Raw genomic sequence first — 115,343 nt, 5'->3', positions numbered from 1 at the left:
GTATCCAAGTCATTCGATGGTAGGAAAATTATCGACAACTTTTCTTGCCTGCTTCAGTCAGGAGATCGTATTGCTGTTGTTGGGCCAAATGGAGCTGGTAAAACAACCTTGTTAAATTTATTTACTGAAGCAAGCACACCGGATTCAGGAGTTATTGAGAGAGGCTCCACTGTTAAGATTGCACATTTTCAGCAGCATCTTCCGACAATTGATGACAATAAACGACTCATCGAGTATATCCGTGAAACGTCAAATGATATTGAAGACGCAGATGGTGTAAGAATATCAGCATCGCAAATGCTTGAACGATTTTTATTTCCAACAAAAGCCCACGGTACGCTTATAGGGAAATTATCTGGTGGTGAAAGAAAACGTCTTTATTTATTGAAATTGCTTATGGAGCAACCGAACGTATTATTACTAGATGAGCCAACGAATGATTTAGACTTAGAAACGTTAGCAGTATTAGAATCGTTTATAGATACATTTTCAGGTGTTGTTATTACAATTTCGCACGATAGATTCTTTCTCGATAGAACATCTTCAAAGTTATGGGTTCTAGATGGTTCTGGTAAAGTGGATATATGGCTTGGTATTTACACAGATTTCCTGAAAATTAGTGTCCCTCAAGAAGTTAGTAAACCTGTACAAGCTGTTGAAGTGCCTAAAGCCAAGCAGGCTGTTGAAAAAAAGAAATTATCATATACTGAAAGAAAAGAATTAGAAACAATTGCAACTGATATTCAGAAATTAGAGCTAGAAATAGAAAATACAGAGGCAGAAATGGCGTCAGTTGTCTCGGATTACGATAAGCTTAAGGAACTAACGGATTTTCTAGATCAATTAAATGAAAAATATGAGCAATCATTTGAAAGATGGTCATATTTACAGGAAATCGTATAAAAAGAAATTAATATAACTTAGGGGGAAAATTAAATGAAAATAATATCAATTGAACCAACACCGAATCCGAATTCTATGAGAATCATCCTGGACACTGAGCTCCCATCTGGAACAGGTCATAACTATACAAAAAAGAGTATTGAAACTGCAGCTGAACCAATTTTATCTTTATTAAATGTAGAAGGCGTCGAGGGTATATATCACGTTATGAATTTCATGGCGGTAGAAAGAAATAGCAATGTGGAATGGGAAAGTATTCTTAAACAATTCGAATCAATTATTCCGAAAAAATAGGGGGTATAACGATTGAACATAGTAACGGTTGAACCAACTCCAAGTCCTAACTCGATGAAAATTGTACTAGACACAGAGTTACCAGCTGGTACGAGATATAATTATAAAAAAACAGATGCAGCGGAAGCACCTCATCCGCTATCTGCTTTATTAAATATCCATGGCATACGTGGTATTTACCATGTTATGAATTTCATGGCGGTTGAGCGAGTAGGGAATGTTGCATGGGAAGAAATCCTTGCCTCAGTCCAGGAGGTCTTCAATGACCGTTCGGATGATATAAGTACTGTAGTCGCTGAAGCAGTAGACGATAGCTACGGAGAGGTATACGTCCATGTTCAAACATACAAAGACATTCCACTTCAAGTTAAAGTTTTCGATAGCTCATCTGAGGAACGCTTCGGCTTGGGGAAAAGATTTGTTACAGCAATGGGAGAAGTACAAGGCGGAGAAGTTGAAAACTATATTTTACTACGTAAATGGGCGGATTATGGTATTCGTTATGGAGATAAAGCGGAAATTGGGGAAATTGTCATTTCAGAAATTGATGCAGCTTATCCTGAGGAAAGATTGCAGGAGATTATCCGGGTGTCTAAAGAAGGACATGCAGATTCAATAAGTCGTGGCAGGAAAGTTACACTGGCAGAGTTTTCTGCTGAAGAATGGGAAACTCGCTTTCATTTGCTGGATCAAATGACGGACCCTGAAATGTCCGACACGCCGTTATTAGAACGGGCTCTTGAAGATGAAAAAATGTCGATTAGAAGACTAGCGACTGTTTATATCGGTATGATTGAAGATGAAGCTATCATTCCTTTAGTCGTAAAGGCATTGAAAGATCGTAGTTGGGCTGTCAGAAGAACTGCGGGAGACTGTATGAGTGATTTAGGGTTTTCGGGCTTTGAACTGGCAGCTATAGAACTGTTAAAAGATCGTAATAAATTAGTTAGATGGAGAGCTGCAATGTTTCTTTATGAAACTGGAACTGAAAAAGCACTTCCGGCATTAAAAGAAGCTGAAAATGATTCTGAATTTGAAGTGAAACTACAAATTCGAATGGCGATTTCCAGAATTGCTGAAGGCGAAGATGCAAAAGGTTCTGTTTGGAAACAAATGAGTGAAACCAGAAGTTCAACCTTGAAAAATAATAGATAAGTATAGAAAACCGAGCCGGTATTTACCTGGTTCGGTTTTTTGTGTAATTATATTAAAGTTTCGTAAATTAATTATATTTAAAAAATTCAGAAAACAATACCAAATATTACTAATATATGATAAGGTTATATTCGAGGTGTAGATGTGTCCGTTTAGTGAACGTTTTACTCAGAAATGTAAATTAAAGTAAAACTAGTGATTAATTCTACCAAGATTATTATATTTTTAACATGAAAATAATCAATTCTTGTTTTGTCAAATTTAACTCATTAATTCACTGGATTCGCATGCAGGATTCTACACAATTTAGACATATATAAGTAATTAATAAAAAAACTTTTTTTGTATTTATGGATTTGAAAATATGTCATGAGTCCTATTCTCTTGCCTGTTAAGAGAACTTCAATTTTTTCTCTGTTCTTAATTTATCTGGAAATCGATTTGATGTTTAAAATTACCTATGTTACGTTTTGGGAGTCAAGTAATCTATTTTATTTGAACAGAACTAGGGGGGATATTTTGAAAAAACTATCGATGATGTTTATGTTGCTAGGATTATTATTTTTAATTGCAGCTTGTGGTGGTGAAGATAAAAGTTCACCAAAAGGCGACAAAGAAGCAGTTTCTGGCGATGCTACAACTGAAACAGGTCTATTGGAAAAGTTACAAGAAGAAGGAACAATTAAAGTAGGTTTCGCAAATGAGAAACCCTATGCATATGAAGAAGATGGTGAACTAAAAGGTGCTGCCGTTGAAATTGCAAAACAAGTTTTGAATAATCTTGGTATTGAAAATGTAGAAGGGCAACTTGCTGATTTCGGAAACTTAATTCCAGGTTTGGGTGCAGGTAAATTTGATGTTATTACAGCAGGAATGGCTATTACACCAGACCGTTGTGACAACGTAGCGTTTGGTGAGCCTGAGATTAAATATGGTGAAGGGTTAATTGTTGAGACTGGTAACCCTGAGAAACTTCTTAGCTACAAAGATGTTGCGGATAATCCGGACATAAAAATTGCGGTTATGAGTGGTGCTACTGAAATTGACTTCCTTCTTCGTGAAGGTGTAGCAGATAGTCAAATCATGCGTGTGCCTGATATTCCTGCTTCTTTTTCAGCGGTTGAATCTGGAAGAGCGCATGCTACAACTGGAACTGAAATGACAATCAAAATGGCATTAGAATCAGCAAATTCCAACAAACTTGAATTTGTTAATGACTTTGTACAGCCTGAGATCGAAGGAAACCCGAGTTACGGTGCAGCAGCTTTCCGTATTGAAGATGCAGCGTTTAGAGAAGCGTATAACGCTGAGTTAGCTAAACTAAAAGAAGAAGGAAAGATTGCTGGTTTAATAGAGATATCTGGATTCAGTGAAGAAATGAACGTGGTCGACGTTGATTTAACAACTGCTAGTATTTGTAGTGGCGAAAATTACTAATTAAAGATCGAGGGTCCCGCCTTCAATAGGTTTGACCCTTATCTTTTTTTAGAAAAACGGAGTTGTTGTTATGAATTCTACTATTGAAATTTCACAAGAACTATTTAGAGGAATTAAAGTAACACTCATTGTGCTTGTTTTCTCTATTCTTTTTTCAACATTAATCTCTTTAGTGGCAGGTCTTTCAAGGACGTCTAGTAATGGATTGCTTCGTAAGTTTACAGGGGTTTATGTAGAATTATTTCGCGGGACTTCATTAATAATCCAATTATTTTGGTTTTCATATGCATTACCTGGCCTATTTAATATTCATTTGGGAAGTGACATATGGGCGGGCGTATTGGCCATATCTCTAAATTACGGTGCGTATATGTCCGAAATCGTCCGCGGTTCAATTTTAGCGGTTTCAGAAGGGCAGACAGAGGCTTCTATAGCACTCAATATGTCCAAGTTCCAACGCATGCGTCTTGTTATTTTGCCGCAAGCAATTCGAATGATGCTTCCAGAGTACGGGAACTATCTAATCCAAATTTTAAAAGGAACTTCTCTCGTTTCGTTAATTGGGTTAACAGATATTCTTTATTACGGAAATATTTATCGGAGTACGCATATTTCTGAAGCACCATTTGTCTACTTGTTAGTACTGCTCTTTTACTTTGTATTAGCTTTACCGTTAATATTCTTTACACGTAAAATGGAGAAATCGTCTAAGAAAGGGGTTGCAGTCTAATGACATGGAGTTGGATAACTTTCTTTGAAGTAATTCCAATCATTTTTAAAGGTTTATGGATTACGCTCGGTCTGACAATTGCTTGCTACCTCTTTGCTGTTATATTCGGTTTCTTTTGGGTGTTCATGGCTAAGTTTCCCAATAAAGTAGTAAGATGGATTTTCCGTTGGATTGCTGAGTTTATTAGATCCACTCCTCCGCTTGTACAACTGTTTTTTATCTATTTTGCTTGGCCAGTTGTACCCGTAGTAGGTGTGTCACTAAATCCTTTTCAAGCGGCAATTTTTGGCCTTGGTATTCATTTCAGTACTTACTTATCAGAGGTGTACCGATCCGGTATAGAATCTGTTGATAAAGGGCAGTGGGAAGCTTCAATTGCTTTGAACTTAAGTACGAGTCAAAAATGGTTTAAAATTATTTTGCCACAAGCTATACCACCGACAATTCCAATGCTCGGTAATTACTTAATTATAATGTTTAAAGAGGTTCCGTTAGCTTCTACCATAGGAGTTGTTGCTATGCTTCATTTAGCTAAAGATTACGGTGCCCAATATTACAGATTTGTGGAGCCCTTAACAGTTGTCGCGATATTCTTTTTACTTTTAAGTTATCCTTCTGCTTTACTTGTTAATAAATTAGAAGCTAAGTTTAATAGACGCTTAGACAAAAAAACAGTAACTGGAACGTGAGGAGATTAAATTATGATTGAGCCTATTGCGAAATATCGTGATGTGCATAAAGCTTTCGGAGATGTAAAAGTTTTAAAAGGTATTGATTTGGATATATTACCCGCAGAAAAAGTTGCATTAATCGGACCAAGTGGTTCTGGGAAAACGACAATAATTCGCTTGTTAATGACGCTTGAACAACCCACATCAGGGAAGATTGAAGTAAATGGTCATAATTTATGGCATATGAAAAAAAATGATCAATTAGTTCCTGCAAATGAAAAGCATTTAAGCAAGGTACGAGGTGATATCGGGATGGTATTTCAACATTTTAATCTATTTCCACATATGACAGTATTAGAAAATTGTATGACCGCACCAATAAATGTTAAAAAAGAAAGTAAGGCAGATGCCAAAAAATACTCCCTTGAAATGTTAAAAAAAGTTGGCTTGAGTGATAAAGTAGATTTATACCCTAATCAATTATCAGGAGGTCAAAAGCAACGTGTAGCAATGGCCAGGGCATTAGTAATGAAGCCTAAGATTATGTTATTTGATGAAGTAACATCTGCACTTGATCCAGAACTAGTAGGAGAAGTGTTAGAAGTAATAAGGGATCTTGCAAATGAAGGCGAAATGGCGATGATTCTTGTCACGCATGAAATGGATTTCGCATTAGATATTGCAGATAGAGTTTTATTTCTAAATGAAGGTGTTATTGAAGCAGATGGAACACCATCTGAAATAATAGCGAATCCGGAGAGTCAGAGATTAAAAGACTTTTTAAGTCGTTTCAACTCGGGTAAATAAAAGTGTAAGCATAATGAAATCGTTAGTAGTGGAATTTATTCCACTACTAACGATTTTCATATTTTAGTGTTTCATAATCGTTTTCTTTCATTATACGTAGTATATTTATATAGAAGGAAGTGATAGAAAATGAAGTTTTTCAAATTTCTTTTTGCAACAATAATAATTATAGGACTTCTTATATACGGAGTTTACTATTTTGGTACGAATATGGCATCTGAACAAGTTATGGATGCGGTTAATGCTGAAATTGGTAATAGTGATCAGAAAGAGGAGTTAAAACGGGCAGTTAGCTTGGATCCTGATATCAAGAAGTTTATTGAGGAAGGGGCAAACATAGATGAACGAGATCTCCCTTTTACTACAAAAGAACAAGCAATTAGAGCGTTAGTACCGAAATTTGGATTAAACGAAATACAAAACATCCAAGCTAAAGCAAAAAAAGGAATGTCCGCTGAGGAACAACAAGCATTGTTATTAACAATAGAAGAGAAGCTTACGCCTGAAGAAATAGCTGCTTTAAAACTTATAATATACAAAGAACTGAATAAGTAAAAAAGAGCCTGTAATGGCTCTTTTTTGTTTAAAAAAAATAAAAGAGTGAATAATAACATGACAGACATCAAGAGAAAAGAGGGTTTGTTATGGGTGGGAAATCAGTTAGTGTTAAAAAGAAGCTAGCTAATAAAGATCATGCAAATAATATCACATACTATTTTACTGCGATTTTCACAATAATAGGCACCTTTGCAGTGCTATATATATTGAATCTGAAAGTCGAGAAAATGAATTTTTTTATTATATTACTTTCAATTACCGCAGGAGGCTTACCAATAGGATTTGTAGGTGCTTTTATTGATTATAAAAAATCAGAATTCAAACTAAAGCGTAGCAAGTCAATTCCGGTTATTGATAATAACAAAAATACTGAAAGATAAATGGTTTTTTGATGTAAAAAGATTTATCAATTTTGAGGAAGTTTGACTGTTTTTCGAGTGTCTATGAATGAAAATATTTGTTAAACAATGTAGAGTATATTATGAGAAGCTTTATTAATTAGATAGAAAAGAATAAAAGGGGGATATTAATATGAATGCTTATGAAGAACATATGTTAAACATGACAAGTCAAATGCGCCAAGATCTAGTAGGGTCTGGTTTCACAGAATTAACAACTGGGGAAGTAGTCCAAGAAACGATGGATGGCCTTACAGGTACAGCACTTTTTGTTATAAATTCAGTATGCGGTTGTGCAGCTGGGCAAGCGCGTCCTGCAGTTAAAGCTGCAGTCTTAGAAACAGAACATACGCCTGATCACTTATTCACTGTATTTGCTGGACAAGATAAGGAAGCGACTGCAATGTTGCGTGATTATTTCCCAGAAGTGCCTCCTAGTTCACCATCAATTGCTGTATGGAAAGATGGTTCACTTGCTTATTTCATTGCTAGAGAACAAATTGAAAACTCACAAATGGAGCAAATTAAGGATCATTTAGTAGGAGTACTTAACCAAGTCGCTACAAAGTGAAGACAATTATAACAACTAGCGGCAGACCTGATGAAGTAATAATAAAACGTACTGAGGAAGCAGCTAAAGCTCTTGGTTACAATGTTGTTGAACGGAAAAAAAGGTCTATTAAAATGCTGCAAGATTTATATGACGCTTCAATACTAGTCACTGGTGCAAGTCGGTATGAATTATACTATAAAGGGATGAATGAACCTTTTTTCTTTCATCCCAATTCAGCCGCATTTCGATTAAAACGAATTGTTAAAGGTGAGTTAGATCCTTTGATGGAAACTGCTCAGTTACAAATAGGACAATCTTTTCTAGATTGCACACTTGGTCTAGCTTCTGATAGTATTATCGCTTCGTTTGTCACTGGAAAAACAGGTGAAGTATGTGGCATTGAAGTCAATCCTAATATTGCCTTTATTGTAGCTAACGGGTTGAAAACATTCCCTTCGCAATCACAGGATTTAATTGAAGCAATGCAGCGTATAAAAGTTGTTCAGATGGATGCTATAGCATTTTTAAATAACGAACCGAATGACAGTTGGGATGTTGTCTACATGGATCCTATGTTCAATTCACCAATCACAGAGTCAACCAACTTCACGCCTCTTCGGCAAGTTGGCCATCATGATATATTGACTTCGGAGTGGGTTAACGAGGCTATACGAGTATGTAGACGTCGCGTTGTCGTAAAGGCGAGATTTGATTCGCCAATTTTTGATAAGTTTAATTTTGAAAGAGTAGTCAGACCAAACACTAAATTCCATTTTGGTTTTATTTCAAAATAAAGAAGCTGTTTGCTCTATAGTAGCAACTTAAACAGCTTCTTCGAAATTAGTGCATTCTAACTTGTCCTTTTTTCTTGAATTAATTAGTGTAACATAGTGAGGTCAAGTATATAAGAATTGCAAGCATTCCAATACCGGCTAGTAATTCGACATTCATTGGTAAAAAACCTCCTTTGAAAAATGTGCACATACCTATATTAATATTGTACAATGAATTAGAGAAAGAAGAAACCTTTTCAGAACTTTTTCGTATATGTATCAATAATTGTTGGAAAATTAAACAAAATTGAAGGTGAAAAATGATGAGGAAATGGTTCCAAAAATCGCTTATTGTTATGGTAGCACTTTTAACATTTGGCGTTATTACACCAGGTCATGAAATATGGAACGGATTACAAGACAAAAGTGATACAAAGCACCAAGAAGGGTTAACAGATAAAGAAAATTATCATGTTGGATTTGTTGAGCCTGAAATTGTTGAACAGCTGGAGACAGTTGAAGAGATTTTAATTACTTCTGCAAAAGAATTATCTTACGAAAAGTTCGGTTCTCGGATTGGGCCGGTTATTGTAGACGAATTTGACGATGTTATTTTCCCGAAAATTGAAGAAGCAATCCGGATTACATTAAATAATACGGGCGATCTACATAAGAGGCGACTTGCAATTAGTGAAAAGCCTGCTGGGGATTACTCAGAAAAAATATTTCACGTCTATGACAAAGATGCGAAAAGTGATTTAATTCGTTTCCATGTCAGAACTGATAAAAGACCACAGGAAGGATTCTTTTTTAACTTCCATTATCATGTTTCGGAGGATGACTTTACAACCCATCGTTCAATTGGTGATATTTATTGGTCTAAAAACACACCGCCTAAATGGTTGTCATAACCATTTAAGTGGTGTTTTTTAAGTGTATTTGTTATACATAGTTGTTATACTTAAATGTAAGATTAGGGAGGATTATCTAATGAAGCAATATTTAGATTTGTGTGAATATGTACTTAATAATGGAACGAAAAAAGAAGACCGAACGGGTACGGGTACGTTTAGTGTATTTGGTTATCAAATGAGGTTTGATCTAACAAAGGGTTTTCCGTTGATGACGACTAAAAATACTTCTTTTCGTCTTATAACATCTGAACTTTTATGGTTTTTAAAAGGTGATACAAATATTAGAACACTAATTCAAGCGCAAAATCCTATTTGGGATGAGTGGGCTTTTGAACAATGGGTGAATAGCGCGGAGTATTCTGGGCCAGATATGAAAGACTTCGGTCTTCGAGCGGTTAAAGATGAAAAGTTTGCCGTGTTATATAGAAAAGAAATGAGCGATTTTAAACAAAGAGTTCTTGATGATATTAATTTCGCAAATAAATATGCGGATTTAGGCCCAGTATATGGTAAGCAATGGCGTTCTTGGTCGAGTGGAGAAGATTCTGTCGATCAAATTTCGAATTTAATAGAAGGTATTAAAAGAAACCCGGATTCCCGTCGTCATATTGTAACTGCGTGGAATCCATCAGAAGTAGAGGATATGGCATTACCGCCGTGCCATACATTGTTTCAATTTTATGTTTCTGAAGGTAAGCTATCGTGCCAGTTATACCAACGTAGTGCAGATATCTTCCTTGGTGTACCTTTTAATATTGCTTCTTACGCATTGCTTGTTCATTTAATTGCGCACGAATGCGATTTAAAGGTTGGCGAATTTATTCATACACTCGGAGATGCGCATATTTATTCGAATCATATTAATCAGGTAAATACACAGCTGGCTCGGGAACCAAAAAGTCTTCCTACGTTAAAACTAAACATTGAGGGGAAATCTATATTCGAGTTGGAATCGTCTGATATTCAAATTGAAAATTATAATCCACACCCGAAAATAAAGGCGCCAATAGCTGTTTAAGAAAGGATGATGAATTTGATTTCATTAATAGTAGCGCATGATCCGAATCGCGTAATCGGTTTAAACAATGACTTACCATGGCATATACCAGAGGATCTTGGTTATTTTAAAAAGATGACAATGGGGAAAGCGATGGTAATGGGTCGTAAAACATATGACTCAATTGGGAGACCCTTACCGGGAAGACAATCAATCGTAATTACCCGAAATGATGAATATGCTAGAGAAGGCGTAATTGTCGTACACGGATTGGATGAAGCACTTGAAAAAGCAAAGACATTTGCTGATGAAGTTATGATTATTGGCGGTGCTGAAATCTTCAGTCATGCATTGGATATAGCAGACCGTTTATACGTAACTTACATTCATACAGAATTCGATGGAGATACATTTTTTCCGACTTATGATGAAGAATGGAAAGTTATATCTTCATCCGAAAAGCTTATTTCGAAAAACGGTACGCCGTTTACATATTTAATCTATGAGCGCAAGTAAAAGCGCTAAACATTATTTGGAATATCAATCTGATGTCAACTCATAAAGAATAAGAACAGAACTAATTTTTCTTATAAACTAGTTGTAACTAGTAGACCGCTTTTTTAATTAAAATATAAGGGGTGACTATTTTGAAGAAAATTCATATAGTGACGGATTCAACAGCTGACTTAAAAAAAGAAGATGTTGAAAAGTATGGCATTCACGTCGTACCGTTAACAATCCAAATAGATGACCAGTCATTTATAGACGGTGTAAACATTTTGCCTGAGGAATTTCTAACAATGATGGCAAATGCAAAGGAATTACCAAAAAGCTCACAACCGGCAGCGGGTGTATTTAAAGACTTATATGATGAACTTGGCAAAGATGGAAGTGAAATTATATCGATACATATGACAGGTGGAATGAGCGGTACTGTAAAGTCAGCGCAAACCGCTGCAGAAATGTCCGATTCCTCTGTAACTGTTGTTGATTCGATGTACATTTCACATGCTTTGACATTTCAGGTTTTGGAAGCTGTGGAAATGGCCTCAGAGGGTAAATCAGTTGAAGAGATTATAGATCGATTAAACATAGTGCGAGAACAAACGACACTTTTCGTAGTTGTGGATAAACTAGACAATCTTGTGAAAGGTGGTCGAATAGGAAAAGGTAGAGGTTTAATAGGATCACTATTAAAGATAAAGCCAATCGCTACTTTACAAGACGGTGTTTACACTCCTGTCGCACAAGTTCGTAGTCATCGACAAGTTGTTGCTCATCTATTTAAAGTATTTACAGAGGAAACCGCGGGGAAAATAATTCGTGGTGTAGGCGTATCGCATGCAAACGGCCTAGCAATGGCCGAGCCGCTTATAAAAATGATAAAGGATACTGGTATTAAAGATGTCAGTCTAACATTTACAACGCCTATTATTAGCACGCATACAGGTGAAGGCGCAATTGGCTTTATGTATTATTCTGAATGATAAAGAAATGATTCTAAATTAAAGAAAAGGGGAATCATAGTCATGAGAAGAATTATGATAATGGGTATCATCTTCTCATTTTTATTATCTGGTTGTACATCACAGTTTGTTAGTGCTTCAAAATCTATTTCAGATAGAAATTTTTTAGCTTTTGATGAATGGTCAATTCCTGGTACTTTTATTCCAAAAGATCTTTATGTTGTCGGTCTTGGGGATTCATTGACACAAGGAGTTGGTGATGAGCTCAAAAGGGATGGGTATTTTGGGAGACTGACTACTAACGAGATGACCAAATGGAAAGGTGTTAAGGATATCCATACAGAGAATTTGGCGAAAAGGGGGAGGAAAAGTGACCAACTTATTCGCCAGTTGGAAGACCCGGAGATTCAAAATACTTTGAAAAAAGCAGATATTATCTTATTCACAATCGGTGGAAATGACTTGATGAAAATAATTAAAAGAGATTTATTTAAATTGAAAAAATCCCACTTTGACGATGAACGAATTAAATTCGATTCACGTTTGGATGAACTATTTGGCATGATTAGAGCTTTGAACTCAGATGCAATTATTGTGGCCGCCGGACTATATAATCCTTTTACGATTGTTACTGATGAATCCACTGGGTTTGAAGATATTATAGAAGATTGGAATCATGCAATAGAAGCCCAGACTGAATGGGATAATCGATCATGCTTTATCCCGGTAACAGATCTGTTCGATTCCAATACTAATATGGTCTATCACACCGATTTTTTCCATCCAAATGCAAAAGGCTATGAGGAAATGACTACTCGAATGATTGAAGAGATTAACAAATGTGGTTTATTTAGATTGTCGAATGGACAATTAGACATGGAGGGGGCTGGTTGAGTGAATTTTTGGAAAGCAAGTTTTTTTCTGCTCGCAGGCCTCATTGTAGCTGCTATAGTTTATATAATTATCCTAATTGGGTCTTCCGCCGATTCTGAACCAATTCCGCTCACCGAGGGAAATGGACAAGCTGGTAATTATTTGACTGTCAAAGCTACAAAAAAAGATTTTGAAGGAATAGCTAATACGTATATTAGAAAAGCGATGAATAAAGAACCGCTACCTGTAACAATGGTCGTTGGTGATGATATTATATTATCGTCAGAACTAACTGTATTTTCTTATACACTGCCTGTCATTATGCATTTTGATCCGATTGTTAGGGAAGATGGAAACCTTATATTAAAGCAATCGTCAGTTGAAGTAGGGCAATTGAATATTCCGCCATCTACGGTTTTAAAACTCTTAAAAGACTCGGTTAAACTTCCACCTTGGATGGTTGTTCGACCTAAGGAAGAGGAGTTATTTATCGACCTAAGTGCTTTGCCAATTGGGAAGGATTTGCACGTGAAAGCAAAAGAGTTTAATTTAGATAAAGACGAAATTATTTTAGAAATAATGATTTTAAATAAATAAGGAGGTAAAATAATGCCGAATTCTATTGCGACATTTGCTGGAGGGTGCTTTTGGTGTATGGTAAAACCGTTTGACCGTTACGACGGCGTTCAATCAGTCATTTCTGGATATACTGGCGGTGATGTAGAAAATCCAACTTATGAACTCGTATGTACGAATACAACAGGACATAAAGAGGCTGTACAAATTACCTTTGATGAAACAGTAATTAGTTATGAAACATTACTTGCTATTTTTTGGCGCCAAATAAACCCGACTGATATAGGTGGCCAATTTTTTGATCGCGGTGAATCGTATGAAACGGCTATATATTATCATACTGAAGAACAGCGATTACTTGCAGAAAAGTCTAAAGAAGAACTTGATGCATCTGGTAAATTTGATCAGCCAATTGCGACTAAAATTATCCAAGCAAAAGCATTTTACGCGGCTGAAACTGGACATCAAGATTATTATAAGAAAAACCCGACCCATTATAATCGTTATGCAACTGGTTCTGGACGAGAGCAATTTAAAATTAATAATTGGGGGAATGAACAGTGAAGGAAGAATTAAAAAAGAAACTTACAGACATTCAATATCATGTGACGCAGGAAAATGGCACTGAGCCTCCTTTTAAAAATGAATATAATGATCATACGGAAGACGGAATATATGTTGACCTCATCTCGGGCAAACCCCTATTTAGTTCAAATGATAAATACGATGCAGGTTGTGGCTGGCCAAGCTTTACGAAGCCTATTGAAGATTTAGAAGTGATTGAGCATTTTGATGATACACATGGCATGAGAAGAACTGAAGTACGTTCTAAAACAGCAGATTCACATTTAGGACATGTTTTCCCTGATGGGCCAGGAGAGAATGGACTTAGATATTGTATTAATTCAGCTGCACTGCGTTTCATTTCTGTAGATGAGCTTGAAGCAGAAGGATACAGAGATTACCTCAAATTATTTTAATTACATTTATCTGGAGACGGGGAAAAAGAGATGAATAAATCCTTTTATCAATTCACACTTTCGTTTCGCGGAGGGACAAAGGACGATGATTTTGCAAATTTTGCGGAAAATATGTTTAAAGACATTGGTTTTCCTAAAAGTGAAGTGAATTTTGATTTACTTTCTAGATATATAGAGGAAAAAGCCGATGAAGGCATGCGATCGGTTGTCTTTGATGAGCTTTACAGACTGTATGAGGAACGTGTAAAGTAAACGGCTAAACGAATTAGTTTAGATTGTGAACGGTTTGAAGTTTTAAATTATTAACTGTATGATGAACTTATACAATTTGAAAGTAGGGGAATTAGAATGAGTGTACATATTAATGCAAAAAAAGGCGATATAGCGGAAACTATTTTGCTACCAGGTGATCCATTACGCGCTAAATATATAGCTGAGACGTTTTTAGAAGACGTAACACTTTATAACGACGTTCGTAATATGTTTGGTTATACAGGGACCTATAAAGGAAATCCTATTTCAGTTCAAGGAACTGGTATGGGTGTACCGTCTATTTCGATTTATATAACAGAACTTATGCAAGAATTCGATGTACAGAAATTAATTCGCGTTGGTACATGTGGCGCTATTCAAAAAGATGTAAAATTACGAGACGTAATACTTGCGCAAGGTGCGACAACGAATTCTAATATGAATCAAGTTATTTTTGATAATATTACTTATGCTCCTATTGCGAACTTTGATCTTCTTCTGAAAGCTTATCAAGCAGGAATGAATAAAGGATTAGATTTAAAAGTTGGAAATGTTTTTACAGAAGATTTATTTTACAATGAGTTTTCAGATCATGAAAAGTTAGCAACTTACGGTGTTTTGGCTGTAGAGATGGAAGCTTCTGCGCTATATACACTGGCGGCGAAATTTGGACGCCAAGCGCTAGCTATTCTAACCGTGAGTGATCATATTTTAACAGGTGAGGCGACTTCTTCAGAAGAACGTCAACTTACATTTAACGACATGATTGAAGTAGCTCTAGAAGCAGCTATTCAAAAGTGAGTTTAGAAGGCCGCGTTTATTAGCGGTCTTTTTACATGAATATTGGCAAGTAAATGTGAAAGTGGGGAATGGGATGAACGAAAATGAAAATAGTGGACAAAAACAGGAGCCTGAAACTAATTCTGCACCTGCCCAAAAGCCACCAGCAAATAGATTTATACAATTAAAACCGTTCTCCTTTGTGATGTTAGTGTTTGGACTAGTGCTCTTAACTGCGGGTATAACGTTCTTTATTCTTACGGCAGGCGACGATAAAGTAGTTCAAGTAGTTAAACCGCAACAAAATAGTTCGGACCGAAGTGAATTTAAAAAACTATATGAAGCATATGACGAAATGAATGCTAACTATTTTAAAGATCTTGACAAAGAATCAGTTATAAACGGTGCGATAAACGGCATGGTTGATTCACTAAAGGATCCCTATTCTGATTATCTAAATGAAGAAGAAGCTAAGCAATTAAATGAAAGTATTTCTTCAAGCTTTGAAGGAATCGGTGCTGAAATAAAAGAGCATGATGGATTTATTTCAGTTGTTTCTCCTATAAAAAATTCACCTGCCGAACGAGCTGGAATATTACCTAACGATAAAATTAGTGCGGTTGATGGTAAAAGTATTCAAGGAATGTCCTCATCCGAGGCAGTACTTCTTATTCGTGGTGAAAAAGGAACAGAAGTTGTTTTAACAATATTAAGAGGCGAAAGTTCTGAACCTATGGAAGTTAAAGTGGTAAGAGATGTTATCCCTCTTGAAACTGTTTATCATGAATTAGATAAAGATGGAATTGGACATCTACGTATCACAAGTTTTTCAACAGACACATATAAAGAACTGTTAGTTGCATTGGATGATATGGAGGCAAATGACCTTAAAGGTCTTGTCGTCGATGTTAGACAAAATCCTGGCGGCATTCTAAACACGGCGGCCGATATTTCTGATCTTTTCATTGAAAAAGGTAAGAATTTATTCCAGTATGAGTCAAAAGGGAAAAAACCAGATGAATACCCTGCAACTAATGGACGTAAAGTAAAAGTGCCTGTTACTGTTTTGATTGATGACGGAAGTGCTTCAGCTTCTGAAATACTTGCGGCTGCATTAAGTGAATCAGCTCAAATTCCGCTAGTTGGTATTACAACTTTTGGTAAAGGCACTGTTCAATCACCACAAGATTTACCTGATGGTTCAAACTTGAAGTTAACGACAGCTAAATGGCTCACACCAAATGGTAATTGGATTCATGAGAAAGGGATTAAACCAGATGTAGAGGTTCCTTATCCGTCTTATGCAATGCTACCTTTCTTAGATCCTGCACTAGAAATGAAAGAAGGTTTACTATCACCTCCTGTTAAATCCGCTGAAGAGATGCTAGAAGCTGTCGGATACGATCCAGGGGAAGTGGACGGACTATTTGACGATGCTACAGTTGATGCTGTTAAAGAGTTACAAAAAGACCTTGAACTTGAAGTTTCAGGGATTCTTGTAGGCGATACGACGCTTGGACTTATGACGAAACTACGAGAAAAAATAGAAAAAGATGATCCGCAATTGTTAAAAGCAAAAGAATTGTTAATTGAAAAGCTAGCTAAATAATAAATAAGCGTCCAGCCCTTATGGCTAGGGCGCTTTCATTTTTTGAATTGGAGTGAGTTATGTGATTGATGTTTACTTATTTAGTGGTTTCCTTGGAAGTGGAAAGACTTCACTTTTAGTCCATGTAATTGAAGAAATTAAAGCTGCGGGGAAAAAACCAGCTGTTTTTATGAATGAATTTGGTAAAATGCCTTTTGATTCGAATACAGTAAAAGATGGTGTTCCATTAAAAGAGCTTCTTGATGGTTGTATTTGCTGTTCAGGTGCTGAAAAGACGGAAGCTCAGTTACAAGGTTTGCTTGATGAGAATGATGATATAGATGTGATTTTAATTGAAACAACTGGTGCTGCGCATCCTGTTGAAGCGTTAGATGCGGTTTATTCACCTTTGTTTGCAGATCGTTTAAAGATTAAAGGTATTGTAACGGTTGTAGATAGTTTACTTTGGTTGGATCGTGAAAAACTTTCTCCACGGATGCGGGCATTATTTATGGAGCAAATTAAACATGCACATTTTTTATTGGCAAATAAAACAGATCTGTTAACTGAAGAAGAGATTGCTACGGTAACAATGCAGCTGGCTAATTTTAATGAAACTGCTCCTATTATACAAACTATTGGGGCGAAGGTAGGCTTCTCGTTTATTGAAAAAACACTTAACTCCACTAAAAAGAGTTCAGTTAAAAAAGTAGTTTCAGGTGCAGGATTGCCACTCTCCTCAAAACTAATTTCATTTACCGAAAGTGTAGATAAGGAAAGCTTTGAAGAATGGATAAAATCATTACCAGATACCGTTTATAGAATGAAAGGCTTTGTGCCGGTAATAGGTACAAAAAATCCTTATCTATTTCAATATGCTTACGGCATAGTAAATTGGATGCCAGAGTATGTAAAAATGGAGCCTAGAATAGTAATTATAGGTGAGGGAATTGAAGATATTACATATGAAAAATAGACCGATTTCAAAGATTGTCAACCCCGAAAAAATTGTAATATAAACTGTTTTGTCCAATTCTAACCATATCTTGAAGCTTTCAGTTACTTGTCTTAAAGTAATTACGTATTGTTTGGTTTTGTTGGGAAATAAATCCTCTTTTAAGAATCTCTCGCACGTTATGATAGATTGCGAAGGGAGGAGTTAGAGATGAAAAAATCGATTGCAGTCATCCTACTCGGTTCGGCGCTCTTACTGCCGAACAACAATAGTGTTGAAGCTTCAACTATAGATAATAATGTACAGGTGCAAAAAGTGAGGTACATTCAATATGTCGGAGGAGAAGAAAGTCACTTTGACTTCAACAAATTACAAGCCCAAAAACAACTTTACTTTGGGAAAGACATTAATTTTGAGGATTACATTAAAGAGTTAATGGAGAAATTACAGGTACAACCAGCGCCATCGAAGCCGGTGGAAAAACCAACTCCAGTGCCACCAGCACCATCGAAGCCGGTAGAAAAACCAGTTCCAGTGCCACCAGCACCATCGAAGCCGGTAGAAAAACCAGTTCCAGTGCCACCAGCACCATCGAAGCCAGTGGAAAAACCAGTTCCAGTGCCACCAGCACCATCGAAGCCGGTAGAAAATCCAGCTCCAGTACAACCAGCACCAACGCAAGATACATCTGTTTCTGCTGTTGAAAGAGCAGTGTTTGACTTAACAAATGTTGAGAGACAAAAAGCAGGTCTTCCTGCATTTCAAATGGACAGTAAATTAGCTGAATCAGCACGTGCAAAATCAATAGATATGGCTACGAAAAATTACTTTTCTCATACTAGCCCGACTTACGGTTCACCGTTTGATCAAATGAAATCATTTGGAATTACGTATAGATCAGCTGGGGAAAATATTGCAATGGGTCAACGTTCAGCGGAAGAAGTTGTTAAAGGCTGGATGGAATCACCAGGTCACAGAGCAAATATTTTGAATGCGAACTTTACACATATCGGTATTGGTTATGTGAAGAACGGTAATTACTGGACACAACAATTTATTGGAAAATAATTTAAAAAGCTATCCTATTATCCGAAAAAGTTTCGGTTGTAGGATAGCTTTTTTATATTCATTAAACCTTATAGAGCTTTAATTTTATGAATATGTCTTAACCGAAGTCCGAGTGCAACAGCACCAACTGATAATCCAACAATTAGGCCAATCCAGTAACCATATGGACCTAAATCGGTATATTTTGCCATTAGATAACCAACAGGTAAGCCGATTATCCAGAAAGAAATAATCGCGGTTATGAACGTTACGTTGACATCTTTATAACCCCTTAGTGCTCCTTGAACAGGCGCCTGTATCGCATCGGATAGTTGGAAAAGGGCTGCGTATATGAAGAATTGCATAGATAAATTAATAATATTACGATCATTTGTGTAAATTGAAGCGATTTCTTCTCTGAATAGCAAAAGAATTAAAGTGGCAATAAAACTGAACAAAACGGCTATAGCTATACTTAGATAACTATAATGTTTGGCATCTAAAGCTCTCCCTGAACCAATAGATTGTCCAACTAGAATTGTTGCGCCCATAGATATACTTAGTGGAATCATATACAGTAATGAAGTAAAATTTAATGCTATTTGATGCGCGGAAATAACTTCCGTAGAATAATTCGCCATTAATAGTGTAACAGCAGAAAAGATACTGATTTCTGCAAAAATAGATAAACCAATGGGTAAACCGATAAATAAAATTTCTTTCCATTTTGTGAAATTAACAGCACCCCAACGCGAAAACAGTTCAAATCCACTGAAGGGAACCCGTTTCCAAGCAACAGCTAATGCGATAAAGAATACTAGCCAATAGGTAATTGCTGAGGCATACCCAGCACCTACTCCGCCAAGTTCAGGAAAGCCAAAGCGACCGTAAATTAGTAAATAGTTTAACACTATATTTATTGGTGCGGAAAGAAGGATAATAAACATTGAAACTCGAGTCGCACCAAGCGCATCGAAAAATGAACGTAGTACAGTGTAAGCGAAAAGAGGCACAAGTCCAAAACTCATTCCTTTTAAATATTGAGAGGCTATATTTCGTACTTGATCATCAAGCGGCATTGCTTGTAGCATTGGTGTAACTGCAAAATATAAAATTATGAATACGATGGCTGCAAGTAAGATTGAAACATAAAAGCCTTGTTGGACGGAAGGTTTAATTTCTTCTTTCTTCCGCGCACCTATAAGTTGCGCTATAATTGGTGTCAGTGCCATTAATATTCCCGCCAGACCAGTATATATTGGTACCCAAAATGAGGAACCAATTGTCACACCTGCAAGATGGTATGTATCGTATCGTCCAGTCATAAGAATATCAAAGAACGTTATCATGTACATGGCGACCTGCGTTATAAGAATCGGCATAACTATTTTCGTCATTATTAATGACTTTTTCTTTAGAGGTATCGCATTATCCAAATAAATCACCCTTACTTTATGTATGTAGATAATATTGTAACATGATTTCTTGCTATACTAGATAAGGTCCAAACAATATTTTACAATTCTTTTAGACAGAAGAGGTGGGAATAAATGAAACAACCAATTATTTTATTGACAGGTGGCGGCACAGCTGGTCACGTATCAGTAAATGAAGCGCTCATACCTGTATTTCAGGACAGTGGTTATGCCGTCCATTATATTGGATCTCATAATGGAATTGAAAAAGAATTAATTGCTGATCGACATACAGCAGTGGTCTACCACGCAATTCAAAGTGGTAAACTGAGACGGTATTTTTCGATGAAGAATATTTCTGACCCATTTCGTGTAGGTTTAGGAATTATTCAGGCGCTAACTATTATTAAAAAGATAAAACCTGAAATTATTTTTTCAAAAGGTGGATTTGTCTCGGTACCCGTTGTCCTCGCAGGTAAAATGACAAAGACTCCAGTTGTTATACATGAATCAGATGTAACGCCTGGACTTGCGAACAAACTTGCATTGCCATTTTCTAATCATATTTTCACTGTTTTTGAACAAACGCTAGATTTTGTTCCAAAGGATAAATCATCTTGTTCTGGGGCAATTATACGACCAGAATTATTTAATGGTTTAAAGAATGAAGGGTTGCGAATTGCTGGATTTAAAGGTGAGAAGCCAGTTCTGATTGTTATGGGTGGAAGCCAAGGTTCAGTCGCGTTAAATAATGCACTTCGTGAAAACCTTTCAGAGATTTTATTGAAATTTGATGTCATACATCTATGTGGTAGAGGTAACTTAGATAATGCGTTAGACAAAACAATTGGTTATTCACAGTTTGAATATGTCACAGACGGATTACCACATTTACTTGCTGCATCAGATTTTGCGATTTCTAGGGCTGGCTCAAACGCGATTTTCGAATTACTAGCATTGAAGATACCGATGTTACTTATTCCGCTCTCCGCAGCACAAAGTAGGGGAGATCAAATTTTAAATGCTGCACATTTTAAAAAATTAGGATTCTCTGAAGTTTTAATTGAAGAAGATATAAATGCGCAATCGTTTTTGAAAGAACTAGATTTATTTCAAAAAAATCGAGAAAAATTAATGTTAAATATGGAAAGTTCAAAAATGACGAAAACACCTGAAGAAATGGTAAAGCTTATTATGACTTACAGAAAGTAGTGAAATCTATCATTTTTTAAACCCTTTGGCTAGATTTAAACAATCAAAATGAAGTTTTATATAAAAAACGCTATTAGTTCGTGCTAAACCCTTTAAGTTCTGTTCTTAGCATGGTAAAATTAATAAGGATAAAAATTTATTTACACAACATGCCGACAGGTAAATGTGGAGGTCATTCGTAATGTCGAAAAATGTCGATGCTTATAGTTCCCCCTATGCAGAATTCACGGGACCTAATCTCGGGTACGTAATGGAAATGTATGAACTGTTCAAATCTTCTCCTGAACTAGTAGACGCAGAACTTGCAGAAATGTTTAGTCGTTTCGGTTCACCAAGCATGGATAATGGTGAGCAAAGTAAAGCAACCGCAACAGTTGAACCAAGTAATTTTGGTAAAGTACTGGCTGCTTATAAGTTGCAGGACGCTATCCGTACATACGGACATCTTGCAGCAGATATATATCCGCTAAATGATCGTCCAAAAGATTTATCCCGTATAGAGTTGTCGTATTATGGTCTCGTCGAAAGTGACTTAATAGAAATGTCAGCTTCACTATTTTTTAAAGACGTACCTGCACAGGTTGAAAATGGACTTGATGCAGTCAATTACTTGAAGTCTTTATACACGGGGAAAATCGCTTATGAATTTGCACATGTAATTGACGAAGAAGAAAGAAATTGGATTCAATCTAAAATTGAAAATGGCGAGGTTTCTGTCAACTTCTCTATAGATGACCAAAAACAACTACTTGACAGATTAACGAAAATTGAAGGTTTTGAGAAATATATTCACCGCACTTTTGTTGGTGCAAAAAGATTCTCTATTGAAGGATTAGATACGTTAGTCGTATTCCTTGATGAACTAGTTCGACGTTCAGAAGAGGTGAAGACTGAAAAGCTTTTAATCGGAATGGCGCATCGCGGTCGCCTAAATGTTCTTACACATATATTAAATAAACCTTATGAGATGTTCTTCGCTCAATTTTCAGGTGTTTCAGATGAGCCTTTTCTTCCAACTGATGGTTCAATCGAAACGACGCGAGGCTGGACTGGAGATGTAATTTACCATTTAGGAGCAACTTACAACAGTCCCTCTGGAATGAAGCGTTTTCTAGCTTATAATCCATCTCATTTGGAAGTTGTAAACCCTATAGTTACAGGTCAAACTAGGGCGGCACAAGAACAGAAGAATGCGCCTGGATATCCAACTCAAGATACAAATTCTGCTTATGCAGTAATTGTACATGGAGATGCTGCTTTCCCAGGGCAAGGTATTGTACCGGAAACATTTAACTATAGTAGAGTTCGCGGCTTCCAAACGGGTGGATCTATCCACGTAATCGCGAATAATATGATTGGATTTACAACTGAGCATTATGACTCTAGATCAACTCATTATTCTTCAGATCCTGCAAAAGGCTTTGAAGTCCCAGTCTTTCACGTAAATGCGGATTGTCCTGAATCAGTAATTGCAACTGCAAAATTTGCATTTGAATACAGACAAAAATTTGGTAAAGATATTGTTATTGACCTACTCGGTTACCGCCGATACGGCCATAATGAAATGGATGAGCCACTTGTGACGAATCCAGTTATGTACCACTCTGTTCATAAACACTCAACAGTACGTGAACTTTACGGAAATACTCTCGTATCTAAGAATGTCGTAGATAATGAGTTTGTTGAAAAACTAGATGCTGATACATTTAAAATTATGCAGGGCGCACATGACGTTGTTAAAGCGCATACCGCATCAACTGGTTCTAAAGGGAAAACACCAATAGAGATACCTGATGAAGTACTTGCAGGATATCCAGCAGATCTTCAGACGGGTGTTGCGGAAAGTGCACTTCGTAAAATGAACGAAGAACTTCTAGCATTCCCTGAAGAGTTTGATGTTTTTGGTCGACTTGTTCGCATTCTGAAAAGACGAGAAGAGCCGTTTAAAGGCAAAGGCAAAATTGATTGGGCGCATGCTGAAACACTTGCATTTGGTTCTATTTTACAAGATGGCAATCCAATTAGAATGACTGGTCAAGATGTTCAACGTGGTACATTTGCTCATCGTCATTTAGTTCTTCATGATGAGAAGACAGGTAAGGAACTTCTGCCACTGCATCATATAAGTGACGCAAAAGCATCATTTGATGTTTATAATAGTCCACTTTCTGAAGCGGCTATTGTTGGCTATGAATTTGGCTATAATTTAGAAGAACAAAAAACATTGTCTATTTGGGAAGCGCAATATGGTGATTTTGCAAACATGGCACAAGTTATGTTTGATCAATTTGTATCGTCTAGCCGTTCTAAATGGGGCCAACAATCGGGACTTGTATTACTTCTACCTCATGCACATGAAGGGCAAGGTCCTGAACACACTAGTGCTAGATTAGAAAGATTCCTACAGCTATCGGGTGAAAACAACTGGACTGTAGCAAACCTTTCAAGTGCTGCAAACTATTTCCATATTCTTCGTAGACAAGCGAAAATGCTAGGCGATCTATCAATGCGACCACTAGTTATAGTTTCACCAAAATCATTACTTAGACATCCGCTTGTTGGTGCAGATTTAGGCGACTTAACTGAAGGGCAATTCCAAACTGTACTTGAACAACCAGGAACTGGTAAAAAGAAGACAAAAGTAGAGCGTATTCTTTTTGCAAGTGGTAAGATGGCAATTGATTTGGCAGAACGAGTAAAAGACGGTGAAGGATTTGATCACTTACACATTATTCGTGTAGAGCAACTATATCCGTTCCCAGCTGAAAAGATTGTTGAAATCATTGCACGTTATCCAAAAGTAAAAGAGCTTGTATGGGTTCAAGAGGAACCTAAAAATATGGGTTCATGGTCTTTTGCAAATCCTTATATACAGGAAATCGCTGGAGATAAAAATGTCTCCTATGTTGGTCGTAGTCGTCGTTCAAGTCCATCTGAGGGTGACGGCGCATCACATACAATTGAACAAAAACGTATTATTGAAGAAGCTTTAAGCCGTTAAATCGGAATGACTAGAGGAGGCAATTATAGTGGCAGATATTATCGTACCAGAATTAGCAGAATCAATTACAGAGGGAACAATTTCACAATGGTTAAAGCAACCAGGTGAAAGTGTTGAGCGTGGCGAATTTATCGTAGAACTTGAAACTGATAAAGTAAACGTAGAAATTATTTCAGAAGAAGCAGGTGTTATACAAGAACACTTAGCAGCTGAAGGAGATACTGTTTTAGTTGGTCAAGTGATTGCGATTGTTGGCGAAGGTGCTGGTTCTCCAGCAGCTACTGCACCAACTTCACCAAAAGAAGAAGCTACTCCAGTGGCAGCAGAGAAAGCTCCTATTGTTGAAGAATCAACAGAGACTGAAGGGCATACATTAGCTAGTCCTGCAGCTCGTAAACTAGCACGTGAAAAAGGAATTGATCTTGCAGCAATTTCACCAGTAGATCCAATGGGGCGTGTCCGTGCACAGGACGTTGCAGCTCATTCAACTGCACCTGCTCCAAAGGCAGCGCCAGTTACAGCAACACCGACTGCAGCAGTAAAAGATGATGGTCGCATTGTACGTGAAAAAATGACTCGTCGTCGTCAAACAATTGCTAAACGTTTATTAGAAGTAAGACAATCAACAGCAATGCTAACAACATTTAATGAGATTGATATGACAAATGTCATGGCACTACGCTCACGTAAAAAAGATGAGTTTTTTGAAAAAAATGGTGTGCGTCTTGGCTTTATGTCATTCTTTACAAAAGCAGTTGTAGCAGCTTTGAAAAAGTATCCATATGTAAACTCTGAAATTGACGGAGATGAAATTCTTCTTAAGAACTTCTTTGATATCGGTATCGCAGTTTCAACTGAAGGCGGACTTGTCGTTCCAAACATTGTTGATGCAGACCGCAAAAACTTCGCTGAAATCGAAGCAACTATTGGAGAACTTGCTGGTAAAGCACGTGACAATAAACTTACAATTGCAGATATGACTGGTGGATCATTTACAATTACAAATGGTGGGGTATTCGGTTCTTTATTATCAACACCAATTTTGAATGGTACTCAAGTTGGTATTTTAGGTATGCATACAATCCAAAAGCGTCCAATAGCTGTTGGTGATAATGTAGAAATACGTCCAATGATGTATGTAGCTCTTTCGTATGACCACCGTGTAATTGATGGTAAAGACTCTGTAGGATTCTTGAAAATGGTAAAAGAATTACTTGAAAATCCTGAGGACTTACTTCTAGGTTCATAATTAATTAAGGGATCATAGTAATTATGATCCCTTTCTTTCAAATTGAAAGGCGTGATTTACAATGGATTTTAAAAATTGGCAGACATCACCCGCAATCCGAACTGTCGTTTGTAAACATGCAGACGCAGAAAAATATTTAGTGAATAGTGTCCTGACACCGGGGAAAGAGTATGAAGTTAAAAACGAAACAGATGAATTCATCTTCGTACTTGATAATACCGGAAAAGTCGGAGGTTATTATAAAACGTACTTTGATTAAAAACCAAACCGGTGCCTCCTTTGTGGGCATCGGTTTTTTTAATAGGGGGAAATCCGAAAATGAATACATTGGTTGAAAACGAACAAACTAAACGTACAGCTAAGCATTACGAAAAGGATGCAGCATTACTTATTCAGAACGGTGGTTATATTTCACCAGACGAATTTTTATGGGATGATATATTAATTAGTGTTGTATTGAAAAAACCAATCTTACTAAAAGGACCTTCGGGCTCCGGTAAAACCAAACTGGCTCAATCAGTATCTCATTATTTTCAACAGCCTATGCAAAGTATAAATTGCTCCGTCGACCTAGATGCTGAATCACTATTAGGTTTTAAGACAATCTTACAAAAAGATGGTGAAACAGCTATTGAATTTATTGAAGGCCCAGTCGTACAGGCAATGAAAAAAGGCCATATTTTGTATATCGATGAAATTAACATGGCAAGACCAGAAACTTTACCGATTCTTCATAGTGTTTTAGATCACCGCCGTATGTTAACAAATCCATTTACTGGTGAAGTTATATATGCACATGAAGATTTTACAGTCATTTCAGCAATAAATGAAGGATATGTAGGTACGTCACCAATGAATGAGGCACTTAAAAATCGATTTGTTTCTTTTTCGATACCGTATTTATCAGGTAATGAGTTACGCAAAGTGATACAAACGGAATATCCGAACATTTCATCCGAGCTCATAGACACTATGTTAAATATCGGGAATGATTTAAAGAAACAAGTGATGAATGGGCTTTTATCAGAAGAGGCTGCTTCTATTAGGAGCTTATTAGATGCGATTGGATTGTCAGAACACATCCCGGTAATTAGAGCTATTAGGTATGCAATTGCTGAGAAATTAGAAGATCAAATTGAGCGCAGATTGGTCATGGAACTTGTAGAAACTTGGGTGAAATGAGGCGATTGTCATCGTAAAGATGAATCGATTTATTCAATTTAATGATGAAACAGTTGATACGAAAACGTTACTACTTTATGAGCGGATAGGACGCGCATTGTCTGATGCAAATTATATTGAATTAACGGAAAGAAAGCTTTTTGAATTTCAACCTAAAGAAGGTATTATTTCAATGAGTGTCTTTTGGCGCCATCGTTCTGAAGAAATAATGCATCAAGGTAGACTGTCAGATATCTATTTATTGACAGCGGGATTCTGGAAGAGTTTTAGTTTAAACACATGGCTAGACTTTTCGCACAAATACGAACACCACCCACTTCGTAAATTTGCAATGGAACTACTTTTAATGCTTGAAGAATTTCGACTTATGGATAGTGTCGAATCTAATCGACCTGGTACAGCGACCGCATTTCGGATAAGAAAAAAAGCATATGTAAGTTTTCACAAAAATGGAATACATACAAATATCCAGCAAGGTTTTCTAACTGATGCATTGATAAATCAAGTCTATATTACATTGCATGGGGGCATGCTAACTGATTCTGTCATTGACATGGGTCCGATTAATTTTGATTTAATTAAGCGAGTTCTTGAAAATATTTATGAAGCTAAAAATACAGAAGATAATTCTAATATTGCATCACGTATTGTCTTGATTATTGAAGAATTTATCGATAGAGATTTAATGCAACAATATTATGCAGTAGGTGATTCGGTCATGGATAAAATTGAAACTTATCACTATCATGATGGTATTTCAGATGCTGAAAAAGGCGAAGATGATGTAAAAGAAACCATTGAAGAAGTGTTTAGATCATGGCATATGGAAACTGAAGAAGAAAATGGCATTCATCTTAAATTTGAGCTTGAACATGGTCGTTCCGGAAAAAGTGACGGAGGGGATTCTTCTTCTGGTGATGAGGATGCGGATGTCGATGAAATAGGATTCGGGAGTTCCGTGGGTAATCAGGATGAAAAAAGCGCAGCTGATGAAAGTGAAAAAGTTGAAGGACGAACGAATGAAAGAAAAGCAGGTAATATGTTCGGGAAAGAGCATATCAATGTTATATATGAGGAAAAACAGGTGGAAGTTCTAAATGAAGTGGAAAACCGTGAAAAGTTAATTCTTTGGAGAGAAGAACAAAAACCGTATGTGCGCTCTTTTGTAGAAGAAATGAAGAAAAGAATAGATTTGAAACAAGATGTTAAAAGAGAGCGGTTAATGATTGGCAGATTATCTTCAAAATTAACAACTTTAGTATTGGATGAACGGCCAAAACCATTTTATAGGAAAAATGCACCTTCTATAAATCTCGATGCTGTTTTTGGTTTATTAGTAGATGGTTCTGCCTCTATGATTGATAAACTAGACGAGACGAAGAGAGCAGTTCTTCTGTTCCATGATGTACTTAGGGAACTCCGAGTAAGACATGAAATTTCATCTTATTATGAAGATGCTAATAAAGCTTCAGTTACAGTACAACCTAACGTTTTTGGTCTCATGCATACTTTTGAAGACAGAGATTATGATAATGGAATGCCTATCTTATCATTTGATGCGTACGAAGATAATCGAGATGGTTTTGCAATAAGGTGGATGGCTAAAAGGTTATTAACTAGACCAGAAAAACATAAATTTCTACTTGTGTTTTCAGACGGCGAACCATCAGCATTTGGCTATGATAGAAATGGAATTGTGGATACAGCCGAAGCCGTTATGGAAACTGAAAAAAAAGGCATCTCTGTAATTCATTTGTTTTTATCATCAGAACCGCCATCGACAGATCAGAAAGAACTCTTCTCAATGATGTTCGGAAATAAAACAGCTTCTTCAAATTCTGTAGAAGGTTTTACAGACCAAACGTTGCGTATTTTACGAAAACTACTTGCGATAGTAATTAGGAATACGTAAAATAAAACAAAAAACCGCGCTTATAAAGGGCGGTTTTCTGTTTTTTCATGAACAGCAAGAAGTCTTTGTTTCAATTCTTCTTCCATACGTCCAATTTCAATTTCAGCTGCTTTTCGTTTGGCTCTGCCGTCAGCTTGAATAAGTAAAGTTTCCTCAATCGTTTGGATAAGATTCTCTTGCGTTTTCTTCAATGTATCTATTTCGATGATACCTCTTTCATTTTCTTTCGCAGTCTCAATGGAGTTTATTTTAAGCATTTCAGAGTTTTTCAAAAGCAAATCATTCGTTGTTTTAGTGACAAGTTTTTGTGATTCAACTGCCTTTTTCTGTCTGTTTAATGTAAGTGCAATTGCAATTTGATTTTTCCATAATGGAATAGATGTCATAATTGAAGCTTGTATTTTTTCTGCAAGCGTTTGGTTAGTTTGTTGAATCATTCGAATTTGTGGCGCACTTTGAATCGTAATTTGTCTTGATAATTGCAAGTCATAAAGTCGTTTTTCAAGCCGATCAAGGAATTGAACCATATCGTTTACTTCTTGGATGGCCATTTGATCATTAGATAATTCAGCTTCTTTACGCATTTTAGGGATGATTTGACTTGATAATTCATCACGTTTAATTTCGGCAGCCGCAATATAGACATTTAGCGCCTGAAAATAGGTCTTGTTTTGTTCGTATAAATTATCAAGCATTTTAACATCTTCAACCAAACCGCGTTTAGAGTGCTCGAGTTGAATACCGATTCGGTCAATTTGAGTGCTCAACTTTTGGTATTTTGTCATTGTTTCTTGAATAGACTTTGATACTTTCCCAAATAAACGACCAAGAGCTGATTGTTTCTTATCTGTTAAATCATCTGGGTCAATATCGCCGAGCCTATCCATAAGTTCCTTTAATACGTCTCCAACTGGTCCGATATCATTGCTTTGCACATGGTCAAGCATTTGGTGAGAAAACCGTGAAAGCTCTCCTTGTGCATTTGCACCGTAAGTGAGTATTGCCTCGTAATTTCCTACTGGAATTTGTTCAGCAAGTTGAATTGCTTTCGTACGATCTTCTACTGTCAAACGATCTATAAGCCGCTGTGGCGTATTGGATTGTACACTTTCAGTTTGCATTTCTTTGGAAAGTAGCGGTTCTTTTACTTCAAATGGATTATCAAGTAGGTCATCTATTGATGTTACCTCATTTTTCATAGCATTACTATCTGTCATGGTCTATATCTCCTTTCATTTCTAACACTGGTTTCTTTCTTTTCATTGTCACTTCAACAAAATCTAGTTCCATATTAAGCTTTTCCATATCCGATGAGAGTGCATTGCGTAAATCATCTTCAAGTTGAGAATTCACATCATTTAATGTTTCCCGCGTATTTTGAAGCGCAATTTGAATCTCCTTATCCTTCAGTGGTTGATTAACAAGATTTGCGTAATTTGAAGTGAGTTCAACTGCTGAATCTAAATGCGCATAGAAGAAATTTTCTACATCATAAAACTTATTAGGGTTTTCTTGAACGATTTTCAATATTTTCCTAGAGAGCATATTTATCTCATGTAATTGCCTAAATGCTTGAATAGATCGGACTTTTCCATAGTAACTATTTAATCTTTTTAACTTTGCTTTTGCAATATTCATCTGATTTTTAATATATTTATACTCTGAACGCGTTGTACCAAGTCTTTTTAAACTTGAATTAATTTGTATTTGCTTTATTGTGAACGAACCACCTAAGTATATAGCAATTAGCAGACCCGTAGCTGCAAAGAAGTTTAAGCTTGTACCTAGTAAAAAATATAACCATGAACCAAAGCTTACGGGTACTATAATAAATTGTCTTGTGAAATAATCACGGATTAACTTCATCGTTCAAACCTCCTTTTTGCATATAGCTTAAATACGTTTGAAAACTTAAAAGGTTTCATTTCAAGTACTATTATACCTTAGAAACGTTGGTTTCTGCTAATGATTCAACCAAAATCTGATTGTATAAAAACCCTTACAGAATAAGGTGAAGCTTCCTGTAGATGTGTTCGGTTTTTAATAAGACTTTTATAATTGGATTTTATCGAAAAACGCAATATTATTTCGATAATAATCATATAGCTTAAAACATCGAGCTGAATACGACTAATCAAACTATTTATCCGTAAAGCATTTATATGGACAATTACGCTCAGTTTGCTAAAATTGTAAGACATTCGACGATAGATAGAAAGCGTTGGATTGGAGGTTATTTGAAATGTTTGAAATTATTTATATGAAAGCAGATTATGAACCATGGTGGATGTTTGACGGATGGGAAAAAAAAGTTGTAACTCGTCAACTATTTCTTTTGGAAGATGATGCGAAAGAGTATTTAACTAGTAAGCTTGAAGAACTTAGAACAGTGCATAACTATGAAAACATGAAAAATGGTTGTTTCTATGCTTTTTGGTCTGATGAAGAAAAGTACTTTTGTGAAGCTTGTGATGATGATGCACAAATATATCATGGTCTGATTTTGTTATTTGATGATAAGCCATTTATAACTTAATATTAGTGAAAAAGTAAATAGAATTATTAATTTTATTGTTGACTATTTATTTAATACTGTTAGAATAGATACTATAATTAAAGAGTTTATCCGATTAGCATATTCACATATTACAAAAAGTAATCGGCATTTACGGTACTTTTTGTAATATGTGGATTTTTCATTATTAAACTCTACATATTATAAGTATTTATTATTTGGAGGTTTTTTACTTGAAACAAGGTACAGTGAAATGGTTTAACGCAGAAAAAGGTTTCGGTTTCATCGAAGTTGAAAATGGGGACGACGTGTTCGTACACTTTTCAGCTATCGAAGGAGAAGGTTTCAAATCACTTGAAGAAGGTCAACAAGTTGAATTTGATATTGTTGAAGGTGACCGTGGCCCACAAGCTGCAAACGTAATTAAAGTAGTCTAATCCAACAAATGAAAGAGGCGCCCATTAAAGGGTTGCCTCTTTTTCCTTTTATTTATTGGCTATCACCATCTATTGATTCTAATTCTGAAGCTACGATCATTTCTTCATCTTCTGTTTTCATTATAGATTCTCTTTTCACTTCGCCAAATCCTTGTACAAAATACTTTCGATTTATAAAGTCTGTGTCTTTTTGTTCTATTACAATTGCATGTTCAAATGTTCTAAAAGGTGTTTCAACGGTTGCGTCTGTTTCAATAATTGTCCAACCATCAAATGCAGTGCCTATTGAAAATGGTTTTTGCAAATAGATGCCAACAGGTTTCATTGCTTGTACCTCTGCAAAGGAAGGGATGTTCCCTTCATAATCTTCGGTAGCTTCTTCAAGAATATCTATTCGATCTTCCTCTATTTTGTAAGTCTTGCGAACAATTGAACCTCCATTACTTTCATGGACCACAAAGTAATTTTCATATGGCTGTACGGTTTCAACTTTCAATTGAGCAAATTCGTTACCAATACCTTTATAATTAGCGCTTGATCCTTCAGGAAGAAAAAAGTCTCGCATTTGTATTGTCGGTATTGTGGTCTCGGTTTCATCGCTTGTAATATCATCATTTTTATCCGTATCACTAATTTCTTCGGATGGTGTTTTGTCCTCTTCACCAGTAGGAGCACTATTATCTTTGTTGATAGGACTATCGCTTATGTCAGGATTTTTTGAGCAACTTGCTAGTAAAAGTATTAAAAATAGTAAGAGTACTAAGTAATTATTCCTCCTCATCCAAAAAACCTCCTTTTAATTATATATATACCCCAAAAATATAAGTTCATACACTTTTTATTTCAAATAAAAACCATCCCCTAAAAGGAGATGGTTAATCGTTAATTATTACTTTTTAGGGCTTTTCTCATTGACCCAATCAAGGTATTCATTATACGTCATTTGTTTGTCGAAGATTGTACCATCTTCACGAATTTCTAAAATTCGGTTTGCAACTGTTTGAATGAAATGTTGGTCATGTGAGGTAAAGACCATTGCGCCTTTATAAGCTATAAGTCCGTTATTTAATGCTTGAATTGATTCTAAGTCTAAGTGATTCATTGGTTCATCAAGTAAGAGCACGTTAGCACTTGTAAGCATCATTTTGGAAAGCATACATCTAACTTTTTCCCCACCTGATAGAACTGACGGTTTTTTGTTTACTTCTTCACCAGAAAATAGCATACGACCAAGGAATCCGCGTAAAAACGTTTCAGTTTGATCTTCAGGTGAATATTGACGTAACCATTCGACAAGTGATTTTTCCGAACCTTGGAAAAACTCATTGTTATCGATAGGGAAGTAAGAACGAGTTGTCGTAACGCCCCATCTAATTGACCCTTCATCTGGTTGTGTTTCTTCAGCTAGAATATCAAGCAATGCTGATTTAGCTAAAGGATTTCCAAGAAGGATTATTTTATCATCTTTACTAATTGAGAAAGATGCGTTGTTTATTAGGTTATTACCATCTATCGTTTTAGAAACATTTTGAACTGTTAAAACGTCATTTCCGATTTCACGTCCAATTTGGAAGTTAACATAAGGATAACGTCTTGAAGATGGACGAATATCATCAAGTTCGATTTTATCTAATGTCTTTTTACGAGATGTAGCTTGTTTAGATTTAGATGCGTTTGCACTAAAACGGGCAATAAATGCTTCTAGTTCCTTAATTTTTTCTTCTTTTTTCTTATTTTGATCTTGAGACATTTGAAGAGCTAATTGGCTTGATTCATACCAGAATTCGTAGTTTCCTGGATAAATTTGAATTTTACCAAAATCAAGATCCGCAATTTGTGTACATACATTATTCAGGAAGTGACGGTCATGTGATACGACGATGACTGTGTTATTAAAGTTAATAAGGAACTCTTCCAACCAATGAATTGCTTTTAAATCAAGATGGTTTGTAGGCTCGTCCAAAAGAAGTACGTCAGGTTTTCCGAATAAAGCTTGAGCTAAAAGAACTTTCACTTTATCTGAACCTTCTAATTCGGACATTTTCAAATTATGCTTTTTATCTGAAAGGCCAAGTCCTTGTAAAAGAATCGCTGCTTCGGATTCAGCTTCCCAACCATTAAGGTCTGCAAACTCACCTTCTAATTCAGCAGCTCTCATACCATCTTCATCTGAAAAGTCTTCTTTCATGTATATTGCATTTTTTTCATTCATTACTTTATAAAGTTTTTTATGTCCCATAATGACCGTTTCGAGTACTTCACTGTCTTCGTATTCGAAATGATCTTGTTTGAGGACAGCAAGTCGCTCGTCAGGATTCATGATGACATTTCCTTCTTGAGCTTCAAGTTCACCAGATAAAATTTTAATAAACGTAGATTTACCTGCACCATTGGCACCGATTAACCCATAACAATGACCTGGGTTGAACTGTATATTAACATTTTCAAATAACTTACGGTCACCAAACTGCAAACTAACATTACTAACTGCTATCAAAAAAATTCCTCCTAAATTCACAATGCTCCCAGTATAACACGAAACTGCTTCAGAATGTAATAGTTGAAACGGACAGATTGACTTTTTTAGTTTATTATAGATTAGAAGGTAGAAAGGAGTTTGCGGATGTCTCTAGAAATGAATAAAAGAAGTACCATTCTGCTATTAGTGACTATATTTGCAGTCTCTATTAACTTGCGGCCTGCTATTACTTCTATTGGACCAATGTTGGAAATTATTCGTGATGATTTATCTTTAACTAACACACAAGTTACACTATTAACTGGAATTCCTATTATATGTATGGGTATATTTGCAACGCTGTCACCAATCTTGAATCGTAGGTTTGGTTTAGTACGAACTATGTATGCGATGCTTATTATTATCGGATTTACAACACTACTGAGAGGACTTATTTCTGGATTTTTAATCCTAATTATTACGGCGTTTGTTATTGGCGTAGCGATTGCAATTATTGGTCCTTTATTATCAGCGATGATAAAACAATACTTTCCGCTTCATACAGCATCTGTCATAGGGCTCTATTCTTTCGGTATGGGGGTAGGTTCAGCTACTAGTGCGGGAATTACTGGTGTATTCTATCAGTCCACTGGTTCCTATCTTTTCGCGTTAAGCATTTGGGCAAGTTTAGCTTTCTTTGGTCTCTTTATGTGGATGCTCGTTTCTAAAAAGAAAATAGAGTTACGACAGAAAGTTCAGTTAGATGTAGAGCAAAAGAAACCTATGTCGCCATGGAAATCTCGTAAAGCTTGGTTATTTCTACTGTTTTTCGGATTTCAATCTTCTCTATTTTTTTCAGCCGTGACTTGGCTGGTTCCCATAGCGCTAGCATCAGGTATGTCCTTAATCAAAGCGGGAAGTCTTCTTGGTGTAACAACAATTGTACAGACTTTATTGAATCTTGGACTGCCGTTATTAATGAATAGGTATCCAGCTGGCGTATTTTGGATTTCTGCAATGTTAGTTTCAGGTATGGTGGCAACAGGATTATTATGGACTGGAATTGAGCAGCTAATGTGGGTTGGGGCATTTTTTATGGGTGTACCTTTAGGTGGTCTTTTCCCGGCAGCGCTTCTTTTACCTCTTGATGAAACCGAGACGGCTGAGGAAACTAATTCATGGACGGCGATGATGCAGACGGGTGGTTTTATCATTGGTGGACTTTTACCCTTAATTATTGCACTCGTTTATGATCAAACATCAGACCATACATATACATTTATCATATTCATGTCCTTGTTTATAGTACTGTTCTTTTTAACATTTTCCATTGGCAATAAAAAAGCCGTGATTGTCTAATTTTAAAAAAGAGAAAAAGAGCGGATTGTTAAACTTATCTGCTCTTTTTTCGATTACGACCAATGATTATCGATAAACTTGTCTCTACCAGATTGTGCACGGTCTTTTTCATAATGTTCCCGTTCTTTTTCGTGATAATCTTGATGATACGCTTCTGCGTGGTAGAACGTTTCAGCAGGACGGATAGGTGTTACTATTGGGGCATTAAATATATGGCTTGCTTCTAGTTTAATCTTAGATTGTTCTGCTATAGTAAGCTGTTCATCATTGTAGTAGAAAATGGCTGTTGAATAAGAATGACCCCGGTCTTGGAATTGACCACCAGCATCTGTTGGGTCGATTTGCTGCCAAAAAACGTCTAACAACTTGTCGTATGGGAAAACGGCTGGATCATATGTAATTTCAACCACTTCTAAATGGCCAGAGTCGCCTTTTTTTACGTCTTCATAAGTTGGGTTTTCTAAAATGCCGCCCATATATCCTGATACGACATCATGAATACCATCCCATTCTTTAAACGGTTTTACCATACACCAGAAACAACCACCTGCAAATGTTGCTTTTTCTAGTCCTTTGTCTTTCATTAACATCATCACCTTTCGCGTTTCATGTGTTTCTATCATAACATTTAGAGCTAATTAAATGCTAGGTTGCTTAATTGTTAGAATAAGGTAAATGATAGTTAATATTTATTTTAGTTTTAATAAAGATAATAATGATATGTAAATTTATTTATAGGAGAATTTAATAAAAGCTAATCTAGGGTACCAAATGGTATTCCTAGACCTAGCTTATTATTAACTAATATTGATAATAATTGGTGCGCCTTTTATTATGAGAGGTTACATAAGGTGCATTTTAATAGACAACTACTCATGCGATTAATAAAGATAGCTTGCTCCAATTATAATGAGCAATATAAAAAGTACTACAAGTAATGCAAATGATGAATTACCACCACGCCCTTGTTCATATCCCATAATTAACACCACCTTTTTACTAAGTCGTCTATGTAGCATATGTACATTCAGCCAAGTGCATTGGGTTATTTGACTTTATGAGCAAAAAAATATTCATAGAATATGCGTTCTTATCTACTAAAGAAAATTGGTTAGGAGGAAATAAATGAAATATGAATGGAATCGCAATGCGCTAATTGAACTGTTTAAGATTCATGCTGATGAAGTGCAGTCACTTTCTATGAGCGCTTATATGAGAAAAAAATTTCCGTTCCTAGGAATTAGAAGTCCTTTACGTAAGCAGCTGTTAAGACAGTATTTTGCCATTTGCGATATGCCTAAAGAGGAAGACTTTCTACATGAAGTGGAAGCGCTGTATGATCTTCCTGAAAGAGAGTTTCAATATATCGCCATTGCATTACTTGATAAAGGCAAGAAGAAACTTAGCGTAGCTAACCTTGATTTTCTAAAGTCTCTTATTGTTGAGAAATCGTGGTGGGATAGCATTGATTCGATTGCCCCCTCAATTGTAGGAAGTATCGTATTAAAAGATAGGGATGCTGGTGATAAAGTAATGACGCAATGGAGCGAGTCACATAATATGTGGTTAAATCGTTCAGCTATTCTTTATCAATTAAAATATAAAACCGAAATGAACGAAGAACTTTTGTTTTCTACAATTCTCAAACATATTGAATCAGAAGAGTTTTTTATTCAGAAAGCGATTGGCTGGGTACTACGAGAATATGCAAAAACAAATCCCGAGATTGTAGTTTCCTTTGTTAATTCAACAAACTTAAAACCATTGAGCAGAAGAGAAGCTTTAAAACATATCGTGTAAAGCTAGTCTTGCAGTATAACTTCAAAAACTATGTAATCGGAGCTTGGAATTCGATTACATGGTTTTTCGGATACAGTATTTATTACTCAAAGTAAACTATCGCGTGATTTTTAGATTAGCTACATTTCTCTGCAAAATATGTATGGTATAATATTACATATTAAATAGTGTTTTCAAGTTTTTGATTAGGCGTTTATATTGGAAGGAGACAACTGACTTTGAAACTAGTTTCGTGGAATGTCAACGGATTGCGTGCTTGTGTAAAAAAAGGATTTCTATTGTATTTTAAAAATATAGATGCAGACATTTTTTGTGTGCAGGAGATCAAACTTCAAGAGGGACAGATTAACTTAGAATTGGATGGGTATCATCAATATTGGAATTATGCTTTAAAGAAAGGTTATTCAGGTACAGCAATATTTACAAAAGAAGTGCCGCTGTCTGTAACATATGGTTTAGGGGATTTGGATTCTGAGGCGGAAGGTAGAATATTAACTTTAGAGTACCCTGAATTTTACTTAGTAAATGTTTATTCGCCTAATTCGCAGCGTGATTTGGCAAGATTACCGTATCGTTTGGAGTGGGAGGCGGAACTGAATGCGCATTTGACTGCTTTAGATAAGGTCAAGCCTGTCATTTTATGTGGGGATTTGAATGTCGCGCATCAGGAGATTGATATTCGAAATGCGAAATCTAATATTGGGAATTCGGGGTTTACGATTGAGGAACGAGGGCAGTTGAGCGCTTTATTAGCAGATGGATTTTTAGATACATATCGGTACTTTTATCCGCATAAAGAAGATTCCTATACTTGGTGGTCATATATGAGAAATGTGCGAGAAAGAAATATTGGGTGGCGGATAGATTATTTTATTGCTTCTAAGCGATTAAAGCCTATTTTGAAAGATGCGGCAATACATGCTGATATACTTGGGAGCGATCACTGTCCAATTGTTTTGGAACTAAAGGGTTAATTTCATATTAGAGTTATTTTGGAGGGGTTTTATGAAGCTTTTCTATAGAGGGTTTTATTTCTTTATTGCAGTTGCAATTGTTTTAGTTGTTTTTGATTACAGTAAAAATAATACTGTCGATTGGTTTGCAAACTTAGGAAGTTCTTTTGTATTTGTATTTTTCTATATGCTATTCGTTTGGTTTTTTAACAGTTTTAAACAAAAAAAAGAATCATGAAATTTATATAATAAAAGCTTCTGGTATAAACGAAACCAGAAGCTTTTGTTGTATGCAAATTAATCTTGATTCGCTGGAAATACAAAATCATCTTTACCGGCTTTAAGCCCACTTAAAAGCAGTAATATGACGCCGATTATGAACATAATCATTGGAATTGTCCAACCATTAGTTAAATCATGTAAATACCCGAATAATACTGGTCCAACAGCGGCTAGTAGGTAACCGAATGATTGTGCCATACCGGATAGTTCAGCTGCCTCGTTAGGTGTTCGTGTTCTTAATGTGAAAAACATCATCGTAAGTCCGAATGATGCGCCACCTGAAATACCGATAACAATCATCCATAAAGGAGTAAGAGATACATTTCCTGACAAAATACCACCGTATCCAATTAAATACAATAAAATAATTCCAATAACGATTTTGCGTTGATCTTTTATTTTATCCGCAATTATCGGTGTGATAAACATCATTGGTAATTGTGCTAGTTGAAGAAGCGAAAACATCCAACCTGCACCACTTGCACTTAAACCATCTGATTTCAGTACTTCAGGTATCCAAGCAGCAGAAGTGTAAAATAACAAGGATTGTAAGCCCATAAAAAACGTGACACTCCATGCTATTGGTGAACGCCAAATTGCACCAGACTTCACGGGATTTGATGAAGGAGCCGCCGTATTTACTAGCTGTTTATTTTTTAGTTGAGGTAACCAGATAATAATTGCGATAATAGTTAACACAACCCAAACACCTAAAGCGCCTTGCCAACCTAATTTCGTTCCACTTGCGATAGGTACAGCAATTCCTGAAGCGAGTGTTGCAGATATATTCATGGACATTGAATAAATACCTGTCATTAAACCGATATGTAAAGGGAAGCTTAATTTCAATAAACCTGGGAGTAATACGTTACCAAATGCGATAGCCACACCTATTAGAAATGTGCCTATAAGTAAAAGAATTATAGTTCCAGACGATCGAATGATAATTCCAACAGTCAGTAAACAAAGCGATGAAAATAAAGTGATTTCCATACCAAATCTACGCGATAATTTCGGTGCGAAAGGTGAAATAAGTGCAAACGCAAGTAGAGGAATTGTTGTAATAAATCCAGCCAATACATTGGAGATACCTAGGTTATCCCGTATGGGGGCAATAATTGGTCCAACTGTTGTAAGTGGGGCTCTTAGTGTGAAAGCAATGAAAATAATTCCGATGATTAAAAGCCAACTGTTCCTTGAGAAATTCAGTTTCTTTGTATGAAGTGTTGATTGTGTTTGTTTCAATTTGTTGCCTCCGATAATAAATTCATTCGTACTTGTTAAGGATAACACAATAATAAATGTAGTTAAATATGTTTAGGTAGTTACAGAATGTTCTATAAGTTACGATACTTTAAATCATCCTGCATAGATGAAGTTTAATTAAAAATCATTGACGTACCGTAATCTTAATAAATGTATTCAACCTTGATTATTAAACTTGTGAAAATTGGCACATACTGGAGTGTATATCATTACGCCCATCTTTAACCATGTTATAATATATACAATTGAATGCAACTAACTAGCGCCATACTCGTCTTAATATTAAGAGCGGTTTTGGAGGAATTATAATGGAAGAACAATTCGAAGAACAGATTTTAAAAAGAAGACGTAAGAAAAAGTTACGGTTTGGTAGGGTATTCTTTACTTTGCTAACCATCTCATTTATCGGCATCGCGCTTTATTCGATTGTTCAATATAATGCAGGTAAATCTCTTGCAAAAGGCAATCCGATTGATCCTGGATCATTTAAAGGCGATGCTATACATCCGAATTTCACATCTATTGAAAACTTTTTACTACTAGGTGTGGATGATGACGGCAGTGGTAAATCACGGACTGATACTATGATGGTTTTGTCGTGGGACAAGAGCGTCGGGTCTATGCGTGTTATTTCGTTTATGCGCGATATATATGCGGAAATACCAGGTTATAAATCATACAAGTTAAATACTGCCTATTATCTTAATGGCGTTCAAACAGTAAAAGATACGATTACTGGCATGTTTGGTGTACCTATTAATCATTATGCGATAGTAGATTTTAATAACTTTGAATCAATTGTTGATATTGCATTTCCTAAAGGTGTAGAAATAAATGTCCAAAAGGAAATGTCTGAGAAAATCGGCGTTACACTTACGCCAGGAAAAAAAGATTTAAATGGTAAAGAGTTACTTGGTTATGCGCGCTTCAGAGCTGATAAAGAAGGCGATTTTGGACGGGTTGCAAGGCAGCAAGAAGTAATTTCCGCAATGAAAAACGAAGCTACTAAACCTGGCATACTTACAAAAATACCTAAGCTTGCTGGTGCGTTATCAGGATATATTGAAACCGACCTATCGGAAAAGGATGAGATTATTAGGGCGATTACTTTTGCGTTAAAAAAAGGTGCTAAAGTGGAGACGATGACAGTTCCGATTGAAGGATCTTACTCATTCAATTCATACAGACATGCAGGCTCAGTCATTGAGTTAGATGTTGAAAAAAACAAAGAGGCGATATCGAGTTTTCTCGAAATGCAAAAAGAGTAATAATCAAAACAGCAGTGGAAGGGGGCTATTTTTATGGATAAAGGAGTTCCAAGACAATCGGAAAAACAGTTGCAATCGGAAACGGATCTTCGGACTGCTAGTGTAATCCGTTTTCTAGGCGGCAAAGGAACACTTTTTGTTCTTTTGTCTATTTTATTAATTGGCTTAATTATACTGATATTCAGAGAAATATCATTTGTTTTCTTTCCATTAAAGGTATTCTTCTCAACTGTGGTTTTACCGATTATCCTCGCAACAATAGGTTATTATCTATTAAGACCTATTTTAAGATTGTTAGAAAGATTACATATCCCGCGCCTCTGGGGTATTTTACTAATTTTTCTAGGAGCAAGTGGATTAATAACTTTGCTTGTTTTCTTAGTATTGCCTTTTCTAAAACTACAATTAAATAATTTATCAGCAGATTTCCCTGTCTATTTTAGACAAGTTTTGTTAGATGTAGATGAATTTTTCCGTGCCTCTATTTTTTCATCTTATTATAAAAGTTTAGATGTAAATATACTTACGCTTCTCGAATCTGCCCCTGCAAATGTCGGTAAGATGGTAACGAATGCAATTGGTGGGATAGCGGTTGGGGTTACTTCATTTGTGTCGGCTTTAACTGGTTTTGTTTTAGCTATCGTAACCGTACCTATTATTCTGTTTTATTTATTAAAGGATGGCGAAAAGTTACCCCAAGTGGCAATTAATATGCTGCCGCCACGTTTGCGAAAAGATGCAAGGATTATCTTCCATGATGCCGATAACCAAATCAGTTCATATATACAAGGACAGATTCTTGTTGCGGTTTGTATTGGTATAATGGTTTCTATTGGATTTCTCATCATCGGAATGGATTACGCTTTATTACTAGGTGTTCTAGCGATGTTTACGAGTATAGTCCCTTATTTAGGTCCTTTAATTGCGATTACACCAGCGGTTATTATCGCAATTGTAACTTCACCTTTTATGATATTAAAACTAGCGATTGTATGGACAATTGTGCAATTAATAGATGGGAAGTTTATATCTCCTCAAATTATGGGGAAATCACTTAAAATTCATCCGATTACTATTATTTTCGTTTTACTAACTGCTGGTTCGCTCTTTGGTGTTGTAGGAATTCTTCTAGGAATTCCCGGTTATGCACTTATTAAAGTATTTGTTTCGCATTTCTTTAAATTGTATAAAGCACGTTACAATCGCTATGTACCAGATAGTGAAATGCGATATCAAGATACTGAAACTTAATTATTTATTAATAAACCGTGCCTGTATATATTGGGCGCGGTTTCTAATTGCAAATTTTTGTTGGGAGGGATTTTGATGGACAATATTGTGCCTCTTTTTCATTCACTATTAAAAAGTCTTCGTAAAATACATAAAAAAGGTTGCGATGATGTTACGATTGTTCAGCATTCGATTATGTATGAAATCAGTCGGATTGAGACGCCATCTATGCAAATTATTGCAGAAGTCCTGGGCATAGATATCACGACTTTTTCAAGGCAGATTGGTACATTAATTAAGAAAAAACTAGTTATTAGAACTGCTTCTAAAGATGATCGTCGCATATATATATTATCTTTAACGGACGAAGGGGAAGATATTGTTGCGGTCGTTAATGAGCGAATAGCGGCTGATATGGAAAATATACTTATATCAATGAACGATTTCGAACGTGATACAATTATAAGGTCAATGCAAGTATTAACAGAAAAACTAAATAGTGATAAGTCTTAATTTCTGAATACTTGCAACATACAACTATTTCAAACGCCCGTGCTACAGCCTTACTGATAACTTTATTCATTTACTTGCATTATGCAAGTAAATGTTATCTTGCAAAAATAATTAGGGAAGTCCATAATAAAACTCATATTAAATTATATAGGAGATTATTAGATGAATACAAAATTACAAATGTACGACCCTTGGGAAGCTTATTTGGATATAGAAGCACATAGTAAATTAACGTTATCAAGTATTGAATTTACGACAACTTATTTATGTAATATGCGTTGTGAGCATTGTGCAGTTGGGGATATGTTGGCACATAAGGATCCCGTATCGCTACCGATTGAACTACTTATTTCGCGATTAAATGAAATACCTCATCTGAGAAGTTTCAGCATTACTGGTGGAGAGCCGATGTTTTCTAAGAAATCTGTGGAAGAAACTGTTTTACCACTTCTGAAGTATACACATGCACGTGGTATTCGTTCGCAATTAAACTCTAATTTAACAATGCCACTTGAACGCTATATGATGATTGCGCCGTATTTAGATGTTCTTCACATTTCACATAACTGGGGAACAGTAGATGATTTTATCGATGGCGGATTTGCAAATATGGAAAGAAAACCACCTAGGGAACGTCGTGCTGAACAATTTGAACGCATGATTGAAAACAGCAGGGCATTGTCTGATGCTGGTGTGTTGGTTTCAGCGGAAACGATGTTGAACAAACGGACACTTCCACATCTAGAACATATTCATCGGCAAGTTATTGATGAAATGAAATGTGGGAGACACGAGATACATCCTATGTACCCTGTTAATTTTGCTTCCAATTTAGAAGTACTATCAATAGAAGAAACGAGAAAAGCCATACATCGTCTTCTTGACGTTCGTGATGAAGTTGTATGGATGCTGTTTGGTACATTACCGTTTTATCCTTGTAGTGATAATAAAGAAGATTTAGCGCTATTAGAACGCCTCTACAGCAGTCATAATGTATCAGTGCGCAATGATCCTGATGGTAGGTCTCGCCTCAACGTCAATATTTTTACGGGAGATGTTATCGTCACGGATTTCGGAGATACACCGCCTATGGGCAATATTCAAACGGATGCGCTTCCCGGGATGTTAGATCGTTGGCTTGAACGGCCGCTTGCTAAGTCAATTGGTTGTCATTGTCCAGCAGTAAAATGTTTGGGACCGAATTTGTTAGTGAAAGATGCCTATTACACTGACACAGATTTCACGACAAAGAAAGCGCGAATTACACGCTGAAAATAACGTAAAAGTATCGAAGCCACTTTAATTTTTTGATGGACATGAAGAATAAGTGGAGGATAAAGAAAAGCCCTACTGATTGTAGATTAACTTTATATCGAAAGGGTTGTAAATAATGCCTTTAATAATATACGAGATTTATGTAGAAGCACCAATTGATGTTTGTTTCGACCTGTCAAGAGATGTAGAGATTCATACGCTTACGACATCGAAAACGAAGGAAAGAGCAATCGGTGGTGTTACAAAAGGATTGTTGGAAAAAGGAGATAGTGTTACTTGGGAAGCTATCCATCTGGGCGTAAAGCAAAAATTAACTGCTAAGATTACAGAGATGGAAAAACCGTTTCGTTTTACAGATGTCATGGTAAAAGGAGCTTTTCACTCTTTTACACACACACATGAATTTGTTGAGCATGGTCCAGGAACGATTATGAAAGATAGGTTCTCTTATCAATCGCCTTTTGGTGTGATTGGGAAAATAGCTGATAAACTATTTTTAGAGAAATATATGCGAAACTTTATTGTTATGCGGGCATATGAATTAAAGAAGATTGCTGAACAGAAATCAAATTGATAAAAATTTATATAGCCAATCAATTTCATAATTGGGTTTTATTGCTACACCACCACAATATATACTTGAGTTGAAGCGTTCTCAAACTATATATTGCATCGTTGTAGCAGATTAAGGTCATTATGAAATTGATTCAGCTAAGAATATAATAACGACACGGGTATACGCGATTAAATGCGCATGCCCGTGTCGTTTTACTATTTACCATCGAAGCCAATTATTATTTTTTAAAGATCTATCTATCGGATTCAGCTTGCTTATCAATCTCTAGTAAAAGAAAAGTGAATCTTTTATAACGTTATATACGTATTAATAGAAGTATCCACACCTACTTTATAAAACCATTATTGAAAGGAGTAGAGATATGATTGATTACACAAAGCAAGTTGAGCAAGAATTACTTTTTTGGAAACACAAGATGTTAAAGCGATCAGGTATCATTAGTCGGACATCGAAAAAAGCACAAGTAAAAATGAATGCGTTAATTCCTGATAGAATTCATAAAGTAATGACCGATAGCATTAAAAATATGGTGAAAGTCACTTTAGCTGGTTCAAATATGACAACAAAAAAACATCAAGCAGTTGGACTTGATTTATTTGAACGGGATGCCCTATTTAAAGAAAAGCTTACTAATTATCGAAGAACAGCCGTCATTGAAGGTGCTGGAACGGGTGCAGGCGGCATAATGCTAGGCCTTGCAGATTTCCCATTGCTTCTATCTATCAAGATGAAATTTTTGTTTGAAGTTGCGGCTATATACGGCTTTGATACAAATGAATATGAAGAACGGTTATTCATTTTACATGTATTCCAACTTGCTTTTTCAAGTGAAGAAACACGGAGAGAAACGATGAAGATTATTGAAAATTGGGAACAACAAAAACTTTTAATAGCTGATATGGAATGGCAGGATTTCCAACAAGGATACCGGGATCATATTGATTTAGTGAAAATGTTTCAATTGATTCCCGGTTTTGGTGCAGTAGTAGGTGCATTTGCGAATTACAATTTACTAGATCAACTTGGTGATGTGGCTATGAATTCGTATCGACTTCGGTTACTTAAAGGTTGAAATACTAGGTGAATTTTAATAGCCTAATGCCAGTAGGCTAGATTGTAATAAAAAATATAGTGGCCGTATTCTATTGGATATAGCTACTATATTTGACATAGCTACCTATTTCGAGTTATGTTTAGCAGGCTAATTACTTTTTTCAGAAGGATTGATAGCTATGATAAAAGAAGACATTCGAATTTTATTTGGCAAGACTGCTGCTAAAATGAGGAAGGATTATTCCGATTCACTTAGGAGAATCGATTTGTATGTAGGGCAAGATCATTTGTTATGGCAATTATGGAATGAAGACGGTTCCTCACAGACAGAGTTATGTGATCAGATGGGCTGTGAACCCCCAACATTAACGAATATGGTGAAAAAACTGGAGTCATATGGACTATTAAGAAGAAAGAAAGATTTATTAGATGCACGCGTAACGAGGGTATTTTTAACTGAAGAAGGCAAAGCGATTAGAGGTCCTGTTGATGAAATTTGGCAAAACCACCAGGATAAAATGTTGAAGGGGATTAGTGAAGAAGAACAACAGGTCTTAAAGCAGATACTGCAAAAAATTGATGCCAATCTTAACGAATAGTTGTTTTACATCTTCTATTTTACCATTCTATATTATTAGTTAGCATACTAAAGGCATTTATATTAAGAAAAGGGAGTTTGAAACATTGAAAGTTCACGTAAAGCAGGAAATAAAAACAGGTCCTATTTTAACTATATTATTAATAGGGGCAATTGCAGCAATCTTAAATCAAACTGTACTAAATGTAGCACTGCCTACATTAACAGATGAATTTAGCGTTTCTACTACAACAGCACAATGGTTAATCACATTATATATGTTGGTTAATGGTATATTCATTCCGGTTACGGCATTTTTAATGGCACGATTTTCAACTAGACAATTATTTTTCACATCTATGATTGTTTTTTCACTAGGTACAATTTTATGTGGTTTCGCTCCAAGTTTTATTATTCTATTATCTGGTCGTGTTGTTCAAGCAATAGGTGCCGGAATTGTCATGCCCCTTTTAATCAGTGTCGTGTTTAAGTTATTTCCGATGGAGAAGCGTGGGGCGGCGATGGGTATTGTAGGGGTTGCAATTATGTTTGCACCAGCAGTAGGTCCATCACTTTCAGGCCTTTTAATTACCACTTTATCTTGGCGTTATATCTTTTTCGCTATTCTGCCATTCTCTCTTTCCGCGCTAGTCGCTTCGTTCTTTATCCTTAAAAACGTGTCAGAACCAAGACCGGCTAAGTTAGATGTTATAGGTGTAATTACGTCTACATTTGGGTTTGGTGGTATTTTATATGGGTTTGGTATAGCAGGTAAAGCAGGTTGGGGAAGTTTGACTGTTATCACCGCATTAACTGTTGGTGTTGTGTCACTCACATTATTTGTTATTAGACAATTAAATACTGACCACCCGCTCATTGAATTACGTATTTTCAAGTCATTAGAATTTACATATTCAGTCATAATCAGCTTTTTTATAAACGGTGTTTCTTATTCAGCGATGATATTATTGCCGATTTATTTGCAATCAAATCGTGGTTTAACAGCTTTGGAATCAGGATTATTTCTTCTGCCTGGTAGTATTGCGATGGCGATTATGTCGCCGATTGCCGGCAGAATATTTGATAGACACGGAATTAAATGGTTGGGAATGTTCGGAACACTTATCATTCTCGTTGCCACCACGATGTATACTAATTTAACGTATACTTCAGGAATTGTTTTCTTATCATTTATCTATCTTGTTCGTTCAATTGGACTCACTTTTTTAATGATGCCACTTACAACTGCAGGGTTGAACGCATTACCGAGTAAACTGTATGGTGATGGTACTGCCATGCAAAACACCATTCAAGCGATAGCAGGAGCAATAGGGACTGCTGTGATGACAACAATCATGACGACGCAAACAAATCTATTTGTAACGAAAGAAGTTATTAACACTGCTGATGGAAAACCAACGCAAGAACAGTTGAGTGTGATTGCTACAGATGGATTATTACACGGGATAAACAGTGCTTTTATAGGCGCCACTGTATTTGCTGTATTAGCGCTAACAGCAATGATTTTATTGGCAAAATCAATTGTTCAAAGAAAGAAAAAATCAGTTATGAGTGAATTTTGATTTGATTACGATAGACAAAGAAATACAATGAATGGTATTCTTAATTGTAACAAGTATTTCAATTAAGATGTAAGGGGAATTATAAATGACAGAGGAAAAGAAAGTTAAAATTAGTTTTAAAGACATGGTAAAGCAACAGCTTGAATTAAAGAAGGAAAAGCAAGATGTTGATCAAGTTACTGGAATTACAAATAAAAAAACCGGTAAAATGAAAAGTCAGCAATCAAAAAAAGTAAATAATTCACATCGTAAAATGGGAATTTAAAAGTACTCATGGATAATATTGGGTCGTTTGGTGTTCACGCACTGAACGGCTTTTTATATACATTAACAAGTAAGGGGGTAAGTGTAGTGTCGCAATTTAATATGTTATCCAATGGATTGGCAAAACCTGCGATCCGCGCACTATCTAAAGCAAGTATCCATACTTTAGAGGATTTTTCGAAAATCACTGAAGTAGAATTAGTTAGTTTACACGGGATGGGTCCAAAAGCATTAGAACGGATACAACTAGTACTTGCTGAAAATAAAATATCATTTAAATCTGATTGGTAATAACAAATAGTTAGATAGTGTGAATGAAGATATTAATAAACTAGCAAACAATATGTAATTTTAACTAGCATTTTATGTTAATCTATATGGAGTGAGTTAATACATCAAAGATTCAAATAATATTTTTTGGATGGTGGTAATAAATGTCTGAACAGATTAATAAAAGAAAATCGGATCATATTAATATTTCATTAAATGAGCAGGTGACAGGCAATCATATTACAACTGGGTTTGAAAAGTTAAGGTTTGTCCATAATGCACTTCCTGAAGTTAACTTTAAGGAAATTTCTATCAATACAAAGTTTTTTGGTCATTTGTGCAAAACGCCTTTTTTAATAAGTTCAATGACAGGCGGTTCAGCATTCGCTGGGGAAATTAATCGGAATTTAGCTATTGCCGCTGAGGAAAAAGGTTGGGCATTCGCTTTAGGATCTACACGTGCATTAATAGAGAGTAAAGCGCATAAGCAATCATTTCAAGTTAGAAAGTTTGCCCCGAGTATACCGATTATCGCAAATTTAGGTGCGGTTCAGTTAAACTATGGTTTTACGATAGAAGAATGCAAAAAAATTATTGATATTACAGAAGCAGACGCGTTAGTTCTTCATTTAAATAGTATTCAGGAAGTAATTCAACCTGAAGGCAATACAAATTTTAAGGATTTATTAGTTAAAATTGAACAACTTTGCAAAGAGCTTGAAGTCCCGGTTGGCGTGAAGGAAGTAGGCTGGGGGATTGGCGGCGAGACCGCAAAACGTTTATGTAATGCTGGTATTTCTTTTATTGATGTAGCAGGAGCGGGTGGAACGTCTTGGAGCCAAGTAGAAAAGTTCCGCTCTACGGATATCGTGAAAAAAAGAGCTGCTGAAACATTTAGTGAATGGGGAATACCAACAGTGGATTGTATTACTTCGGTTAGGTCACATATCGAAAAACAATTAGTCATTGCGAGCGGCGGCATACATAATGGCTTGGAGGCTGCTAAAGCGGTTGCATTAGGTGCTGATATGGTTGGTTATGGTCGATCTATACTGAAAGAAGCAACACAATCTGTTGAGGATGTTTTAGAAGTGATGGAAACAAAGGAATTAGAGCTACGGATGGCAATGTTCGGAATTGGGGCGGCGTCGTTGGATTTGTTAAAAGGGACAAAACGTTTGAAGTTTTTGAGTTAAATATGCTCATTTTACGGGGTGCGAACAATTGTTCCGTTTAATGATTTTGATTTAAGTATTCTATAATCACATAGTAAACTAACCGTTTCGATGTTGGCATATCAGCGGATGTTTTGGCGTGATAAAGCTACTATTTAATGAATAGTTTTTAGGAACGTACGTGTGCTATAATATAACTTAATAGAATAGGTAACTCAAGGGTGGTCGGCATACTCCGCTTTGAAAGGGGGGAACGCCAATGACAGTTTTCGAATCATTAATGTTTGCAATTGCTTTTTCAACATTAATGATATTAATTCTTTCATTTAAACAGAAACAAAAATAACCCATCCTTGAGTTCGCGCTCAGATGGGTTATTCAAACTTATCGATGCCGACTCCCTTGTAGGGAACCTACTATTAAACTGACCGTTTCGATGTTGACGCATCGGAATGGTCTTTTTTAGTTTATGCAGCCTGTACGAATATTATACAGCTTGGATTGGCTATTATCAAGACAAGACATTATATTGCTTGTTGAAAATGATGAGTGATTACACTTTTCTTAATTGAGGAGTGTAATTTTTAATTTGAAGTCAAACTTTTTTTGAATGAATTACGAATATACTTATAAGGTGGTAAGGAATAGTGGGGAAGCGTGTGATGAACGATGGTAAATGAAATGCGTTGGATTAAGAAAATTAAGCGAACGGGCAATGAAGCGGCAGCAAATGCGCTAGTTTCTAAGTATTACAAAGAAATCTATGCGTATCTTTACAAACAAACACTTGATAGTGAGTTATCAATGGACCTCGCACAGGAGATTTTCATAAGCGTGCTGAAATCGATCAAAAGTTTTGACAGCAAGAAGGCGTCATTTCGAACGTGGTTGTACAAGATTGCATCGAACCGACTTGTCGATTATTACAGGTCGAAAAGTTATCGCTACGCACAAAATGAAGAACCTCTTGTGGATGATAACATAGAAGATACATATGATTTAACGAAATCACTCGAATATCAAGAGGATTATGAGAAAGTAACATTAATCGTCAATGAACTAGAAGCGAGTTCGCAACAAATCATGCGCCTGAAATTATTCGGTGAATATACATTTCAGGAAATTTCGACGATTGAAGACATTCCGCTTTCTACAGTGAAAACCAAATACTATGCGGCACTCAAACGCATTAGATTGTCGATGAAGGGGGGAACTCATGAATAAAGAAAAGTTTCACATTCCAATGCCGGATGATCATGCGATTCAACAACAAGTGAGTCAAATTGTTGTGTTAGGCATTAGGCGGCAACCATCCTATTATACGCATATCAAAACAATGGTCCAACAAGTTGGGATAAGGCATCTGCTGTCAGGTCATTCAATGCTTGCGCTCATTTCAATGATTGTCATGGCGTTAGCAGGCCCATTTATAATTAGTGCAGATTCAACTGTTGCAAATGTGGATGAACTATATGGACAGTTGTTTTTATTATCACCTTTATTATTTATATCCTTTTCAATTTATACGTACACGACAAAGTTAAGTAATGTCACTTATGATGTAGAGATGTCATGCAAATACAACGTCTATCAAATTATCGCTTTTCGCATGCTTATTTTCAGTGTTGTTGCAATCCTTGTTAATACGGTATCTATTTCACTCATTGTAATGATGTATGAACATGTTCATTTTATGAGAGCGCTTATGATTTCGACGACTGGCTTATTCATGTTCTCTATTTTCTTCTTGTATACGATGATGAAACGACGTTCGCTGTTTGGTGTGGCGGCGACGGTTATTGGGTGGGTCACTGTCAATTTGGTTTTTAGATATATAAATGACTCATTTTATAGTGATTTTCTCGCCGGAATGCCACTGCTCGTTTATGCGCTTGTGTTAATAGTTAGTTTTTATTGTTATATACGTGCTTTGAAAAGATTAATTCACATTAAACAGATGGAAGGGGCTTATTAGGATGATCGTAGTGAAAGAGATTAGCAAGAAATACGGGGATTATACAGCGTTACAACAAATAAATTTAGAGTTATCAAATGGTTTATACGGCTTACTTGCACCAAATGGGGCTGGTAAGACGACGCTCATTAAGATGCTTTCGACACTCATTACACCGAGTGAGGGAGAAATTCTTTATGATGGGAAGAACATTGTTGATATGGGGGAAGATTACCGTACGTTGCTTGGTTATTTACCGCAGCATTTCGGTTATTACAAAAATTATTCACCAAAGCAATATTTGCTGTATTTGGCGGCGCTCAAAGGAATCGGGAAAAAAGAGGCGCTACTTAAAATTGAAGAATTGTTAGAGAAAGTTGCTTTAAGTGATGTGGCAAATAAAAAGATGAAGAAGTTTTCCGGGGGAATGATTCAACGTGTCGGAATTGCACAGTCTTTATTAAATGATCCTAAAATTCTCATTTTGGATGAACCAACTGCTGGACTAGATCCGAAAGAACGTGCACGATTTAGAAATTTGTTGACAGAACTTGCACGCGAACGACTCGTTATTATTTCAACGCACATCGTGTCTGACATTGAATCGATTGCGAATGAAATTATTATGATTAAAAACCAGCAAGTCTTGTATCAGGATTCTGTTGAAAACATATGTGCAACACTAGACGGCTCTGTGTTTGAAACGTCGATTAGCTACGATCAATTGGAGACTTTTAGGAAGCAGACAATGATTCTGTCTGAGAAGCAGGAAAGAGACTGTATGCGTGTGCGCTTTATTGATAAAGGGGAAGCGGAATCTGGGTGGACACCTGTAACTGCACATTTGGAAGATGTCTTCTTATATGAATACCGTGATGATGTCGTAAACGAGGTTTGATGGGGATGCGCATAATTTTTCATGAATGTAAAAAGGCATTAACATCCCCCGTTCTTATTGGCCTTTTCGTGTTATTTTCGGTGTATAATATTTTCTTAATTATGAGCCAGTCCTATATGGCAGATGAATTAACAGTGGCGAACGAGCTATCAGAAGTGTATGGACTGGAAATTACGGATGCATCATTACAACGGCTAGAGCGAGATATACAAGTGGATACAGATGAATTTACCCTGATAACAGGAAAGCAATTAGATCTTATTGAATGGGCAGATATTAACGAATTTAGTGAAAGTGAGCAAGACTTATTTCAGAAATTGCAGTTAAAGAAAATGTATGCGAATTTTGCCCAGACTATTGACAGTGAGTACGCGAAAATAGATTTAAAAATGGTTGCGGAAAATGAAATTTCGAAATATGGGTTAAGTGGACAGGCTGCAAAGGTTTTACGGCATGAATATGAAAAACTTGCACAACGTTTTGAAGAACTTAAGCAAAATGGTGAGCATAAAGAGTGGTTTTTTGCGGGGAAATCATATAGGATGCATAGTTTTCTATTTAGATCACTCGCTGTTCATCTTGTATTTGAAATATTAATTTTAGTCGTGTTGGCAACCGCATTCATTACAAATTTTGAAAATGAAAATCGAACACAACCCCATACATACGCAACTAAAAGAGGGCGTTCTTTGATGAAAGACAAGCTCGCTGCATCACTTGTCATTACAACGCTTGTGACGGTCCTTTTAATGATGGTGACGTTTGGTGTGTATTTTAGTGTTTTTGATTATACACATTTATGGGGAAGTTCGATAAGCAGTGCATTTAATTGGGAATACAATTTTCCGTATATTACCTGGTGGGAAATGCTGTTTTTGAAGTTTTTAGTGTTAGTCATTGTGTTACTTTACGTTTGTATGCTTTTATTTACAGCGCTTACTTTTGTGATTGCGGTTGTCGTGAAAAATAGTTATGCTACATTTTTCATACTCTCGATTTTATTTACACTTGGGTTTTTATTACCTGGTTTCATGCCGTCAAGTTCGATTTTGAAATTTTATAGTGGCTATAATTTAGCAGCGCTCGTCGTCAATCCACATATGTTCTTTACGGGGAGTAATTTAGTCATGTTCAAGCATTATGAGTTGATGACGGTCGTAATAGGAACGGTGATTGTAGTTGCATCAAGTATGTTTGTAATGCGTTATTTCAAAGAGCAAGATATTCAGTGAAGGGGTGCAACTATGCGGATTTTATGGCATGAATTAAAGAAGATATTAACGTTGAAAATGATGTTGTTGCTCGTTATTGTCAATAGTGTGTTATTTTTCTTACTTATTGAGTTTGAGATTACTAATTTTCCAAATGGCAGACCTGCGCTAGATTCGTATCATATCGGGATTGAAATGATTGAAAAGTATGGGACGCATATGGACGAGGCGGAGTTTGTGGATTTTAGGAACGTATACGAGGAAGAAGTAGAGAAAGCGAATCAGTATTTACAATCGAGACAAGCGTTTGTCGATGCGGATATGGATACGTATGACAAATTTGTTAACTATGATTGGGACGATCAAACAGTTGTGCAGCGCGACTTGCGCAATGAGCTATTCCATGAAAAACAAGTCGATCTTTTCTGGGAGCTTCAGGAAAGGCGGGGTCTTCTTGAATTTCATGATGGCAAGGAGAATAGTTTTGATTGGTTCATTGAAGACTCCACTCCTCAACAACAAGCACGTTTGGATGAAATGAAGGAACAGGGGCTTTATCAGGTCTATACAGAGGTCGCATATGCCAATTATCAAAGGTTCATTAAAAGTGTAGCGATTACGATATTATTTAGCGTAGTTATCGTCATTTCACCGATTTTTCTAAGAGACAGATCGCGACGTTTGCTTGATATTCAATATACGACGAAAAAAGGTAGGAATTTATATAAAACGAAGGTACTTGCAGGTTTGTTGTCAACTTTTATTGTTATGACAGCTTTACTTACGATTTATTTCCGAATTTATGCGCTTAATAATACAGAAATGTTTTTTGATGTGCCGATTCATATGTTCATCGCGAGTTACTCGTGGTATGATCCGACGTTTTTTCAGTATATAATGTTGACAGTACTTGCCATTTACGCACTCGGATTTGTATTTGCGGTAATGGCGATGGTGTTTTCTAGTATTGTGCCGAATATGATTTCTTTAATCGGGATTCAAGTTCCGTTCATTGTTGGCATGATTAGTTACGGATTACATTTATTAATAATAGGTATGATTGCTGTGTATACAGCAAAATGGGCCGTGCCGACATTTTATGGAGGAATGGTTGTAGTGAGTAGCGTAGCGATGATTTTGATGTGGAAGCGCGAGAAGAAACAGGATGTATTTGTGTGATAAGACTAGTATTTATTGACTAGTTTTAAGGAACATACGTGTGCTATAATAAAACTTAATAGAATAGGTTTTCAAGGGTGGGCAGCATCCAGTTTCACATTCCTGTAACAGAGGGAAGGGGGTGCTGCAAGTGACTATATTTGAGGTGTTTGTCGTCATGATTAGTTTTTCTTCACTAATTGTTGCAATAATCGCATTGTCATATATGATGTCGCAAAACAAATAATCCACCCTTGAGTTTGGCCGCTCAGGTGGATTATTTTCAACTTGGGATGCTGATTCCATTATAAGGGAACCTGCTATTAAATTGACCGTTTCGATGTTAGCGCATCGGAATGGTCTTTTTTAGTTTATGCTGCCTGTAAGGTAATTATACAACGTAGGGATTAGATTATCAATATAGGACCTTTTCTTAATTGTATTCAAAAAATACTTTTTTAAATGTCTAGGTCACTAAATTATCAAGGATTTCATTCCAGAGAAAGTGATGTCAATACACGTTTACCTATGAGCAATAAGCCGACAGTGAGGGCTTCTGCAATTGGGAATGCAAGCCATATGAAATCAGGTCCAAATAACGTTGGGAGTAACCAAAGTAGCGGTAAGAACAAAATAACACTACGCGTTAAGACAAGCATAACGGACAACCTGATTTTTTTTATAGACTGAAAATATTCAACATAAATCAAATTATATGCCAAAAAGATATAACCGATAAAGTAGTAGGAGATGCCTGTTAGTGTAAAGGAGACTATTTTTTCATCTGTGATCCCGAACAGCGCGACCATGTAATCGCCAAACAGCCAACCTACAATTAATACAATAATTCCTAAACCAATGCCCGTCTTGATTGCCAACGATAAGAAGTACTTCATGCGCCCATACAAAGCAGCACCAAAATGAAAGCTAACAATTGGTTGAATCGCAGCGCCTACGCCTAAAAATAGCATTAAAAATACGGTATGGAGATAATTTACAACGGCGAATGAAGTTACGCCATCTTGTCCAGCAAAGTGCATAAATGTAAGGTTATAAGCAACAATTACGACTGCGGCTGTGGCTTCAACAATAAAACTTGGTAAGCCGATTTTGAGGATTTCTGAGATGATAAGGCGTTCAAAATGCAGTTTCGTAAAGGCTAATATGCGGTCTTTTTTCAGAAAATGACAAAGTAAAACGCCGAATCCAAAAACAGTGGAAAGTATCGTTGCGTAAGCTGCACCTTTAATACCAAAATCATAGACGAAGATGAATATGTAGTTAAAGATGATATTCAATACAGATGTTGTAATGAGACCTAACATTGCAAGTTTGGGATTGCCATCGTTCCGTATAAATATACTCAAAATATTTTCAAGTACATAAATGATGCCGAAGACTAAAATAATGTGCATATAGTCGGTCACATAAACTAAAATGTCATCATTTGCACCGAATAAATAGGCCATTTCAGTTTCTTTCCACAAACTAATCGCAACGAGAACGCCGACAATGAGTAAGGTAAGCACAAATGATTGGGTAAAAACAGAACGTGCTTTTTTAATATCATTTTGACCTAATGATATCGAGTAAAGCGTCGCACCGCCCATACCAATCCACAAAGAAATAGAAAATAATATCGAATAGACCGGAACGGTAATATTAACAGCTGCTAACGCATCTGGTCCAACGCCATGACTAACGAAAATACCATCCGCCAATATATTAATAGCCATCAAGAACATTCCAAAAACAGAAGGGAGTAAGTAAGATAGGAATAATTTTTTGGGAGGCGTATTTCTAAGTTTTAATGTTGTCTCGTTCATTTATTCACCTTTAATTCGTTTTTCTTTTATACAGTTTTAACCATTATTTTTTCATTTTCAACTTCTGATTCACCATTGAATCGAAAGCCAAGTTTCTCATAAAGACGACATGCTGCAGTATTGCCATTAACAACACTTAGATATATTTTTTGACAAGAAAATTCTTTAGTAAGTTTAAGAATTAGTTTTTTAAGCATCGTTTTTCCAAGACCTAAACCTTGATATCGAGCGTCAATTAGGAAATGATCCAGGTATACACGATTTTGCTTTTTCTTATTTGTGATATTACCATACATTGCGAACCCTACAATTTTTTTATCCATATAAAGACCCACGGGTTTATAACTATCATTTTCTAATGCCTCTATTAGACAATCATTTGTAGATTCAACATAGTCTTCTTGTGAAGTCGAAACAGACAATCCCTTGATTTCTGCTATATTTTCTTTTGTAACATCATGAATGGAAGTATTCATGAATATCAATTCCTCTCTTATTAGTAACACTGTACATTCTTTTGCGGTATAATTATATCCTAGCCTATACGGTAACCATATAGTCAAGGAGAATGAGTATAATGAATGATATATATAGTAAATACTTCACAACAGGTGAATTTGCTAAACTATGTAATGTGAAAAAGCAAACACTGTTTCATTATGATGATATAGGATTATTAAAACCGGAAATTAAAAATGAAAAAGGTTATCGCTATTATTCTTATCATCAATTTAACGTGTTTTCGGTCATCGATTTATTAAAAGTCATGGATACGCCGTTGAAAGATATTAAATGGTACTTAAAGAATAAAAATCCGTTAGAATTAATTGATTTATTAAAGGAAAAGAACATTGAGATAGAGCAAAAAAGAGAAGACCTTGATAGAATTCAAAAAATGATCGAAACAAAAATTGAGTTAACTGAGCTTGCTTTGACAATTAAATACGATGAGATTACGTTAATTGAAAAAGAAAAAGAGCAATTATTGTTAAGTAGTTCTATTTTGGATTGCTCAGATAAGGAGTTTTTGAAGTCCGTATCAGATTTTATAGATCTTCTACATCAAAAAAAGTTAAATCTTGGCTTTCCGATAGGAGGAATTGTTAGTCCAGCTTGTCTTAAAGATAAGGATTATGATAATTATTCTTATCTGTATACGAAAACGACAAATGTCTTAGCAAATACGGCCTATTATACAAAGCCTAAAGGGCTGTATGTTGTTGCTTATCATAAAGGTAAGGATAATATTATTGATGAAACTTATGATAAAATACTTAGTTTTATTGATGAAAACGATTTGTCTATTAAAGGGTATTCTTATGAAGAATATGTATTGGATGAGATAACAGTAAGTGGTGATGATAATTATATTACACAAATAATGCTAGAAGTTGAATAATAAGGAGCACAAATAGGATTTGACTTGTACACTAGTTATATTTTATTAGAAAAGGGGATTTTTATATGTGGAAAATAGTTGATGGAAGATTAATTCAAACGACAGATGATTCTAGGGTTAAATTTAGAACAAATATTAGTAAAACAATTTTGGAATCATTAAGAGTAATGGCTACTGAAAATGCTACACATGTTAATTATTTATTGGAAAACGGATTAAGAAAAGTATTATTAGAAGGCGTAATTACATTTAATAAAGAATCCAGACCTAAAGATCGCATTCAATATAAAACGACATACGATAAAGAATTATTGGAGAGTGTTAAAAAGTTCGCTAAAGCACATGAATTATTTATTAATGATGTAATCGAATATGGTGTACAATATATAGATGTAGAAACGGTAAAAGATGAACATTATAGGTTTAGAGTAGAGTAAGGTGGAGTGAAGAGCTTAATATATCCATTCATTAGAACGCCCCCGTCATAATATAAATTATCGGAAGTTGTATTTCATTAAATAAGTATACTTGTGATATTGAGATATTACAGGGAATTGTAGTCAGATAAATATATGCGTTTTATTGTTAATAAAAATATAAATTCCACTTGTGTCAATCTATAAATTCAAGTGGAATTTATATTTATAAAGGATTCTACTACACTGGCTTATGCAGCATTTAAACAGAGATCAATTTTGACACTTACTTTGATCTACTAAAAGATACTTTATTTCTACGACGTTTTTAACTCGCACTATAAAATATTTCCACTGCTTGTTGTCAGAAAACTACCCCTACATTCTGCAATACGCGGATATTTATAAGTTGCCTTTTAACTTTTAGACTACTCAATAATTTCTTCAGGAGTAACTTTATCACTGTATTTACTTTTAAAAAATTACTCACTTAAATCCACTAATTCCCAAAATTGAGAAGCTGCTTTGGATACTCTCTCGTCTTTGGTTTTGATCATGACAGGCTCCACACGGTAATCAAAATTTTTTAGTTCGTAAACCATCAATTTTTCCATTGATACTTCATATGCCAATCTTGGAATTATGGATAAACCTAATCCCCTGCTTACCATAGCGATTACGGTTGTCAGATCCTTACTCTCTAACACAATCTCAGGTGTGACATTCTCTTCATTAAAGGCGCTTAGTATGTTTTCATAATACGAATGGCCTTCCATTGCGCCTAGCATAATAAATGGATGGTTTGCGATGTCTTTAAATGTCACTTTTTCGGATGAAAATACGTTTCCCCAGCTACTCGGACTAACTACTACATATTCTTGTTTTACCAATTCCTTCACAAAATAGTGTTCACTGTGAGCCAAACGCAATAATAAAGCAACTTCGATTTCTTTTTGGTCCAGCTTCTTTAAAAGTTCCGCCGAATTGTCTTTTACAATACTAATTTTAACGTTAGGAAATCGTTCCTGGTACATGCTTACATAGTCCACGAGCAGATTCAAACAAGCAGAAGATACACCTATTCGGAGCACTCCTGCACTTCCTGATTCAATTTCTGCAATTTGCTGTTTAATATCCTTCATCGTAGACAATAATTTTTCTGCATATTCGTACAGTACTTCCCCGGTTTCAGACAGTTCCCACTTTTGACGGTAACGATGAATTAATATGGTGCCAAGTTCAGTCTCCAACTTTTTCAGTTGCTGACTGAGAGGTGGTTGGGCGATATGAAGAACTTCAGCTGCCTTTGAAATGCTTCCTTGATTAACGATTTCATGAAAATAATGAAGCTGTTTAATATTCATAATTACCTCTCCATCATATGCTTTTTCGTATGTCATCCTTCTTTATTATATATTATTTATATCTTGATTTCCATGATATGATTAATCTAGTCAGTTAACGAAAGCAGAGGTTTTATCACACTTATGAAAATTATTACAAAGCGTCTTATCCTATATGTAATAGGATTATTTTTATTATCGTTAGGAGTTAGCTTTTCTATTCAAGCAAGTCTCGGTGTTTCCCCAGTCTCTTCATTGGCATATGCCATTTCATTAACAGCTGGATTATCTATTGGAATCACAACAATACTGGCAAATATTTTATTCATCGTAATACAAGCAATGATAAATAAAAGTATTGAATTACGAGAATTTGCTGTACAGCTGCTTGTCGTATTTTTATTCGGATTTTTTATGGACGCGACGTTATTTTTAGTACAACTACTTCCTTCTCCTGAAACCCTTCTAAGCAGAATTGCTTTTCTAGTGATCAGCCTTTATATCATTTCAGTTGGTTTATTGACCTATTTCACAGCCAAATTACCTTTAATGCCTTACGATGCATTAACTTATGTCATCAGTGACCGATTCAAAATGAAATTTAGTAAAGCTAAAATTACAAGTGACCTGCTCAATGTTGCGGTCGCCGGGGCAGTTTGCTTAATCTTTATTCAGTCATTCGGCTCAATTGGTATCGGAACAATACTTGCTGCATATTTTATCGGGAAAATTCTTGGCCAACTGATGCCACGTTTTCAGCCGTCACTTCAAAAATGGATTTATAAAGGGAAGATATTGGTCTAGTAGCTATTCCACCACGTTCAATACACGCTTCACCCAGCGTTATATCTCCACACACGTTAACAGCCTTACTTAATAGCGTGCTACTCGATGCCGAGGGAGCCTTTCAGAGCGTTATCTAATCATTCGACTCCTCTTTTTAGACAGTAAAAAGTAGCTTGAATATCAATCTACTCAAACTACTTTTTTCATTTAATTCTTCTGTAACCTGCATTTGTCTACTTAATATTTCCAACCCGTTTTGTTATTTACTTGAATCAAATTCATAATTACCTAAACTTGCTACAACGAACAACATATTGTTCGAGAACGTTCTAACTCGACTATATGTTGTTCGTTGTAGTAATAAAACACTATTATGAAATTGATTGACTTAGCTAAAAAAACTTTTTTATTAATTACCGTTTTATACCGTTTTCTTTTCTTTTTTAGCCTCAACAAGCAAACCGCCATTACCTTTCAAGTATCTATCCATTCCTTCAGCAGCACGGTAAGAGACTGCCCCAATAGTTCCGGTAGGGTTATAACATGAGAAATGCGGAAATGCTGAACCACCAACTACAAATAAATTTTCCATATCCCACATTTGCAAGTAATTATTCACCGCTGATGACTTTGGATCACTTCCCATTATAACACCACCTCCATAATGTCCCGATGTATAAGTATGGAGAAAATCGTCTGGAATTTTTCCAGGTTCTATAATATCTGCGCCCATTTGCTCCAAAAGTTCCTTACCTTTTTCAATTCCAAACTCAGCTAGCTTTCGATCCTGATCCGTATATTTGCGTGTAACGCGGAGCAAAGGGTCACCAAATGTATCGTTGTAGTTCGGATCTAAACTATAATAATTATGCTTACTTGGTAACGCTGCCTTTTGTAAACGAATAACCATATGCCGGTTTGTATAATGTAGAGACTTTTCTTTAAATTCTTTCCCCCAGGTAGGTGTATCACGAGGAACTGGGTTAACTGATATTGGTTTCAGACCTGCAGATGTCGTCTCTATATCAAGACCATGTATAAAATCTAAGCCCTTATGATCGAAGTTATCCGCACAATAATCGGCATAACAAGTTTGTAGTGAGCCTGCACCCGCATAGTTATTGAATTTTTCATCTTCAAAAAAGCCTGTTACTCCGACAATATCAATATTATTATCATGTCCCGTCATATTTTTACCTATTACACCTTTGCCAGATTCGGGATTATAGGGCTCACCAATTTTTGATAATAACAATAATCGATTGTTTGTAAATGCGAAACCGGCTAACACGACGAGATCCGCAGGCTGTTCGCATTCTTCTCCTGTTTTTATATCAATATATCGCAGACCTGTTGCCTTTTTGCCATCATGTATAACGCGCGTCACATAGGAGTCATTTCTCAGTTCATAATTCCCTGTTTTTTTGGCGGTTTCCAATACAGTGGCAATCGGGTCAGACTTTGCTCCAAAATCACAACCGTATTGCGCGCAAAAAGAGCAATACATACAGCCGTTTATCGTTTCACCGTCTGGATTTGTATACGTTTCTGAAAGGGTACCTGCCGGAGACATAAATGGATGATAACCAAGTTCTTCTGCCGCCTTTTGAAATAAACGAATCTGTGCGTTTTTTTTCATCGGCGGAGTGGGATAATTATCGGATCGTTCGGGACCAAATGGATTATCTTCACCTGATATGCCTGCCGTTTTTTCAAACTTATCGTAATAGGGCTCCAGCTCATCATACGTAATACCCCAATCTTGCAAGGTCATCTCCTTAGGAATTTTATCTTTTCCATATTTCTCAACCGTTTTACTGTAAATTTCAAAATCATAAGGCCACCAACGATAAGTAACACCGTTCCAATGGATTGAGCTGCCACCTGTATCAGTTCCCACCACGAGTCCACTATTATTCCTTATAGGTTTAGCTGTCTCATCTAACTCATTTCTTGACGTCATGGTTTCCTTTGTTAAATCTTGCATTAATTCAAATCGTCTGGAATAACGTAATTCATCCTTTGATCCGATAAAATCTTCACGGTTTTTATCTTTTCCTCGTTCCAAAACAACGACTTTATACCCTTTTTTAGCAAGTTCAGCAGCTGGAATACCACCTGACCAACCAGAACCAACAATAACTACATCCACTTTATCTAATTTTTTCACCATTTTTCCATCTCCTAACTTTATGATTTCCTTTGATAATTTGTTAAACTAATGGGCTCCATTTTAACGAATTCATCTGACTCAATTATATTTTCATAAGAAGCTACTGGTCCCGGAAATTCTTTCATTTTCCATCCCGCCATATTTAGATTTCCACCATATAGCGGATCTGAATATGCACCTTCTAAAACGGACATTCGCAATAATTCGAAAAAGCTTGCTGAACTAACTCCATTCATTTTCACTTTACCTTGTTCAAAATCCGATAAAACTTCAATTTGTTGGTCAGCATCAATTTGATCAAATGTCGTATCAAATCGATCTTGGCTCAATTCATTCATTTTACGCAATCCATCAAGAAAAATATCTCCTCTATTTAATCTAGAATTTACAGCAGCAGCATCAGAACCATCGAATGGGCTATGTCTATAGTCTTTCGCATTAATACCCCAAGGGCCGGCAAGTTGTTTATCAATAAAGTAAGGAACTCCTAATTCAATCGCGCCCGGTCCATTCTTATCTTCAGGGTAAATTCGTTCCGTGGCTTGCTCGAGTACAACAAAATCAGTGTATCTTGTAAAAAACATCCTTGCTTCTGTAACTGCCATATTTGATGTTGCATCATTCAAAATGGTAGATGGCTTTGATTGAAACTGATTTGTTAACACTCCCCCTAGTAGCGAGCCCCCTGCAAGTCCCCCAACGACCATTCCCGTGTTTTTCAAAAAACGACGTCTGCTGGGATCATGGACAATATTAACATCGTTTACTGGTTGATTATTTGATTTATTATCATCGTTGTTAACCACTTTTCTCGTCCTCCTTTAGTAGATTGAGCTAGTATTGAGGTATGTTTTTATAGCTATTACTATTAAGAATAAGTTCTTTAACTTAATTACCTCCATGTATCTTTCAGTATCTTATTCGAATAAATAGCTCGATTGAAGCACATTAATTCAGTTATGCCATCCTACTATTGAATAAATCTTATTAAAATTACTAACTTCGGCATAACTTTTAATAGCCTTATCTATCCCAAACTCGTTAGGAAGAATCAAAACTAGAGCAAAAAATAACACCCAACTACTACCTTCTCCAAATAAAGCAGTTAATATAACACTAAACGAAGGAATACCTAATATATTTTACAATGGTTGTACAAGACTCTTTGCCAACACTCTCACTAAAAGAATGTTAGTGTTAATAACTTTTCATATAATTTACAAAATACCCTTATTTTTTCACTTTTATAACAAGAATATGAACTATCTTTTTTTCGTATTTCGAAGTCAGTCATATCTAATTCTAGAATGGCGTTCTGTAATGAAAAGTAAATAAGTAAAAGTCAGCCTGTTGTGCATTAGGCTGACTTTTTTTGTGTTTAGAAATATTTCATAAAATTAGAAGATAAAAATTTCATCTCATTATCTCCATTTTTTTGTTGGATTTCGCATTCAATTACCATTCTTAATTGTTTCTTATCTTGTTTACCTACAGCTGTATAAGGTATTTTTTCAATAATGATAATTTTTTTGGGGGTCTGAAATCTAGCAGCTCTTGTTTTTAACCACTCGAAAAGCGCTTCTGTCGTTAATTCATTATTTATTGGTTCTACAAACGCACACAATCTTTGTCCAAACTTGTCATCATTAATACCAACTACTGCAACATCTATTACTAATTGATGGTTTATGAGAATTTGCTCAAGCTCAATCGGATACACATTTTCACCAGCTGAGACGATCATATCATCCGTTCTTCCACGCAAATAATAAAAACCTAAATGATCTTTATAACCTAAATCACCTGTTTTAATCCATGCGTATTCATGATTTTTCATCGACCACCTGTTCTTGATATAAAATTGACCGATTTTCCCAACTTCAGCTTCTATTTTATTCGTATCCAATATCTTTATATGCATGCCTTCGATTGCTTTTCCGATTGTATTGTTAGAGAAATTTAAATCTGTTGGCGTTGCTATACAATTTAAGCCAGTTTCCGATGTACCATATAAATTAAACAAAACGTCACCTAATTTAGCCGATACTTCTTCAACAAGTTTGGGATTAAGCACGGCTCCGCCTGAAGCTATACATTTAAGTGACTTTAGATCATCAGCATTGTGTTTTAACATCTTCTCAATCATTAATGGTACAACGGTCACCGCTTCAATTTGGTGGTCGCGTATGAGGTTACAAGCCTTCTCAGCATCAAATCCTTTACTAATTACAACTGTTTTCCCTAACGCAATAAATGACAGCAATATAGCAATTCCATATCCATGATAAATTGGCGTTGCAATATAAGTGTTATTACGCTGTAAAAGCTTTAATCTAGTTAGTAAAGTTAAAAATGGGTTCACATAATTCAGAAGTGAAGGTTTATGAGTCACTTTCTTCGACTTCCCTGTTGTACCTCCAGTTAAGAGAATAATTTTACTTGTGGACGTTCTCTGTATCTTATATTTATTAAGGAGATTTATTGTAGTCATTTGGTTAATCGCCGCCAAATAGTCATGATAACTCAACAATTTGTCATGACTATAATTGGAGTTCTCTATAAGATGACTTAATTCGTCATCATAAATGAACAAGTCAAATTGATGTTCATCTACTAATTCATTAAATTGGTTAGCATTCATTTCTGTATTTAATAAATAAATATCGCATCCCAAACGAGAAACAGAAAATAGAGCTTTCACTAATGAAGCGTGGTTTTTACAAAGAAAAGCTACCTTCTGGCCCTCGACTAAACTGTAATTATTTTTTAGGTTATTCGATAGAATTTCGCACTGAATCCGTAGTTGACTATAGCTAATTGATTCTTTTTCATCTTTTAAGGCAATCTTATCACCGTATATTTTCTCGGAAATCTTTAATAATATCATTATATTAATACCGTATTTATAAATAGCGGCCACTAATCTAGCAATACCATTGGGGGAAAGTAACTTCATTTTTTTAAACAAGGAAATAAAGTTAAGAACCATTATTTACTTCCCTCATTTCTTCTAATTACTCTATGTATAGTTCTTTCCCAGATGCTTCTAAATATAACGGATGCAAACTGTCCAAATATGAGCCACCATGGTTTATATATTTTTCTTCTTGTATAAAATGACTGGCAAATAATTTTTGCTACATGATTTGGGCACATCGCTGGCATTTTATCATAAGCAGCAGTTGGTCGAATCATATCTGTTTTAACTAATGGCAGATAGATTGAGGTCGTGGAAATACCCTTCTGTTGCAATTCAGGTGCTGTTGAACGTAACCATGTATCAAAAGCTGTTTTTGAAGCTTGGTAAGCAGCCCAATATGGGATTGGAATTAATAATGCATTTATTGTGGAAACGTTTATGATATGTCCCTTACTCTTCTCTAATAAAGGGATAAGCAATAATAGCATTTTAACAGGCGCAAAATAGTTAATGGCCATAGTTCTAGTAAAATCATGGTATCTATCTAGAGAATCATATATCGAACGATTGATGGATAGTCCTGCATTGCTCACCACTATATCTAACCCATTAGGTAAATCATGAATTAGATGTAATAGACCTTCTAGTTCATCCTCATTTCTTAAGTCGGCCTGGTATATTGTTACAGATGCTTTATTCTTCTTTATGTCGCTTTTTATCGACAAAAGATTTTCCTCTCGCCTAGCGACTAAAATTAAATGTACATTTTTATCAGCAAGTAAATAGGCTACTTGTTCACCAATACCTGAACTAGCTCCTGTAATTAGAATTGTTTTACCTTTTAGTTCTTCTTGAAGTCTATTTAAATTCAAATAAACTGGTTGAAATAGTAACCTCTCTAGAAAGCTATATGTATGAATATTGATCATATCCTTTTCAAAATCTGTCTTTTCGCATATTCTTTAGAATAATTTGATTATAACATATACACTTATGACTTCTAAGTTTAAAATCAAACAAAAAAATCACGGATAATATACCCGTAATTTTCATTTTTACTCTATTTCTGCTTTTGGATCTGTAAAGATATGTGTAACTAAACCATCTTCTTTTTCATTAGCAATAGCGCTTCCGTTTGAAAGACGATCTACTGGTCTAAGCGAACCTGATAGTACAGGAATCTTATGGTCTTTTTCCGTAGCAAGTACTATAATCTCATCATTTGTCACGATTTTAGCGCCAATGAGACGATGTGGATTCGTCTTTAATTCTTTCAATACGACTAATCCGCGTTGACCTCTTTTAGCTCTATCTAGCTCTTTCAAGCCCATACGCTTCGCTGATCCCCGCTGCGTAGCAATAACAATGGATGCCGCTTCTTCTGGAACGATTTCCATCGCAACGAGCTTGTCATCATCTTTTAAGCCAATGCCTTTAACACCAGCTGTACGAACACCAGTAAGCGATACTTCAGAAAGTGGAAAACGAAGTGCATATGCCTGATGTGTGAACAAAATAACGTCCTCATTACCTTTAATAAGCTTAGCATCTATCATTGAATCACCTTTTCGGATACCCATCGCTTTGTAAGTCCGATTATAGCGTTTCACAGTATAGTTTGAAAGACTTGATTGTTTTATCAAACCATTTTCGGATGCAGTCAAAACTGTAGATACTTCATCAAACTTATCAAAACCAACTATTGCGACGATTGTTTCGTTGTTTTCAAGTGGAATAATGCTCGATACATGCTGCCCAAGATCACGCCACCTAATATCAGGTAACTCATAAACTGGTTGATACATGTAATTTCCAAGTGATGTGAACAACAACAGATGATGCTGCGTATTCATTGGCGATTCAAATAGGAGATAATCGGATTCCTTCATATCGTGTCCAGTACCATTAGAAGCTGTGTAAGAACGCACACTTGTCCGTTTAATATAGCCATCTTTCGTAACAGATACGATGACTTCTTCACTTGGAATTAGAATGTCGATATCGACTTTTATTTCTTCGATTTTCTCTTCAATAACCGATCTACGCGGCTCTGCAAACTGTTTACGGATTACTAAGAGCTCTTTTTTAATAAGTGCAGAAAGTTTTTTCTCGCTTTTTAAAATTGCATCTAGTTCAGTAATTAATTTACGTAGTGCTTCGTCTTCTTTTTGTAGTTCTGTAATGTCTGTATTTGTCAGTCGATAAAGTTGTAATGACACAATAGCTTCAGCTTGGACTTCTGAGAACGCAAACTTCTCAATTAAGTTGTTTTTCGCATCACGCTTGTCCTTAGAACCTCTAATCGTTTTAATTACTTTATCTAAAATAGATAAAGCTTTCATAAGCCCTTCAACAATATGTAAGCGCTCCTGTGCTTTATCGATATCATATTGTGAACGACGTGTAACAACTTCTTTTTGATGTTCAATATATGCATCTAATAGCATTGGAAGTGACATTAATGTCGGTCTTCGTCCAGAAATAGCAATCATGTTGAAGTTATATGTCACTTGTAAATCTGTATTTTTCAATAAATATTGTAATATTGCGTTGCCATCCGTATCTTTTTTTAACTCAACAACAACACGTAGTCCAGTACGGTCAGATTCATCCCTGACATCAGCAATGCCATCTAATTTGCGGTCAATGCGCAGTTCGTCCATTCTTTTCACCATATTGGCTTTGTTAACGTCATATGGAATTTCTGTAATGACGATTTGCGATTTACCACCCTTTAGTTGTTCAATCGCTGTTTTCGCACGAATAACAAATCGACCTTTACCTGTTTTATATGCCGCTTTAATACCGTCAGTACCTTGAATAGTTGCACCTGTCGGGAAATCTGGCCCTTTAATGACAGTCATTAATTCTTCGACAGTTACTTTAGGATTATCGATACGCATGAGAACAGCATCTAGTACTTCGTGAAGTGCATGCGGCGGGATATCCGTTGCATACCCAGCAGAAATACCAGTTGAACCATTCACAAGTAGGTTTGGAAATCTCGCAGGTAATACGGTTGGTTCAGGTTCAGTATCATCAAAGTTAGGAATGAAATCAACCGTATTCTTCCCGATATCACGCATCATTTCTCCTGCGATTGCAGAAAGTCTAGCTTCTGTATAACGCATTGCAGCCGCAGAATCACCGTCAACTGACCCGTTATTTCCTTGCATCTCAACCATCATATGACGCAGTTTCCAGTCTTGACTCATCCGTACCATCGCTTCATAAACAGAAGAATCACCATGTGGGTGATAATTACCTATTACGTTACCTACAGTTTTAGCGGATTTTCGGAATGCTTTCTCATGTGTGTTTCCTTCATGATACATGGCATACATAATCCGACGTTGAACAGGCTTTAAGCCGTCCCGTGCATCAGGAAGTGCTCTGTCTTGAATAATATATTTACTGTACCTTCCGAATCGGTCGCCGATCACTTCTTCTAATGGAAGGTCTTGAAAGATTTCTGGAACTGTCATTCAAAGTCCTCCTCGACGTGGATAAATTCATTATCTAGTATATTGTGTTCTTCCTGTTGGCCAAAATCGACATTCTCTTCAATCCAGCGTCTTCTAGGCTCTACTTTATCACCCATTAACGTTGTGATTCGACGTTCCGCTTTTGCACCATCTTCAATCGTAACACGAATGAGCGTGCGGGTTTCTGGGTTCATCGTCGTGTCCCATAGTTGATCAGCATTCATTTCACCAAGACCTTTATAGCGCTGTAACATATAGTTTTTCCCGACTTTACCTATTGCCTCATCTAAATCAGCTTCTGTCCATGCATAAGCAAGTTTTTCATTTTTACCTGCACCTTTAAATACTTTATATAGTGGTGGCAGTGCGATGAAAATTTTTCCAGCTTCAATCAATGGTTTCATATAACGATAGAAAAAGGTTAAGAGCAGCACTTGAATATGTGCACCGTCTGTATCTGCATCCGTCATAATAACAACTTTATCATAAGCAATATCTTCAACTTGAAAGTCAGAACCAACCCCGCCGCCTATCGCGTGGATAATCATATTAATCTCTTCATTTTTCATAATGTCTTCAAGTTTTGCTTTTTCAGTATTCAGCACTTTACCTCGTAATGGTAAAATTGCTTGAAATACGCGGTCTCGACCTTGTTTCGCGGAGCCGCCAGCTGAGTCACCCTCGACGAGATAAAGTTCGTTCCTTGCAGCATTTCTTGATTGTGCAGGCGTTAATTTACCTGATAGAAGTGTATCTGAACGCTTCCGCTTCTTACCTGACCTTGCATCTTCACGCGCTTTACGTGCTGCTTCTCTTGCTTGCTGTGAACGGATTGCTTTACGAACAAGGGACGCACTTAATTCAGCATGCTCTTCTAAGAAATAAAGAAGTTTCTGTGCCACGACTGATTCTGTAATCGCCCTTGCTTCACTCGTTCCTAACTTACTCTTTGTTTGTCCTTCAAACTGCAAAATGCCTTCAGGTATACGAACAGAAATAATTGCAGATATTCCTTCTCTAACATCTGAGCCTTCTAAGTTCTTATCCTTTTCCTTCAATAAACCTGTTCGTCTCGCATAGTCATTAAAGACTCGTGTTAACGCTGTTTTCGCACCTGTTTCATGCGTACCGCCGTCTTTCGTTCTAACGTTGTTGACAAATGATAGAATTGTTTCAGAGTATCCATCACTATATTGAAATGCGAACTCTACCTCAATACCTTCTGCATTGCCATCTAAATAGGCAACATCATGTAAAACGTCTTTTTCTTCATTTAAATAAGAGACAAATGCTTCAATTCCTGTTTCATAAAAGTATGTCTCTTGTTTTTCTGAACTTTCTTCTTCAAGTTCAATTTTTAAACCTTTTAATAAAAATGCTGACTCACGCAGACGTTCACTAATCGTTTCATATTGATATTTAAGTGTAGAAAATATTTTCGGATCGGGTTTAAAGTGAATTAAAGTACCGTTCTCTTTTGTTTTTCCGATTGTTTCAAGGACAGTTACCGCTTTACCACCATTTTCAAAACGCTGGCGAAATACTTTCCCGTCTCGGTATATAGTTACTTCAAGCCACTCTGAAAGTGCATTAACTACTGCAGCACCTACGCCGTGAAGTCCTCCACTTGTTTTATAACCACCTTGACCAAACTTCCCACCTGCGTGGAGTACTGTCAAGATAACTTCTGTAGTTGGTTTTCCTGAACTATGCATTCCAGTAGGCATACCGCGTCCATAGTCACGAACACTGACGCTTCCGTCGGTATGGAGTGTAACATCTATTTCAGAACCAAAACCACCGAGTGCTTCATCGACCGAATTATCTACAATCTCAAAAACAAGGTGGTGAAGTCCTCGGGTATCAGTTGATCCGATATACATGCCAGGACGTTTTCGAACAGCATCTAGACCTTCTAGTATTTGAATTGATTCATCATCATAAGTGTATGTGTCTGTTTTTTTTGTCAAATTCACGCCTCCGTCAAACGAATGTTCTTATATATGTAATGATACTGCTTCATAAAAAGGTTGTCAAATCAACGTTTTCAGAAGCTTGCTCAACTAATTGTATATAATAAGTAAACATATTGCAATGAAGAGTAGGAAATACCCTCTTATTTGGAACGAAATAACCCATTGTCGCACTCATGCTGTTCTGTTAGACTAAAACTATATGTTGACCAAAGTAAAAAGGAGAATTTCATGGAAATATTCTTTATGTTATTAAGTGCTTATGTCCTTGGATCAATCCCTTCAGCACTGTGGATTGGTACATTTTTTTACAAAATAGATATTCGTGAACATGGAAGTGGCAATCTAGGAGCGACGAATACATTTCGAGTTCTTGGGAAAAAAGCCGGTATTATCGTTACGATTCTTGATATCCTTAAAGGTACTGCTGCTACTTTACTGATTTTCCTACCCATTTTCGCAGACAACTCAATTCACCCGCTTCTACTAGGCTTAGTAGCCGTTGTTGGACATATGTTCCCAGTTTTCGCTAATTTCAAAGGCGGGAAAGCAGTCGCAACTTCGGGAGGCGTACTCTTAGGATATAACTGGCCTATATTCGTCCTTGTGTTTTTAACTTTTTTAATTGTTTTAAAGTTAACTAAAATGGTTTCATTAACCTCTATGATTGTTGCAATTGTTGGTCTAATTTATGCTATTATTTATTATATTCGTACAGATGACATTTATTTATTAATCGTCATAGCACTATTCGTATCGTTTATTTTCTATAGACATCAAGAAAATATAGCTAGAATTAAAGCTGGTACTGAGCCGAAAATTAAGTTGTAGCTGTATAATCAAGTTAGCTCTAGAAAGGCTGGTGTCATCATTGGGTATAATCCTATCAGAACAAGCACTCACATGGTTTAAAAACGAAATGGAAGCGACATCAGGTGATGCAATTCGTTTCTATGCGCGATATGGCGGCTCAAGTCCCCTGCATGATGGGTTTTCACTTGGTATCACAAAAGTCGCTCCTGATGAAGCGGAAATTACAGCTGAACATGATGGTATCCTCTTTTATATGGAAAGTCGTGACAAATGGTTTTTAGCAGATCACGATTTGCATGTCAATTTGAATACTAAACTTAAAGAACTTGTTTACACATATGAAAAAGCGTGAGGGCGATATTGCCACACGCTTTTCTTCATTTTTTAGCGTACTATAAAATCTCGTACTGTGGATAAGTTGGTACATAGAGATTTGTCGTCTAGACTCCAGCGCCTAGCCCTTCGAGTCGCTTCAGTCTTGTTGGTAAAGGCAAAGAACACCTTTACCCTCAAGCCTTCCAGCCGGGAAAAACTGAACTTCATTTTTCCTTCTGTCGGGGCTGATCAGGCGCTTTCGCTTTTGTTCTTACATCATGATGCCGCCATCAACATGTAAGACGTGACCGTGTACATAATCTGATTCGTCACTTGCGAGAAATAAATAGGCATTTGCTATATCTTTTGGTGTGCCAAGTCTTTGTAAAGAAATAGCCGATTTCATCTGACCAATGACTTTCTCAGGCATTGTCTTTACCATTGCAGTAGCTGTGAAGCCTGGAGCAACAGCGTTCACATTAATACCTTTTCGTCCGAACTCCTTGGCCCATGTCTTTGTCATCCCTACGACTGCGGCCTTCGTAGCGGCATAATTCGTCTGTCCAAAATTACCATATATGCCACTTACTGAAGACGTGTTAATAATCTTTCCTGAACCATTTTTAAGCATATGCGGTACGACCAATTGTGTGCAGTTAAATACGCCTGTTAGATTAACATCAAGCACATATTGAAAGTCTGCAGGATCCATCTTGACGAGTGATGCATCTTTCGTGACACCTGCATTATTAATTAAAATATCAATTGCCCCTTGCTTCTCTATAATTATTTCTACCAACTGCTCCACACTTTTTCGATCAGTTATATCTACTTGTATAAATGTGACAAGGTGTCCTTTAGCTACAAGTAATGCTTCTTGTTCACTCCCCGCTACTGCGTCGAAGTCAGCCATAAACACGATAGCACCTTCTTCTGCAAATCGTTCACATGCAGCAAGGCCGATCCCGTTTGCACCACCCGTTATGATTGCTGTTTTCCCCGCTAATCTCAATTTGTCATCTCCTTATTTCAAATAAAGTTCTATGATTTCATTTAGTTTTGTTACATTATCAATTAAAGGCGAATGCCCCGTATTCTCTAATTCTGTAAAAGACGCATTATTGCCAAGGTCCCCAATGATTTCACGAGTCATTTCATCTGTTACGACGTAATCACGATCTCCCCTTAAAATCAGTACAGGAATTGTAATGTTTTTTGCTTGATTTGTACCTAAGCATAAGCCATTATAATGTCCACTTATGTTAAATGTGTTTAATGAATGATAAACATCGGCCAAATTCTTTTGTGTCATCATATCGTCAATGTATGCTTCATAAAGTTCATCATTCGGCTTTTTATGTGTGTAAATTATTGAGTCCCATACTGTCCTCAATCCAACTCTGTTTTTAGTGTCATACAGTTCTTGAATTACTATCGTTTTAGCGGTATCTTGTTCAATATCCTCAATTGTTATTAGTCGTTTCCCCGTATCTATACTACCATCGCTATTTGTCCCAAAGAATGGATAGCCCCTAGTCGATGCAGAGGCAAGTAGAATGAGTTTACTACAATAGCCTGGATAATTAGCTTCGAACTGCATACATACAGCTCCACCTGTTGACCAGCCAATAAAGTAAAAGTTGTTAAGTCCAAGCGCATCAACAAATCCTTTAACATCATCCGAAAAGTCCTTAATACTAGTTACTCGGTTATTATAAGAAGACTCTCCAAATCCACGTAAATCTAATGCATACACCTTATATTTTGGATGAAGTACATCCATTAGAACATCCCAATGCTTTGAAGAGGTCATATTCCCATGAACTAAAACTATAACCTGTTCCCCACCCTCTCTCTCTCTATATGCTATTTGCTCCCCATTTGCTAACGAAATCTTCTGTAGTGTCATTCGCTTGCCCCCCACTTCACTATTATTGCTCCCCATGCATAACCGATACCTGCACTAACAAGAACTGCGATATCTCCTTCTTTTAACTGTCCTGACTTCTCAGCAAGCTCTAAAGATAATATTTGATCAATTTGACCAATATGACCATACTCATGTAAGTATATCGCTTTGTTTTCAGGTAAATTAAGTTCTTGTAAAACGTAATCATGTGCGGATTTTTTCATATGCAAGATAGCTAAATAATCTATTTGTTCCTCTGAATACCCGCTCTTTGCCAATGAAGTACGTATTACTTTCAAAAAGTTTTTCATAGATTTTTTTCTAATCTTTCTTTCATTCCGGCTGGATCTGGAACGTCTAATTTATACAAATCGTTTTTCAAATCATCTACTGTTAATGGCTTTTTTGTTCCGCCAATTGGGACAAGCACATATTGAGAAAAAGAACCATCTGTGACAATATTTGATTCTAAAATGATGTTTTCTGTATGACCCTTTTTTAAAATCATTGCTGCGCCGCCTGCACCTAAATTAAACATAAACCGTGTACGCTCATTCTTATAATCGATTAAATCTACGTTTCTATAACCCCCCGCAAGCAATACCGTATTAATAGCAGGATCCGTTTCCATCATACTTTTGGCAATATTAATAGCAAGTATCGCCGTTCCACAACGTTGAGCTACATCAAATCAAAATGCGTTTATTGCCCCTAATTCATCTTGGATTTTAGTTGCGGCTGTCCATACAGGATACTCCTTATGTTCCTCTCCCATATAGATGATTAAATCTATACTTTCAGGGTCAACATTCCCCTTTTTTAGTGCCTCTTCAGCCGCCCATACACCCATTGCAACGGTATGATCTTCTGCTCCTGGAATGGCCTTTTCAGTAATACCCATCTTTTGTCTAACTACTTCAACTGGGATACCGGATTGCTGGGCTATCTCTACAGCTGTCATTTTTGTTTTAGGAATATATACGCCCGTACTAACAATACCAACTCCCATTATAAAACCTCCTTATCTTTATCAGTTTCAGTCGTTTTCGATGTTTTCGTGCGTTGCTTCCATAACTTTTCTTGAATCGTTCCGACAATCCCCTTAGGGAAAAAGATGACAACTAAAATGAATGTTATCCCAAAGAATATAATCCATCTTTCAAAAATCGGGTAATCTTTTGCGAGCCCGGATAAGTTGTGTTGCGTTAATTCAATGATTGCTGCGCCAACTATCGGCCCTATTAGCGTACCTACGCCACCAATAATAGTCATTAAAAGTGCATCTAATGTAATATCTAGTGATACGACGCTCGTATTCACAAAACGTAAAGATACAGCATAGAGTGATCCTGCTAAACTTGCCACAACACCTGCAACAATGGATGCGATTACTTTGTAATGTAAAGTGTTAAAGCCAAGTGAAAGTGTACTAATCAACAATATGAGACTCTTTACATCCTCCCACTAGAAGAATGTTTGTTATAGATTTATCTGCTATCAACATGTCTTTCGCAACTTTTAATGCGATTGGAAAGCAAGAGCTGACATTCATCATTTCGAATGCATATGCATTCTTTGCACCTATTTTGTATTGAATTTTTGCTGCACCTGACCAGACATTATAGTCTTTAAAAGGACTTCCAAAATAAATAATGACATCTATTTCAGTTGGATCTATTTTCTTCAGAATTTCTTTTGCTGTCTCAATTCCTGGAGGGAAATAAACACCATTTTCCGCAATACCTATGCTTTCATTGTTTATATTCATACGATTACTCCTTTAGCTGAAATCGTCATCATTGCTTATCCTATTCGTATAATTATTATGTTTTTATGCAATTCTCTAAAAAATTATTTCTAAGTTTTACTTTATTGGCTTTACCTAAAGAACTTCTTGGGAAATCACTTAAGATTTCAACCTTTTTTGGACATTTATATTTAGTAAGCGCTTTCAGGAAATGGTTAATGATTTCTTGAGACGATAGTAAAGATCCATCAGTCAAAATTATTGAAGCAACTGGTACTTCCCCCCATTTTTTATCATCGATTCCAAATACTGCAGCCTCTTCAATTTCGGGATGTTGTAAAAGTACCTGCTCTACTTCAATTGGATAAACATTTTCTCCGCCGGAAATGAGCATTTCTTTTTTTCTTCCTGCAACATACACGAAACCATCTTCATCAGCTCTAACTAAATCACCCGTACGAAGCCATCCATCGATAAAGGAGTCCTTCGTTTCTATCGGTAAGTTCCAATACTCTTTAATTACGTTTCTACCTTTTACTAATAGTTCACCAACTTCGTTTATAGTCGCATCTTCTCCGCTCGGAGTAACTATTCGGATATCACAAAACATTGCAGCTTTACCGATAGAACCAACTTTTCTGCTGTGATCCTCTCTAGCTATCATAAATACGGTCGGTCCCGCTTCTGTTAAACCGTATCCCTGTCCAAATTGGATTCCCTTATCAATGAAAAACTGTATTAATTCCTCCGGACAAGGGGCCCCCCCACTATATAACCAACGAATTGTATCGAATGCTATTGCATTAAACGAATCACAATTTTTTATGGACTGGTAAATAGTAGGGACACCCATCATTATTGTGATTTTTTCACGCTCAACTGCATGTATTATTTTTTCAGGCGCTAAATCTTTTTGGATTATAACTGTTCCCCCAGAAAATAAAATCGGGAAATTAAATAGGCCGATTCCACCGATATGGAAAAATGGTAACAAAGCTAATGTTCTATCAAATGAAGTTAAATCAAGTGCTAGTACATTATTAACTGCATTCCAGTATAGATTCTCTTGGGTTAGCAATGCGCCCTTTGGATTCCCGGTCGTCCCGGATGTATAGCAAATTATAAATGGTGTTGATGCGTCAACATTTAATGCATCAATTTCTTTATTTTGAAAGTCTACTGCACCTTTGAAAATAGACTCCAATAGTACAGATGGAACGCCATTTAAGCTTTGTAATTCATTCCCTTTTTCTAAAAACTCATCACTTGCAAATAATAGATTAGGCTGACAATCATTTATTTGATACGCTAATTCTCTATTTGTCAGTCTAGTATTAAGTGGTACGATTATGCATCCCATCTTTGCTAAAGCAAAAAATATAATCATATAAGACGTATTATTCGACGATAATACAGCTACACGCTCACCTTTATTTAAGTTCTTTATGTTTTTTAAATAATACACGGCTTGATTGATTGAATTGGACATTTCTTTATACGTAAAAGTTTGTTCGTCTTCTTTTAAAGCAATGCGATTTGGTGTAATATGGGCTCTTTTTTCAATCCAATATGCGATTCCTTGCAACTTTTTTCACCCTTCCTTGTTACTAATCCCTTCAAATATTAAAGTAAAAACATCTTCAATTGCTTCTTCAGGAACTTCCTCATCCCTCCAGTAAACCCACCGCATTCCAATAAAGTGGCTAATGCCCATAAGAGAATATGCGATTGCTTCACAATTTAATTGTTTGAATTCCTTCTCAGACATAGCAGTTTGAAGGCCTTTAATATATCCCTGCGATAATCGTTCATAGTATTCGCGGTGAAGGTCTTCATCTACCAAAACGGCTTGTTGAACAATACTATAAAGGTTACGGTGAGATTTTAACCAATGAAAGAATGTTCTAAAACCAATTATTTGTGCATCCTTTGCATTTTTCGCTTTTGAAATTTCCATTTGTATTTCGTATCGAAAATCACGACTTAACTGTTTAACAAGTTCTACATAAATTTCTTTTTTGGAAGAAAAATAATTGTAAAATGTACCTTGAGCAACATTTGCGGATTGGGTGATTTCAACTATAGAGGCATTAAAATAACCTTTAGTTCCAAAAACTTCTTCAGCAGACGCTAATAACTTGCGGCGGGTTTCATTTCCTTTTTTAGTTAATGGCAATGCTTTTTCTGCTTTATTACCTTCAATAACTGACATATGAATCACCTCTCAGTTTTTTACTATAATCAGTTAATTTAAAATAGTCAATAGCATACTTGAATCTTTTCAAAATATTAAATTAAGCAATCGTTCCATAAGCACAAAATAAAAGGCATGAAGTATAAAACACTTCATGCCTTTTATATCTTAATATTACCTAATCCTTACTCCGCTGAATTTCGAGATATTTTGCATCCCATTCAGGTGCTATTTTTCTTAACGAAACTGGACGGAAAGTATCCTTTTTCACGACAACATGCTCAGATTTAGCTGTTGCCACAATCGTGCCGTCTTCTTTGACAATTTCATAGCCGTATACCGTTCTAATCCTCTCATGAGACTCTACCCATGTCCGAACGATTGCTTTTTGTCCGTACTTCATAGCCGCTTTGTATTGGATTGAAAGATCAGTTACAGGTGATACATAGCCTTCTGCTTCCAGACCAGCATATGTATATCCTATATCTTCAATTAGCTTTGTTCTTCCAATCTCCATCCATACTAAATAATTTGCATGGTAAACAACGCCCATTTGATCTGTTTCTGCGTATCTAACTTCGATTTCCGTCTCACTTATATGCATTGTATTCACCTCTTGATTAGTATATATTAGATATGCAAAAAAGGCGCTCAATTAGATGAGCACCTTTTTTGTATTAATTAAATTAAGCTTTCATTTTATCGCGTAGAACCATTTGTAAAATACCACCGTGACGGTAATAATCCACGTCTACATCAGAATCAAAGCGTGCAAGCGCATCGAATTCTTTAACAGAACCGTCTTTCGCCGTTGCTGTTACTGTAAGAATATCGCGTGGTTTAACACCTTCTGCGATATTAACACTGATTTCCTCTTCACCAGTTAGGCCAAGTGATTTAGCACTATCGCCGTTTGTGAACTGAAGTGGAAGTACACCCATCATAACAAGGTTTGAACGGTGAATACGCTCATAGCTTTCTGCGATAACTGTTTTAATGCCTAGAAGTGAAGTTCCCTTCGCAGCCCAGTCACGTGAAGAACCCATACCATAGTCTTGACCAGCAATAACAACTAAACCTGTAGCATCTTCTTGGTATTTCATTGCTGCGTCATAAATAGGCATAATTTCTTTTGTCGGCCAGTAAGTCGTAAATCCGCCTTCTGTACCTTTTGCAATTTGGTTACGAATACGAATGTTAGCAAACGTTCCGCGCATCATAACTTCATGGTTACCACGACGTGAGCCATATGAGTTAAAGAAGCGTGGTTCTACACCATTTTCACGCAAGTATAGACCTGCTGGTGTATCTTTACCAATTGCACCAGCTGGTGAAATATGGTCAGTCGTGATCGAATCACCGAATTTACCAATGACACGAAGTCCAGAAAGAGCTTGGATATCAGATGGTTCTTTAGATAGACCTTCAAAGAATGGTGGGTTTTGAATATACGTTGAACTTTCATCAAAATCATACAATGAGTCATCTGTAGTTTCAATCGCATTCCAAGTTTCGTTCTCTGTAAATACACGTGCATATTCTTTACGGAATAGCTCTGGTGTAACTGTTGATTTAACAACCGCTTGGATTTCTTCCGTTGTTGGCCAGATATCTTTAAAGAATACGTCATAGCCGTCTTTATCTTGACCGATAGGATCTTTTTCAAAGTCGATATCAACTGTTCCTGCAAGCGCGTAAGCTACTACTAGCGGTGGAGAAGCAAGATAGTTTGCTTTTACAAGTGGGTGAATACGTCCTTCAAAGTTACGGTTACCAGAAAGTACTGATGACATTAACATGTCGTTACCCGTAATTGCTTTTTCAATTTCCGGAAGAAGTGGACCTGAGTTACCGATACAAGTCGTACAACCATATCCAACTGTGTTAAAACCGATTGCATCTAAAGATTTATTTAGACCTGATGCTTCTAAATAACCTGTTACTACTTTTGAACCTGGTGCAAGTGAAGTTTTAACATATGGTGGCGGCGTAAGACCTTTTTCGATTGCTTTTTTCGCAACAAGTCCAGCACCTAACATGACATATGGGTTAGATGTATTTGTACAAGAAGTGATTGCTGCAATTGCAAGATCACCTGTTTTAATTTCTACAGAACGTCCATCTTCAAACTCGATTTTCGCTGTTTTTGAAAGCTCTTTAGGAGATAATCCAAATCCTTCGTTTCCTTCAGGTGCAACAACTGCGTCATTAAATTTACGTTGCATATCTGATAGTGGAATTAAATCTTGAGGACGTTTTGGCCCAGCAAGGTTTGGCTCAACAATTGAAAGATCGATTTCAACAACTTCTGTGTAAGTTGGCTCATCGTTTTCTACTGTGAAGAACATATCGTTTTCAACAAGATACTGTTTAACAACGCTAATTTGTGCTTCTTCACGGCCTGTTAGACGCATATAATCTAGTGTTTCTTCATCGACTGGGAAGAATCCACAAGTTGCACCGTATTCAGGTGCCATATTGGCGATTGTAGCACGGTCTGCTAGTGGTAATTGTGCAACACCTGGTCCGAAGAATTCAACAAATTTACCAACAACGCCTTGTGCGCGAAGGATTTGAGTTACTTTTAGAGCAAGGTCAGTTGCTGTCGTTCCGTTTGGAAGTGAACCAACTAATTTAACCCCGATTACTTCTGGTAATGGGAAGAATGAAGGCTGTCCAAGCATACCTGCTTCAGCTTCAATTCCACCAACGCCCCATCCAAGAATACCCATACCGTTAATCATTGTCGTATGTGAGTCTGTTCCGACAAGTGTATCAGGATATGCTTCAAATGAACCGTCTTCGTTTTCAATTGCATGAACAACATTCGCAAGGTACTCCAAGTTAACTTGGTGAACAATTCCTGTTGCTGGTGGAACTGCGCGGTAGTTGTCATATGCTTTTTGTGCCCAGCTTAGGAACTGATAACGCTCTGCGTTACGTTCAAACTCTAGATCCATATTCTTTTGAAGTGCATTCATCGTTCCGTAGCTATCTACTTGCACCGAGTGATCGATAACTAGGTCAACTGGAATTTCAGGATTAATCTTATCTGGGTCTCCGCCCATTGCAGACATCGCTGAACGAAGTGCTGCTAAATCCACAACTACAGGAACGCCAGTGAAGTCTTGAAGAATTACGCGAGATGGTTTGAATGGAACTTCCCCGTTCATATCCGCGCCATTGCCCCATTTAGCAAGGTTATTAACATGGTCATCTTTAATTACGTAACCATCATGTTGTCTTAGTACAGATTCAAGTAACACTCTAATTGAGTAAGGTAGTTTTGAAACATTTGCAATACCAGCTTCTTCGATTGCTTTTAAACGATAATAATTATACGTTTTACCGTCTTGTTCGAATGATGTCCGGCTGTTGTGTAAGTTGCTTTTAGTCATTATTTTTTCCTCCTTAAATCTACTGAAAAGGTAATGAAGAACGTCTTTTCTCTTATCTATCATATAATAGTATAACACATAAGTAAAATACAATAACTTTATAGTTTATCATAAGTATTTGTAATGACCTGACAATTATTACATCGACTCTTCTGTTAGTTTATGAATCTCATGAGTCTTTATTAGCTATTTCACTAACCGATAAATAGTTTTTGGAAATAGGGGCCCATAAAAACTCTGTGAGGATCGTATTTTTCTCTAACTGCCATAAACTTCGTGATGTTTGGATAGATTTCTTGCATTGTTTCGTATGTCAGTTCATTCATTTTCCCGAAATGGGGTCTGCCACCATACGTCGACATTAAATTGTGCACCCATTTAAAATATGGTCCATCATCTATTCTCTTGTACATATGAAAAGCTATGTACGCTGTTCTTTCTCCTTGAGTTGGACTCAAAAAGGATTCTTCTCCAGCAGTCACTCGGCATTCAATTGGAAAATGGACGTAAAATGGATGCGCCTTCAAAAAATGATGAATTTCTTTAAGTACTATTTCGAATTGATTGAGTGGGATTGCATATTCTGTTTCAGTAAAACGTACTTTTCTTGTTGATGCAAGTACTTCGTAATACATACCCTCTTTCGTACCAATCGGAACATTTTCCGCCGAAAGTGCCGTCATTTTACGCGAAAGTCTTGGTTTAACGGCACATACTTCAGAAATTAATTTAAAAACTACTGTTTCCACTATATTATCTTTTATAAATTCAATAGCTTTCGACTGCTTACTTTGTTTTACAAATGGGATAATAGATGACTTTTTGACTTGGACAATATTCGTACCTGGGAAGTAAAACCATTCTATATGCCTGTTATTTAAGATGTCAGTTGACCACGCATCCAAAGCTTCATTAAATGATTGACGTGTGCTTTCTACTTTTAAGCTATAAAGTGGCACTGTTTTAATCGTCACATCAATAATAATCCCTAGAAGACCGAGAGATAAACTTAGCGCTTTTGATACATCATCATCCGCACGTCTATGATGGTTCACTGCACCTTTGCCATCTACCCAAGTCCAAGCGACAATTTGATTCGATAATGAACCATATTTAATACCTGTTCCGTGTGTACCTGTACTTATAGCCCCTGCAATCGATTGCTCTTGTATGTCACCCAAATTTTCAAAGGCCATACCGATATCGCCGAGAATTGACACAGCTTCATGTAAATAAGTACCTGCCCATATCCGTGCTTCCATCGATTCTTTATCATAAGAAATTAGTCCCCGGAGATTATGAAGAGAAAGTGTATCATTATCAGGTTGTGCAATCGGACTGAATGAGTGTGCTGCGCCCGTTACACGAAGGGAAACTTCGCGAATACGACAACTATCAACTATATCTTGAATGTCCCGAATGCTTGTTGGCTGATGATAATAATTTGGTGCGGCCTTCACATTCCCTGCCCAATTCGACCATTCTAATGTTCTACTCTTCATAAATAACACCCGCCTTCGCCTCTATATGTTTTAAATGAACCTTCATATACTTCACCGCGCCGCACATGTATTTCTGTAAATCGCTCACAAAGCTCTCCGGCTTTAGCATGTCTAAAATAAACAGTATCGCCAATTTGCAGTTGCTGGCTTTTATCACGAAGTGGCGTTTGCACTTCCCCAGCCCCTTCATTTATTAACAAGGATAGATTTCTCGGCCAAATTGGGACTGGGTTTTTATCAACGCCTACTGCACCTGATGCAATATAGCCTCCGCCATGACAGACAAAGGTATCTCGAGTTGGTCTTCTCGTCACACGAAGAGCGAAGGTGGCTGCATGCTCTAATGCTAGATTGTCGTAGCCGGAAAATAGTGCTGGATAATAAAAAGCAGAGCCGATAGTCAATTCTGTTACTTCCATTTCCCCCGAAGTAAAATTGATGCTTCCGGAACCTCCGCCGTTTACAAAACGTAGATTCCCTATGTCTTTCTGAATTAACTCAACTATACTTCTTCGTAATTTACGTACTTTTCGTTGTGATATCTTTTTAAGTTGCCTAATAAGGGGCCTCTGCCAAGTTGCTACTGGGGTATCGCTTACGCCAGCTATTTGCGCTTCATAACCCATGACGCCCGTCAATTTAGTATGTATAAAGAAATGTCCACTTTGTAAAAGCGCTGTTACGTCTCGCTCGTTTTGTAATGAGGAGCGTTTTGTACCGAAATAAAGAAGTTTAAAATCTGTAGAAACATTTATATCGATACATATTTCTAACACTATATTATTAACTTTCCCGATTTCATCAAGAAAACGCCATTGTTCTATACAATCCACCATAAAAACAACTGTTTTCCCTTCGATGATATGTTGAATAATACCTTCCATTGCAGCATTTTCAATTTGGGGATAACCTATTAAAAAATCATTAAATCCATCATTGAGTAGAGAGAGAGTTTCACAAAGATCAAACGTCATCCAACCAAAATGGCTATCTAGACGTTCCGCTATATATTTAAGAAGACCAGTTGAACGAACAGATTTTGTCGCAATTCGAACACCTTTTCCACCTGCATGCTCATTTACAAATTTAATGTTTTTATCTAATGCATCAAGATTAATAGATGCAAATGGGCGTTTAAGATGGAAGAACGCTTTTTCTGCATCAACCACATATACTCCACCTTTCTTTAATCGAAAGTCTTATTGATTAAGTATAGCTGTTAATCAGTTGGTTGCAATAAACTTTCAAACTAGATTAAATATTCCACCAAATGCTACATAATTAGTTGCAGATATTTAAATGAGCTCGTATAAACTGAAGTAAACAGTACTCGTAATTGATTACAAGGCGCGATCAGTTTTGATCCATGTGAAAATGAATGACTTTACATAAATTTGCAAACACATTAGGTGCTACAAAAAAATCGTCAGAATTATCTTTTTTCATAAATTATGTTTAAAATTTTCTCGTAAGGGTCATATAAACACTATAAGCTTTTAATATAATTGAGGAGATGGTAAATTATGATGAGTTTTATTTGGTTTATAATAATTGGTGGATTAATTGGTTGGTTGGCAGGTGCCATACTTGGCAGAGATGTTCCAGGAGGTATTATAGGTAATATCATTGCCGGAATTGTCGGTGCTTGGATAGGCGGTAAACTACTCGGTTCATGGGGTTGGCATGTATCTGACTTCTATGTATTCCCTGCATTGCTTGGTGCAATTATACTTGTCTTTATTGTAAGTTTTATATTAAGATCTATGCGTAAATAAAAAGATGGGCCGCGATGATGCGGTCCATCTTTTTATTTCGCTTTTTCCATTTCTGTTCTTGTAACTTCGAACTCATCGAAATAGGCTAAAACATCTCGAACATACTTATCACTACGATTATAATTAAAAACAGCTTTTTCATAATTCCCATCTGCCGCTCCACTGTCAGCAAGGTAATGGGCAGCACTGAACATCGCATCTTCAATATTATAAGGGTCGGCGATACCGTCACCATTGCCATCAACACCGTAACCACCGTACTTTTTAATGACTTCGAGATTTGTCTTGTCTTTTTCAGGGATACTCCCTTTTCCAAGTTCACCGCATCCTGGGTAACTCCAACCAACGAAAGTACAAGGCATGAACTGCATATGCCCTTCCGCACCGACTGGGGAAAGGAGTGGGTCCATTGTTGAAAATCTCGTTTCAATCCGATGATGGGCCGCTAATAAGGTCCAAGGTATACCGTACGCTTTTGCAGCTTTTTTATAAATAGGGATATATTCTTTTGGGATTTCCATATCTTGATGGCGATGTTGGTAATCTATCAATGCGTTTGCTGACCTTTTAATTAAATTAGGATTTTTATAACCTACCCATAGAATTGCCGACAATGTAAATACAGTAATTGTAACAGGAATGAGAAGGACAATAAGCAACGCTTTTGCTTTGACTGAAATTCTTTTATGTTTTCGCTTTGCCATAATACTCCTCCCCTTTCCTTTTAAGCGCCTTCTTTAATTAAAGCCTTCATATCTTGTGCAATATCTTTATAAGGAACGTCAGCATCGCCTTTATACAACTTAACTGTTATCCCTTCTTGATTAACAAGTGCAAAATTTATGCCGTGCGTCACTTGATTTGAATTGGGATCATTAACAACAATGGCTGCAAATGATTTTTTCGCCAAGTCAGCTATTTTTTCCTGTTTATAACCTGTTAACATTTCCCACTTAGATTCGTCTTTAGCACCAAAAACACTCAAATAGTCTTGTAAAATTTTTGGCGTATCTACTTCAGGATCAACAGAAAAAGAAACAATTTTATAATCTTCAACTTTTTGCTTTATAAGTTCATCTTGAAGTTCCGCCATATTGACCATCATAGGTCCACATACTGTTGTACAGTTAGTAAAAACAAATTGCGCTAGCCATACTTTTCCTTTTAAGTCGTCTAATGTTACTTCCTCATTATGTTGATTCGTAAATGCAAACGGCTCTACTTTTAATTTATAATCCGCTTTGAATCCACTTCCTGAACAAGCACTTAAAACAAGTATAAAAATCAATATGAATGGCAGCCTGACTAAATTACGCATAAACTCTCCCTTTCTTGCTAATGATAATTTAATCATAGCGGAATCCCAACATCATAACAAGTGAAGGGGTGACTAGCATTTGTCTAACTACTGACGATTATATGAAGTTTACTTCTCTTTTTGAATAACTAATACATCATGAATGGCGACAAGTTTTGATTCAATTCGGTGCAACAGATAAAATGATACAATTATTGGAAATCCAACATCTTGTATGAAGCTCAACCATTGTTCCATTATTGGGTCCCCCTTTCGATGTCATTCATTTAAAAAGCCGACCCTTATAAGTAAAGGGCCGGCTCCATTCTATTCCTCGATTATAGTAATTCTGTTACAATCCGCTCAACAATACGAGCGCTATCTGCTAACGCCAGTGGAAACTCATCAATTTCAAACGCGCCTGATTGAATGATTTCTTGCATGGCATCACTAATAATTTGTGGTGTAAGGTCAACACGTGGTTCATCGACTGTTAACATCATTTTTTTGCCGCCAGCCGTTGTAAAATTTAATTGTAATGTTTTCGCCATTTCTTATCCCTCCCTTTCAAATAATTAATTGTGAACGCTAGATGTTTCGACTTTTTCCGCTCCCATATACGGTAGTGAAGACAAGTTTGCTAAGGCCTCAAGTCCCGCATTCAATCCGTTAGCATCGACTCCTTCTGCAATATTACTGTACGTTTTTGATTTGCGAATGAGCTTCCCATCCTCCGTCATACCACCGTCAAATGAAACACGTCCCACTGCACTTTTAAAATTGATTACTGCCATGTTAATCACCTCCCTTTCACCCTCTATATAGAGTTGAAGTCAGAGAAAGGATACATTGTTCGTGTTTTTTCTTTTTAAATATCCTATAATAAGAATAAGTATGGAAGAGGTGAATGTAATGCTCGAGGGTTGGTTCCTTTGGTTTATGATGTTTTGGGTTGTCGTGCTTGTCGGGCTCTTCGCAATTGGTGGATTCTTCATGTTCCGTAAATTCCTTAAAGTATTTCCTAAAGCAGATGGAAAGTCCACAATAGATTGGGAAGAACACTATGTAAATGAATCTCTTCATCTTTGGAATGACGAGGCGAAAAGTTGGCTTGAAGAACTTACTAAACCAGTACCTGAATTGTTCCGTCCTGTTGCAAAGCAAAAAATCGGGGCAAAAATCGGGGAAATTGCTTTAGAAGAAAAAGCAAAAAGAATTGATTTAGATCTCATTATCAGAGGTTATATTATTGCGACACCGCCGCGAGATTATAAATTTTTAAGAAAGAAACTACTTTCTGAAAATGTAGATGTTACGCCTTATGAACACCTATTTAAGAAAGTTAAGCATACAAATGCTTAAAAAGAGGTATCCACGTTTAAACGTGGATACCTCTTTTAATTTCAATTTTTTTATATTTCGAAAGCATCGCAATCCGCCACGGAACAATCATACCGAAAGCAAGAATCCAAAACATGCCACCCAGTTCCGCAACATCAATCGTACTACTTAAAGCGAGTTTCCCTACAAGTCGTACAATTAAAAGTCCAAATAATATGTACACAAATGCCTTTGATCTCTTCATATAAATTGCTTCTTCACGAATTTCAAAGTTTGTCGTACGAATTAAGATAATAGAAAATAGCATCCCAACCGCAAGTGCCTCCAATATTTGCATCGGTGGTACGCGGAACTCTTTGAAGATAAACATCAAAGCTCCTGACGACATAAATATAGGCGGCAAGATAATTGCTTTTACTGATACTGGGCGTTTCGCTGCCTTTGAACGAACAAAAACAGCTAGCGTTCCCATTACAAGTGCAAGAACAGTTGAGCCAACAATTAAATACATAGGAGGGATTTTCGAAAAAATGTCTTCAATCAATTACTTTCCCCCGTTCGACTAGTTCTTGCATACGCCGGCTTAGATCTTGCATCGGAACAAACCGTGCAAACCGAGCATATTCCTTACCTTCATTAAACAAAAGGACAACTGGTGCCGCAAACAAATTCAGTTGTCCAGCAATTTCAGGTACTTCTGCCACATTTACAATAAAAAAAGGTAGTGGAAAATCCGATTCTAATGCAACCACCTGTGGTAGTAGTCCATCACAAACCGAACAATGATTCGTCTTCACGAAAAGCAAAAACGGTCTGTGTTGCTCTATAGTTAGCAGCCATTCTTCGTACGATCCGAGTCGTTTCATAACATTTTCTCCAGTCTTTTATGTTGTTCTAAAAAATTAAAAACCTGTAAATCCACCAAATATTGGAGAAAGTATATTAATGATATAAGTCATTCCGTCAAAAAATAGAAGTATACCAACTGCAATCATAATATATCCGCCTATTTTCATAATGATACCACTATATTTGCGTATCGCAGTTACTTTCGCTACAAAGAATGACAGGATGAAAAATGGAATTGCAAAACCAAGTACGTAAGATATCATGTACAGCATACCCGACCCTGGATTTGTACTCGCTAAAGAGATAATCGCGCCTATTATTGGCCCCATACACGGCGTCCAACCTGCCGAAAAAGCTAATCCAATAAGGAAGGTTCCAAAATAGCCTGCAGGTCTGTTTTTAAATTGTAGTTTACGTTCTTTCATAAGAAAGTCTGGTGTAAATAGACCAATAATCATCAAGCCGAATAAAACAATTAAAATTGCACCAATTTGCCTTAATATCTCAAGATTCTCGTAAAAAAACTTACCGAGATAAGATGACCCAAAACCGAGCGCAATAAAAATTAATGAAAATCCAATTAAAAAGAATAGTGTATGGAGCATTCCAGACTTATTCATTCGTTTAGAATCTGATTTCAAATCATCTAACGACATACCTGTAATGTATGAAAGAAATGCTGGATACAACGGTAATGTACAGGGTGATATAAAACTTAATAAGCCAGCGCCAAAAGCAAAAAGCACGTTTAAATCAGTAGACATAATTAACTCCCTTCACGTTTCTAACCCAATCGTATCAAAAATAGGGATTGAATACGTCATTTTTGTCTGTGAAAGGTTTGTGACCATTCGAATTTAGTTTGCATAATATTATTATTGTAAACCTATTATTAAAAGTTTTTAACTACGACGATTCGTAAAAACTTTTGATAGCAGTAAATTTAATAATACGTGTACCACCTGAATTTGTAATAAGTCTTAAGGCACCGATTTCATAGTCAAGATGCTGAACTAAGCCTACTTCACTAAACTGTTCCCTATTCTCCAGAAAAGTGATGCAGAGTGGTGTATTTAATTCCATCGCCGATGCTATCCTGTAATTCCACTCCTCTAGCTGCTGTTCATCAGGTTCTCTTATGACAGGTACATTTTCTTCCTGTTGCCACATTTTCAGTTGATCAACATGTTCCGGAAGCATAAGCGCCGTCCATTTAATACGTCCACGATCGCGATTCAAATGAATCACCCCTTTTAATATAATCAATAAGAAACATACGTTCCTATTATATCCTGATTACATGTTTTGAAACAATGGGTATTTTCCCCTTATGTTGTTGACACTTATGTGAACCTATCCTATAATAAATTTAATTTAACTGAATCTTTTCATTCTTACTACTCTTCTTGCTTCAACTTAACTAGTTCTATGCAAATGTTTAAAGGCTATGTTTTTACGAATCGAGGAGGTTATAAAAGTTATGTGAACTACCCAAAACTAATTCTAATTCATTTTTGAATTTTGATTGAAAAGGGGTAGTGAGAATGAAGAACAAATCTTTCCGCTTTCTTTGGCTAGGTCAATCTATGGCTAATTTAGGAGATATACTTTATATTATAGGGCTAATTTCCATTTTATATGCAAAAACAGAATCACCATTTATGTTAGCTTTAGTTCCTTTTATTAATATGCTTGGTCGTTTTGTAAGTGGGCTGGTTTCTCCACTTTTACTAAATAGATATCAACTGAAGACATTGCTCGTTTATTCACAAATAGGAAAAACGATTTTACTTTGCCTATTGTCGCTATTGATTGGTTTTCAAACGACAAGTGCAACAACGATTGTATTAAGCTTTGTGCTCATAATTGCGTTATTAGATGGATGGGCAGCGCCTGCAAGTCAAGCGATGCTTCCGCGTTTAGTTCCTGACAATGAACTAGTTAAGGCGAATAGTTTTTTCTCCATTATTTTCGAAACTGTTAATTTAGGTGGATGGGCATTTGGAGGCCTACTCGTTGCATTTACAAGTGGGAGTTATGCGATTTTTATTACTTTGGGGTTATATATAGTTTCGACAATCTTCATGATGTTTATAATAGATCCAACTGCATTTCATAGAAGAGAATCGAGTCGTAAACTAAGCGATGAACTAAAAGAAGGTTGGCTACTTGTGTGGCGTAAACCACTCTATAGAAGCATCCATATCATAATTGTATTTGAAGCGATTGCAAATGTTGTGTGGATTGCATCGATATTGTATGTTTTTGTTGCAGAAGTGCTCAATGAGACAGAAGTATGGTGGGGATATATAAATACCGTTTTTTTTATCGGAATGGTTATCGGCGGCATTATCTGTTCGCGTTTTGCCTCTACAATTGAGCGAAAATTGAAATACGTCCTGATTGCTTTTTCTATTGGTATTGCACTAGTCACTCTCCTTTTTGGTGTCAATACGATTACATGGCTCTCACTTTTACTCGTTGGATTCAGTGGTATTTTCCAACAGTTAAAAGGAATTGCTATTGATACGATTCTACAAAAGGCGGCCTCTTCAGAAGAGCTACCGAAGATTTACGCCGTGCAAAGTGCATTAATCGCACTATTATTTGCAGTTTCTTCATTAGCTTTTGGTGCTTTAGCTGAATTATGGGATGTACGAATTACGTTTATTATAGCCGGAATATTATTGTTTATAGCGGCAATTTACACGATTATTCGGAAACAGTTGTTTATTAATAATTAATAATAAATTAAAAGGGATTATCAGCAGATATAAAATCTGTCGGTATCCCTTTACATCATTTCATTCGAATTAAGTAAACTGTTAATGCATTGAAGTTTCAGAGAGGTTCGTACATAAAGAAAAAGCTGTTCCGTCCCAAATCACACAGGGAAGAACAGCTTTATTATAATTTCACACGTTAACCATTTCTAAAAACTGACGAGTTCTTTCATTAGTAGAATGATTAAAAAATTGTTCAGGAACTGCATTTTCAATAATCCGACCTTCATCCAACATAATAATCCGATCTGCAACTTCTTTAGCAAACTTCATTTCATGTGTGACGACAATCATTGTCATCCCTTCATTTGCCAATTCCTTCATAACTTGAAGCACTTCTCCAACAAGCTCTGGATCAAGTGCTGATGTAGGTTCATCAAATAAAAGTGCTTTTGGCTCCATCGCAAGGGCTCTAGCAATGGCCACCCGCTGTTTCTGACCACCAGATAGTTTATCAGGATAAACATTTGCTTTATCTGATAATCCTACCTTTTCTAGAATGATATGTGCTTGTTTCTCAGCAGTTTCTTTCTTCATTTTTTTTACGATAATCGGTGCTTCTGTTACATTTTCAAGAACAGTCTTATGAGGAAATAAATTAAAATGTTGAAAAACCATCCCAACTTCAGCACGAACATCGGACAAATCTTTTTTCTTCACATCAATTTTTCGACCGTCAATGAAAATTTCACCTTCAGTCAACATCTCTAAGAAATTGAAACAACGTAGTAATGTACTCTTACCTGAACCACTAACTCCTACAATAACTATAACTTCGCCTGCTTGCACTTCAAGGTCAACACCTTTTAATACTTCAAGCTTTCCAAAATATTTATGAATGTTCTTTCCTTTTATCATACTTACACTCCTCACTTGCTCTCAACGTCTAACTTATTTTCATACCATTTTAGTAGTCCAGTGAAGATTAGTACTAATACGAGATAATATAAACCGACGACTAAAAATGTTTCAAATGATTGGAATGAAGCAGCTGATTCACGATTCGCTAAACCAAATAGTTCAGAAACCCCAATAACATACACAAGTGAAGAGTCTTTCAATGTGATAATGAACTGATTTCCAAGAGGAGGAATCGCACGACGAAGCGCTTGCGGGAAAATAATCCGGCGCATTGCTTGACGACGATTCATACCAACTGCAAGGCTTGCTTCCTCCTGTCCACGGTCAACCCCTTGGATGGCACCGCGGAAAACTTCCGCAATATAGGCACCGTTATGGATGCCGAGTGCAATTGCGCCAGCCCAAAAGTTTGAAAGAACAATAATTGATGTAATTCCGTAGTAAAGGAACATAATTTGCACAATAAGTGGTGTTCCACGAATAATTGTAATATATAAGTTTGCGATTGTTTGAAGTATTTTTGATTTAGATATTTTCATTAAAGCGAAAACAATACCAAATACAGTACCTATCACAATCGCAACTGCTGTTAATTCTATAGTGATAAGGGCTGCTTTTAAGAAACCTTCATACGTTCGTAAAAAAACTTCATATAATGTAATGAATGTATCTGGCATCCGATATGACCTCTCTCATGTGAATGGTTTTGTTTAGTCCAATAACTCTACTTTGTCCAAGTCAATATCGAGTAAATTTCGTTTAAACCATTTCTGAGAAATTTCATCATACGTACCATCCTCAATCATTTCTGCTAGTGCTTCGTCAATTGCTTCTCTTAATGCATCATTTTCTGGTTTTAAAGCAATAGAAGGCTGTTCAACCCACAGCGCTTGACCTACTTCTTTAATTTCAAAACCATTGTCTATTGCTTCAAATCCAACGATATCTGCCGTAATAACAGCATCTAATCTACCTGGAATAGTTAAATCTTTAAGTGCAACTACATCACTGCTATAAAACTGTATATCATCTGAAAGTGTTTGTGCTGGTTTTTCATAAGTTGTTTGTGATACTACACCAATCTTTTTGCCTTTTACATCTTCTTCTGTTTTTATATCTTCATTATCTTTTGAAACGAAAATCATACCACCTGAATAATAATAAGGTTTAGTAAAATTGGCTTGTTTCGCTCGCTCTTTTGTGTAAGCCATAGATCCAATAATAGCATCATACTTATTGCCAAGTAGTCCTTGCATTATTGTTTCAAAAGGGTTTGTTACAGGGTTAGGTTCCAATCCTAATTTTTCAGCAATCGCATTTCCAATTTCAATATCAAATCCTGTTAATTCACCATTCTCTTCAAAATTGAATGGTTTATATAGTCCACTTGCTGCAAATGTAAAGCTTCCTTTTTTTACAAGTTCATAGCCCACATCATCTGTATCATTTGAATTTTCAGTATCCGATGCCTCGTCTTTTCCACAAGCTGCTAGTAATAAGACAGTTGCTACTACTAATAAAAATGCTAAATTAATTCTTCTCATTTTTTAAATCTCCCCTTTTTTTGTTAGTAAACTTGTTTCTAACTCTTTAAGGTCTTACCTATTTTAGCTTCCCTAATATTCTGCTATTAAACTGCATTTAAATTAAATAGGTTAAAAGGCTACATGAGGTAAAGATATGGTCATGAAAATAGTTTATTAATTTAGTATCACAAAAAGTAATTACAATGCTCCTGCAGAACCCCCATCAATATTTACAGACGTGCCTGTCACGTAAGACGCGGCATCTGACACTAAGAAGGTAATTACTTTTGCTGCTTCATCCGTATTCCCAATACGACCAAGAGGTACGTTGTGATCTGCCTTTCGAGCATATTGTTCCCATGTTAGATCAGGATCGCTTTCGCGCCACATATTTTCAACCTGGTCACTTCGAATTAAACCAATCCCAACCGTATTCACACGAATATTGTCTGGCCCTAGGTCTTTACTCATCGCTTTAGTAAGTGCCATACCCGCTGCACGGCTCACTGTCGTCGGTAATGAAGAAGCGGGTGGTGTTTTCGCTATAGATGCTGTTACATTAACAATCGCGCCTCCGCCTACTTCACGCATATGCGGAATCGCAAACTTAGAACAATGAATAGCGCCGAACAGTTTTAAATCAAGATCTTGTTGCCAAAGTGCAGTCTCTACTTTTTCAAAATGTTTTGCAGCCGCAGTACCCGCATTATTAACAACGATGTCCAATCTTCCGTATTTATGAATGACCGCTGAAATAGCTTCTTCACATTCCTTTTCTTTTGAAACATCGGTTTGGATCGCCAACACATCAGCGCCTGTCTCTTGCTTAATGTATATCGCCGCCGAAGCCAAATTTTCAACATTTCTCGCACATATTGCAACATGCGCCCCTTCTTGAACTAACTGAACGGCTGTTGCTAATCCAATCCCTTTACTCCCACCAGTGATAAAAGCTACTTTTCCTGTTAACCCTAAATCCATTTAATTTCCCCCTCCTCAAACTATTCAGTCCTAAACTCTGCTAATTAATTCCAATTACGTGTTAACTTATTCTAACACAACAAAAAGTCAGTATCACAAAAGTGATTACTGACTTTTTAGATATATCCATATTAATGTCCGCCAAGATAGGCGTTTTTAATTTCTTCACTAGCAAGTAGCTTTTCTGGTGTTCCAGAAAGAATAACTCTTCCCGTTTCAATTACATACGCACGATTTGCGATAGACAATGCCATATTTGCATTTTGTTCAACAAGAAGAACTGTTGTACCTTCAGCGTTAATATCCTTAATCACTTTGAAGATTGTCTTTACCATCAGTGGAGCCAATCCCATCGATGGCTCGTCAAGTAACAGTAATTTTGGTCTTGCCATAATAGCTCTTCCCATTGCCAACATTTGCTGTTCTCCACCTGATAACGTTCCAGCAGATTGTTTCCGGCGTTCTAAAAGACGTGGAAATATTTCGTAAACTTTTTGAAAGTCCTTTTGAATTTCGGCTTTATCATTTCTTAAGAAAGCGCCTAATTCAATATTCTCTTCTACACTCATGTCAGCAAAAACACGTCTTCCTTCAGGCACATGGGATATACCTGCTTTTACAATTGCCTGCGCTGGCGTACCTGCTATTGATTCATCCATATACTCTATCGTACCTTCTTTTGGTTTAATTAAACCAGATAACGTTTTTAGTAAAGTACTTTTACCAGCACCATTGGCACCAATTAAGGTGACAATTTCACCTTTATTGACATCTAATGAAACGCCTTTTAGTGCATGAATACTACCATAATAAACGTTCAGATTTTCAATTTTCAGCATGCTCATCAGGAACTTCCTCCCCTAAATAGGCCTCTATTACTTTTGGATTATTACGGATTTCTTCAGGTAATCCTTCTGCCAGAAGTACACCATGATCCAATACATAAATGCGTTCACAGATTCCCATAACTAAGTTCATATCATGCTCTATTAACAAAATCGTTAAATTGAACTCTTTACGAATGAAAGCAATTAATTCCATAAGATCTTTCGTTTCTTGCGGATTCATCCCAGCAGCAGGTTCATCTAATAGCAGTAACTCGGGACCAGCGGCTAATGCTCTCGCAATTTCTAATCTTCTTTGTTTACCATATGGTAAGTTCTTTGCAGCTTCGTCTTTATACTTGGTCAATTGAAAGATTTCAAGGAACTCCAATGCTTTCTTTTCCATTTCTTTTTCACCAGTAAAATGAGATGGTAGGCGTAACACAGAACTAGCAATAGAATGTTTTGCTAATGAATGATAAGCCACTTTTACATTATCCAAAACGGATAGTTCATTGAATAAACGAATGTTTTGGAATGTCCGACTTATGCCGCCGCGTGTAATCTTAAAAGGTGCCATACCGTTTATGCGTTTACCATTAAATATGATATCGCCTTCTGTCGGCTTATAAACACCCGTTAACATATTAAAGCTTGTCGTCTTACCAGCACCATTTGGTCCGATTAAACCGACTAGTTCTCCTTGCTTTAGATCCATATTGAAATTCGAAACGGCTTTTAATCCACCGAACTGTATACCAACATTTTTTACCTGAAGCAGCGATTTATTGGTCATGTTGGTTGCCTCCTTTCGAACCTCTCCATAATTTAAAGTAATCTGTAATTTCCATCGTACCCATTAAACCTTTTGGACGATAAAGCATAACAATAATCAAGACAAGACTATAAATAATCATACGTGTTTCCGGATAGCCTTGTAGGAATGTAGAAACTAGCGTTAAAAGAATCGTTGCAACAATTGCACCCGATAAGCTTCCTAGTCCACCTAAAACGACGTAAATTAAAATATCAATAGACTTTAAAAAACCGAAGTTAGAAGGCTGAATAATGTAGAAGTTATGCGCATACAATGCCCCTGCAATACCTGCAAAGAATGACCCTATCGCAAATGCCATTACTTTATAATAGGTCGTATTTATGCCCATTGCATCAGAAGCAATTTCATTTTCACGAATTGAAATACAAGCACGACCATGTCTAGAATTTGTAAAGTTTACAATGACAAGTATTGTTACAAAAAGACATACAAATGCATAGGTCCAATTTGTTAAATGGGTCACTTGCATTCCTGCAGCCCCACCAACGTAATCAATATTCAAAAATACAATACGAATAATCTCAGCAAAACCGAGTGTAGCGATTGCCAAATAATCGCCTCTTAAACGTAAACTTGGTATACCGACAATTAAACCTGCAAACGTTGCTACAAGACCCGCTAACAAAATAGCGACTGGAAATGGTAGATGTAATTTCATCGTTACAATTGCGGATATATATGCACCGACGGCTAAAAATCCCGCGTGTCCAAGTGAAAATTGTCCCGTAATTCCAATAACTAAATGTAGGCTGACAGCCAGCATAATATTAATAGCCATAAAGACTAGTGTATTAGAATAGAAGTTGTTGAGGATTCCAACATTTATTAGGACCTGAATGATTGCATATACTGCGATGGAAACAATAATAAATGACCAAAATTGTTTCGACTTTTTCATGACTTTATCTCACCTACACTTTCTCTCGTTTATTTTTACCAAAGATTCCAGAGGGTTTGAAGATGAGGATTAAGATTAAAATAACGAAAGCAGCTGCATCTCTCCACAAAGAACCACCAAGTGCACTAACAACTGTTTCAACTACCCCTAATAAAAGTCCGCCAACCATGGCACCAGGAATAATACCAATCCCACCAAGAACGGCTGCAACAAATGCTTTCAAACCTGGAAGAACGCCCATTAACGGATCAATTTTAGTATAATAAATCCCGAAAATTACGCCTGCTGCACCGGCTAAAGACGATCCAATCGCGAATGTAGCAGAAATTGTATTATCTACGTTAATCCCCATGAGTTTAGCAGCATCACTGTCATAAGAAACAGCACGCATTGCTTTCCCGATTTTTGTTTTATGTACAACAAATTGAAGTATGATCATAAGACCAACAGACACAGATAGAATCAAGATTGATTGACTACTAATTTGAGCACCAAATAAATTATATGATTTATTTACGAATACATCTGGATAAGCAGCTGGTTGAGCGCCCCGTAAATAAATTACACCATTTTGAATAAGTAGAGATACCCCTATCGCTGTAATTAGAGCTGCAATTCTTGTTGCAGTACGCAATCTCTTATAAGCAACACGTTCAATGACAACACCAATAATTGCACAAACTGACATTGATAATAATAAAGCAGGAAACAGACCTAGTCCCCAACCAGTAATCGAATAAAAACCAATAAACGAACCAATCATGAAAACTTCTCCGTGTGCAAAGTTAATTAATTTTATAATGCCATAAACCATCGTATATCCTAGTGCAATCAATGCGTAAATACTTCCGAGTGAAATACCGTTTATAAGTTGTTGTAGCCAATCCATGATTTTTTCACTCCTATCATAATAAAATCATTTTTAAAAAAGAAGAAATGGGAGGATATTCCCCCCATTCTCACTTGTGAAATTAAGGATTAACCTTCGTGTTAAATACTTGCTTACCATCTTTATATTCTAGAATTGTTGCAGATTTAATTGGGTGATGATTTTCATCAACTGAATACAAACCAGTTACTAATTCAAGATCTTTTGTTGCAGCTAATGCATCTTTAATTTTCACTGAATCTGGACCGCCTGCACGCTTAATTGCGTCAGCTAGTAAATAAACTGTATCGTATCCAAGTGCGTTAAATGAGTCTGGCATTTTACCATACTTTTCATTAAACTTTTCATTAAAGTCTTGAATGATACCTTCTGGATCTTCAGAAGAATAGTGATTCGTTGTAAATGTGTTATTTAGTGCTTCTGCTCCTGCTAAGTCAATTAAAGTTGGTGAGTCCCAACCGTCAGCGCCCATAAGTGGAACATCAATGCCCATCTCACGTGCTTGTTTCACGATTAGACCAACTTCTTCATAGTAACCTGGGATAAATATGAATTCAGGATTTGCAGATTTAATACGTGTTAACGTTGAACGGAAGTCAGTGTCTTTACCAATATAAGATTCGTCAGCAACAATTTTACCACCTGCTGCTTCAAAATCCTTTTTAAATGAAGCTGCTAAACCTTTTGAATAATCACTTGCGTTATCAGAGTAAATCGCAACTTCTTTAACTTTTAAGTCATTTGCCGCAAAGTTTGCTGCAACAGTTCCTTGGAATGGGTCAATAAAGGAAGTACGGAATACAAACTCATTAACGCTTCCATCTTCATTAACTGTTACTGTTGGACTAGTTCCAGATGGACTAATAAGTGGTGTTTCATTATCATTAGCAATTTGCGCTTGTGCAACTGTAGCACCACTTGTTGCTGCACCAATAATAGCAGTAACCTTGTCTTGAGTTGTCAATTTAATAGCTGCGTTAGTAGCCTCTGCAGGGTCTGACTTGTTATCTACTTTTATAATTTCAATTTTCTTACCATCAATTCCACCTGCTTCATTGATTTCATCAACTGCAAGTTCAATTCCATCAGCCTCAGAAGTACCATAAGAAGCAACTGCTCCAGACAATTCTAAGTTAACACCGATTTTAATTGTCTCGCTATCGCTAGCTCCACCCGTAGTTCCTTTGTCTTCCTTGTCCGCTTTATCAGCACCACATCCTGCTAATAAACCGACAGCTAGTGTTGTTGCAGCTAAAACGCCTGCAATTTTTTTCAATTTCATTTGTAAGCCCCCTTTTTTATTGATATTTCCGACAATTCAAATCAATTAAATACATTAAATAATCAATTTAAACTTTAGGCAATATCACTTTGTTTCTTACTACATACCTATTGTAAGGCAAACTTTGAATTCAGTCTATAGGAAATGTATAACTTTCGATGTGCTTCTATAAAATTATTTTCATATACTCACTAGTAGCCCTAGTTTTAAGTAAAATACTAGTCCAATAACTTTGAATAAAACCATTGCTATCAAGTTGTTTGCAATTGAAAAATATATTACAATAAGAATACAATGAAATATAGTTAAAATATGAACAGGAAAACATTGTAAGTAGATTATTATTCTTTATTCGTCACAGTATGAATAAAAAGGGATTTAGTATAAAATAAATGAGTTGGTACGTACGACCTTGTACAAATTTCATGCCAACTATCGTGAAGGGAATTAGAATGAAAAAATTATTAGCAGCATTACTTGCATTCACACTTGTATTCTCACCAATTGGCAGCTATATTCTAAATGATGATACAACTGCTGAAGCAAAACGGTATAACTCAGGTAAGAAGAGTTTTAATACTAACCAAAATAAGACAACAACTACAAATATCCAAAAGAAAAAAGAGGATACTACTACTGCAAACAAATCAACATCAACAACTTCTAAAAAAGGCGGCTTTACTGCAGGTGGTCTTATGAAGGGATTATTTATCGGAGGAATTGCTGGATTGTTATTTGGCAGCCTATTCGCAAATATGGGTATGCTGGGCTCAATTCTTGGATTTGCGATTAACATGTTGGTTATCTTATTCGTTATCAGGATAGGGTTTGCCATATTCAAAAAGTTCAAAGAGAAAAAAGAAAATGAGGCAGTAAGCACATGGCGCGGATAATTATTCCTGAACAAGATATTATCAATGCGATTTGCGTTTATCATTCGCGAAAGAAGTATGTAGAACCAAATGAAGTGCAAGTAGAACTCATGTATGATGATCTTGAAGGATTTACTGCGGAAGCTTTTGTTAATGGACAACAACAAGTGTTCATGACATCTGATATAGTTGCAGCAATACGCTTATGGCTTGAAGAGTATTTAAATGAAGATCCAATGGCTGCTAGCATCGAACTTATTTTAGATGATGCTGAAGGTATTATTGCAGCTATTTCTTAAAATAACTGATTGAAAAATGATTAATCAAAAAAACGCTACGCCCATTACAAGTAACCCGTTCAGTTCACTGGTACAAAAACGCAATTAAACAACCAAAAAGACACCTAATTCGCATATGAATTAGGTGTCTTTGTTTTCCCTATGTATCAACCTTTGTGGTTGAAAAGCAACAGCTTTAGATTGCTTATTAGCAGACCAATCAACAGACATACAATAACTATTGTAGCCCCGCTAATACAGACGTTAAAACCCCTGATAATTTGTTGGTTAAAATTGTGTTGATTTTTACACAAATAAAAAAGGGACCTAATTAGGCCCTTCAAATTTCTTATGCCACAAACGCACCCGAGCGGTCTATATAACACGTTGATTTCCGTTCCAGACGGACGCGTTCTGGAGGGCGGGCGGTGGACCAACCCGTCCGCTTCGCTTCCGTTGGTTGTTTCGCCTGTCCCGCTGATCCTCCCAGAGTCGCCGTCTTACACTCCAATCAACTAAGTGTCTACAAAAAAAATCTTGTGCCACAATCGCACCCGATTGTGGCACTATACTTTTTCATTATTTCACTTGATTTTTCCTCTTCCAATTGAATCAATGATTACTCCAAATATACCTCCACTAATTAGCCCGAAAATAATAGTTGAAACCCAGTTCTCGAATGTAAAGTAACCAACTAATGTCATACTAACAATCGTTAAAAGAATGACATAATACTTGTCTACAAAGTTTCCTTTTTTGATTTTCTTATCCATAGACGAAACCATTTTTTCATCTCCCCTCAATAGTTGATCTAAAGAGATATTTAATTCGTCTGAAAGTTTCACTAAAAGTTGAATATCAGGATAATTTCTTCCTACTTCCCAATTTGAAATTGCTGCCCTTGTTACATTTAATCGCTTTGCAAGTTCTTCTTGAGTAATATTCAATTCTGTTCTTCTTTTTTTAATTTCATGACTGATTTCCACTAAATATCTCCTTCTAAATTCAGCTAATCATTCTTACTCTTTTTTCACAAGATAGGTATTCTTTCATCTTCAAAAAAAGAGCGATAGAACCCGTGTCATCCTTGTACCTGGAACATTTATAATCTCTTCCCCGAAAGTTTATTTAAGCTGAATTTATGTTCTACAAGTATCTACGGCTTGCCCATTCTTCAATAATTTTTACATATCCAATAATAATTAAATTGGCCCGTTTATGGCATATCGGTTATTACGTATTAGCTGATTTTGTATAATATCTATAGCATTCATATTTCTGGAAAGCATATTTATTATCCGAAAGGTATGAAGTTGTAAAGGTATTCTTACACACTGGTATAGTCAATGTCACTAGTGGTACATTTATTGGCTGTAATCAGAAGTTAAACAGTATATTACAAATTAAGTTTATATAAAATTTAAAAATCGATTTTTAATGGTTTCACTTTAAGAGGGGATCTGCGCTTAATTTAAGCATTATTTTGCACGACCAAATTTAAAAACCAACTCACAATTTGGATAATTGCTTTTATTATTTAGAAATAGTTTACTTTGAAATGCAATTTACCGATTAAATTGACAAATTAGAATGTGTGAAGAGAAGTCAAATACCAATTTACTTAACTTCTATTTCGCTAAGGAGTATATAGTTCTTAACCTTTTACTTTTAATATACGAAGTGCATTTAAAATAACAATCAGCGCAGCGCCAGTGTCACTTAATACAGCAACCCATAGTGTTAACCAGCCAGGGATAATTAATAGTAGCGCTACAACCTTTATTATTAACGAAAACCAAATATTTTGTTTGATAATGGACAATGCTTTTCGACTTAGCTTAATTGTATGTGGCAGTTTCTCTAAGTTGTCAGCCATTAAAACGATATCTGCGGTCTCCATTGCAGTATCTGTACCAGCCCCACCCATCGCTATCCCGATGTTTGCAGTAGCTAGTGCAGGGGCATCGTTTATTCCATCACCAACCATGGCTACTCGATAGCCTTCTTCTTGCAATTTTTTTATCGCATCTACTTTTTCTTCTGGTAATAATTCAGAGAAGTAGCGATTCACGCCGGCTTCTAAAGCAATTGCTTTGGCAGTCCCTTCGTTATCACCTGTCAGCATGACAACTTGTTCAACGCCTATTCTTTCTAGGTTTGCAATCGCTACTTTAGTTGCTTTTCGAATTGTATCGGATACACAAATTATCCCTAAAATATTTTCGTCTGTCCCTATAATGATAATGGTTTTTCCTTCGTCTTGCAGTCTTAGGATTTCTTCAAGATGGTTATCAATAGGAGCGTTGACCTCTTCAAACATTTTTTTGTTTCCTGCAAAGTAATGCACATTCCCGATTGTTGCTTGGATCCCTTTTCCTGCACGGTTCTTAAACTCTGAACCACTCTTTGCTTGAATGCCTTTTCCTTTCGCGTAATCCACAATTGTTTTAGCGATGGGATGTGTCGAGTATTCCTCTAACGTTCGAGCGATTGATAACATGGTTTCTTCTGAATCATTATAGACTACTACGTCAGTAACTTTTGGCTTTCCTTCAGTGAGTGTTCCGGTTTTGTCAAAGGCGATGGCATTAATAGTTCCCGCATTCTCTAAGAATGTTCCACCTTTAATAAGAACGCCATTTTTGGCAGCATTTCCAAGAGCTGAAACAATGGCAACTGGGGTCGATATAACGAGTGCGCAAGGACATGCAATTACTAACAGCGTTAGCCCTTTATATATCCACTCATCCCACGTACCAAATCCAAATAATGGTGGAACGAGCATCACTAAAAGAGCAAGCACGAATACAACAGGTGTATAAATACGTGCGAATTTATCAATAAACGCTTCTGTAGGCGCCTTTTGTTCTTGAGCTTCTTCAACTAAATGAATGATTTTAGAAATCGTTGTATCCTCTATTAGTTTCGTTACTCTAATGCTCAGTGATCCGTGCTCATTTAAAGAACCTGCATACACGAAACTACCTTTTTCTTTGTCGACAGGGATGGATTCCCCTGTTATAGCGGCTTGATTGACACTGGATTCGCCTTCTATGACATCTCCGTCTAATGGGATTCTATCCCCTGGCTTCACTATAATCACGTCATTAATTGCTATCTTTTCAACAGGCTTTTTGATTAATTCGTCGCCAACCTTAACCCAAGCTTTTGAAGGGGTTAATTCCATAAGGCCACGAATCGATTTGCGTGTTTTTTCGATAGCACGATTCTGTAAATTAAGTCCTAATGCAAAAAGCCAAACAACGGTAGCCCCTTCAAGCCATTCGCCAAGAAAAGCAGCCCCGATTGCAGCAGCAGACATGAGGACATTCATATCTAATGAACGACTTCTAATTGCATAATAAGCACTCTTCACAGGCTTATAGCCACTAATTGTCATTGCGACCGCGTACATTGCTATCGTTAAATAAGGAGAAATTCCCGTGTAAGAGCCGATAAAACCTAGCGCAATTAATATACCTGAAAAAATGACGACCCCATTCTGATTAGTAGAACGTGTGGAGGAAGGCGACTGCTTATTGTTAGTGATGAGCGACGCTTTAAATCCAGCTTTAGCTACTTCGTTAATAATGTCTTCTGGGCTGTTTTCGTGTTCAATTTTCATTTTGCCCGTTGAAAAATTAACCTGAACGTGTTTGACAGTAGGAAGATTATTCAAGTGGTTTTCAATTGTTAAGGCACAAGATCCACAATCCATGCCTTCAATAAAGTAATTCTTCAAGTTGTTATTAACTTTAATAGGTTCAACTTCAAAGCCAAGTTTCTTCATTTGTTTTTGGATAGATTCAAATACGAGTTCTTCAGTCGAACTAACCTGCATTTTTCCGGTACTATAGTTTACGTGCACTGCATTGATACTTTGTTGAGTGCTTAAACTTTTTTCAATGGTCACCGCACAAGCTGGACAATCCATTCCATAAACTCGAAATTCCTCTTTCAATCCTTCATTGAGATTTACATTAATCGGATTTAGAATTTCTTTTGTATTAGCGCAACAATCGTCTGAAACAATCGAGGCCTTTTCTAGTTCTTTACTGTTGCAGCAAGTCGTTACTTTACTATCTTCTTTCATAATCATTGAATCTTTTTTGCAAAATTCATCTTCGACTCGTGTTTCTATAGTGTTACTGCTGCAACAATTTGTTTGTCCCCCTACTTTTTCGGGTTCTGTTTTGGTCGAACAGCATCTGTCGTCCATTTTTCGCACCTCTTTAACTTATATGATTTTCACAACAAGCAACATTATCTTGAATTTGACTAAGTACATTATCAAATGTGTCTAACAACTCTTTTATTTGCTGATTTCTTAATCCATAGTAGACGTATTTCCCCTCTGGTCTTCCCTCAATGATTCCACATCCTCTTAGACAGGCTAAGTGCTGCGAAATATTTGACTGATTCCCGTCTAAACTATCAACAATTTGTGATACAGTTTTTTCTTCATATTTGATGCATTCTAATATTTGAACCCTTGTTTTATCTCCGAATGCACGTAAAAATTTCACTTTAAGATCTAAATCTACTTGAATCATTCTATCTCCCCTTATACATTAGACAAGACTAATATGTTTTGTTATTATCATATTAGCAACAACTAATATGTGTGTCAATTTTATGTCCATATCTACAATTGTTGTGACAGAATGTTATTATTATTGCCTGTGAAAGGAAATGAAGAAATGAAGAAGATTATTGGCACTACACTGATTTTGATTTTTACCCTTGCAACTCCAGTCTCTGCACATACTGGTTTAACTAGCTCCTTACCAACCGATGCAGAAATCATATTTGAAGACATTCATGAAGTTGTTTTGGAATTTAATTCAAAAGTCGAATCAACAAGTACTGTAAAAGTCTTTAACAACATTGGAGAGGAAAACATCGTCAATACTATCCAAGTCAATGACAATAAGTTGACGGGTGCCTTCATATCCCCATTGGATAATGGTACATATACTGTGGAGTGGAAGATCATTGGTGCAGATGGACACCCGATAGAAGGGGGTTATTCATTTGAGGTTAGTAGAGATGAAGTGGATGGTACACACACACCAACGCATGAACATACAAAAACACAGACTCATCATTCCACCGTTGGGAATCGACATGAAGTAGAGAATCCGATTGCATCTGGAAAAACCGAAGAAACACCTGTTACATCAGTTGAAAGTTCATCAAAAATAGCGTCGAATGATGTACTCGTTCTCATCCTTGTTGTTTTATTTACAATTACAGGTGGATTTTTTGGCTGGATGTTAGGAAGAAGGAAAAAGTAAATGGTCTGGATTTATCTTTCTGAAAGTTTATTGTATCTTTGTTTTTCACTTTTAATGGGCGCATTTATCATTCAATTTGTTCCTGATCGCCTGAAACCGGAAATACATATTTCGAAACGACTGATTCAACTAGCGGTGTTAGGCATTGTGTTCTTTTCGGCTGCACCTGTCATTCGAATCGCCCTATTTCTTTATGAAGACATCGGCATGTTTTTGACGTTGCAAAATATTTTGACCGGGTTTGAAGTTGGCAAGGCATGGAATTTCACTGTCATACTCTCGATTTTCTTTTATTTATTCATTTCATTGTTACCGGTATTGAAAAGCAAAGCACTGTCTGGTATTTCACTTGCTTTCACGTTCATGCTTCTGTTGGCATTAGGATGGGCAAGTCACGCAGCTTCACTAACCGAATGGAGTGGATTTGTTTTTCACTCATTACATTTTCTAGCCGTTACAGTATGGATGGGTATACTTCTTATCGTCGGCTGGTGTTCGAAAAACAAAGAGAATTGGCTTTCTTATTTAAAATGGTTTACACCTTTGGCAATTGGCTGTTTTCTCACGATCATGGGAACAGGATTATTTCTTATGACATTGGTCATCGATGTAAACGAGTATGGGGACGCTTGGATGTTATCATATGGACAAGCCTTATTAGTCAAGCATTTGACCATCATCCCTATTTTGTTTTTTGCTTTTATTAATGGATTTTGGATTAGGCGTAAATTGCAGGGGCAAGAGCAAGTCAATCCAATACCCTGGTTGAAGTTCGAAAGCATATTACTTTTCTTTACTTTTGTTTCGACAGCGGTCTTGGGCCAACAGGAACCACCTCACAGTATCGAGATGACTCTTGGTGGTAGCGGTCCTTCGGCAGTCTTCGACTATTTTTATACAGGAATCATTGATCCTTCAATGCATGTGCATTTAGGATTAAATACAATTAGTACAATGTATTTCATAGTGGCGATCATCTTCATGTGGCTTATCTTCTATAGCTTCCAAAAAAAAGCGCCAGCTGTTGTTTCATTTTTCATGGGGATGTTCTGTACCCTTTCGCTATATTTAGGATTAATTGCAAGCATTCAATAATTCAGTAGCAAATAATAGAGAAGAGGTATTTAATGAGACAGAATAAGAATTTAAATATGAAATTTATAGTTTTAGTAACACTGGTAGTAGTAATTATTTTGGCCGCAGTCGCTGTATTCAGCAATAAAGAAGAATCATTGCCCACAGAAACAAAGCAAATTGATGTCACTGGGCAGCCGTCATTTGGAAAGAAAGATGCTCCGATAACGGTAGTAGAATTTGGTGATTTTAAATGCCCATCATGTAAAACATGGGGTGAAAAGATTTATCCAAAGCTAGTTAATGATTATATCGAAACAGGTCAAGTTAAATTTTCATTTGTGAACGTATTATTCCACGGTAAAGAATCGACTTTAGGGTCGATTGCAGCTGAATCCGTTTATGAGCGAAACTCCGATGCGTATTGGGCATTCCATCAGGCACTATTTGATGCACAACCAGTAGAAAATCATGATGGATTATGGATAACACCCGAAAAGATTCTTGAAATTGCAAGTGCATTTCCTGAGATTGACCAAGCACTGTTAAAAGAAGACATGGAACAGCAAGCGACTATGGAAAGTGTTAAAATCGATGAAGATTTAGTAAGAGAATCCGGTGTTTCAATGACTCCGTCTATTGTGATTAATGGGAAAATGTTGGAGAATCCCTTTGATTATGAAGCTATCAAGGCAGTAATAGAACAAGAGTTGAAGGATAAAAACTAATGGGATATAAAATGAAATCTGCACCGCAAGGGCTTTTCTTATACGGTGCTTGGGTTGTTTCATTAGTCGCTACGTTTGGGAGCTTATACTTCAGTGAAATTAAAGGGTATATTCCATGTGAGCTATGTTGGTATCAGCGGATTTTCATGTACCCACTAACTTTGATATTAGGGATTGGAACTTTCCTAAATGACAGTTCTGTTAAGAAGTTCGTGCTTCCGTTAGCGCTTATTGGAGGAAGTATATCGCTCATGCATTATTTAGAGCAGAAGATACCGGGATTTGGTGGAATCAAGCCGTGCGTGAGTGGTGTACCTTGCAGTTCTCAATATATAAACTGGTTCGGGTTTATAACGATACCATTTTTAGCGTTAGTGGCATTTGTAATTATTGCTTTCTGTATGTTTTTAATCAAACCAAAGAAATCAATTGAGTAAAGAACATTTCTAAAGGAGCCATAGAAGCCACTGTTGTCGCGACTATGTTTATTACTTTCAGAGTTAATTTTCACCTATTCTAGATGCTATTTTGCACCAGATGTATTTCGCAAGTGAAAAGTGAGCCATTTCGCAATTCAATTTTGAGCCACGTTAATTAGCACCAGATTTCATCCATTCTTCCGTTTCTTTCATTCTAAAAGAGGGCCCATTCATATTTAAAACATGAGATTTATGAGTTAAGCGATCTGTTAATGCAGCGGTTAATACTGGATCATGAAAAACCTCTTGCCATTTTAAAAAAGATAAATTGCTTGTTATAATTGTTGATTTTCTTCCTGCTCGTAAGGAAAGATGCGAGAATAATAATTCTGCTCCTTCTTTATCAAAAGAAATATATCCTAACTCATCAAGGATAACCAAATCATATTTTTCAAATTTCATCTCAAAAGATCGAAGCGTTCGTTCTGAACGATGTTCTTTTAGTTGGTTCACTAGTGAAGGCACTGTCGCAAAAAACACTCTGTATCCCGCGAGACATGCTTCCATTCCAAGTCCTATGGCAATGTGAGTTTTTCCGGTGCCTGGAGATCCTGTTAAAATTAAATTTTGTCCTTCTTTGATAAAATCTAATGATTTTAAATGAGGCAACTTTTGCTTTGCTTGATCAGGTAAAGCATCGTGAACAATTTCTTCTAGTAACCTTCTTTGAGGAAAATTAGCTGCACGGATTCGATTTTGTTTTGCACGTAAGAAACGATCTTTTTGTTCCTGTACAAGCACTTGATATAACACATCATATGCTAAAGTAGGATTCTCAAACGATGTTTCATCTTTAGCCATACTCCTAATACTAGGGAGACGAAGCTCCCTACACATCTCAATTACTTTCTCTTTTTTATCCACAATAAACGCCTTCTTTCTCTGTTTGCTCAAACATATTTGCATATGCTCGCATATTGTTTTCTGATTGGTTTGTCGTTTCATCACGATTTAAATCATCAATATTCGCCGTTGGCGATTGCTCACAGATGAAAAGGATTCGTTCAGTACTTACATAGCCTAATCTAATATTATTTAGTTTATTAACTGCACTTAAAACTTCTTCTAGTCTGTTATTTTCCTTTATGTAAAGAAGTAACTCTATGAATTCTTTCTCTTTTCCGATATAATGGTCATTGTATAAGTTTTTTATTTGCGTTGGTGCCTGCCTCAAACATTCACTTTGAGCTATGGCACCTTTTTTCTTTTCAAATGTTTTTAGAAAGTGATTAATATTCATAATCCACTGATGTAAACCCCAGCTACGTAAATGCTCAGTTGCTAATTCTCCGTCTATAAATAATTTAATTCTCTTTGCTCCTACTTTAGCCTTTATATGCTTACCTACGTGACCTTCTGGAACAGAATAACGATTTTGGTTGATTGTTACAGTACTATATTTATCAACCCGGCACTCTATGAAGTCTGTGGCATCGAAAGGTGCGATTGCAGGACTTGATACAGCTTTTTCATTCTCCATCAATTTCTTATGACTAATTTTATGTTCATGATGTTTTCGGTTATTTAGCTTCTCCAGAACAACTGACAGGTATTCTTCAGCTTCTTTCAAACTAGTAAAAGTAAATTGTGAAGAAAATGTCTTCCTTCGAATAAATTCAACACTTCGTTCTACGTGACCTTTTTCATTTCCTCTTCTAGCTTGACATAACCTAATTTTAAAATTGTAGTAGTTTGATAAATTCACCATACTATCTGTTATAACTTTTTCATTTCCAACAAATGATTTAACGACTGTTCTCATGTTGTCATAAGTAAATACCGTCGGTATGAAGCCTACATGATCAATAAAGTTTGTATGAACATCTAGAACGCAGACACGTGTTTCAGATTCATAAAGCATAGCGAATCGATAATTACTGTGGGCTAAAGTAAATACTGCTAGGGAATAACTTTTAATCTTACCGTCTATTTGTAGCTTTACCTCTCCCCAGTCAAATTCTACTTCGTACCCTGGTTTAGAATGTCTTCGGATATATACTTCCTTTGATTTTTCATTCTCTTCATTCACAAAGTTTCGTACAGTAGTGTAGCTAATAGCGAAATCCGCATCTTCGAGCTTTTCATGCATATCAACTATTTTCATTTGTTGCTTTGTCATGTAATGATTTCTTTTCCATTTGTTCTCTTTTATATAACCTCGTAATATATTTTTGATTTCCTCCGTTAAAACTGGTTTTCTACCTTTTCTTTTTTTGTAAGTCGGAGGCTTCATGATGTCTTCAGTAATCGGAAGATTACGAGTATCTATATGTTTGCTTTGTTCGAAAAGCTTAATATATTTATCAACTGTATTTCTGGATTTCTTCAATTCTTTTGCTATTTTTCTCTTACTTAAACCTTCCAAATACAATTTAATAATTTTCTGTTTATCATTCAATGTAATCACTCCTGATAATTCCCCCTAATATAGATCTAGGGTTATTTTCTATCAAAAGTGGCTCAGTTTTCAAGTGCTATGGTGGCTCACTTTTAAGTTACCATATACACCAGAAATAAATAATAAAGCCTAATTCCCCTTTTAAACGCTAGGGAAATTAGGCTTTTGATGTTCAACAATCGCCCCCGATACTTGAAGAAGATTAAGTGAAATCTTAAAAAAACAGTTTATATAAAACATATCCAACTATTAAAACAACAATTAATATCAGTGTATCCTTAATACCCATACCAGTTAAATTGCCACCAATCCCTCTATTTAATCCATCGTTTAGAGAACCAGTGGGATTATTTTTTAATTCACTTTGTCTTAATCGTTCTCTTTTTTCTTCAGGCGTTTCATGGTGATTATTCAAACTAATCCCCCCCCCTGCAAATAGCTTCTATTGTAAAGATTCTATAATTTATAGTTAATACCTTCTTGCACTAAATGGCCCGATTAAGGCACTAACCTTCTACTGTTAATGCCCCCCGAATGTGGCACAACAACACCTCAAAAATTGATACTTAATACAAACTAGTTTGACTGTACCTTCCTATTCATCCAATATGCAACACAGGTTGACATAACAACAATTCTCGGCTGTTGATTCTGACAGGCAACCCCTTGTGCAATTTATGGGAAAAACTATCGAACTTGTACAATAGATAACTTTACTAACGAATGCTTTAATTTTCTTAAACTAGTTGAAAAAGTTTTTCCATCGGAAACTTTGAAAGTCAAATATCTCGGTGTGTATTCCTTCAAATTTCGACAAATTTATGACTTATTATATTTTCAACATAATACGACATTCTTTTTAAACAGTATCTTGTACGATGTACTCATTGCTTCTGAATCTACTAGATATATACCGCATAATTTGAAGCTGAATATATTATATGGAGGAAGATCTGTGAAAAGGCTATTTGATGAAAAAAAGTTATTGTTTCAGATTGGAATTAAAAGAAAAGTCATGTATAGAAGAGCAAAAGTTTTTGGGTATACGCATCCTCTTGTTGTCTCGTACAGTCAAGAATTGGATGTACTGCTAAATAGATATCTAGAAAACTACTCCACCGAAGATTCAAGTCTATCCTATTCGAATAAATGAAATTATGGAAAGTATTTTTATTTAAATCAAAGACCAATCCCACTATCAGAAGTACTGATCCTCTGAATACGGAAACTGCACAAAAGAAAGAGGATCAGATTTCCCCCACCTTCACAATGTGGCCCATTACTAAAAAAGGGTGCAAATCCTTGTTAAAGAATTGCACCCGATAGTTAAACTTCTTATAAATGAATTACAAACTCTATACCCGTTGGCTTCTCCTTAAAATGGTCACTATATTCTTTGACAACTAACTCCAGTCCTGAAAAATCGTCAGGTAATGGTGGAGAAACAATATAGCTGTATTTGAAATAGCCTGTGGATCCGCTTCCACCATCTTGCCGACAATCATACTGTGCTCCTAAAGATAATTCAAAATCACCCTGCTCATGCATGTGCGGTGAATCATTTATACCATCCCAATCGACATTAAGATTTATAACGCTCGCATTCTCATACTGCCGTATAAAGGTGATCGAATATAAACGCTCATCTATTTCAACAGATTTTAAAACAGGGATATGCTTTCTAAATCCAGTCGGTTCAACACGAGGTCTAAAAAGTTCTTCCATTCTTAGCGTCCCGAAAAAGGAACTTAAATAATCTTCATATAGATCGTACTTTGTAGCCCACTTAGAGATAGCGTCTTCAGATGGAAACCCGGGATTATCGTTTGAGAGATCCTTACGTTGTTTTAATAAAGCACAAATTTGTTCGTCTATAGGGTAAAGTTGTTCATCATAATGGCTCGTTGGACGTTCAAACGGCGTTTGCTTCATTTTATCCCCTCCTCAATTTTATATCTGAACTACAATTTTAATTATTATAACATCAACAGAAAACGCTAGTCTTTTCAAGCTCATTTCTTAAACAAAGTGGCCCGTTAATGGCATAAAATTTGTGTCACAATCGCCCCCGTTTCTAGGATAACCAGACTTTGAATCCTACTCGTTACTGCTTTCTTGAATTATCTTATTAATATATTGATAATCTATACTGCCTTCGACTACATTATAAAAAAAGGGGTCTTTTCGAATCGCGTCTTTAGAACTGATAATGAAATTATTCCAACCATTTGCTTCTTCTCCATTTGTTAAATATATTGTCATTTTAAAAGAATAGCCCAAGGAGCCAATAGATACTTTCCCTCTTTTTAACTTAACATCATTCAGATTCTTTATAATATAAGCTAAGTCACTTTTCTCTGTGATATTGAACGATGTGCCTGTATTTCCATCAAATATAATGATTTCTGATACATCATCTGAATTTAGTTTTATTAACTTTAGTGGACTGTTATACCAAATCACTCCAAAGATTAACACCACAATAATTCCCAACAAGAAAATCAAGGGTTTCTTTTTTATGATATTCACCCTAAACCTTTCTCCTTCGAATAGTAGTTTAAATCTGCTTCAGATTAGTGCTAAATCGTGCAAAAGCTTTATTTTCTACACAATCTGGCCCGTTAATGGCATAAAATTTATGCAACAATCGCACCCGTTTGTTGCATGAAGTTTGGCTATTCACTTTATGACCTCTCAATTTACGTTTTATAATTCATTGATGATAGTAACATAAGAAAAATACCTATCACGACAAAGGATATAGATGGTATGTACAAAAGGAAATTGAAATGTAAAGTTTGTTTAATTCCTGAATCAAATCTAACTACTTCTGCAACTAATCGATGTATAAATAGCATCAAGGAACCTATAAGAAAAATTTTCAATCCGTTGTTAAATAAATTCAAATTCAAAACTCCCATTCTTAGATTCTTAACATTTTAATACCGACCAGTAATGCGCTTGTCCATTCTTCTATTAACAATACATTTATATTTAAGTCCGCATTATCGTTCTGCTTTTTAAAGCTCAAAATTGTGCGAATACGAGAAGAAGCTTAAGGCTTCAATTTGCCCTTCTAACTCGACATAAACTAAAGTGAGTGCGTTTAATAAGATTGTAACAACGATAAGAACCACTTTAGCAATGAACAAAGTGGCCACTGCATCAATAATATCTGACCAGTATTTAGTTCTGGGAGATGCAGGTTACTCAGAAAAAGAAAACATTTCTTATCCAGACGGCCGTGAGTAGATTTGAGAGCTTAATTCAATAGACTGAGCAAAGTGGGCAAAAAATGTTCAAATTAACGTTAGATTATTAAAGAGTGATGCTATGCTTTAATTTGAAGTTGGTACTAACTTTAATAACAAAGGTACGATAAGAAATTCGATATAAAAATTATACAAAATTAAAACGCAAATTTATCAGTGGATTCTTCTTTGGTCACTATCTTTTATTTATTGTTTTCTTCTCATACTTTGAATCGTGACACGGATCAGCATTATAACGCTCAACCCTAAGCCTGCATATCCAAAGACATTTAAAAAGGAATACCCGTTTGGTGCTTCTGTCTGCGCTAAAAATAGCGCCCCCAACGAAATTAGTCCAAATGCCAGACCTGAAAAACCCATAAAAATTAGAGACAACACTGAATTGACGAATTTCACATTTGCTTCATCTGAAAAGAGTGACATTCTGAATGTCAAATCCCCATTTTCAACCTTTTGAATAATATTCTCTATCTTCTTAGGGAACGCCTTAACTTTTGGCAAAATATTCAGCAGGTCATCTTCCATATTTCCAGAGATTATCTCTTTTACGCTCTTCATTGTCATTTTACTTTTCACATAGATATCAATCATTTCTGATAGATTAAAACTGGAGCTCATCGTTTGAAGGCTGCCTTGCAGAGTAATTAAGCTTCTGAACGCTCCTGCAACACTCGGATAAAATTGCAACCCTTGTTGACTCATGATGGCAAATAGTTCCGTGCCCATATCATCCATGATGTCCCCTTCAAATGTATGATCAATTAAGAACTGGCTAAGCAATTGTTCCATCTTTCTTGTATTCAGTTCTTCACTGTTTTCTAGAAGACTTTTTAGTCCTGTTACCATACATTCTGCATTCTTTCTATTTATGCCTATTAGAAGCCATTTGAAGCCACTTCTCTGTATTGTCGAGAGCCTTCCAACAGATCCGAAGTCAATAAAAGCAGGGAGTCCATTTTTTAAGATATAGATGTTTCCTGGATGAGGATCACCATGAAATACACCCTTATCAAAGATTTGAGCCAACATTTCCTGAAATATATCATTCACAAATTTTTCACGATCTATTTCCGTTTCACTTACCAGAGTTTCAACCTTATTGATGCTGACTCCATCTAAAAATTCCATAACAAGTATATTGGAATTGGAGTATTCTTCAAACACTTGCGGAATATAAACTGTAGTTCCACTCGCTTGTTTCATCTGTTTCATATTTCCAAGTTCTATTGAAAAGTCTATTTCTTCTAAGAGGTTTTGAATAAATCCATTCGCTAATCCAATGATTCCAATTTGCTTCGCCCATGCTGTTTTAGTTGCTAATAGAACCGCAAAGTTTTGTAAAATCATTATATCAACGGTTAGCTGTTTTTTCAGATCTGGTCTTAAAATCTTCACAACAACCTCTTCACCACTTTTCAACTGCGCCTTATGCACTTGAGCAATTGACGCTGCTGCTAAGGGCTTTTCATCAAAAGAATGAAAGAGTTGATCTAAAGGAAGCTTCAGCTGCTCTTCTATAATTTCTTTAATTATTTCACTTGGAATACTCGGTGCATTTTCTTGCAATTGTGCAAGTTCTTCAATAAAAGATTTTGAAAACAAATCTGATCGCGTCGATAGGAATTGGCCGAATTTAATAAATACCCCGCCAGCTTCCTCCAATGTACTTTTGAATGCTTTTGCGGTTTGAGAATGTCTTAACTCTTTATTTGTCTGTAATGAACTTTTCAGTAAGCCGTTTCGTGCGATGATTAACAATAAGCCTATATATCTAATTTTTGTTTTAAAAAATATCTTTACTCTATCAATTGGATTCGGTGAAACTTCATGTAGAACTATCTTTTTTCC

The 115,343-nt window shown here is 36.3% G+C and carries 120 protein-coding genes and 3 pseudogenes (2 of these 123 running past the window's edge); 68 read left to right on the top strand and 55 right to left on the bottom strand.

The window, feature by feature from the left end:
* From AC3RV6_RS09850 to AC3RV6_RS09735, 24 genes are all read left to right on the top strand, one after another.
* Positions 1–903: the 3' portion of an ABC-F family ATP-binding cassette domain-containing protein gene (locus AC3RV6_RS09850; RefSeq protein ID WP_489745866.1), read on the top strand. The gene continues 972 nt to the left of window position 1, outside the view; the window shows 903 of its 1,875 coding nt (coding positions 973–1,875); the start codon falls outside the window, past its left edge; the stop codon is at positions 901–903.
* Between the two features lie 33 nt (positions 904–936).
* Positions 937–1,197 (top strand): NifU N-terminal domain-containing protein, encoded by a 261-nt coding sequence (locus AC3RV6_RS09845; protein WP_489745865.1) that lies wholly within the window; start codon positions 937–939, stop codon positions 1,195–1,197.
* A 12-nt stretch (positions 1,198–1,209) separates the two neighbouring features.
* Positions 1,210–2,352, top strand: a complete 1,143-nt coding sequence (locus AC3RV6_RS09840) for a conserved virulence factor C family protein (RefSeq protein ID WP_489745864.1) — start codon at positions 1,210–1,212, stop codon at positions 2,350–2,352.
* Between the two features lie 519 nt (positions 2,353–2,871).
* Entirely contained in the window at positions 2,872–3,789 is a 918-nt protein-coding gene (gene ehuB / locus AC3RV6_RS09835; RefSeq protein ID WP_489745863.1) for an ectoine/hydroxyectoine ABC transporter substrate-binding protein EhuB, read from the top strand.
* Between the two features lie 70 nt (positions 3,790–3,859).
* Entirely contained in the window at positions 3,860–4,519 is a 660-nt protein-coding gene (locus AC3RV6_RS09830) for an amino acid ABC transporter permease (RefSeq protein WP_489745862.1), read from the top strand.
* Positions 4,519–5,208, top strand: a complete 690-nt coding sequence (gene ehuD / locus AC3RV6_RS09825; RefSeq protein WP_489745861.1) for an ectoine/hydroxyectoine ABC transporter permease subunit EhuD — start codon at positions 4,519–4,521, stop codon at positions 5,206–5,208. The genes AC3RV6_RS09830 and ehuD overlap by 1 nt, the downstream gene beginning before the upstream one ends.
* A gap of 12 nt (positions 5,209–5,220) precedes the next feature.
* A complete protein-coding gene (gene ehuA / locus AC3RV6_RS09820) occupies positions 5,221–5,997 on the top strand; it encodes an ectoine/hydroxyectoine ABC transporter ATP-binding protein EhuA (RefSeq protein WP_489745860.1) in 777 nt (258 codons plus the stop codon).
* A gap of 129 nt (positions 5,998–6,126) precedes the next feature.
* Positions 6,127–6,552 (top strand): hypothetical protein, encoded by a 426-nt coding sequence (locus AC3RV6_RS09815; RefSeq protein WP_489745859.1) that lies wholly within the window; start codon positions 6,127–6,129, stop codon positions 6,550–6,552.
* 89 nt (positions 6,553–6,641) lie between these two features.
* Positions 6,642–6,935, top strand: a complete 294-nt coding sequence (locus AC3RV6_RS09810) for a hypothetical protein (protein ID WP_489745858.1) — start codon at positions 6,642–6,644, stop codon at positions 6,933–6,935.
* A 151-nt stretch (positions 6,936–7,086) separates the two neighbouring features.
* Positions 7,087–7,524 carry a BrxA/BrxB family bacilliredoxin gene (locus AC3RV6_RS09805; RefSeq protein WP_489745857.1) on the top strand — a complete coding sequence of 146 codons (438 nt, stop codon included), beginning with the start codon at positions 7,087–7,089 and terminating at the stop codon, positions 7,522–7,524.
* The gene (locus tag AC3RV6_RS09800; protein WP_489745856.1) at positions 7,521–8,300 is read left to right on the top strand and encodes a class I SAM-dependent methyltransferase; all 780 of its coding nucleotides are present in this window, start codon (positions 7,521–7,523) and stop codon (positions 8,298–8,300) included. Before AC3RV6_RS09805 ends, AC3RV6_RS09800 begins: the two co-directional genes overlap by 4 nt.
* A 302-nt stretch (positions 8,301–8,602) precedes the next feature.
* A complete protein-coding gene (locus tag AC3RV6_RS09795; RefSeq protein ID WP_489749230.1) occupies positions 8,603–9,190 on the top strand; it encodes a YpjP family protein in 588 nt (195 codons plus the stop codon).
* 79 nt (positions 9,191–9,269) lie between these two features.
* Positions 9,270–10,211 carry a thymidylate synthase gene (locus AC3RV6_RS09790; protein ID WP_489745855.1) on the top strand — a complete coding sequence of 314 codons (942 nt, stop codon included), beginning with the start codon at positions 9,270–9,272 and terminating at the stop codon, positions 10,209–10,211.
* Between the two features lie 15 nt (positions 10,212–10,226).
* Positions 10,227–10,706 (top strand): dihydrofolate reductase, encoded by a 480-nt coding sequence (locus tag AC3RV6_RS09785; protein WP_489745854.1) that lies wholly within the window; start codon positions 10,227–10,229, stop codon positions 10,704–10,706.
* Between the two features lie 131 nt (positions 10,707–10,837).
* Positions 10,838–11,677 (top strand): DegV family protein, encoded by an 840-nt coding sequence (locus AC3RV6_RS09780; RefSeq protein ID WP_489745853.1) that lies wholly within the window; start codon positions 10,838–10,840, stop codon positions 11,675–11,677.
* Between the two features lie 42 nt (positions 11,678–11,719).
* Positions 11,720–12,550, top strand: coding sequence for a GDSL-type esterase/lipase family protein (locus tag AC3RV6_RS09775; RefSeq protein ID WP_489745852.1), 831 nt, complete (start codon positions 11,720–11,722; stop codon positions 12,548–12,550).
* Entirely contained in the window at positions 12,551–13,126 is a 576-nt protein-coding gene (locus AC3RV6_RS09770; protein WP_489745851.1) for a YpmS family protein, read from the top strand.
* 12 nt (positions 13,127–13,138) lie between these two features.
* Positions 13,139–13,669, top strand: coding sequence for a peptide-methionine (S)-S-oxide reductase MsrA (gene msrA / locus AC3RV6_RS09765; RefSeq protein ID WP_489745850.1), 531 nt, complete (start codon positions 13,139–13,141; stop codon positions 13,667–13,669).
* Positions 13,666–14,085 carry a peptide-methionine (R)-S-oxide reductase MsrB gene (gene msrB, locus AC3RV6_RS09760; RefSeq protein ID WP_489745849.1) on the top strand — a complete coding sequence of 140 codons (420 nt, stop codon included), beginning with the start codon at positions 13,666–13,668 and terminating at the stop codon, positions 14,083–14,085. Before msrA (AC3RV6_RS09765) ends, msrB begins: the two co-directional genes overlap by 4 nt.
* 30 nt (positions 14,086–14,115) lie before the next feature.
* Complete coding sequence (locus AC3RV6_RS09755) at positions 14,116–14,337, top strand: YozE family protein (protein WP_489745848.1); 222 nt, start codon at positions 14,116–14,118, stop codon at positions 14,335–14,337.
* 96 nt (positions 14,338–14,433) lie between these two features.
* Positions 14,434–15,138 carry a purine-nucleoside phosphorylase gene (deoD, locus tag AC3RV6_RS09750; protein WP_489745847.1) on the top strand — a complete coding sequence of 235 codons (705 nt, stop codon included), beginning with the start codon at positions 14,434–14,436 and terminating at the stop codon, positions 15,136–15,138.
* A 73-nt stretch (positions 15,139–15,211) separates the two neighbouring features.
* A complete protein-coding gene (locus tag AC3RV6_RS09745; protein WP_489745846.1) occupies positions 15,212–16,726 on the top strand; it encodes a lmo1851 family serine protease in 1,515 nt (504 codons plus the stop codon).
* Between the two features lie 61 nt (positions 16,727–16,787).
* On the top strand, positions 16,788–17,681 hold the full coding sequence (locus AC3RV6_RS09740) for a CobW family GTP-binding protein (RefSeq protein WP_489745845.1): 894 nt from the start codon (positions 16,788–16,790) through the stop codon (positions 17,679–17,681).
* 189 nt (positions 17,682–17,870) lie between these two features.
* Positions 17,871–18,728, top strand: coding sequence for a CAP domain-containing protein (locus AC3RV6_RS09735; protein ID WP_489745844.1), 858 nt, complete (start codon positions 17,871–17,873; stop codon positions 18,726–18,728).
* A gap of 68 nt (positions 18,729–18,796) precedes the next feature.
* On the opposite strand, the gene AC3RV6_RS09730 is transcribed toward AC3RV6_RS09735, so the two are convergent.
* Positions 18,797–20,104, bottom strand: a complete 1,308-nt coding sequence (locus tag AC3RV6_RS09730) for an MATE family efflux transporter (RefSeq protein WP_489745843.1) — start codon at positions 20,102–20,104, stop codon at positions 18,797–18,799.
* 153 nt (positions 20,105–20,257) lie between these two features.
* On the opposite strand from AC3RV6_RS09730, the gene murG reads away from it, so the two are divergent.
* From murG to AC3RV6_RS09700, 6 genes are all read left to right on the top strand, one after another.
* Complete coding sequence (murG, locus tag AC3RV6_RS09725) at positions 20,258–21,334, top strand: undecaprenyldiphospho-muramoylpentapeptide beta-N-acetylglucosaminyltransferase (protein ID WP_489745842.1); 1,077 nt, start codon at positions 20,258–20,260, stop codon at positions 21,332–21,334.
* Positions 21,335–21,515: 181 nt separating this feature from the next.
* Positions 21,516–24,335 (top strand): 2-oxoglutarate dehydrogenase E1 component, encoded by a 2,820-nt coding sequence (locus AC3RV6_RS09720; protein ID WP_489745841.1) that lies wholly within the window; start codon positions 21,516–21,518, stop codon positions 24,333–24,335.
* A 28-nt stretch (positions 24,336–24,363) separates the two neighbouring features.
* Complete coding sequence (odhB, locus tag AC3RV6_RS09715) at positions 24,364–25,584, top strand: 2-oxoglutarate dehydrogenase complex dihydrolipoyllysine-residue succinyltransferase (RefSeq protein ID WP_489745840.1); 1,221 nt, start codon at positions 24,364–24,366, stop codon at positions 25,582–25,584.
* A 61-nt stretch (positions 25,585–25,645) separates the two neighbouring features.
* Positions 25,646–25,843, top strand: a complete 198-nt coding sequence (locus tag AC3RV6_RS09710) for a DUF6501 family protein (protein ID WP_489745839.1) — start codon at positions 25,646–25,648, stop codon at positions 25,841–25,843.
* Between the two features lie 59 nt (positions 25,844–25,902).
* Positions 25,903–26,766, top strand: a complete 864-nt coding sequence (locus AC3RV6_RS09705) for an AAA family ATPase (RefSeq protein ID WP_489745838.1) — start codon at positions 25,903–25,905, stop codon at positions 26,764–26,766.
* A gap of 19 nt (positions 26,767–26,785) precedes the next feature.
* Entirely contained in the window at positions 26,786–28,678 is a 1,893-nt protein-coding gene (locus tag AC3RV6_RS09700; RefSeq protein ID WP_489745837.1) for a vWA domain-containing protein, read from the top strand.
* Positions 28,679–28,698: 20 nt separating this feature from the next.
* On the opposite strand, the gene AC3RV6_RS09695 is transcribed toward AC3RV6_RS09700, so the two are convergent.
* Together AC3RV6_RS09695 and AC3RV6_RS09690 are read right to left on the bottom strand one after the other, a co-directional pair.
* Entirely contained in the window at positions 28,699–29,895 is a 1,197-nt protein-coding gene (locus AC3RV6_RS09695) for a toxic anion resistance protein (protein WP_489745836.1), read from the bottom strand.
* On the bottom strand, positions 29,885–30,544 hold the full coding sequence (locus AC3RV6_RS09690) for a 5-bromo-4-chloroindolyl phosphate hydrolysis family protein (protein ID WP_489745835.1): 660 nt from the start codon (positions 30,542–30,544) through the stop codon (positions 29,885–29,887). Before AC3RV6_RS09690 ends, AC3RV6_RS09695 begins: the two co-directional genes overlap by 11 nt.
* 376 nt (positions 30,545–30,920) lie before the next feature.
* On the opposite strand from AC3RV6_RS09690, the gene AC3RV6_RS09685 reads away from it, so the two are divergent.
* Both AC3RV6_RS09685 and AC3RV6_RS09680 read left to right on the top strand, forming a co-directional pair.
* Positions 30,921–31,214 (top strand): DUF1033 family protein, encoded by a 294-nt coding sequence (locus AC3RV6_RS09685; RefSeq protein ID WP_489745834.1) that lies wholly within the window; start codon positions 30,921–30,923, stop codon positions 31,212–31,214.
* A 212-nt stretch (positions 31,215–31,426) separates the two neighbouring features.
* Positions 31,427–31,630, top strand: a complete 204-nt coding sequence (locus AC3RV6_RS09680) for a cold-shock protein (protein ID WP_489745833.1) — start codon at positions 31,427–31,429, stop codon at positions 31,628–31,630.
* Between the two features lie 52 nt (positions 31,631–31,682).
* Here the strand turns inward: AC3RV6_RS09680 and AC3RV6_RS09675 are convergent, their stop codons facing one another.
* Positions 31,683–32,411, bottom strand: coding sequence for a hypothetical protein (locus AC3RV6_RS09675; protein ID WP_489745832.1), 729 nt, complete (start codon positions 32,409–32,411; stop codon positions 31,683–31,685).
* Between the two features lie 108 nt (positions 32,412–32,519).
* Positions 32,520–34,127 carry an ABC-F family ATP-binding cassette domain-containing protein gene (locus AC3RV6_RS09670; RefSeq protein ID WP_489745831.1) on the bottom strand — a complete coding sequence of 536 codons (1,608 nt, stop codon included), beginning with the start codon at positions 34,125–34,127 and terminating at the stop codon, positions 32,520–32,522.
* Positions 34,128–34,253: 126 nt separating this feature from the next.
* Here AC3RV6_RS09670 and AC3RV6_RS09665 point away from each other — a divergent pair, with 126 nt between their 5' ends.
* Positions 34,254–35,447 (top strand): MFS transporter, encoded by a 1,194-nt coding sequence (locus tag AC3RV6_RS09665; RefSeq protein WP_489745830.1) that lies wholly within the window; start codon positions 34,254–34,256, stop codon positions 35,445–35,447.
* Between the two features lie 53 nt (positions 35,448–35,500).
* Here AC3RV6_RS09665 and msrA (AC3RV6_RS09660) read toward each other — a convergent pair whose 3' ends face one another.
* Together msrA (AC3RV6_RS09660) and AC3RV6_RS09655 are read right to left on the bottom strand one after the other, a co-directional pair.
* Positions 35,501–36,031 carry a peptide-methionine (S)-S-oxide reductase MsrA gene (gene msrA / locus AC3RV6_RS09660; RefSeq protein WP_489745829.1) on the bottom strand — a complete coding sequence of 177 codons (531 nt, stop codon included), beginning with the start codon at positions 36,029–36,031 and terminating at the stop codon, positions 35,501–35,503.
* A 297-nt stretch (positions 36,032–36,328) separates the two neighbouring features.
* The gene (locus tag AC3RV6_RS09655) at positions 36,329–36,427 is read right to left on the bottom strand and encodes a YjcZ family sporulation protein (RefSeq protein ID WP_489745828.1); all 99 of its coding nucleotides are present in this window, start codon (positions 36,425–36,427) and stop codon (positions 36,329–36,331) included.
* A gap of 145 nt (positions 36,428–36,572) precedes the next feature.
* Here AC3RV6_RS09655 and AC3RV6_RS09650 point away from each other — a divergent pair, with 145 nt between their 5' ends.
* The 3 genes from AC3RV6_RS09650 to AC3RV6_RS09640 all read left to right on the top strand — a co-directional run bounded on the left by AC3RV6_RS09650 (position 36,573) and on the right by AC3RV6_RS09640 (position 38,438).
* Complete coding sequence (locus tag AC3RV6_RS09650) at positions 36,573–37,247, top strand: DNA alkylation repair protein (RefSeq protein ID WP_489745827.1); 675 nt, start codon at positions 36,573–36,575, stop codon at positions 37,245–37,247.
* A 218-nt stretch (positions 37,248–37,465) separates the two neighbouring features.
* Positions 37,466–38,221, top strand: coding sequence for an exodeoxyribonuclease III (locus tag AC3RV6_RS09645; RefSeq protein WP_489745826.1), 756 nt, complete (start codon positions 37,466–37,468; stop codon positions 38,219–38,221).
* A 31-nt stretch (positions 38,222–38,252) separates the two neighbouring features.
* Positions 38,253–38,438, top strand: coding sequence for a hypothetical protein (locus AC3RV6_RS09640; RefSeq protein ID WP_489745825.1), 186 nt, complete (start codon positions 38,253–38,255; stop codon positions 38,436–38,438).
* 59 nt (positions 38,439–38,497) lie between these two features.
* Here the strand turns inward: AC3RV6_RS09640 and AC3RV6_RS09635 are convergent, their stop codons facing one another.
* Positions 38,498–39,727 (bottom strand): CynX/NimT family MFS transporter, encoded by a 1,230-nt coding sequence (locus AC3RV6_RS09635; RefSeq protein ID WP_489745824.1) that lies wholly within the window; start codon positions 39,725–39,727, stop codon positions 38,498–38,500.
* Positions 39,728–40,056: 329 nt separating this feature from the next.
* On the opposite strand from AC3RV6_RS09635, the gene AC3RV6_RS09630 reads away from it, so the two are divergent.
* The 17 genes from AC3RV6_RS09630 (at position 40,057) to AC3RV6_RS09550 (ending at position 55,001) form a co-directional block, all read left to right on the top strand.
* Positions 40,057–41,016, top strand: coding sequence for an LCP family protein (locus AC3RV6_RS09630; RefSeq protein WP_489745823.1), 960 nt, complete (start codon positions 40,057–40,059; stop codon positions 41,014–41,016).
* Between the two features lie 33 nt (positions 41,017–41,049).
* Positions 41,050–42,267: an AI-2E family transporter gene (locus tag AC3RV6_RS09625; RefSeq protein WP_489745822.1), complete on the top strand. Its 1,218-nt coding sequence runs from the start codon at positions 41,050–41,052 to the stop codon at positions 42,265–42,267.
* A gap of 75 nt (positions 42,268–42,342) precedes the next feature.
* Positions 42,343–42,759, top strand: a complete 417-nt coding sequence (locus AC3RV6_RS09620; RefSeq protein ID WP_489745821.1) for a MarR family winged helix-turn-helix transcriptional regulator — start codon at positions 42,343–42,345, stop codon at positions 42,757–42,759.
* A 162-nt stretch (positions 42,760–42,921) separates the two neighbouring features.
* On the top strand, positions 42,922–44,031 hold the full coding sequence (yfkAB, locus tag AC3RV6_RS09615; RefSeq protein WP_489745820.1) for a radical SAM/CxCxxxxC motif protein YfkAB: 1,110 nt from the start codon (positions 42,922–42,924) through the stop codon (positions 44,029–44,031).
* 118 nt (positions 44,032–44,149) lie between these two features.
* Positions 44,150–44,608: an SRPBCC family protein gene (locus AC3RV6_RS09610; protein ID WP_489745819.1), complete on the top strand. Its 459-nt coding sequence runs from the start codon at positions 44,150–44,152 to the stop codon at positions 44,606–44,608.
* Between the two features lie 364 nt (positions 44,609–44,972).
* On the top strand, positions 44,973–45,683 hold the full coding sequence (locus AC3RV6_RS09605) for an EcsC family protein (RefSeq protein WP_489745818.1): 711 nt from the start codon (positions 44,973–44,975) through the stop codon (positions 45,681–45,683).
* 160 nt (positions 45,684–45,843) lie between these two features.
* Positions 45,844–46,263: a MarR family winged helix-turn-helix transcriptional regulator gene (locus AC3RV6_RS09600; protein WP_489745817.1), complete on the top strand. Its 420-nt coding sequence runs from the start codon at positions 45,844–45,846 to the stop codon at positions 46,261–46,263.
* A gap of 85 nt (positions 46,264–46,348) precedes the next feature.
* A complete protein-coding gene (locus AC3RV6_RS09595; RefSeq protein WP_489745816.1) occupies positions 46,349–47,824 on the top strand; it encodes a DHA2 family efflux MFS transporter permease subunit in 1,476 nt (491 codons plus the stop codon).
* An 85-nt stretch (positions 47,825–47,909) separates the two neighbouring features.
* A complete protein-coding gene (locus AC3RV6_RS09590; protein ID WP_489745815.1) occupies positions 47,910–48,089 on the top strand; it encodes a hypothetical protein in 180 nt (59 codons plus the stop codon).
* Positions 48,090–48,175: 86 nt separating this feature from the next.
* Positions 48,176–48,379 (top strand): helix-hairpin-helix domain-containing protein, encoded by a 204-nt coding sequence (locus tag AC3RV6_RS09585; RefSeq protein ID WP_489745814.1) that lies wholly within the window; start codon positions 48,176–48,178, stop codon positions 48,377–48,379.
* A gap of 143 nt (positions 48,380–48,522) precedes the next feature.
* The gene (gene fni / locus AC3RV6_RS09580) at positions 48,523–49,554 is read left to right on the top strand and encodes a type 2 isopentenyl-diphosphate Delta-isomerase (protein ID WP_489745813.1); all 1,032 of its coding nucleotides are present in this window, start codon (positions 48,523–48,525) and stop codon (positions 49,552–49,554) included.
* 648 nt (positions 49,555–50,202) lie between these two features.
* Entirely contained in the window at positions 50,203–50,757 is a 555-nt protein-coding gene (locus tag AC3RV6_RS09575) for an RNA polymerase sigma factor (RefSeq protein ID WP_489745812.1), read from the top strand.
* Positions 50,750–51,508 carry a hypothetical protein gene (locus tag AC3RV6_RS09570; RefSeq protein WP_489745811.1) on the top strand — a complete coding sequence of 253 codons (759 nt, stop codon included), beginning with the start codon at positions 50,750–50,752 and terminating at the stop codon, positions 51,506–51,508. The genes AC3RV6_RS09575 and AC3RV6_RS09570 overlap by 8 nt, the downstream gene beginning before the upstream one ends.
* Before the next feature lies 1 nt (position 51,509).
* Positions 51,510–52,385, top strand: coding sequence for an ABC transporter ATP-binding protein (locus AC3RV6_RS09565; protein WP_489745810.1), 876 nt, complete (start codon positions 51,510–51,512; stop codon positions 52,383–52,385).
* A gap of 5 nt (positions 52,386–52,390) precedes the next feature.
* Positions 52,391–53,617: a hypothetical protein gene (locus AC3RV6_RS09560; protein WP_489745809.1), complete on the top strand. Its 1,227-nt coding sequence runs from the start codon at positions 52,391–52,393 to the stop codon at positions 53,615–53,617.
* Positions 53,618–53,629: 12 nt separating this feature from the next.
* Positions 53,630–54,775, top strand: a complete 1,146-nt coding sequence (locus AC3RV6_RS09555; RefSeq protein WP_489745808.1) for an ABC transporter permease — start codon at positions 53,630–53,632, stop codon at positions 54,773–54,775.
* A 130-nt stretch (positions 54,776–54,905) separates the two neighbouring features.
* Positions 54,906–55,001 carry a putative holin-like toxin gene (locus tag AC3RV6_RS09550; RefSeq protein WP_489745807.1) on the top strand — a complete coding sequence of 32 codons (96 nt, stop codon included), beginning with the start codon at positions 54,906–54,908 and terminating at the stop codon, positions 54,999–55,001.
* 244 nt (positions 55,002–55,245) lie between these two features.
* Here AC3RV6_RS09550 and AC3RV6_RS09545 read toward each other — a convergent pair whose 3' ends face one another.
* Together AC3RV6_RS09545 and AC3RV6_RS09540 are read right to left on the bottom strand one after the other, a co-directional pair.
* Complete coding sequence (locus AC3RV6_RS09545) at positions 55,246–56,580, bottom strand: MATE family efflux transporter (protein WP_489745806.1); 1,335 nt, start codon at positions 56,578–56,580, stop codon at positions 55,246–55,248.
* 26 nt (positions 56,581–56,606) lie between these two features.
* Positions 56,607–57,056 (bottom strand): GNAT family N-acetyltransferase, encoded by a 450-nt coding sequence (locus AC3RV6_RS09540; RefSeq protein WP_489745805.1) that lies wholly within the window; start codon positions 57,054–57,056, stop codon positions 56,607–56,609.
* A gap of 92 nt (positions 57,057–57,148) precedes the next feature.
* Here AC3RV6_RS09540 and AC3RV6_RS09535 point away from each other — a divergent pair, with 92 nt between their 5' ends.
* Positions 57,149–57,979 (top strand): MerR family transcriptional regulator, encoded by an 831-nt coding sequence (locus AC3RV6_RS09535; protein ID WP_489745804.1) that lies wholly within the window; start codon positions 57,149–57,151, stop codon positions 57,977–57,979.
* Between the two features lie 65 nt (positions 57,980–58,044).
* Positions 58,045–58,416 (top strand): rRNA methyltransferase, encoded by a 372-nt coding sequence (locus tag AC3RV6_RS09530; RefSeq protein WP_489745803.1) that lies wholly within the window; start codon positions 58,045–58,047, stop codon positions 58,414–58,416.
* 461 nt (positions 58,417–58,877) lie between these two features.
* On the opposite strand, the gene AC3RV6_RS09525 is transcribed toward AC3RV6_RS09530, so the two are convergent.
* Positions 58,878–59,759, bottom strand: a complete 882-nt coding sequence (locus AC3RV6_RS09525) for a LysR family transcriptional regulator (protein WP_489745802.1) — start codon at positions 59,757–59,759, stop codon at positions 58,878–58,880.
* Positions 59,760–59,882: 123 nt separating this feature from the next.
* On the opposite strand from AC3RV6_RS09525, the gene AC3RV6_RS09520 reads away from it, so the two are divergent.
* Entirely contained in the window at positions 59,883–60,542 is a 660-nt protein-coding gene (locus tag AC3RV6_RS09520) for a YczE/YyaS/YitT family protein (RefSeq protein ID WP_489745801.1), read from the top strand.
* 403 nt (positions 60,543–60,945) lie between these two features.
* Here the strand turns inward: AC3RV6_RS09520 and AC3RV6_RS09515 are convergent, their stop codons facing one another.
* The 6 genes from AC3RV6_RS09515 to parE form a co-directional block, all read right to left on the bottom strand.
* On the bottom strand, positions 60,946–62,697 hold the full coding sequence (locus AC3RV6_RS09515; protein WP_489745800.1) for a GMC family oxidoreductase: 1,752 nt from the start codon (positions 62,695–62,697) through the stop codon (positions 60,946–60,948).
* Between the two features lie 17 nt (positions 62,698–62,714).
* Positions 62,715–63,503 (bottom strand): gluconate 2-dehydrogenase subunit 3 family protein, encoded by a 789-nt coding sequence (locus AC3RV6_RS09510; RefSeq protein WP_489745799.1) that lies wholly within the window; start codon positions 63,501–63,503, stop codon positions 62,715–62,717.
* A 572-nt stretch (positions 63,504–64,075) separates the two neighbouring features.
* Positions 64,076–65,686 (bottom strand): AMP-binding protein, encoded by a 1,611-nt coding sequence (locus AC3RV6_RS09505; protein WP_489745798.1) that lies wholly within the window; start codon positions 65,684–65,686, stop codon positions 64,076–64,078.
* Entirely contained in the window at positions 65,686–66,546 is an 861-nt protein-coding gene (locus AC3RV6_RS09500) for an SDR family NAD(P)-dependent oxidoreductase (RefSeq protein WP_489745797.1), read from the bottom strand. The genes AC3RV6_RS09505 and AC3RV6_RS09500 overlap by 1 nt, the downstream gene beginning before the upstream one ends.
* A 126-nt stretch (positions 66,547–66,672) precedes the next feature.
* Entirely contained in the window at positions 66,673–69,102 is a 2,430-nt protein-coding gene (gene parC / locus AC3RV6_RS09495) for a DNA topoisomerase IV subunit A (RefSeq protein WP_489745796.1), read from the bottom strand.
* Entirely contained in the window at positions 69,099–71,072 is a 1,974-nt protein-coding gene (parE, locus tag AC3RV6_RS09490) for a DNA topoisomerase IV subunit B (protein ID WP_489745795.1), read from the bottom strand. Before parE ends, parC begins: the two co-directional genes overlap by 4 nt.
* Before the next feature lie 234 nt (positions 71,073–71,306).
* Between parE and plsY the strand changes: the two genes are divergently transcribed.
* Both plsY and AC3RV6_RS09480 read left to right on the top strand, forming a co-directional pair.
* Positions 71,307–71,906: a glycerol-3-phosphate 1-O-acyltransferase PlsY gene (gene plsY / locus AC3RV6_RS09485; protein ID WP_489745794.1), complete on the top strand. Its 600-nt coding sequence runs from the start codon at positions 71,307–71,309 to the stop codon at positions 71,904–71,906.
* Between the two features lie 31 nt (positions 71,907–71,937).
* Positions 71,938–72,240 carry a HesB/YadR/YfhF family protein gene (locus AC3RV6_RS09480; RefSeq protein ID WP_489745793.1) on the top strand — a complete coding sequence of 101 codons (303 nt, stop codon included), beginning with the start codon at positions 71,938–71,940 and terminating at the stop codon, positions 72,238–72,240.
* Between the two features lie 234 nt (positions 72,241–72,474).
* On the opposite strand, the gene AC3RV6_RS09475 is transcribed toward AC3RV6_RS09480, so the two are convergent.
* The 11 genes and pseudogenes from AC3RV6_RS09475 to AC3RV6_RS09425 form a co-directional block, all read right to left on the bottom strand.
* Complete coding sequence (locus tag AC3RV6_RS09475; RefSeq protein ID WP_489745792.1) at positions 72,475–73,215, bottom strand: SDR family NAD(P)-dependent oxidoreductase; 741 nt, start codon at positions 73,213–73,215, stop codon at positions 72,475–72,477.
* Between the two features lie 12 nt (positions 73,216–73,227).
* Entirely contained in the window at positions 73,228–74,112 is an 885-nt protein-coding gene (phaZ, locus tag AC3RV6_RS09470; RefSeq protein ID WP_489745791.1) for an intracellular short-chain-length polyhydroxyalkanoate depolymerase, read from the bottom strand.
* Positions 74,109–75,121: pseudogene (locus AC3RV6_RS09465) on the bottom strand (3-oxoacyl-ACP synthase). Before AC3RV6_RS09465 ends, phaZ begins: the two are co-directional and overlap by 4 nt.
* A pseudogene (locus AC3RV6_RS09460) lies at positions 75,121–75,540 on the bottom strand (branched-chain amino acid ABC transporter permease); the annotation flags it as partial. The pseudogenes AC3RV6_RS09460 and AC3RV6_RS09465, both read right to left, overlap by 1 nt.
* Positions 75,541–75,544: 4 nt before the next feature.
* Positions 75,545–75,880: pseudogene (locus AC3RV6_RS09455) on the bottom strand (3-oxoacyl-ACP synthase); the annotation flags it as partial.
* Positions 75,881–75,935: 55 nt separating this feature from the next.
* Positions 75,936–77,444 carry an AMP-binding protein gene (locus AC3RV6_RS09450; protein ID WP_489745790.1) on the bottom strand — a complete coding sequence of 503 codons (1,509 nt, stop codon included), beginning with the start codon at positions 77,442–77,444 and terminating at the stop codon, positions 75,936–75,938.
* A gap of 6 nt (positions 77,445–77,450) precedes the next feature.
* Positions 77,451–78,071 carry a TetR/AcrR family transcriptional regulator gene (locus AC3RV6_RS09445; RefSeq protein WP_489745789.1) on the bottom strand — a complete coding sequence of 207 codons (621 nt, stop codon included), beginning with the start codon at positions 78,069–78,071 and terminating at the stop codon, positions 77,451–77,453.
* A 160-nt stretch (positions 78,072–78,231) separates the two neighbouring features.
* Positions 78,232–78,657, bottom strand: coding sequence for an acyl-CoA thioesterase (locus AC3RV6_RS09440; RefSeq protein WP_489745788.1), 426 nt, complete (start codon positions 78,655–78,657; stop codon positions 78,232–78,234).
* Positions 78,658–78,739: 82 nt separating this feature from the next.
* A complete protein-coding gene (gene acnA, locus AC3RV6_RS09435) occupies positions 78,740–81,451 on the bottom strand; it encodes an aconitate hydratase AcnA (RefSeq protein WP_489745787.1) in 2,712 nt (903 codons plus the stop codon).
* Positions 81,452–81,645: 194 nt separating this feature from the next.
* Entirely contained in the window at positions 81,646–82,953 is a 1,308-nt protein-coding gene (locus tag AC3RV6_RS09430) for a D-arabinono-1,4-lactone oxidase (RefSeq protein ID WP_489745786.1), read from the bottom strand.
* Complete coding sequence (locus AC3RV6_RS09425) at positions 82,950–84,122, bottom strand: type III PLP-dependent enzyme domain-containing protein (RefSeq protein ID WP_489745785.1); 1,173 nt, start codon at positions 84,120–84,122, stop codon at positions 82,950–82,952. The genes AC3RV6_RS09430 and AC3RV6_RS09425 overlap by 4 nt, the downstream gene beginning before the upstream one ends.
* A 357-nt stretch (positions 84,123–84,479) precedes the next feature.
* On the opposite strand from AC3RV6_RS09425, the gene AC3RV6_RS09420 reads away from it, so the two are divergent.
* A complete protein-coding gene (locus AC3RV6_RS09420; RefSeq protein ID WP_489749229.1) occupies positions 84,480–84,728 on the top strand; it encodes a GlsB/YeaQ/YmgE family stress response membrane protein in 249 nt (82 codons plus the stop codon).
* Between the two features lie 32 nt (positions 84,729–84,760).
* Here AC3RV6_RS09420 and AC3RV6_RS09415 read toward each other — a convergent pair whose 3' ends face one another.
* The 5 genes from AC3RV6_RS09415 to AC3RV6_RS09395 all read right to left on the bottom strand — a co-directional run bounded on the left by AC3RV6_RS09415 (position 84,761) and on the right by AC3RV6_RS09395 (position 86,819).
* Complete coding sequence (locus AC3RV6_RS09415) at positions 84,761–85,432, bottom strand: lytic transglycosylase domain-containing protein (RefSeq protein ID WP_489745784.1); 672 nt, start codon at positions 85,430–85,432, stop codon at positions 84,761–84,763.
* 20 nt (positions 85,433–85,452) lie between these two features.
* Positions 85,453–86,082 (bottom strand): SCO family protein, encoded by a 630-nt coding sequence (locus AC3RV6_RS09410; protein WP_489745783.1) that lies wholly within the window; start codon positions 86,080–86,082, stop codon positions 85,453–85,455.
* 72 nt (positions 86,083–86,154) lie between these two features.
* The gene (locus AC3RV6_RS09405) at positions 86,155–86,283 is read right to left on the bottom strand and encodes a YvrJ family protein (RefSeq protein ID WP_489745782.1); all 129 of its coding nucleotides are present in this window, start codon (positions 86,281–86,283) and stop codon (positions 86,155–86,157) included.
* An 80-nt stretch (positions 86,284–86,363) separates the two neighbouring features.
* Complete coding sequence (locus AC3RV6_RS09400; RefSeq protein WP_489745781.1) at positions 86,364–86,576, bottom strand: DUF2922 domain-containing protein; 213 nt, start codon at positions 86,574–86,576, stop codon at positions 86,364–86,366.
* A 24-nt stretch (positions 86,577–86,600) separates the two neighbouring features.
* On the bottom strand, positions 86,601–86,819 hold the full coding sequence (locus AC3RV6_RS09395; RefSeq protein ID WP_489745780.1) for a DUF1659 domain-containing protein: 219 nt from the start codon (positions 86,817–86,819) through the stop codon (positions 86,601–86,603).
* Between the two features lie 118 nt (positions 86,820–86,937).
* On the opposite strand from AC3RV6_RS09395, the gene AC3RV6_RS09390 reads away from it, so the two are divergent.
* Positions 86,938–87,387 carry a DUF2621 family protein gene (locus tag AC3RV6_RS09390; protein WP_489745779.1) on the top strand — a complete coding sequence of 150 codons (450 nt, stop codon included), beginning with the start codon at positions 86,938–86,940 and terminating at the stop codon, positions 87,385–87,387.
* Positions 87,388–87,403: 16 nt separating this feature from the next.
* Here the strand turns inward: AC3RV6_RS09390 and AC3RV6_RS09385 are convergent, their stop codons facing one another.
* The 4 genes from AC3RV6_RS09385 to AC3RV6_RS09370 all read right to left on the bottom strand — a co-directional run bounded on the left by AC3RV6_RS09385 (position 87,404) and on the right by AC3RV6_RS09370 (position 89,454).
* On the bottom strand, positions 87,404–87,877 hold the full coding sequence (locus AC3RV6_RS09385; protein ID WP_489749228.1) for a CcdC family protein: 474 nt from the start codon (positions 87,875–87,877) through the stop codon (positions 87,404–87,406).
* A gap of 25 nt (positions 87,878–87,902) precedes the next feature.
* Positions 87,903–88,232 carry a thioredoxin family protein gene (locus AC3RV6_RS09380; RefSeq protein WP_489745778.1) on the bottom strand — a complete coding sequence of 110 codons (330 nt, stop codon included), beginning with the start codon at positions 88,230–88,232 and terminating at the stop codon, positions 87,903–87,905.
* Between the two features lie 36 nt (positions 88,233–88,268).
* On the bottom strand, positions 88,269–88,979 hold the full coding sequence (locus AC3RV6_RS09375; RefSeq protein WP_489745777.1) for a cytochrome c biogenesis CcdA family protein: 711 nt from the start codon (positions 88,977–88,979) through the stop codon (positions 88,269–88,271).
* 142 nt (positions 88,980–89,121) lie between these two features.
* Positions 89,122–89,454 (bottom strand): YolD-like family protein, encoded by a 333-nt coding sequence (locus AC3RV6_RS09370; RefSeq protein WP_489745776.1) that lies wholly within the window; start codon positions 89,452–89,454, stop codon positions 89,122–89,124.
* A 305-nt stretch (positions 89,455–89,759) separates the two neighbouring features.
* Here AC3RV6_RS09370 and AC3RV6_RS09365 point away from each other — a divergent pair, with 305 nt between their 5' ends.
* Positions 89,760–90,959 carry an MFS transporter gene (locus tag AC3RV6_RS09365; protein WP_489745775.1) on the top strand — a complete coding sequence of 400 codons (1,200 nt, stop codon included), beginning with the start codon at positions 89,760–89,762 and terminating at the stop codon, positions 90,957–90,959.
* Positions 90,960–91,130: 171 nt separating this feature from the next.
* Here AC3RV6_RS09365 and AC3RV6_RS09360 read toward each other — a convergent pair whose 3' ends face one another.
* From AC3RV6_RS09360 to AC3RV6_RS09320, 9 genes are all read right to left on the bottom strand, one after another.
* The gene (locus AC3RV6_RS09360; protein ID WP_489745774.1) at positions 91,131–91,856 is read right to left on the bottom strand and encodes an amino acid ABC transporter ATP-binding protein; all 726 of its coding nucleotides are present in this window, start codon (positions 91,854–91,856) and stop codon (positions 91,131–91,133) included.
* Between the two features lie 11 nt (positions 91,857–91,867).
* Entirely contained in the window at positions 91,868–92,536 is a 669-nt protein-coding gene (locus AC3RV6_RS09355) for an amino acid ABC transporter permease (protein WP_489745773.1), read from the bottom strand.
* A 33-nt stretch (positions 92,537–92,569) separates the two neighbouring features.
* A complete protein-coding gene (locus AC3RV6_RS09350; RefSeq protein WP_489745772.1) occupies positions 92,570–93,403 on the bottom strand; it encodes a transporter substrate-binding domain-containing protein in 834 nt (277 codons plus the stop codon).
* Positions 93,404–93,583: 180 nt separating this feature from the next.
* Positions 93,584–94,366, bottom strand: a complete 783-nt coding sequence (locus AC3RV6_RS09345; protein ID WP_489745771.1) for an SDR family NAD(P)-dependent oxidoreductase — start codon at positions 94,364–94,366, stop codon at positions 93,584–93,586.
* Positions 94,367–94,497: 131 nt separating this feature from the next.
* Positions 94,498–95,205, bottom strand: coding sequence for an ABC transporter ATP-binding protein (locus AC3RV6_RS09340; protein WP_489749227.1), 708 nt, complete (start codon positions 95,203–95,205; stop codon positions 94,498–94,500).
* A complete protein-coding gene (locus AC3RV6_RS09335) occupies positions 95,192–95,986 on the bottom strand; it encodes an ABC transporter ATP-binding protein (protein ID WP_489745770.1) in 795 nt (264 codons plus the stop codon). The genes AC3RV6_RS09340 and AC3RV6_RS09335 overlap by 14 nt, the downstream gene beginning before the upstream one ends.
* Positions 95,976–96,926 carry a branched-chain amino acid ABC transporter permease gene (locus tag AC3RV6_RS09330; RefSeq protein ID WP_489745769.1) on the bottom strand — a complete coding sequence of 317 codons (951 nt, stop codon included), beginning with the start codon at positions 96,924–96,926 and terminating at the stop codon, positions 95,976–95,978. Before AC3RV6_RS09330 ends, AC3RV6_RS09335 begins: the two co-directional genes overlap by 11 nt.
* Positions 96,927–96,939: 13 nt before the next feature.
* Positions 96,940–97,815 (bottom strand): branched-chain amino acid ABC transporter permease, encoded by an 876-nt coding sequence (locus AC3RV6_RS09325; RefSeq protein WP_489745768.1) that lies wholly within the window; start codon positions 97,813–97,815, stop codon positions 96,940–96,942.
* 82 nt (positions 97,816–97,897) lie between these two features.
* Complete coding sequence (locus AC3RV6_RS09320; protein WP_489745767.1) at positions 97,898–99,097, bottom strand: ABC transporter substrate-binding protein; 1,200 nt, start codon at positions 99,095–99,097, stop codon at positions 97,898–97,900.
* Between the two features lie 452 nt (positions 99,098–99,549).
* On the opposite strand from AC3RV6_RS09320, the gene AC3RV6_RS09315 reads away from it, so the two are divergent.
* Together AC3RV6_RS09315 and AC3RV6_RS09310 are read left to right on the top strand one after the other, a co-directional pair.
* Complete coding sequence (locus tag AC3RV6_RS09315) at positions 99,550–99,990, top strand: hypothetical protein (RefSeq protein ID WP_489745766.1); 441 nt, start codon at positions 99,550–99,552, stop codon at positions 99,988–99,990.
* Positions 99,978–100,268, top strand: a complete 291-nt coding sequence (locus AC3RV6_RS09310) for a YxcD family protein (protein ID WP_489745765.1) — start codon at positions 99,978–99,980, stop codon at positions 100,266–100,268. The genes AC3RV6_RS09315 and AC3RV6_RS09310 overlap by 13 nt, the downstream gene beginning before the upstream one ends.
* Positions 100,269–100,831: 563 nt before the next feature.
* On the opposite strand, the gene AC3RV6_RS09305 is transcribed toward AC3RV6_RS09310, so the two are convergent.
* From AC3RV6_RS09305 to AC3RV6_RS09295, 3 genes are all read right to left on the bottom strand, one after another.
* Positions 100,832–101,233, bottom strand: a complete 402-nt coding sequence (locus AC3RV6_RS09305) for a helix-turn-helix domain-containing protein (protein WP_489745764.1) — start codon at positions 101,231–101,233, stop codon at positions 100,832–100,834.
* A gap of 668 nt (positions 101,234–101,901) precedes the next feature.
* A complete protein-coding gene (locus tag AC3RV6_RS09300; protein ID WP_489745763.1) occupies positions 101,902–104,466 on the bottom strand; it encodes a heavy metal translocating P-type ATPase in 2,565 nt (854 codons plus the stop codon).
* A gap of 13 nt (positions 104,467–104,479) precedes the next feature.
* Positions 104,480–104,800 carry an ArsR/SmtB family transcription factor gene (locus tag AC3RV6_RS09295; RefSeq protein ID WP_432351910.1) on the bottom strand — a complete coding sequence of 107 codons (321 nt, stop codon included), beginning with the start codon at positions 104,798–104,800 and terminating at the stop codon, positions 104,480–104,482.
* A 147-nt stretch (positions 104,801–104,947) separates the two neighbouring features.
* Here AC3RV6_RS09295 and AC3RV6_RS09290 point away from each other — a divergent pair, with 147 nt between their 5' ends.
* Genes AC3RV6_RS09290 through AC3RV6_RS09275 form a run of 4 tightly spaced genes read left to right on the top strand, consistent with a single transcriptional unit; the run spans position 104,948 to position 107,783 of the window.
* Positions 104,948–105,544: a copper resistance CopC family protein gene (locus tag AC3RV6_RS09290; RefSeq protein WP_489745762.1), complete on the top strand. Its 597-nt coding sequence runs from the start codon at positions 104,948–104,950 to the stop codon at positions 105,542–105,544.
* On the top strand, positions 105,545–106,639 hold the full coding sequence (locus tag AC3RV6_RS09285) for a copper resistance D family protein (RefSeq protein ID WP_489745761.1): 1,095 nt from the start codon (positions 105,545–105,547) through the stop codon (positions 106,637–106,639).
* Positions 106,640–106,671: 32 nt separating this feature from the next.
* A complete protein-coding gene (locus AC3RV6_RS09280) occupies positions 106,672–107,346 on the top strand; it encodes a DsbA family protein (protein WP_489745760.1) in 675 nt (224 codons plus the stop codon).
* Positions 107,346–107,783: a disulfide oxidoreductase gene (locus AC3RV6_RS09275; RefSeq protein ID WP_489745759.1), complete on the top strand. Its 438-nt coding sequence runs from the start codon at positions 107,346–107,348 to the stop codon at positions 107,781–107,783. The genes AC3RV6_RS09280 and AC3RV6_RS09275 overlap by 1 nt, the downstream gene beginning before the upstream one ends.
* A 153-nt stretch (positions 107,784–107,936) precedes the next feature.
* Here the strand turns inward: AC3RV6_RS09275 and istB are convergent, their stop codons facing one another.
* From istB to AC3RV6_RS09260, 3 genes are all read right to left on the bottom strand, one after another.
* Complete coding sequence (gene istB, locus AC3RV6_RS09270; RefSeq protein WP_489745758.1) at positions 107,937–108,689, bottom strand: IS21-like element helper ATPase IstB; 753 nt, start codon at positions 108,687–108,689, stop codon at positions 107,937–107,939.
* Entirely contained in the window at positions 108,682–110,223 is a 1,542-nt protein-coding gene (istA, locus tag AC3RV6_RS09265) for an IS21 family transposase (protein ID WP_489745757.1), read from the bottom strand. The genes istB and istA overlap by 8 nt, the downstream gene beginning before the upstream one ends.
* Before the next feature lie 214 nt (positions 110,224–110,437).
* Positions 110,438–110,638: a DUF6366 family protein gene (locus AC3RV6_RS09260; RefSeq protein WP_489745756.1), complete on the bottom strand. Its 201-nt coding sequence runs from the start codon at positions 110,636–110,638 to the stop codon at positions 110,438–110,440.
* A 540-nt stretch (positions 110,639–111,178) separates the two neighbouring features.
* Between AC3RV6_RS09260 and AC3RV6_RS09255 the strand changes: the two genes are divergently transcribed.
* Positions 111,179–111,376 carry a Spo0E family sporulation regulatory protein-aspartic acid phosphatase gene (locus tag AC3RV6_RS09255; protein ID WP_489745755.1) on the top strand — a complete coding sequence of 66 codons (198 nt, stop codon included), beginning with the start codon at positions 111,179–111,181 and terminating at the stop codon, positions 111,374–111,376.
* Positions 111,377–111,558: 182 nt separating this feature from the next.
* Here the strand turns inward: AC3RV6_RS09255 and AC3RV6_RS09250 are convergent, their stop codons facing one another.
* The 3 genes from AC3RV6_RS09250 to AC3RV6_RS09240 form a co-directional block, all read right to left on the bottom strand.
* Positions 111,559–112,155: a hypothetical protein gene (locus tag AC3RV6_RS09250; RefSeq protein WP_489745754.1), complete on the bottom strand. Its 597-nt coding sequence runs from the start codon at positions 112,153–112,155 to the stop codon at positions 111,559–111,561.
* 165 nt (positions 112,156–112,320) lie between these two features.
* Positions 112,321–112,752 carry a hypothetical protein gene (locus AC3RV6_RS09245; protein WP_489745753.1) on the bottom strand — a complete coding sequence of 144 codons (432 nt, stop codon included), beginning with the start codon at positions 112,750–112,752 and terminating at the stop codon, positions 112,321–112,323.
* Between the two features lie 929 nt (positions 112,753–113,681).
* On the bottom strand, positions 113,682–115,343 hold the 3' portion of the coding sequence (locus tag AC3RV6_RS09240; RefSeq protein ID WP_489745752.1) for an ABC1 kinase family protein. The gene runs 258 nt beyond the window's last position; the window shows 1,662 of its 1,920 coding nt (coding positions 259–1,920); its start codon lies beyond the right edge, outside the window; its stop codon occupies positions 113,682–113,684.

The organism is Sporosarcina sp. So3-204 (genome assembly GCF_058068165.1).
The sequence above is the reverse complement of the archived record's forward strand: the minus strand, read 5'-3'. Positions and strand labels throughout refer to the sequence as shown.

Bases quoted from the DNA above. Each gene is read 5' to 3' on its own strand.
- AC3RV6_RS09845 (WP_489745865.1), top strand. From the start codon at position 937: ATGAAAATAATATCAATTGAACCAACACCGAATCCGAATTCTATGAGA.
- AC3RV6_RS09830 (WP_489745862.1), top strand. From the start codon at position 3,860: ATGAATTCTACTATTGAAATTTCACAAGAACTATTTAGAGGAATTAAA.
- ehuD (WP_489745861.1), top strand. From the start codon at position 4,519: ATGACATGGAGTTGGATAACTTTCTTTGAAGTAATTCCAATCATTTTT.
- ehuA (WP_489745860.1), top strand. From the start codon at position 5,221: ATGATTGAGCCTATTGCGAAATATCGTGATGTGCATAAAGCTTTCGGA.
- AC3RV6_RS09815 (WP_489745859.1), top strand. From the start codon at position 6,127: ATGAAGTTTTTCAAATTTCTTTTTGCAACAATAATAATTATAGGACTT.
- AC3RV6_RS09810 (WP_489745858.1), top strand. From the start codon at position 6,642: ATGGGTGGGAAATCAGTTAGTGTTAAAAAGAAGCTAGCTAATAAAGAT.
- AC3RV6_RS09805 (WP_489745857.1), top strand. From the start codon at position 7,087: ATGAATGCTTATGAAGAACATATGTTAAACATGACAAGTCAAATGCGC.
- AC3RV6_RS09795 (WP_489749230.1), top strand. From the start codon at position 8,603: ATGAGGAAATGGTTCCAAAAATCGCTTATTGTTATGGTAGCACTTTTA.
- AC3RV6_RS09790 (WP_489745855.1), top strand. From the start codon at position 9,270: ATGAAGCAATATTTAGATTTGTGTGAATATGTACTTAATAATGGAACG.
- AC3RV6_RS09775 (WP_489745852.1), top strand. From the start codon at position 11,720: ATGAGAAGAATTATGATAATGGGTATCATCTTCTCATTTTTATTATCT.
- msrA (WP_489745850.1), top strand. From the start codon at position 13,139: ATGCCGAATTCTATTGCGACATTTGCTGGAGGGTGCTTTTGGTGTATG.
- AC3RV6_RS09755 (WP_489745848.1), top strand. From the start codon at position 14,116: ATGAATAAATCCTTTTATCAATTCACACTTTCGTTTCGCGGAGGGACA.
- deoD (WP_489745847.1), top strand. From the start codon at position 14,434: ATGAGTGTACATATTAATGCAAAAAAAGGCGATATAGCGGAAACTATT.
- AC3RV6_RS09745 (WP_489745846.1), top strand. From the start codon at position 15,212: ATGAACGAAAATGAAAATAGTGGACAAAAACAGGAGCCTGAAACTAAT.
- AC3RV6_RS09735 (WP_489745844.1), top strand. From the start codon at position 17,871: ATGAAAAAATCGATTGCAGTCATCCTACTCGGTTCGGCGCTCTTACTG.
- AC3RV6_RS09730 (WP_489745843.1), bottom strand. From the start codon at position 20,104: ATGACGAAAATAGTTATGCCGATTCTTATAACGCAGGTCGCCATGTAC.
- murG (WP_489745842.1), top strand. From the start codon at position 20,258: ATGAAACAACCAATTATTTTATTGACAGGTGGCGGCACAGCTGGTCAC.
- AC3RV6_RS09720 (WP_489745841.1), top strand. From the start codon at position 21,516: ATGTCGAAAAATGTCGATGCTTATAGTTCCCCCTATGCAGAATTCACG.
- AC3RV6_RS09710 (WP_489745839.1), top strand. From the start codon at position 25,646: ATGGATTTTAAAAATTGGCAGACATCACCCGCAATCCGAACTGTCGTT.
- AC3RV6_RS09705 (WP_489745838.1), top strand. From the start codon at position 25,903: ATGAATACATTGGTTGAAAACGAACAAACTAAACGTACAGCTAAGCAT.
- AC3RV6_RS09700 (WP_489745837.1), top strand. From the start codon at position 26,786: ATGAATCGATTTATTCAATTTAATGATGAAACAGTTGATACGAAAACG.
- AC3RV6_RS09695 (WP_489745836.1), bottom strand. From the start codon at position 29,895: ATGACAGATAGTAATGCTATGAAAAATGAGGTAACATCAATAGATGAC.
- AC3RV6_RS09690 (WP_489745835.1), bottom strand. From the start codon at position 30,544: ATGAAGTTAATCCGTGATTATTTCACAAGACAATTTATTATAGTACCC.
- AC3RV6_RS09685 (WP_489745834.1), top strand. From the start codon at position 30,921: ATGTTTGAAATTATTTATATGAAAGCAGATTATGAACCATGGTGGATG.
- AC3RV6_RS09675 (WP_489745832.1), bottom strand. From the start codon at position 32,411: ATGAGGAGGAATAATTACTTAGTACTCTTACTATTTTTAATACTTTTA.
- AC3RV6_RS09665 (WP_489745830.1), top strand. From the start codon at position 34,254: ATGTCTCTAGAAATGAATAAAAGAAGTACCATTCTGCTATTAGTGACT.
- msrA (WP_489745829.1), bottom strand. From the start codon at position 36,031: ATGAAAGACAAAGGACTAGAAAAAGCAACATTTGCAGGTGGTTGTTTC.
- AC3RV6_RS09655 (WP_489745828.1), bottom strand. From the start codon at position 36,427: ATGGGATATGAACAAGGGCGTGGTGGTAATTCATCATTTGCATTACTT.
- AC3RV6_RS09650 (WP_489745827.1), top strand. From the start codon at position 36,573: ATGAAATATGAATGGAATCGCAATGCGCTAATTGAACTGTTTAAGATT.
- AC3RV6_RS09640 (WP_489745825.1), top strand. From the start codon at position 38,253: ATGAAGCTTTTCTATAGAGGGTTTTATTTCTTTATTGCAGTTGCAATT.
- AC3RV6_RS09630 (WP_489745823.1), top strand. From the start codon at position 40,057: ATGGAAGAACAATTCGAAGAACAGATTTTAAAAAGAAGACGTAAGAAA.
- AC3RV6_RS09625 (WP_489745822.1), top strand. From the start codon at position 41,050: ATGGATAAAGGAGTTCCAAGACAATCGGAAAAACAGTTGCAATCGGAA.
- AC3RV6_RS09620 (WP_489745821.1), top strand. From the start codon at position 42,343: ATGGACAATATTGTGCCTCTTTTTCATTCACTATTAAAAAGTCTTCGT.
- yfkAB (WP_489745820.1), top strand. From the start codon at position 42,922: ATGAATACAAAATTACAAATGTACGACCCTTGGGAAGCTTATTTGGAT.
- AC3RV6_RS09610 (WP_489745819.1), top strand. From the start codon at position 44,150: ATGCCTTTAATAATATACGAGATTTATGTAGAAGCACCAATTGATGTT.
- AC3RV6_RS09605 (WP_489745818.1), top strand. From the start codon at position 44,973: ATGATTGATTACACAAAGCAAGTTGAGCAAGAATTACTTTTTTGGAAA.
- AC3RV6_RS09600 (WP_489745817.1), top strand. From the start codon at position 45,844: ATGATAAAAGAAGACATTCGAATTTTATTTGGCAAGACTGCTGCTAAA.
- AC3RV6_RS09590 (WP_489745815.1), top strand. From the start codon at position 47,910: ATGACAGAGGAAAAGAAAGTTAAAATTAGTTTTAAAGACATGGTAAAG.
- fni (WP_489745813.1), top strand. From the start codon at position 48,523: ATGTCTGAACAGATTAATAAAAGAAAATCGGATCATATTAATATTTCA.
- AC3RV6_RS09575 (WP_489745812.1), top strand. From the start codon at position 50,203: ATGGTAAATGAAATGCGTTGGATTAAGAAAATTAAGCGAACGGGCAAT.
- AC3RV6_RS09570 (WP_489745811.1), top strand. From the start codon at position 50,750: ATGAATAAAGAAAAGTTTCACATTCCAATGCCGGATGATCATGCGATT.
- AC3RV6_RS09565 (WP_489745810.1), top strand. From the start codon at position 51,510: ATGATCGTAGTGAAAGAGATTAGCAAGAAATACGGGGATTATACAGCG.
- AC3RV6_RS09560 (WP_489745809.1), top strand. From the start codon at position 52,391: ATGCGCATAATTTTTCATGAATGTAAAAAGGCATTAACATCCCCCGTT.
- AC3RV6_RS09555 (WP_489745808.1), top strand. From the start codon at position 53,630: ATGCGGATTTTATGGCATGAATTAAAGAAGATATTAACGTTGAAAATG.
- AC3RV6_RS09545 (WP_489745806.1), bottom strand. From the start codon at position 56,580: ATGAACGAGACAACATTAAAACTTAGAAATACGCCTCCCAAAAAATTA.
- AC3RV6_RS09540 (WP_489745805.1), bottom strand. From the start codon at position 57,056: ATGAATACTTCCATTCATGATGTTACAAAAGAAAATATAGCAGAAATC.
- AC3RV6_RS09535 (WP_489745804.1), top strand. From the start codon at position 57,149: ATGAGTATAATGAATGATATATATAGTAAATACTTCACAACAGGTGAA.
- AC3RV6_RS09530 (WP_489745803.1), top strand. From the start codon at position 58,045: ATGTGGAAAATAGTTGATGGAAGATTAATTCAAACGACAGATGATTCT.
- AC3RV6_RS09525 (WP_489745802.1), bottom strand. From the start codon at position 59,759: ATGAATATTAAACAGCTTCATTATTTTCATGAAATCGTTAATCAAGGA.
- AC3RV6_RS09520 (WP_489745801.1), top strand. From the start codon at position 59,883: ATGAAAATTATTACAAAGCGTCTTATCCTATATGTAATAGGATTATTT.
- AC3RV6_RS09515 (WP_489745800.1), bottom strand. From the start codon at position 62,697: ATGGTGAAAAAATTAGATAAAGTGGATGTAGTTATTGTTGGTTCTGGT.
- AC3RV6_RS09505 (WP_489745798.1), bottom strand. From the start codon at position 65,686: ATGGTTCTTAACTTTATTTCCTTGTTTAAAAAAATGAAGTTACTTTCC.
- AC3RV6_RS09500 (WP_489745797.1), bottom strand. From the start codon at position 66,546: ATGATCAATATTCATACATATAGCTTTCTAGAGAGGTTACTATTTCAA.
- parC (WP_489745796.1), bottom strand. From the start codon at position 69,102: ATGACAGTTCCAGAAATCTTTCAAGACCTTCCATTAGAAGAAGTGATC.
- plsY (WP_489745794.1), top strand. From the start codon at position 71,307: ATGGAAATATTCTTTATGTTATTAAGTGCTTATGTCCTTGGATCAATC.
- phaZ (WP_489745791.1), bottom strand. From the start codon at position 74,112: ATGACACTACAGAAGATTTCGTTAGCAAATGGGGAGCAAATAGCATAT.
- AC3RV6_RS09445 (WP_489745789.1), bottom strand. From the start codon at position 78,071: ATGTCAGTTATTGAAGGTAATAAAGCAGAAAAAGCATTGCCATTAACT.
- AC3RV6_RS09440 (WP_489745788.1), bottom strand. From the start codon at position 78,657: ATGCATATAAGTGAGACGGAAATCGAAGTTAGATACGCAGAAACAGAT.
- acnA (WP_489745787.1), bottom strand. From the start codon at position 81,451: ATGACTAAAAGCAACTTACACAACAGCCGGACATCATTCGAACAAGAC.
- AC3RV6_RS09430 (WP_489745786.1), bottom strand. From the start codon at position 82,953: ATGAAGAGTAGAACATTAGAATGGTCGAATTGGGCAGGGAATGTGAAG.
- AC3RV6_RS09420 (WP_489749229.1), top strand. From the start codon at position 84,480: ATGAGTTTTATTTGGTTTATAATAATTGGTGGATTAATTGGTTGGTTG.
- AC3RV6_RS09415 (WP_489745784.1), bottom strand. From the start codon at position 85,432: ATGGCAAAGCGAAAACATAAAAGAATTTCAGTCAAAGCAAAAGCGTTG.
- AC3RV6_RS09410 (WP_489745783.1), bottom strand. From the start codon at position 86,082: ATGATTAAATTATCATTAGCAAGAAAGGGAGAGTTTATGCGTAATTTA.
- AC3RV6_RS09405 (WP_489745782.1), bottom strand. From the start codon at position 86,283: ATGGAACAATGGTTGAGCTTCATACAAGATGTTGGATTTCCAATAATT.
- AC3RV6_RS09400 (WP_489745781.1), bottom strand. From the start codon at position 86,576: ATGGCGAAAACATTACAATTAAATTTTACAACGGCTGGCGGCAAAAAA.
- AC3RV6_RS09395 (WP_489745780.1), bottom strand. From the start codon at position 86,819: ATGGCAGTAATCAATTTTAAAAGTGCAGTGGGACGTGTTTCATTTGAC.
- AC3RV6_RS09390 (WP_489745779.1), top strand. From the start codon at position 86,938: ATGCTCGAGGGTTGGTTCCTTTGGTTTATGATGTTTTGGGTTGTCGTG.
- AC3RV6_RS09385 (WP_489749228.1), bottom strand. From the start codon at position 87,877: ATGTATTTAATTGTTGGCTCAACTGTTCTTGCACTTGTAATGGGAACG.
- AC3RV6_RS09380 (WP_489745778.1), bottom strand. From the start codon at position 88,232: ATGAAACGACTCGGATCGTACGAAGAATGGCTGCTAACTATAGAGCAA.
- AC3RV6_RS09375 (WP_489745777.1), bottom strand. From the start codon at position 88,979: ATGTCTACTGATTTAAACGTGCTTTTTGCTTTTGGCGCTGGCTTATTA.
- AC3RV6_RS09365 (WP_489745775.1), top strand. From the start codon at position 89,760: ATGAAGAACAAATCTTTCCGCTTTCTTTGGCTAGGTCAATCTATGGCT.
- AC3RV6_RS09360 (WP_489745774.1), bottom strand. From the start codon at position 91,856: ATGATAAAAGGAAAGAACATTCATAAATATTTTGGAAAGCTTGAAGTA.
- AC3RV6_RS09355 (WP_489745773.1), bottom strand. From the start codon at position 92,536: ATGCCAGATACATTCATTACATTATATGAAGTTTTTTTACGAACGTAT.
- AC3RV6_RS09350 (WP_489745772.1), bottom strand. From the start codon at position 93,403: ATGAGAAGAATTAATTTAGCATTTTTATTAGTAGTAGCAACTGTCTTA.
- AC3RV6_RS09345 (WP_489745771.1), bottom strand. From the start codon at position 94,366: ATGGATTTAGGGTTAACAGGAAAAGTAGCTTTTATCACTGGTGGGAGT.
- AC3RV6_RS09340 (WP_489749227.1), bottom strand. From the start codon at position 95,205: ATGCTGAAAATTGAAAATCTGAACGTTTATTATGGTAGTATTCATGCA.
- AC3RV6_RS09335 (WP_489745770.1), bottom strand. From the start codon at position 95,986: ATGACCAATAAATCGCTGCTTCAGGTAAAAAATGTTGGTATACAGTTC.
- AC3RV6_RS09330 (WP_489745769.1), bottom strand. From the start codon at position 96,926: ATGAAAAAGTCGAAACAATTTTGGTCATTTATTATTGTTTCCATCGCA.
- AC3RV6_RS09325 (WP_489745768.1), bottom strand. From the start codon at position 97,815: ATGGATTGGCTACAACAACTTATAAACGGTATTTCACTCGGAAGTATT.
- AC3RV6_RS09320 (WP_489745767.1), bottom strand. From the start codon at position 99,097: ATGAAATTGAAAAAAATTGCAGGCGTTTTAGCTGCAACAACACTAGCT.
- AC3RV6_RS09315 (WP_489745766.1), top strand. From the start codon at position 99,550: ATGAAAAAATTATTAGCAGCATTACTTGCATTCACACTTGTATTCTCA.
- AC3RV6_RS09310 (WP_489745765.1), top strand. From the start codon at position 99,978: ATGGCGCGGATAATTATTCCTGAACAAGATATTATCAATGCGATTTGC.
- AC3RV6_RS09300 (WP_489745763.1), bottom strand. From the start codon at position 104,466: ATGGACGACAGATGCTGTTCGACCAAAACAGAACCCGAAAAAGTAGGG.
- AC3RV6_RS09295 (WP_432351910.1), bottom strand. From the start codon at position 104,800: ATGATTCAAGTAGATTTAGATCTTAAAGTGAAATTTTTACGTGCATTC.
- AC3RV6_RS09290 (WP_489745762.1), top strand. From the start codon at position 104,948: ATGAAGAAGATTATTGGCACTACACTGATTTTGATTTTTACCCTTGCA.
- AC3RV6_RS09285 (WP_489745761.1), top strand. From the start codon at position 105,545: ATGGTCTGGATTTATCTTTCTGAAAGTTTATTGTATCTTTGTTTTTCA.
- AC3RV6_RS09280 (WP_489745760.1), top strand. From the start codon at position 106,672: ATGAGACAGAATAAGAATTTAAATATGAAATTTATAGTTTTAGTAACA.
- AC3RV6_RS09275 (WP_489745759.1), top strand. From the start codon at position 107,346: ATGGGATATAAAATGAAATCTGCACCGCAAGGGCTTTTCTTATACGGT.
- AC3RV6_RS09250 (WP_489745754.1), bottom strand. From the start codon at position 112,155: ATGAAGCAAACGCCGTTTGAACGTCCAACGAGCCATTATGATGAACAA.